We start from the raw sequence: 115,343 nt of genomic DNA, 5'->3' as shown, positions 1-115,343 counted from the left end.
ACGAAGGTACGGAACGTCTCGCCGCCGGAGTGCAGCAGACGGACGCGCACGGTCGCCGTCGTCTCCGTGTAGGTGGCGCCGGCGACCTCCCAGGAGCCCTCCGTGCTGCCGGACCCGGCGTTGCCGTGGAAGACCCAGTTCCAGTAGTCGCCGGCGAACCCGTCAGCACACAGATGCAGCCGGCGTTCGCTGCGGTCCCACAGGCTGGTGCCGACCTTCAGGATGAACATCCGGCCGGAGAGCTCGGCACGCGCGCGCGGGATCGCCTCCTGCCCGGCGGCCGTGGGGTCCGCCGCCGGCACCGGCGCCGGCTGCGGCGGTGGCGCGCACGACGTCCAGAGCCCCCGCCGCTGCTGCTCGGCCTCGCGCGCCGCAGCGACCAGTGCCGAGCGCTCGCGGAGCCCGCCGGTGTCGCCCGGCCTGGCGACGCCGTCTCGCAGCAGCACCGCGTTGACGAGCCGGCCGCGGCGGTAGACGTAGCGGGCGGCGGCGGGCGCCGCCCGGTCGCGCTGGAGCCGGACGTGTGCGCCGCGCGGCAGAAGCCGGGCGAGCGCGCGGCCGGCCTCGACGCCCCCGCACGCCCCGCGCCCGGGCGCATCGACACCGGCCAGGTGCACCGTGCGCACCGCTCCGCCCGTGCGCACCTGCAGCGTGTCGCCGTCGACGACGCGCACGACGGTCGGTGCCCCGGCGACGAGCAGGATCGCCGGCAGGAGGGCCAGCACCGGCGATCAGCCGCCTGTGCGAACCGCACACAGGTCGCTCGAGGCGACCTGGGTCTGGTCGACGCCGTCGATCGACACGCGCTGTCCCTGTGCGAAGAAGGTCCGGAACGTCTCGCCGTCGCCGTTGAACAGGCGCACGCGCGCGGTCGCCGTCGTCGCCGTGTACTCGGCACTCACGACCTCCCACGAGCCCTCGGTGCGGCTGGTGCCCGACCCGCCGCTTGCGTCGTTGCTCCACGAGATGTCGAGGGCGCTGTAGCCGTCCCGGCAGAGGTGCAACCGGGCCTCGGACGAGTTGAGGATGCTGGTGCTGGTGATCTTGATGAACATCCGGTCGGCCAGATCGGTGCGGGCGCGCTGGATCGCCTCCGGTCCGCCGGTGGGCGGCGCAGGCGATGGCGCTGGCGTTGGCGACGGCGTAGGCACCGCCTCGCAGGACTTCCAGATTCCCTTGCGCTGCTGCTGCGCTTCCTGCGCGGCGGCCTCCAGCGCCGCGCGCTTGCTCAGCTCGCCGGTGTCCTCGGGACGGGCCAGGCCCTGCCGCAGAACGGCGGCGTTGACGAGCCGGTCGCCACGGAGGACGTAGCGCGCGCGAGCGGGCGCATCAGTGTCCCGCTGCAGCCGCACGTGCGCCCCGGCGGGCAGCAGGCGTCCGAGCCCCCGCCGCGCCTCGGGGCCCGCGCACGCGCCCGGCTCCGGCGCGTTCACACCCGCGAGGTCGACCGTGCGCACCTTGCCGTCCTCGCGGACCTTCACGGTGTCGCCGTCGATCACGCGGACGACCGTCGCGGCCGCGGCCGGCGCGGCGGGCACGAAGAGGACCGCCGCGCTCACCGCCGCGATGCGCCGGGCCGAATGCTCGAGAGTGCTCATGTCACAAGCCTCCGTGGCGACGCTCGGCGGCGATAGTCACCCCAGGGGTGAATTCAGTGACCCGCCCACGTTTACCCCCAGGGTGCCTAGCGGGGGCGTCGGCGGCGACGGGACAGTGCGGGCATGAAACGCATCCTCCTCGTCCTGCCGCTCGTCCTCCTCTGCTGGGCGCCGGCGGCCCACGCGCAGCAGACGTTGCCCGGCCTCTGCGCGATCCGCGGCATCGCATACGGCACAACACCCGCCACCGGCTCGATCTCGGTGGCCGGAGGGCAAGGCTGCCACCGCTTCACGGGCGCCGCCGGCGACATCGTGCGCGTGCGGCTGATCAGGACATCCGGCACGCTCGATCCAACCGTCGGCATCGCTCCCCCGGGCGGCGGCACGGGCTGCACCGCGACCACCGACGACGAGTTCAGATGTGCGATCCGGATCGCCGGCCAGTACACGATGGTGGTCCGCGACGCCGCGGGCACCGCGACCGGAACCTACGCGCTGTCGATCCAGCGCCTCAACGATCCGGTCGGCTGCGCGACGCTCTCCTATTCGACGGGGTCGACCGCCGGCGCGCTGCTAGCGGGCGAGGCCGGCTGTTGGCGTTTCACCGGCACGAGGCCGGATCGCGTGCGGATCCGCGTCGTGGCACGCTCGTCCGCGCTCGCGCCGCAGTTCGTCGTCGAAGACCAGCGAGGCCGCGGCACGTGCCCGCCGGACGCCGCCAACCCCACCTGCTGGCTGCGCCGCACCGGGACGCACACGATCTTCGTCACCGACGCGGCGGGGTCCGGAGCCGGGGACTACGCGCTCGCGCTCCAGCGGCTCAACGACCCGGTCGGGTGCACGACGCTCGCGTTCGGCGCGGCGCCCAGCGTCGGCACCGTCGCCAGTGACGGAGAGACCGACTGCTACCGCGTCGCGGCCGCCGCGGGCGACCGCGTGCACGTGCGGTTGGAGAGCATGTCGGCCGGGCTGAGCCCCGCCGGCGAGGTCCTCAATCCCGACGGGACGCGGGCCTGCCCACCGACAACCGCTGACGAGTCCAGCTGCCTGCTCAGTGCTTCTGGCACGTACACCATCCTGGCCGGCGACGCGGCCGGGACCAACGACGGCGACTACTCGATCGCCGTCCAGCGGCTCAATCGCCCGGTCGGCTGCACGCCGCTGGCGTTCGCCACGCTCCCGACGCCGGCCGCGATCGGCGCCGCCAGGGAGGTCGATTGCTTCCGCTTCGACGGCGCGGCCGGCGATCGCGTGCGCGTGTCGGCGGTCACGCTGGCCGGCGACGCGGCGGTCGCCGAGGTCGTGGGACCGGATGGGGCGACGCGCTGCCGCACGTTCGGCCCGCGGTTCACCTGTGCGCTCGACCGCACCGGCGTTCACACGCTGTTCGTCGTCAGTGATTCGCGGGTTCAGACCAGCACCTACTCGGTCCTGATCCAGCGCCTGAACGACCCGGTCGGATGCCGTTCGATCGCGTTCGGCTCGCCCACGATCCAGACGTCGGTCACGTGGGCCGGCGAGACCGACTGCTACCGGCTCGATGGCGGCGCGGGCGCGGGCGCGGTCGCGCGGCTGGTGTTCACCGGCTCGCTGCGGCAGCACGTCGTGGTGATGGGGCCGGATGGCGCACAGCGCTGCGAAGCGCGATACCCGCTGCCGGTCCTGGGGTTCAACTGCACGTTCGCCGGGCCGCACACGATCCTGGTCGAGGACGACAGCGGCTTGCTCTCCGGCGGCTACACGATCGCGACCCAGAAGGCCAACTATTGCGGCCGCGGCGACAGCCTGTACCCGGGCGATCGGGCGCAGCGGCGATCGATCTCGACGGGGGACGTCGACTGCTGGGACTTCGGCGGGCTCGACGCCGGCCGGCGCCTAGAGGTGCGGCTCACGCGGAGATCAGGAGCGCTCGACCCGGTCGCCGAGCTTTTGCGGCCGGACGGGACGCGGCTCTGCGGCCCCACCACCGCCGACGAGTTCGTCTGTACGACCGACACCACGGGCGGCAACCATCTCCTGGTCGGCGGGACGGCGGCGGGCACTAGCGGCACCTACGAGATCGAGGTGTCATGACCCGCCGGTGAGCGTCTCACCGGCATCGGCGTCGAGCGTGGCCAGCGCGAGGTTCACGAACGCGCTGCCGCGCTCGATGTCGCCGGGGCCGAAGGCGGCGCCGTCGCGCAGCACCTGCACGATCCCGAACGGCGCGGAGCGGCGGCGGAGCGGCACTACGAGCATCGTGCCGGGCACATAGCCCGTGCTCGCCGCAACCTGGCGGGCAAAGCGCGGGTCCGTGCGGCAGCTCGGGATCGCCTCGGGCTCGCCGGCGGCGAGCACCGCGCCCGCGATGCCGGTCCCGAGCGGGAGGCGCATGCCGACGACCGCCTCCGCGCCCGGGCCCCACGAGCACTCGTACACGAGGTCCCCGGCAGCGCGGTCGAACAACGCGATCGATGCGGCGGCGGCATGGAAGACGCCGGCGGCGGAGCGGACGATCGTCTCGAGCACGCGCGGGCTCTCGAGTCGTGCGGGCTCGAGGCCCGCACCGAGCGCGCCGGCGAACGCGCGGACGGACGGCAGCCGCAGGTACGGGTCGGGCTCGAGGCCCGCGCGCACCGCTTCCGCGACCGTGCGATCGACGCCGTCCGCGCGCTCGCAGAGCAGCGTCGGCTCGAGAAACCGGGGCGGCTTGCCGACCACGAGCGTCCACAGCGTCGCGGCCACGCCGAACACGTCCGTGCGCGGCGAGACCGTGCCGCCCGCCAGCACCTCGGGCGCCATGAACCCCGGCGTGCCGATCGCGCCCGTCGCGCCGCCGCTGCCGCTGCCGCGCAGGTCGCGCGCGATGCCGAAGTCGACGAGCACGACGCCGCGCTCGCCGAGGACGACGTTGGCCGGCTTGACGTCGCGGTGCACGACCTGCTGCGCATGCACGTAGGCCAGCGCCTCGCACAACTGGCGCACGTACTCGAGCGCCTCGGCGACCGGCAGCGGGCCGCGCTGCTCGAGGAGGCGAGCCAGGCTCGGCCCGTGCACCAGCTCCGTCACCAGGCATCGCCGCGCGCCGTGTGAGCGATCGTCGAGCACGCGTGCAACGCGTGGATGCCGCAGGCGCGACAAGAGGCGCGCCTCGCTCTCCAGGCGCGCGGCGTGGCGTTCGTCGTGCAACAGCTTGAGCGCGACGTCCGCGCCGTCGGAGAGCCGGCGGCCGTGGTAGACCGCGCCCATGCCGCCGCCGGATATCCACTCGACGATCTCGTACTCGCCGGCGATCGCTCGCCGCTCTTGTCGGCCGTGCGCCCCGATGCCCCCCTTGACGCCGGGCGACGGACGCGTATTCCGTCGTCACTCGCCGCTGAGATCGTGCTCGGCGACCAGCCCTTGCTGAAACGCCAGCTCGACCAGCCGCGCGCGCTTCTGGTTGTGCGGCAGCGCGGAGATGCCGAGCTTCCGGTACAGCGTGCGCAGGTGCACCTTGACCGCGTCGACGCCGAGGAACACATCGGCGGCGATGCGCTGGTTCGTCGCCGGCGTCGCGAACGGGCTATCGAGCAGCGGGCGGCACAACGCGACGAGCACGCGCCGCTGCGTGTCCGAGAGCGTGACCGGGAGCGCGTCGCCGCCCAGCGCGGTGGTGGTCGCGCCGTCAGCGAGCGCGGGCGCGCCGAACGCCACGAGCGTGCGGCCGAAGCGCAGTTGGTCGCCGTCGGCCAGCCGTCGCCGGCCGCGCAGGCGCTCTCCGTTGCAGAAGGTCCCGTTGGTGGACAGCCCATCGTCGGCCACCGCCCACGCGTCGCCCACGCGCTCGATCTCGGCGTGGGTGCGCGAGATCTCGTTGTCCCATTCCAGCCGCACATCAGCGCCGACACCGCGGCCGATCGTCAGCCGCTCACGGTCGAGGAGCCGGATCCGCTGGCGCCGCTCCACGTCCCGATAGACGAGGAACGCCGCTCCGGCGCGCTCGGCATCGAGGCGCGCCCGCAGGTCGACGGCGGAGCTGCCGTGGCGATCGAGCGGTCCAGTCACTTGCGAGCCCACGTTAGGTGTGACGCTAAAGGACTCCTGCGCATTGTTGCGCCGATGAAACGTCTAGTTTCGCGAATCGTAAGTTTGCGCGTGCTCAGCGGCACGCGGCGAGGCCGCGTGGGCGTCCGCTGGTGCGGAAGTCGTGGGTGCCGCGAAGGTGTGCGGTCTTGCCGGCGACGCGGGCGACGGTGAAGTGCGCGGAGCCACGCAGGCGGGCGGCCGAGCGGGTCCCGCCGAGCACGGTCAACGTGCCCGAGGGCGGGGCGAGCGCCGGGGCGCTGATCGCGACGCGCAGGCAGGCCCGCGGTGGTCGCCGCCCCGAGCCGGTGGCCAGCACCTTGCCGGTCAGGGTGGCGGTGCCGGTGCGGCGATCGAAGGCGAAGCGCAACCGTCCCCGCCAGCGAGAGCGGGTCAGGCGCCGCAGCGCGCGGACGCGAGTGCCGAGGCCGGCGCGCATCGTGCCGGACCCCTTCATGGCGGGGAGCGCCAGGCCGCGCGCGGTCGGCCTCGGCGCCGGCGACGGCACCAGGCCGGTCACCTGCGCGCTGAACGTCCGCGCCGCGGCCGCCGTCGCCCGGGCGCCGCCGCGAGCCCCGGCGACCACGATCGTGCGGACTGCCTGGCCGGTCGCTCCGCGGTCGTCGACGACGGTCAGCGTGACGGTCTTGGTGCCGGCCGTGACGTAGCTGTATTCCGTGATCGGACTCGAGCTCTCGCGCTCGGGAGCCGCGTTGCCCTCCATGTCCCACCGGTAGCGAACGATCCGCCCGTCGGCGTCGCTCGACCCAGTGGCGTCGAGCGCGAAGGGCGTCTTGACCGGCACCTCCGCACGCGCGACGAACGAGGCCGTCGGAGCGAGGTTGCCCGGCGGGGCCGGCGACGGTGACGGGGCCGGGAGCTGCGGTGGTGCCGACTCGATCCCCGGCGGCGGCTGCACGTCGATCAGCAGCGCATCGGAGTCGCGGCCCTCGCCCGCGACGAGCTCGACGCCGACCCGGACGCGGCCGGGACGCGGAAACTGATGCTCGATCTCCTTCGAGGTACTCCAGCCATACACGAGTTCGCTCACGCGCCGGTCGGTCACGCGGTCGCCGTCGAGATCCCAGTAGTAGCTCTCGAACGAGGCCTGTCCGGGGAACGGATTGGTCGCCGTGAGGTCCACCCGGAGCCGCACCGGCCGACCTGCGATCACCGGCTCGTCGGGCGCGACGAGCTTGACGCGCAGGCCGGCGGACTCGTCCGAGCATGCCGCGCGGAAGATGAAGTTCGTCCACCCGCTCTGACAGCACCCGCTCAGCCCGCCGGCCAGCGCGGCGAGCGCCACGGCCCTCGCGATCCCGCGCGCCGCGCTCATGCTCTCGCCTTCGTCTTGCGCACCGTCAGGGTGACCACGGCCGCGCGCGCCTGCGCGTTGCCGGCCGCGTCCACAGCGGTCGCGGAGAACCGGTAGCGCGCCGGCTCGAGGCCGCGCGCGACGATCTCGAAGACGCCCGGCGCGACGTCGCGCGCGCTCAGCGTCCTCGGCCGCCGGCACTTGCGCCCCTTCCGTCCCGTTGGGCAGCCGCTCACACGGACGGCGCCGGCGCGCACCCGCGTGCCGGCGACGCCGCCCAGGTCGTCGACCTTGAGCGTCAGCCGGCAGGTCCGGCGGCGGCAGCTCCGGCGCGTGAAGCTCGAGGTCGGGACCGAGAGGTCGGCGCCGACCGCGACCGGCGTGCCGGCACCGGCGCCCGGCTGAGCTCCGCCCGCCCGGGCAGGCTGCACAGGTCCGATTCCGCCGGACAATGCCGTCAGTGAGCCGCCGGCGTTCGTGGCGCGGACCTCGCAAGCGAACAGGGAGCCCTCGTCCTCGGGCCGCAGGACGATCTGCGGGCGGTCGCTCACGACTTCGATCCGGCTCGTGTCGGGCTGCCCGTTCGGAGCGAGCGGCGCCCGCAGCCAGAGCGCCGAGAAGACGGGCGCCGAGCTCCAGCGGCCCGGGTTGCACGTCAGCGTCGCGCCCACCGCCACGTCGTGCGCATCGATCGCCGGCGGCGCGAGCATGACCGCCCGCGCCGGCGGGTCGCTCTGCCGCAGCCGGGCATTGATGTCGGGATTCGCGACGCGCGTGTAGATGCCCGGAAACCCGGCCTGCGCGCAGCCGTTGCCGAAGCTGACGATGCCGGCCAGGTCGACGACCCCGTTCTGCTGCGGGTTGATGCGCGCCAGCGGCCCGCCGCTGTCTCCCTGACAGGTGTCGGTCACGGTGCCGTCGAGGTTCCTGCGGCCGGCGCACAACATCGTGGTCGCGATGAAGGCGGGCCCGTACGCCGAGCAGTCCGCGTTGAGGTCGACGATCGCACCGACGAGCGGGTCGGGCTGGACGGCGTTGTCCTGATCCGGGTCCACGTCGCCCCAACCCGAGATCAGCGCGCGCCCGACCGGGTTGCCACCTGCGGCTCCCACCGCCAGCGCGCCGACGGTCCCCGGCGGATCGAACGGCACGGCGCCAGGCGTCAGCCGGAGCGGTTCGGCGAGCGTGAGGATGCCGAAGTCATTCCCGGTGTCAGCACCCCGATACGCGGGATGCGTCGTGATCGCCGCCACCTCGACGACCTGCGCCACACTCGGGTCCGAGCGCTGGAACAGGCCGGCCACGACCAGGAACTCGCCCGGCGCATCGGTCGTCTCGCCCTCCAAGCAGTGCGCCGCGGTGATCACGTGCGCCGCATCGCGCACCGTGCCGCCGCAGAACACCGCGACGTTGCCGTCACCGTCGAGCGTACGTTGCGCGAGCGCGACCTGGTAGGGCACCGTGATCGCGCCGTCCGGGTTGATGATGCGCGCTCCCGGGTCTTGAGCGTGCGCCGGCGCGGCGCAGGCGAGCAGGCCGGCGACAGCGAGGGCGACGGGGTGGCGGGACATGCGCCGATGCTCTCGGCTGTCGCGCCACAGGAGGAAGTGACCCCAGGTGGAGAGCGTGCCCACCCACTTGAGGACCACGCCACGCGCTAGCCGCCGAAGCGCTGCCGTTCGGCGGCGGTCAGCGGGCGCAGCGCCCGCGCGTCCGCCCGCCGGACGAGCTCGTCCCAGCCGGCGCAGGCCTCGCAGCTGCGGACGACCGGAGGTCCGGCTCCCACCGTCACGATCTCGCGGTCGCCGGGCACCATCGCGGCCGCTTCCGAGCCCGGGAGCGTGACCAGCGTGCGCCCGCCAGCCGGGTCGGACACGCGCGTGGCGTCGGGGGTCCAGGTCAGCGCGAACCGCCCGTCGGCGCTGAACCCGGCACCGTCGTCGGTATCGGCGTTCCCCGCGAGCCGCGTCGCGCGACCGGTCCGCAGGTCCCAGACCAGGAACTGGCTGTCGCTCTTGCCGATCAGCCGGCTCGTTCCCGCTGAGAACGCAGTGGCATCGGCATCGGCATCGGCCGCGAGCCGTCGGAGCCGGGTGGCGGTTCTCGTGTCCCAGAGTTCGAGGCCGTCGTAGGTCGTCAGCGCCGCGAGGCGCCCGTCGCCGCTGAGCGCGCCCAACACCGCGGGCTTGACCGTCCGCTCAACCGTCACGCCGCTGCGGAGATCGGTGAACCGCAGTGGCCCGGGCGTGTCGTCGCCCGCATAGAACGGCGGCAGGTCGCCGACCCGCCGCCCGTCCGCGCTGATCACCACGCCGTTGATCGGGCGCCGCGACCGGCCCGTGGTGGCGTCGACGATCGTGATGCGGCCCCGGGTGTTGACGTTCCCGTCGTAAGCGAGGGTCGTGTTTCCCGTGAAGGACGCCCAGCCCTCGAAGCCGCGTCCGGTGCCACTCGCCCGGCCAAGCCGCAACCGTCCGCTCGCGAGCTCCCATACGACGGGCCGTGGCGCCGATGAGATACTCGCGGCCAGCCGCCCGTCCGGGCTGACGCTGACCGTCGCCTGCAGGTCCTCGCCGCCCTGCAGGCGTCGCACGCCCGGCGTCCAGAGGCGCACCGTCCCATCTCCGTACACCGTCGCGACGCGGCGTCCGTCGGGGCTGAAGACCCCGGCCGATGGCGGCGTGCCGGCGTTCAGCGCCGCCAGCTGGGTGCCGGTCGCAGCGTCCCGCACCGCGGCACGGTCGGACTCCACGGTGATCAGCAGGTCGCCCGCCGGGTCGAACGCCCCGGAGAAGCCGAGCGTTCCCTGGAGCGTGACGGTGCGGTCGCGATCGACGTCCCATACCCGGCCGGAGAGCAGGATCCGCCGACCGTCCGGGCCGGCGCTCAGCAGCCCGCCGCTCTCCGCGTGGCTGGCGATCTGGCGGCCCGTCGCCGCATCGAAGACGCGAACGGTGACATCGTCCGCGGTCACAACGCGGTCCCCGGCTGCGATCAGTTGCATCGTCATGCGACGCGTCCAGCGCCCCTCGGAGCGTCCGGTGCGTGCATCCCACACTCTGACGCCGTCGCTGCCCGCGGTGACCAACCGCCCGCCGGACGCAAACGCCGCAGCCGCGATGTCGTGCTCGCGGCTCACCGTTCCGCCGGCGGTCATCGCTGCGGAGACGGGCTCCCCTCCGAGCCGGGCGATCCCCCGCCCCGTCGTCGTGTCCCAGAGGATCGCCGTATGGTCGCTGCTCCAGCTGACGAGCCGCGAACCGTCGGCATTGAAGCCCACGCCGGACACACCTTGGATCTGGCCACGCAGTCGACGTCCAGGGCCGCCGCCGACCGGCCACACCCACACGTCGCCGTTGTCCGCCCCCGCCGCAAGCCGCTTCCCGTCGGGACTGAAGGCGAGCACCGAAAGCGGCGTGCTGGGACCTGACAGGACCGGGCCCGGTCGCTCGCTCCGTGCGTCCCACAGCCGCACCGTGCCGTCGCTGCCCGCGCTGGCGACCTGCTTTCCGTCGGGGCTGAACACGGCGTCGTTGACCGCGCCGCGGTGTCCGCGCAACGTCGAGCGGATCGGCGACTGCAGCGCCAGGCGCAGCGCGTCCTCGGCCTGGGCGGTGCGGGCGGTGTGCGCCGCCGCACGCGCCAGCAGCAGGCCCAGGTCGGGATCGTCCGGAAGCTGGAGGAGCGACGAGGCGGCCAGCTCGCGCGACTGGGCGATCGTCCGCTGACGCTGCGCGGTCGCCTTCTGGTCGAGCGCGACGACGGCCGCGCCGGCGGCGACCAGGAAACCGGCGAGCAGCGTGCCGACCACCGTGAGGACGCGGCGGCGCGTGCGGCGGGTCTCCCGCTCGGCGAACGCCGCGCTGGCGGTCACGAACTCGCGCTCCAGCGCGTTGAGGTCGCCCCGGAACTCGCGCGCCTCCGCCAGCCGCGCGCCGCGGTAGAGCGCGCTGTCGTCGCGCTGCAGCCGGTCCCACTCGCGCGCGGCGTCGGTCAGCCGGCGCTGCACGCGCAGGTTGGCGCGGTCGGCGTCGATCCACCCGCGCAGCCGTGGCCAGGCGCGGATCAGGGCCTCGTGCGAGACCTCCACCTCGTCGTTGTCGATGGTCAGCAGGCGCGCGGCCACGAGCTCGTCGACGGCCGGCTCGTTGCCCGCGAGCTCGGACAACGGCGCGCGCCGGCGCGTGTCCTCGGTGCCCTCGCCGGGCTGCGTCAGCCGCAGCAGCGCCCGGCGGGCGAGCTCCTGCTCGGCGGAGGTGAGGTGCGCGAACACCTCGTCGGCGCGCTGGGCCAGCGCGCCCTCCACGCCACCGGCGTCGCGATACCCCTCGAGGGTCAGCATCCGTCCGCGCCGGCGTTCCCACAGCTCCAGCAGCGCGTGCTCGAGCAACGGCAACGACCCGTGGCCGGAGCCTGCGTCGTCGAGGATCGTGTCGATCAGGCCCTCCTCGAACTCGAGCCCGACACGGCGGGCGGGCTCCTCGATCGCCTGGCGCACCGCGGCGCGGTCCATCGGGCTGACCAGGAACTGCTGGCCGCTGACCAGCTGTGACAGCTCCGGGTAGGCGGCGCAGCGCGGGTAGAAGTCCGCGCGCAGGGTCAGCACGACGACGCACGGACCGCCGGGCGCGGCCGCAGCGAACAGCAGGGTGGAGAAGAACGCGCGCCGCTCGGCGTCGTCGGTGCACAGGGTGAACGCCTCCTCGAGCTGGTCCACGACCAGCACGAGCCGCGCCTGGGTCCCGAGCGCCTGCACCACGGCGAGGTGCAGCGTGCGGGGATCGCCGGCGAGCGCGTCGAGCGTCGCCTGCATCGCGGTCCCGGGCGCCAATCCGGCCACCGCCGCGGCGAGCGCCGTCAGCGGCGCCGCGCCAGGGCGCACCACCGCGTGGTGCGCGCCGCCGAGCGCCAGAGCCGGCACCAGGCCCGCCCGCACGAGCGACGATTTGCCGCTCCCGGACGGCCCGAGCACGGCGAGGAAGCGGTCGGTCTTCAGCTTCTCCAGCAGCCGCTGGATCTCCGCGTCGCGCCCGAAATAGAACTCGGCGTGCTCGGCATCGAACACCTGCAGGCCGCGGTACGGGCAGATGTCGTCACTGCGGACCACCACCGAGGGGCCGAACGGGATGCCCCGCACCGCGTGGATGAAATCCTGGAGCGCACGCGAGTCCTCGTGCCCGCGCCGGAAATCGACCCAGGTTCGCGTGCGCAGGAAGTGGGGCAGCCGGTTGGGCTCGAACGGTTCCTGGACGCCGGGAAGCAGCACGGGAAACACGCGGAAACCGCGCTCGGTCGCCGCGCGATCGACGGCCAGCGCGACCTCCTGCAACTCCCAGTCGCCGAGGTCGTTCGGCCCGACGAACACCGCGCATGCCTCCGAGGCCTCGAGCCCCGCGCCGAGCTCGTGCTGCCACTCGCCGCCCGGGACCAGCGCCCACCGGTCCAGCCAGGGATTGACCCCGGCGCTCCGGAGACGCTCCGCGATCCGCTCGACCGTGTCCTTGTCACGGCTGTTGTGTGACAGGAAGACATCGAAGGTGGCGATCGTCGTCTCCACGGCCACCAGCCTCCCCCAGCGGTGAGGGGCCGTCAACCGCCGTCCTGTCTCGCCCGCCGTCTGCCGCGGAGCTGCGCGCCGGCGGGCTCAAGTGGCATGCGGACGCGAGGCCGCTGAGCGACCCCGTTCGGAGTGCCCGGCTTCCTCGCGCCCTTTCAATGCCTCGCCGGGCGAACCGAATGGCCCCGGCGGCGCGACATCACACGGCGGGCTGTCCTGAGACGGGAGAAGTGCAAACCGAGCGCGACGGCCGGGTCACGTTCGTGACCGCCCTCGCCGGCGCCGCTCGCACCGCGATACTGTCTCCCGCGGTTTCGGCCTATTGAGGGTCGTACCAGCGAGGTGAGGCAGCGCGGACACAGGGTCGCTTCATCGGCTCTCACGTTCGGCGGTCGGATTGAGCCCAACGTCCCCCGTAGGAGCTGCCTTGTCGTTCTTGGCCACAGATCCGGTTGCCGTCCCGCAACGCCGCGAGTCCTTTCGCCTCGGCGCACGCCGGCATGAGGACCCCGTCGTGCTGTTCGAGCGCTATCGGCGCGAGCGGCGACCGGAAGACCGCGACGCGCTCGTCGTGCGCTACATGGCGCTCGCGCAGCATCTGGCGCGCCGGTATTCGACCCGCGCCGAGGAGGACGATCTCCAGCAGGTGGCGGCCCTCGGCCTGGTCAAGGCCATCGACCGCTTCGATCCCTCGCGCGGCATCGCGTTCTCATCGTTCGCGGTGCCGACGATCCTGGGCGAGCTCAAGCGCTACTTCCGCGACCTCGGCTGGGCGGTCCGGCCGCCGCGCGACATCCAAGAGCTGACGCTCCGGGTGGATGTCGTCGCCGAGCGACTGACCGGCGAACTCGGGCGCAGCCCGACGGTCGAGGAGGTCGCCCACGCCTGCCAAGCGACGGCGGAGGACGTTCTCGAGGCACGCGCGGCCGGCACCGCGCACTACCCGGACTCGCTCGACCAGCCCGCGCACGAGGACGACGATGAGGTACGTGAGCGGCTCGTCGCCGACGAGGATCCGGGCTTTGTGCGTGCCGAGCAGGCTGCCGATCTCGAGCGGCTGTTCTCGTGCTTGAACGAGCGTGAGCGGGAGGTGGTGCGCCTGCGATTCGGCGAAGACCTCGTGCAGCAGGAGATCGGCGCACGCCTGGGGATCTCGCAGATGCACGTCTCCCGGCTGCTCAGGCAAGCGATCGCGACCCTGCAGCAACACTCGGGTTCGCGCTAGTCTGGTGAGATCGCTCTCGCCTCAGGCTCCTCGACTTGAGCGGACTCACCCCGAGGAGCAGGAAGGTGGCCATATGTCCACCGAAGAGCAGCAACTCACCGACGCGGAGATCGGTGCCTCCATCCTCATGGAGATCTCGAACGCCATGGTCCGCGTGTACAAGGACCAGTTCGGCCGCGGCCCGGAAAAGGCTCGTGCACACTGGGCCGGCCCGGACGGCCTGGTCGTGTACCTCGAGCGCACGCTCACGCCGGCCGAGCGCAACCTGGTCAAGCTCGGAGAGCACGAACGCGTTCGAAACATGCGGATCTTCTTTCAGTACGCGACGGTGAGGGGATTCTGCGAGCCGATCGAGCGGATCACCGGTCGCAAGGTGCGCAGCTTCCTCAGCGGCATCGATACCGAGGTCGACGGCCTGTCGATCGAAAGCTTTGTTCTGCATCCGAAGGGACACATCGGCCCCTCGCGCATCGAGCTCGCGGAAGCGTAAGGTCGCGGCGCTCCCGGGGCGGCGAGCGGCGGAGCGCCGCTCGCCACCGTCGGTCCGTCGGCTACGGCGTCGTGGTTGAGAGCGTGAACGTCAGCGTCTTGCTGTAGCTCCCGGTGCGGAGCGCGTCGTTGGCGCCGATCGACTGCTTGAAGTTGACCGCCGTCGCCTCGTTGGAGGTGGGTGCGGACCAGGTCTTCAAGATCGTCGGTGCGTCGGAGCCGCCGACGTTCGCGAACGCGCCCCCGGCGGACGCCTGCAGCGCCACCGGCAGTGAATAGGCCCCGTTGACGAGATGTCCGGTGGCAGTGGGGCTCGGGTCGGCGACGGTCAGCGTCGCGTCGCCGGCGGTGGAGATGACGGTCGCGGTGCTGGACGCGGTGTAGTCGTGCGCGACGCCCGCGGTGAACGCGCCGAACGAGGCCGGTGCGCCGAGCGTCAGTGCCAGCGTCGCCGGCACGGTCCCGCTGACGCCGAGCGGATGATCGACGGGCGCCTCCGCATAGGCGTAGACGGTGCCTTGGTCGGTCGAGGCCGACACGCGGCACCAGAGGATCTTGCCGGTGGCGAGATCGGCGGCCGTCACCGTGTACTTCGCGTCCGTGCCGACCAGTTGGCTGTCGTACTCGGTCTCCGTCGGAGCGAGCGCGCCGATCGTCTGCGACGCGTCATTGCTGCGGAACCACTGGTAGCTCACGTTGGCGGGCGTCGCGTTCTGCCACTCGCCGGGCAGGCAGGTCAACTCACCACCGACCTTCTTCATGCCCGCGATCTGCGGTGCGGCGACGCTGTGCGGCGGGCTCGCGATCTCCTTGACCTGGACGTTCTTGTACTCGATGTGATCGCTGCCGCCGTGGTTCTGCAGGCCGAGGGTCGAGCCCGCGAACTCCCGCGCCGAGCTGGGCGGGTCGCCGGCGCGCTTGGGCTGCAGCGGGATCGCGTTGTCGTACTGGTTGACGAGGTGGCCGTCGACGAACACGGTCCACTGCTGGCCGATCTTCTGGATCTCCATCTGATGCCACGCGCGCGGAGTGCCGGGCTTCCAGCCCGCTGCCACATCGGCGTCCAGCCGGCCCTGCGCGCCGGAGCCGCCGAAGCCCGACTGCGCGCTGAGGTCGCGCATGTTGTAGACCGAGCCGGTCTTGATCGGATCGCCGGTGAAGACCGGCATGTCGGGCGAGTCGTTGACCTGGATCTCGTTGCCGCAGTAGACCGCGACCCACGCCGTGTTGGTCTGGGCGGTGCCGATCTGCCCGCAGGCGTGCCCGAGACCGGACGCCGGGTCCCCGAGCGCCGGGTTGTTGGTGTACGTCTGCGCCGGCGGGAACGGGCCGGGCAGGCCGGCCCAGTTGTACGTCCAGGTGGCGGGGCGCTCGGTGTACGGCACCTGATGGGTGCAGGCCGGCGTCGTCGGATACAGCGGCGTGCAGATCTGCTCTGCCGGGAACCCGACCATGATGCCGCCGTTGGAATAGCCGGTCGTGGCGGTCCGCACGTCGCGGTAGTTGATCCGGAAGATCGCGTCGCCGAAGTCCTTCGGGTACCAGAGCATTCCGAGGCCGCCGGTCGTCGCGAAGCCCTCGTTGTCGCCATAGGGGACGAACGCGCCGGGCCCCGACATCAGCCACTTGTCGAATGAGGCGGGGGTGCCCGTGAGCGTCCCGTCCAGCAGCGTCGTGAAGTCCGCGTTGGTGGTCGGGCTCGGACCGTCGGCTCGCGAGAGCGGCGGGAACGCGAGCACCGCGGTTATGACCGCCGCGAGCACGAACCCCGCCCCGGTCCATCGCCTCTTCGCGCGTGCGGTCGCGTGCAGCGACCATCGACTCGTCGTCGGTACGAGCACTGAGCCCCTCCTATCCGCATGTCACTGGCTGGACGGATCTGGACTGCTCCGTCCGCAGTTAGGGATACGCGCTGCTGAGGCAGATGTCAACCGGGAACGGGCGGAAAGCGACCGAGTTTTGCCGCATCCCCCTGCCAAACTCCGCTACCGGCCGTTCACGTTTATGTACCCCGCCAGGTGGTCGACGATGTCCCGGGCGTCGTCCTCGGCGCCGTGGATGAAGCTCGACTTGCGCCGGCGCAGGAAGTTGAGCCCGATCCGGTAGAGGCCGGGAGCGTCGCGGACCACGCCGCCGTCGTGGCGGATCTCGCCCTTGCGGTCGAGCACGGGCACCTGCAGCCACGAGTAGTCCGCGCGGAACCCGGTCGCCCACAGGACCGTGTCGAAGCCGGCGGCCACGAGGTCGATCATGAGCTGCGGGCGCTCCTCGACCCGGGTCGGCTCAGGGCGCGGGCCGGGTTGCCCGTCGATCCCGGCCGCGGCCGCCCACTCGTCGATCGCGTCGAGCAGGCGGTTGAGCTTGAGGTCCGCGAGCGCGCAGACGTTGCGCAGCGAACCGGAGAAGGCGGCGATCCCGCCGTTCACCGCGCTGAGCCGCCCGACCAGCGCCGCACCGTTCGCCGTCAGCGCGTTCAGGTCGAGGTCGGCGCGATCGGGCGTGCCGATGAGCTGTGGCGAGGGCACGTGGCGCGCGCGCACCAGGTCGTCGACCTCGTCGTAGCGCTCGTCGTGCCGGCCGGTCTGTTCGAGCCACCACATGATGTCCCGGCCGCGGTAGGTCCTGGGCATGCGGACGTGCTCGCCGACGGCAACGGTGACCTCTCGCCCGGCGCGCAGGAGCTCGTCGGCGATCTGGATGCCGGTCGCCGACGCCCCCACGACCAGCACACGGCCGGGCCGGAGCTGGTCGGGCCGCTTGTAGTCGAGCGGGGTCAGCTGGTCGAGCTCGGGCGGCACCGACGCCGCGACCGCCGGCACGCGTGCCTGGTTGAACGCCCCGCTGGCCACGACGACCGCCGTCGCCGCCCACGTCTCCGTGTCGGTCTCGACGACGTATCCGCCCTCGGAGCCACGCGCTACCGACGTGACCGGGGTGTGCGTCCGCACCGGCGCCTTGACGTGCTCGGCGTAGTGGTCGAGGAACTGGATCAGCTCGGGGACCGCCATGAACCCGTCGGGGTCCTCGCCGTCATACGCCGCGCCGCCGGGCAGACGGGTCAGCCAGTTGGGGGTGAGCAGCCGGAGTGACTCCCAGCGCTCGGTCTTCCAGGTGTTGGCGACCTCGCCTCGCTCGAGGACGACATGGTCGACGGACCGCTCCGTGAGGACGTGACTCACCGCGAGGCCGGCGTGGCCGGCCCCGACGACAACGACAGGGATGCGCAGGGTGACCGCGCGCTCAGCCGACCGTCACGGAGACGTTGGTCGGGTTGGTGATCGCGTCGAACACCGCCGAGCGCTTCTGCGACTGGGCCACCAGAGCGGCGATCTCGTCGGCGGTCGCATCGGCGTCGATCTTGTAGTTGACGCGGATGTCGGAGAAGCCGTTGCGCACCTCGGGATCGGCGCCGAGGATGCCGAGGATGTTCATGCCGCCCTCGATCGTGCACTGGACCGACTTGAGCTGGATGCCCCGGTTCTGCGCGACGGCGGCGACGCCGGCGGTGAGGCAGCTCGAAAGGCCCACGAGCAGGAACTCCACGGGAGTCGGGGCCTTGTCCTCGGCGGCGAAGACCTCCGGGTGGTCGGCTTCGTAGCTGAAGCTCGACTTGTGCGAATGCTCCTCACCGAGGCCGCTGAACTGCTCGATGGTCGTCTTGCTGTGCGTGCCCCACACCCACTCGTTGCTCGCGCGCCACGTGAAGTCGGCCGCGGCGGGCGCGTCGGTGAGCGCGTTGCGCGCGTCGAGCAGGGCCTGGACGTTGACCCCGTTATCCGCCGTCGATTCAACTGTGCTCATGGTGGTGCTCCTTCTCAGGACGTGGGCTTACAGGGGTACAGACGAGGGATCACGGGCCAAAATTCCATAAAACCCTCTCTGATTTCTGACCGCGTGTCAACGATAATGCGGATCGCCCATGGTCCACTCGCCCCTCCCACGACCGGGACTACTGGGACGGCAGCGCGAGTGCGATTCGCTGGAGCGATTGGTCGCCTGCGTGCGGCTGGGTCAGAGCGGGGTGCTGGTCCTGCGCGGCGAGGCGGGGGTCGGCAAGACCGCGCTGCTCGAGCACCTGTCGGGCGCAGCCGCCGGCTTTCGGATCGCCCGCGCGGCGGGCGTCGAGTCCGAGATGGAGCTCCCGTTCGCCGGGCTGCACGGACTGTGCGCGCCGATGCTCACCCACCTGCGTGGCCTTCCGGGCCCGCAACGCACCGCCCTCAGCACCGCGTTCGGACTCGACACGGGGCCGCCGCCGGATCGCTTCATGGTCGGCTTGGCGGTGCTGAGCCTGCTCGCCGACGTCGCCGAGCAGCAGCCGCTGCTGTGCATCGTCGACGACGCGCAATGGCTCGATCGCGTCTCGGCCGAGACGCTGGCCTTCGTGGCGCGCCGGCTGCTGGCGGAACCGATCGGGCTGGTGTTCGCGGTGCGCGAGGACGGCGAGGAGCACGCGCTGGGCGGGTTGCCCGAGCTCGCGATCGGTGGCATCGCCGCCGACGACGCTCGCATGCTGCTCGACGCCACGATCCCCGGACCGCTTGACGAGCGCGTGCGCGCCCGGATCCTCGCCGAAGCGTCGGGCAACCCGCTCGCGCTGCTGGAGCTCCCACGCGGGCTGACGCCCGCCGCGGTCGCCGGCGGGTTCGGCCTGCCCGGCTCGATGCCGCTCATCAGCCGCATCGAGCAGGGCTTCGTCGACCAGCTGCGCCCGCTCCCGTCGGCCACCCGGCAGATGCTGCTGCTCGCGGCCGCCGAGCCCGTCGGCGACGTCACGCTGCTCCGGCGCGCCGCGGACCTGCTCGGCATCGAACCGAGAGCATCGGCACCGGCCGAGGCCGCGGGGCTGATCGACATCGGTGCCCGCGTGCGCTTTCGCCATCCGCTGGTGCGGTCCGCCGCGTACCGGGCGGCGAAGGCGCCTGACCGGCGGGACGCGCATCGCACCCTGGCCGACGCGACCGACCCGCGGCTGGACCCCGACCGCCGGGCGTGGCATCGCGCGCAGGCCGCCATGGGACGCGACGAAGCGGTCGCCGAGGAGCTCGTCCGGTCCGCCGGACGCGCGCAGGCTCGCGGGGGCGTCGCCGCAGCCGCGGCCTTTCTCGCGCGGGCGGCGGAGCTGACACCTGACGCGGCGCGGCGCGGCGAGCGCGCGCTGGCCGCGGCGCAGGCCAAGTTCGAGTCGGGGGCGCTCGAGTTCGCCCAGACGCTTCTGGCAGGCGCCGAGCAGTGCCCGCTGGACGAGCTTCAACGGGCGCGGCTCGCCCGCCTGCGCGCGGAGATCGTATTCGTGCTCAGGCGCGGGAACGACGCGCCGCCACTCCTCCTCGACGCCGCCAGAGCGTTCGAGACGCTCGACCCGGCAGCGGCGCGGGAGACCTACCTCAAGGCCCTCGAGGCGGCATTGATCACCGGTCGGCTCAATGCCGTCTCGGGCGTGCGCGAGGCCGCCGAGGCAGCCCGTGCCGCGCCCGCGGCACCGCGGCCGCCACGATCGATCGACCGCATCCTCGACGGGATGGCGACGCGGTTCACGGAGGGACCCGGCGCAGGCGCGCCGCCGCTGAGACGAGCGCTCCAGGGGTTCATGGACGAGCGGCTCGACGATCGCGAAGCGACCCTGCGCTGGCTCTCGCTCTGTCCGGTGGTCCAGTCGATGACGGTGTTCGAGCTGTGGGATGACGACGCCTACGAGACACTCGCCACCCGCTCGGTGCGCCTGGCGCGCGAGACCGGCGCGCTCACCACGCTCGCGATGTCCCTCCCGTTCCTGGCGGGCCTGCAGATGTTCAGCGGGGACTTCCCCGGGTCCGAAGCGTCGATCCAGGAGTCGGACGCGATCAGGGCGGCCACCGGCGGCGCACGTGTCGTCCTCGGCGGGCTCGGGCTGTGCGCCTGGCTGGGCGCCGAGGCGGAGGCGATGCAGCTCATCAACGCCCGCAACGCGGATGCGACCGTTCGCGGCGAGGGACGCGTGCTCGCCATGGCCGGCTGCTGCATCGGCATCCTCTACAACGGCTTGGGCCGCTACGACGCGGCCATCGACGGAGCCCTGCGCGGCAGCGAAGATGACGACCAGATGTACGTCGGCTGGTCGCTGGTCGAGCTCATCGAGGCGGCGACGCGCGGCGGCCGGCCGGAGTTCGCCGCCTCCGCGCTGCAGCGCCTTCAGGAGCGTGCGCGCGCAGCGGGGACGGACTGGGCGCTCGGTGTCCTCGCGCGCTCCGAGGCGCTCATCAGCGAGGGCGATCGCGCCGACACGCTCTACCGCGAGGCGATCGAGCGGCTCGGCCGGACCCGGATCCGCGTCGAGCTCGCCCGCGCTCACCTGCTCTACGGCGAGTGGCTGCGCCGAACCGGTCAGCGCGTGGCCGCGCGCGAGCAGTTGCGCACCGCGCACGAGCGGTTCGCCGACTTCGGCGCCGGGGCCTTCGCCGAGCGTGCGCGGCGTGAGCTGCTGGCGACGGGCGAGACCGTTCGCCGGCGCACGAGCGAGACGCGCGACGTCCTCACGCCGCAGGAGGCGCAGATCGCCCGTCTCGCCGCGGACGGCCAGACGAACCCGGAGATCGGTGCACAGCTGTTCATCAGCCCGCGCACCGTCGAGTACCACCTGCGTAAGGTGTTCGCCAAGCTCGGCATCGACTCCCGCCGGGAGCTCTCGGGACTGGGCACACTGGCCGCACCGACTAGGGATCAGGCCCGGTAGGTCCCGGACGAGAACGCAGCGGCGCGGCAGGAGACTCGCCCTATGCAGATCATCGACAACCTGCCGCGCGAACTGTTCCCGACGTGGCGTCGTGCGCAACTCGTCGTCGACCGTCACGCGCGCCAGGCCCCGCCGCCGGCGAGCGTGCTGAGAACGACCGGCTTCCTGCGCCCTGAGCTGGCGGAGTCCGTGACCGCGTGGTTCCTCGACGACGCGGCGCCCACCGGGCCCGTCCGGCGCTCCTACGCGGCGCTCGAGCGCGAGACCGCACGGCTGTTCGAGATCGCCCGCCGCGACCTCGGGGTCCGCGTGCACTACGTCGACGGCGAGACCGATCCTTATGACAGCGCCGCGGAGCTCTGCGCCGAGCTGCGGGAGCGCGGGTCGATGACACTGGCATGTGACGAGCGTCATCCGCTGCTCGGAACGACCTTCGACCAGCTTCGCGTCGTCCACGACGTCTTCGGCCACGCGGCGCTCGGCCTCGGGTTCGACCTGCAGTCCGAGTACGCCACGTGGTTGCAGTGCCGGACGCTGTACTCCCCCGCCGCCCGCCCCGCGGCGTTCTGCGAGCTGGTCGGCGCGGTCACGGCGTACATCACGACCGGCGAGAAGCCCGGCCTGCGGGCGAAGCTGCCGCCGGCCGAGCTCCTCACCGCCTGTGAGCTTTAGGCCGGCGCGGGCAGCGACGCGGCGTTGAGGATCAGGTCCGTCGCGATGTACGGTTGCGAGACGGCCACCGCGTGCGAGGCGCCCGGGATCTCGACCGCGCGCTGAGCACTGGCGCGCTCGGCCATGTAGCGCTGGGCGGCGACCGGGATGTTGCGGTCATTGCCGCCGAACACGAACCAGGACGGCAACTCCTTCCACAGCGGGCGCTCACCTGATGCCTCGAGGAGCGCCTCGCGGGTGATCGGCCGCTGCGTCGCCGCCATGCGCGCCGCGACGTTGGCCGGCAGGTCCGCGCAGAACTGCTCGTTGAAGCGATCCAGCGCGATCGACAGGTCGGTGGTGCCGTCCCGCCGCGCGACGGTCTCCAGCGTCTCGCCGAGGGTGCTCCCGGGGAACTTGCCCGCGAGCGTGAAGCAGCTCTCGCCGGCGTCCGGGGCGAAGCCCGCGACGTAGACGAGCCCGACGATCTCGCCGGCGTCGGCGTCGACGTTCGTGATGACCGCGCCGCCGTAGGAGTGGCCGACGAGCACGACCGGCCCGTCGATCGAGCGGACGAGGTCGGTGACGGCCGCGGCGTCGGCCGCCAGCCCTCGAAGCGGGTTGGCGGCGGCGATCACGTGAAGCCGGGCCTCGAGCAGCGGGTCGATGACATCGTTCCAGCTGGAGGACTCGGCGAACGCGCCGTGGACGAGCACGATGGTTGTTCTCATGCCTTCCAGGACCGGATGGCGCGAGGTCCTGTGACATCCGCTGCCGGGCGGTCAGTGCTTGAACCAGCGGGGCTGCGCGGCGCGCACGGCGGCGATGGCGGCTCGTACGCGGTCGTCGGCCGGGCCGCGCGCGGCGAGCACGGTGGCGTCGTCGTCGTACGGGTCGGCGATCCCCCCGCTCTCCCCCGAGAGCCCTTCGAGCACGCCGAGCAGGCAGAACGGGTTGTAGATCGGGCTGTAGCCGCCTTCGGTGCCGGCCACGAGGCGCCCGCCGGTGAGCTCGTCGGCGAGATCGGCGACGCGCGCGGCGAGTGACCGGAAGCCGCCGGCGGAGACGAGCATCCGGCCGGTCGGGTCGAAGACCGATGCGTCCTGGCCGGCCGCGACCATGATCAGATCGGGCCGGAACGCGCGCACGACCGGCGCGACGATCTCGTCCACGGCGAGGTGATATCCGGCGTCGGTGGTCGCGGGCGGGAGCGGGATATTGACCGTGGTTCCCTCCGCACCGGAGCCTCCGGTCGCGCGCAGCGCACCGGCGTGCGCGGGGTACCAGTCCTGTTGGTGCAGGGAGATCGCGAGCACGTCGTCGCGGTCCCAGAAGATCCGCTCGGCGCCGTTGGCGACGTGCACGTCCCAGTCGATGATCGCCACGCGCTCGACGCCGCGGGACCGGGCGTGCTCCACCCCGCACGCGACGTTGTTCAGGTAGGTCGACGCGATCGCCCGATCGGGCTCGGCGTGGTGTCCGGCCGGCCGGGCGTGCACCAGCGCCCGCGGCACGCGGCCGTCGAGGACCGCATCGACGGCGGCGACCACCCCGCCGACGGTCAGCCGCGCCGCGTCCCAGGTGGCCGCGGTCACCGGGGCGTACTCGCCGTCCCACGGGCCGCCGTCGCACGCGGCGCGCAGACGGCCGAGGTACTCCGCGGTGTGGACCGCGAGCAGCGCTGCCTCGCTCGCCGGCGCGGGAGCGATCCGCACCAGCGCGCCGCTCAGGGCGCTGCGCTCGATCAGCTCGTGCGCCTGGGCGGTCAGCAGCGCCGCGGCGACGTTGGCGCTGCCCAGCGTGAAGTCCCTGCCCCCGACCTGCAGCGTCGGGGGCGGCGGGTCGTGGGCGAGCACCAGCGGCGAGTAGACGTAGCCCAACACGACGCCACCATCTTGACGACCGTCACGGCGCGTGATGACGGTCGGCGCCATGAGACGCTAGGTGCCATGCGCGGGATCCATCATGTCGCCATCTTCACGGCGGACTACGCCGCCACCGTCGCCTTCTACCCACATCAGCGTGCTGGCGACCGATCCCGACGGTGGGATGGTCGAACTGCTCGCACCGGATGTCGACCGTGGCGAGCTGCCCTTCGCGGTCGTCTCACACGACGCGATCCACTGACCGAGACGCCTCCTCGCCGTAAGCGTCGTGGTAGTTCCACCACGCGTACGCGGGCGTCTGCGGATAGCCCTCGGGTGAGTCCTCCCACGCCTCCTGGCGCCCGAGCGCGGTGATGTCGAGGAAGCTCCACGTCGTGCCGAGTTGCTCGTCGCCGCGGGCGTTGATGAAGTAGGTGCGGAAGATCCGGTCGCCGTCGCGGATGAAGGCGTTGTGGCCGTGCCACTCGTCGACGCCGAAGTCCTTGTCGAAGTCGTCGGTGAGCGTGTACCACGGGATCAGCTCCCAGCCCATCCGCTGCTTGAGGCCCCCGATCTCGGACTGGGGCGCACGGGAGGCGTACACGAGCGTCGTGTCACGCGCGTTGAGGTGGGCCGGGTGCGCGACCTGGTCGGCGCCGAAGGAACAGCCGCCGCAGGCCCGCTCCGGATAGGAGCCGCCGGACGCCGGGTACGTGGTGACGTCCGGCGCGTAGAAAGCGCGGTAGACGATCAGCTGCCGGCGGCCGTCGAACAGGTCCGCCAGGCTCGCGGGTCCGTCAGGCCCTTCGAAGCGGTAGTCCTTCTCGACGGCCATCCACGGCATCCGCCGCCGCTCGGCGGCAAGGGCGTCGCGGGCGCGGGTCAGCTCCTTCTCCTTGACGAGCATGGCCTCACTGGCGGTCTGCCATTCCTGCGGGGACACGATCGGCGGGGTCTTCATGGCGAACGCTCCTTTGGTTCAACCCTCGGTGTACCAGAACGAAGTACCCGCTTCGCCTGGCCGCGGCGCGCCATGACGACGCGCCGCGGGGTGCGGTCCGCCTAGAGGACGTGGACCTGCCAGAGCATGCGGCTTGCGCCGGTGAAGAACTGCTGATCGGCGAGCTTCGAGAACGTCGTGCCGTTCTGCTTGGCGTCCTGGGCGTTGAGCGAGCGCGAGGTCTTGATGTTGCGCAGCTCGCGGAACGCGGCTGAGCCAAGGCCCTGCTGCCAGACCTGGTTCTGCGCGTGGTTGCACGGCTCCGTCGTCACGAGGTTGGAGCTGGTGGAGCCCGTCAGGCACTTGGAGGTGTCGCTGCCGAGGTGATAGATCGCGGCGTTGCCGAACGCCTCCTTCTCCCACGTGTGCGACTTCAGGTGCGGGCCGGAGAACGACATGCCGACGCTCCCCTTCGGGATGCCGCCGAATGCCTTCGGCACGAGCACTTCGCCCGTGAGCTTGTTGACGAGCTCGACACGGACGTTGGCGGCGTTCGCGCGCGCGCTCGTCATCAACGCGAGCGCCAGCACCAGCAGGGCGCCGAGCAACACGGCGCCGGACCTGCGAGGAAATGCGTACTTCATTTGGAGTGCCTCCTGAGGAGTTCGGTTACGAAACCCAGAGACGCCTTCCAGGTGGCGCACGACGGGGGATCCTCCCCGCAGATCCCTCTCGCGGCTGCGCGAAGGGAGATGAGCGTCTACGCGCCACGTCGCTCAAGTCGCGCCTGCGCCCGCCGATGATCTCCGTCGTGCGTCTATCCCCCTGGCTGCTCGCGGCGGCCATCCTGCTGAGCAGCTATTCCAGCGCCTCGGCGGCGCCGCGAACGATCCCTGTGCCGGGGTTCTCGAGCGCCGGAGAGGCCGTCGTGCGCGGCGCCGGCGGCGCGATGTACGTGGCGTTGCCCGCCGATCCGGGAGTCGTGGCGCGCGTCGCGGCCGACGGCACGGTCTCGGAGTACCGCGGTGGCGTCACCCCGAACTTCACCGCCAACCGGCAACCGCGCGGCCTGGCGCAGACGCCCGAGGGCACGCTGAGCACGATCTGGTTCCTGATGTCCGGTGGGCTCGACGAGCTCGGGCGGATCACGGCGGCCGGCGTCGTCGGCCGCTACGCGCTCTCCGACGGCCGGCCGACGTCGCTCACCGGCGGGCCGGACGGCAACCTGTGGATGACGCTCGACGGCGACCCCGGCAAGCCCGACGCCATCGTCTCCCTGAATCCCGCGACCGGCGCGATCACCCCCTTCACGAACGGCCTCGACGGCACCAGCGACCCGCGCGCGATCACGCCCGGCGCCGACGGCGCGCTCTGGTTCGTCGGCGCGCAGGGCCTCGGGCGCATCACCACGAAGGGCGAGCTGAGCTGGCAGAGCGTCGGCGCCCTCCCCAGCTCGCTGGCCAACGGCCCGCTGGACTCGCTGTGGTACGCCGTCGGGAGCGCCGTCACGCGGCTCGGCGCGCCGCCGATCGCGACCGCGGCAGCGCCCACGGCGCTGAGCGCGGGCCCCGACGGCGCCCTCTGGGCGGCGGGTCCCGGCGGTGCGACGCGGATCGAGCCGGGCGGCGCCACCAGCACCGTCTCCACGGGCGAGGCGAACGGCGTCGACATCGCCGCGGGCGCCGACGGCCACATGTGGATGACCCTCGACCGCGCGCCCTTCCTCGTGCGCGTGACGGTCCCGCCCCGGATCGACAGCCTCCAGGGCGGCTCCGGCACGATCGACGCCACGGTGAGCCCGAACGGCCTCGACACCGACGTCAGTGCCGAGGCGCAGAATGCGGACGGCACGTGGCGCGCGCTCGGCACGACCCGCGTGCCCGCGTCCACGGCGAGCGTGCCGGTCTCGCTCGCGCTGGCAGGACTCGCCCCGGGCACGACCACGCAGGTCCGGATGACCGCGGTCAACGAGGCCGGCACCGCCGCGACGGCGAGCATCCCGATCACGCTTCCCGGCCGGGCACCCGTCGCCACGACCACGCCGGGGCCCGTCGAGGGCAAGACCGTCGTGGTCAAAGTGATCAGTGGCACCGTCTCACTCAAGATTCCGGGTCAGCGCGCCTATGCGAAGCTCAGCGGCACCGCCACCGTGCCGATGCAGACCCTCCTGAACACGAGCAACGGCCGGGTCCAGCTCTCCGCCAAGGCCGACGGCAAGACGCAGACCGGGCGCTTTGACTCGGGCAAGTTCCGCGTCAACCAGCTGCGCAACGGGATCACCCAGCTGACGCTCGCAGGCCCGCTGGCCTGCGGAAAGCGCGCAAACGTCTCCGCCGCCGGCAAGCCCAAGCCGCGCAAGCGCCGGGTGTGGGGCAGCGACAAGGGCGGCAGCTTCCGCACGCACGGCCGCAGCAGCGTCGCGACCGTGCGCGGGACGCGCTGGCTGACCGAGGACACCTGCGCCGGGACGCGCGTCCGTGTCACCGAGGGCTCGGTTCGCGTGTGGGACACCAAGGGCGGGCTCGCGGTGATCCTCAAGGCCGGGCAGGAGCGCTTCACGCCGCGATGACCCGCTGGCTGATCGTGCTCGCCGGATGTTTCGGCCTGCTGGCGGCAGTCGCGGCGTCACCACTGCTGGACCGCACCGAGCAGTCCTCGCTCGACGGGCGCTTCGCGGTGCGCGGCACGCAGGCGGTCCACGGGCTCGCGGTCGTGGCGATCGACGAGCGGACGTTCTCCGAGCTCGACACCCGCTGGCCCTTCCGGCGCACGGTGCACGCGCAGATGCTCGATCGCCTGCGCGCCGCCGGCGCCCGCCAGGTCGTCTACGACGTCCAGTTCACCGAGCCTTCGGACCGCGAGGACGACGACCTCGCGCTCTACGACGCGGTCGCCCGGACGAAGCACGTCGTCCTCGCGACCGGGGAGAGCGACGGCCACGGCGGGACCCGGGTGCTCGGCGGCGAGCAGTCCCTCGCCGAGGCGGGCGGCGCGGTCGCCGCCGCGAGCACGTTCCCGTACGAGGAAGGCGGGATGATCCGGCGCTACCGGCGCGACGACACCGGCCTGGCGACCGTGCCGGTCGTGACGGCGCGGCTGCTCGGCGACCCGGTGGCCGCCGATCGCTTCGACGACGGCAAGGCGCTGATCGACTTCCGTGGCGGGCCCGGCACCATTCCCACCTACTCGTTCGCCGACGTCCTGCGCGGGCGCGTCGGGGCCGCACAGCTGGGCGGGCGGACCGTCATCGTCGGCGCGACCGCTCCGGCGCTGCAGGACGTCCATCCCGTGTCCGCGCCCGGCGAGGCCATGCTGTCCGGCCCGGAGATCCTGGCCAACGGGATCTGGACGGCGCTGGCGGACAACCCGCTGCAGCCCGTTCCCGGCTGGGTCCGGCTGCTGCTCACGCTCGGGCTCGCCGCCGTCGGCCCGCTGCTGGTGCTGGTGCTCGGCCCGGTCCGGGGCGTCTTCGCCGGCCTTCTGGCCGGGGCGGTGTACGTCGCCCTCGCGCAGCTGGCGTTCGACCGCGGGGCGGTGATCCCGGTCGCCCTGCCGGTGGTCGGCCTGGCTGCCGCGCTGTCGGCCTCGGCGCTGGCCAGCGCCGCCGCCGTGATCGCCGCCCGCGGGCGCGTGACGCGCTACAACGCCGAGCTCGAGTTCGCCGTCCTGGAGCGCACCGCGGAGCTCGCCGAGACCCAGCTGGACCTGGTGCGCCGGCTCGCCCGCGCGGCCGAGCTTCGCGACGACGACACCGGCGATCACATCGAGCGGGTCAGCCGGCTCTGTCGCGAGGTCGCGCTCGAGCTCGGCCTCTCACCGAGCGCCGCCGAGCAGCTGCGCCACGCGAGCGTGCTGCACGACGTGGGCAAGATCGGCGTGCCGGACGACATCCTGCGCAAGCCGGGCCGCCTCACCGACGACGAGATGGCGGTCATGCGCCGCCACGTCTCCGAAGGCGCCGAGCTCCTCGCCGATTCCGACTCGGGGCTGCTGCGGACCGCGGAGGTCGTCGCGCGCACCCACCACGAGCGCTGGGACGGCAGCGGCTATCCGAAGCGGCTCGCCGGCGAGGCGATCCCGCTCGAGGGGCGGATCGTCGCCGTGTGCGACGTGTTCGACGCGCTGCTGCACGAGCGCCCCTACAAGTCGGCGTGGACGATCGCGGAGGCGCGTGCGGAGATCATCGCCTCTGCCGGATCCCACTTCGATCCACGTGTCGTCGATGCGCTGCTGGCCGTGCTCGACCGGCGCGACCGCGAAGGCGGGCGCGACCCCGTCCCGCTGACACCCGGCTCCTGAGAGAGTCGACAGGGCCGCCTTCCCCCGGTACGGTCCGCTCTGTTCAAGCGATGAACACCGGGATCGACGTCAGGCTGTTGGGCCCTCTGGAGATCGTGGGTCCGAACGGCACAACGCGCATCGAGGGCGCCGCGCAGCGGCGGCTCGTCGTCGCACTCGCGCTGCGCGCCCCGCAGCCCGTGCCCGCCGGCGCGCTCGTCGAGGCCGTCTGGGGCGACGAGCCCCCCGAAGCCCCGGAGCAGGCGCTGGAAGACCAGATCGCCCGCCTCGGCGCCGAGCTGCCGGTGCGCCGCGACGCCGGCGGCTACGCGCTCGAACTCGAACGCGAGTGCATCGACAGCCGCCGTTTCGAGGCGCTGGTGGAAGCCGCGCGCACCGGGCGCTCGGAACCGGCCCGCGCGGCCGAGCAGCTCTCGACCGCGTTGGCGCTGTGGCGCGGCGCGGCGCTCGCCGACGCGCCGGGCGACGCGTTCGCGCAGGGCGAGATCGCGCGGCTGCAGGAGCTGCGGCTGGAAGCGATCGAGGAGCGGATCGCGGCCGACCTCGCGCGCGGGCAGACGGAGCAGCTCGTCGGCCAGCTCCAGACGCTGGTCGCCGAACACCCGCTGCGCAAGCGGCTGCGGGGGCAGCTGATCCTCGCCCTGTACCGCTCCGGCCGCCAGGCGGACGCGCTGGACGTGATGCGCCAGGGGCGCCGGCGGCTGCTGGACGAGCTCGGGCTCGAGCCAGGCCCCGAGTTGCGCCGGCTGGAGGCGATGATCCTTGCCCATGACCCCGAGCTGGAGGCGGAGACGCCGGCCGGGGTGCTGGACGCGCCGCTCCCCGCCCTGGCGAACGCGACCATCGGCCGCGAGGGCGAGCTGGCCGAGATCGGCGCGCTGCTCGCGCGCCCGGAAGTCCGGCTGGTGACCCTCGTCGGCGCCGGCGGCGTCGGCAAGACGCGGCTGGCGCTGGAGGCCTCGCGGGCCGTCGGCGGGCGCTTCCCCGGCGGCGTCGCCTACGCCGACCTGGGCGGGTCCGAGGGCGTGCTCGTCACCGCCGCGGCCGCTGCGCTCGGGGTGGTCGCCGACACCCCGCCGGAGCTCGGCGAGCGCGTCGCCCGCGCCACCCACGGCGCCAGCGCGCTGCTGGTCCTCGACGGCGTCGAGCGCTTCCTCGGGGACGCCGGCCAGATCGCCGAGGTCCTGGCGGCGGTGCCCCATCTCACCGTGCTCGCCACAAGCCGCGCGGCGCTGCGGCTGACCGCCGAGCACGCCTATTGGGTGCAGCCGCTCGCCGGCTCCAACGCCGCGGCGCTGTTCACGGCCCGCGTCGCCGCGGCGCGGCCCGATTGGGTTCCCGACGACGCCGTGGTCGAAGCCATCTGCGCGCGCCTGGACGGGCTGCCGCTGGCGATCGAGCTGGCCGCCGACCGCGCGCGCATGCTCCCGCTGCCCGCGCTGCTGGAGCGTTTGGAGCAGCGGCTCGACCTGCTCAGCGGCGGTCCCCGCGACCTGCCCGAGCGCCAGCGCTCGCTGCGCGCGACGCTCGAATGGTCCTGGGAGGTGCTCGAACCCGCGCAGCGGACGTTGCTCGCGCAGCTCAGCGTCTTCGAAGGCGGCGCGTCGCTGGACGCCTGCGACGCGGTCTGCGAGACCGGGGAGCCGGCCGAAGCGCTGCTGGCGACGATCATGGACGTCACCTCGCTCGTCGTGATGGAGGTGGGCGAGGACGCGCAGCCGCGGCTCGCGATGCTCGAAACCGTGCGCGAGTACGCGGCCGCGCACGTCGACGACCTGTCGGCGGTCGAGGCGCGCCACAGCGCGTACTTCCTCGCCTACGCGGAGCGCGCCGCCGAGGCGGCGGCGCAGGGGGACCGGCGCGCGTGGCTCGCGCGGCTGGCCCGCGAGCGCGGCAACCTGCGGGTGGCGTTCGAGCGCCTACTGCGCGCGGGCGAGGCCGAGGACGCGCTGCGCATCGCGATCGCCTTCGCGCGCACCTTGCCGTGGGACGCGCACGTGGCCGAGGTGCGCGGGTGGCTCGCGCAGGCGCTCGAGGCCTTCGACCCGGACCCGAGCCCGCGGCGGGCCGCCGGGCTGTACTGGGACGGGCAGCTGGCGATCGCCCAGGCGCGCTTCGCCGACGCCGAAGCGCCGTTGGAGCACGCGCTGACGGTCGGGCAGGACCTGGGCGATGTGGCGCTGGTGGCCCGCGTCCTGGCGGCGCTCGGCCGGCGTGCGGTGCTGATCGACTCGCCGCTGGCGAGCGGCGTGTGCGAGGCCGCCGTGGCGATCGCCCGCGGCCTGGGCGATCCGGGGCTGCTGGCGGACACGATGCTCGCGCTCGCGGGCGCGCACGAGCGCGCGGGTCGCTGGGAGCGCGCGGCGGACACGGCCGACGAGGCGCTGACGCTCTACCGCGTGGCGAACGATCCGTACGGGGTCGCGTCCGCGCTCGGCGAGCAGGGGTTCTACGCCATGGTGCACGGGCGCCTGGATCGCTCCGAGCACCTGCTGAGCGAGGCGCTGGAGCTCCGTCGCCGGCTCGGCGACGACCGCCGGCTGGTCGAACCGCTGATCGGCAACGCGTGGCTGGACCTCGCGCGCGGCAGCGGCGAGGTCGCGCGGCTCGGCTTCCTCGACTGTCTCGCGCTCGCGCGCCACGTCGACGATCAGTTCAACGTCGCCGAGGCGCTGGCCGGGCTCTCGACACAGGCGGCGCTGGACGGCAGCTTCGTCGACGCCGTGCGGTTGGCGGGCGCCTCCGCGGCGATCCACCGGCGCATCGGCGCGCCGCCGTGGAAGTCGGTGACCGTGATCCAGGAGCGTGCCCTCGAAGGCGCCCGGAGCTCACTCGGCGAGGACGCCTTCGCGGCCCTGCTGGCCGAAGGCGGCCGCGCCTCGCCGACGGACGCGATCGCGCGCCGCGGCCGCTTCGCGCGGGCCACCGGTCAGTCCGCCGGCCTCGTCGGCTGACGCCGCGAACGCCGCTGCGCCACGCGGCGCGGCGATGTCCGCATGACGACAGACCGGACGGAGGCTAAACGTCCGTCCCGTAGTCGCCGTGCTCGTCGACGTCGCCGGTGTCGTGCGAGGTGTCGTCGAGGTCGGCCGCCGGGTCGTGTTCGCTGGAACTGACGGCGTAGATGCCTTGGGTCCAGTAGGTCTCGGTCACAAAGTGCTCGCCCGGGTCGTCGGTGACGTCGCTGACGGGCGACGTATCGCCTGCGCTCGGATCATCCACTACGTTCTGGGGATCCGGCGCGTCATGGGGAGTTTCGTGGTCCGGGTCGAGCTTGCCGTCGATGATCCGTTGCCCGTGCGTGATCGCCCCACCGACGGCTGCGCCGCCGATCAGCTGCCCGATCAATCGCCGGTTGGCACGACGCTCATCGTCAACCGCCTTGATCTCGTCCTCGATCCGCGGAGGACGGTCAGAGGGGTCGTCGGTCTGCTTTCCCATGTGCTTAATGACCCATACTCGCCGGTCGCCGTCAACCCAGCGGGAATCCTGATTGACAGTGCTAGGCAGCTCGGTCAGGGTTTCTCGAAGGCGCATGGCATCTGACATCGGCGATCACACGGGGACGAGCGGCGACGGCCTCCCCGGGCGTGTGGGGCCGTTCGACCGGTTCGAGGCACGCCGGCGGCGCGGCTCGGCGACCGTCTACGACGGGCGCGATCAATCCGGCGCACCCATCGATCTTGAGCTCCACCTCCGGCGCGGACCCGCGGACATGATGCTCGAGGCGCAGGTCCGCAACCGCAGCGCGGCACTGCGCGCGGTCCGGCACCGCGGGCTCGTGCCGCACGTCGGCGTCGCGCTCGAGGACGGGGTCGTCGCGATCGCGAGCGAGCCGGCGCAGGGAGAGTCGCTGCGGGACCTGATCACCGCCTCAGGTCCACTCGACCCGCTGCGCGCCGCGAAGCTCATGGCAGGCGTGGGTGACGCACTCGATCAGCTGCACGTCCGGGGTCTCGTCCACGGCCAGCTGACCGCGGACTCGGTCGTCGTCGACGGCGACCGCGCGCTGCTGCGCGACGTCGGGGTGATGCCACTCGCGGCGCTGAGCCCCGGACGACCCCTCGCCGACGCCGACACGTTCGCCCCCGAGCGCGTCGAGCGGCTCGCGCATGCGGGGAGTGACGTGTACGCGCTCGGCTGCGTGGCGCTTGAAGCGCTGACCGGCATGCCCCCGTTTCCCGGGGGCGCCTCAGCGGCAAAGCTCGCGGCGCACCAGATGACGGCGCCGCCGGTGCCGTCCCAGCGCCGGCCGGAGCTCGGTACTGCGTTCGACGAGCCAATCGCCATCGCCCTCGCGAAGGATCCGGACGCGCGCTATCAGACGGCCGGCGAGCTCGGCGGGGCGTTGCTCGCCGCCGCCGGCGAGGCGCCACCCGCGCCGACCGTGCCGTCTCGGAGTGCGCCCGCTCGGCGGCCGGTCGCCAAGCGCGCCGCCGAGCCGACGCCGCCACCGCGGCGCACGAGCGAGCGAGAACCTCGCCCGCCCGCTCACGGTCGGGGTCTCGCAATCGCCGCCGTCGTCGCGGCAGCGGTGGTGGGCGTCGTCGCCGTGCTCGTGTTCACCGGCGGAGGCTCGTCGGTGACCGGCGACTGGCGCGGGCAGGAGACGGCCTCCTTGGCCGGCGCGCAGGCCACGCTCCCACTCACCGCCACGATCCGGCCGGGAGACGGCGACGCCGTCGAGGTCTCGATGAACGGCGGGAAGGATCAGGCCGGCTCGTTCGTCCTGGAGCCGACCATGGGCACGGTGAGCGAAGACGGCAAGCAGATCACGCTCATACGGCCGACGGGCACGTGGCGCCCGCTCGCGGACGGCGCCCCGGTCGCATTCGGGCCCGGCACAAAGTTCGAGCTGAGAATCGCCGGCGATCAGCTCGACGGGAATATCGCCACCCAGGACAGCAGCTTCCGGGCCAGGCTCAGCGCGCAGCGCGGCGGCTGAGGGTCAGCCCGCCTCCCACGGCACGCTACGCAGCTCCGCCGCCGCCGTGCGCACGTACAAGCGCCCCGCGCCTGACCCGACCGGCACCGCTCCCGCGGGCACCGCAAGCGTGGCGCGTACCCCGATCGGGTCGACGCGCAGCACGGCCGCCCGTCCCTCCTGGCGCGTGCTCAACCATGCGCCGTTCTCGGCCTCGACCGCCGCCTGGCCGGCCAGCAGGAACGAGTCGGCGCCACGATGCACCGAGAAGAGCCCGCGCTGGTGGGACACGCGCCAAGGCGGATCGACTGCCGCCTGCCGGTAGATGCCGGCGAGTTGCCGGTCGGACTCGGTGCGGCGCGCCACGTCGACGCGCAGCAGGTCCCACGGCGGCGCCGCGCGGGACCCGATGGCGAGATACAACGAGCCGGCGGTGACCACGGGCACGGCGTCGACGCCTTCGTCGCGATCGGTCTCGACCGTCAGCAGATGGGTCGCGCCGAGGTGGGCGTGCAGCCGCCGGCCACGGGACTCGACCTCGAGCCAGAGATCGCCGCCCGCCGTCAGGCGCCGGTCGGCCAGCCACGGCGCCGACTTGCGCGTCTGGACCTTGCGCATCCGCCCGTCCTCGGCCGCGGCGAACACGCTCTGCTCGAGCGTGCCGAGACCTCGCGTCGGCATCGCGAAGAACAGCTCGTGCCGCCCCGGGACGCCGCTGGCGACGCTCCAGAACGCCGGCGGCCCGTCGGTGGCCGCGGTCGTCACATGCTCGCCGATCCCGACGTCACGCTCGGTCTCCTCGTCGCGATCGGCGCTGGGAACGCCGATCGTGCGCAGCCGCAGCCGTCGCCGGTCGCGTCGCCCGCCGGGCCCAGGCGGCTCGGCGTAGACGATCCAGATGCACGTCGGGCCTGCCTCGACCATCACCACGTCGCCCTCGAGATCGAGCCCGAAGATCGGCGTGAGCTCCAGGTCGCGTGCCCACACCGTCCGTGGCAGCGCGACGACGACGCCTCCCCCATGCGCCGCGATCGACACCGCCTCGTCGCGGGGCAGATCCGGGAGGTCGATCGAGCGATCGGCGGCGCCGCGGCGGAGATCCAGGCGGGTGAGCTTCGCCGCGCCGGTCGGATCGCGGTGCACGAGAAAGGCGTGACGCTGATGTACGGCGCAGGCGATCAGGCTGCGCGCGTGCAGCTCTTCGCCACGCACCGCCCGCCGGCGGGGCCGCGCCGCGCGGCGCGACTCCAGCGCGAGCACCGCACCGAGCGCGACCGCCGTGCGCGGGTCGTCGGCGGTGTGCGCCGTGACGTCGGTCGTGGAGTTCACGACGTCGGCGACGAGCGGCATCCGGCTGGTCCCGCCGACGAGGTACGCGGCGCAGAGCCCGCGGTGATCGCCCGCGCTCTCCAGCCCGCGCCGCAGGCAGCTGCGGAACTCGTCGCGCGTCGTCTCGATGTCGTCGCGAATCAGGCCCTCGAACGTCTCGCGGGACACGACCGTGGCAGGGGCGATCCTGTCGGGGAACTCGAGCGTCACGCGGTCGACGTCGCTCAACCGTTCCTTCGCGCCCCGGACCTGCCCGGCGAGCGCGACCTGCCGCCGGCGCCAGACGGGATCCTCCTCGCCGGTGTCCACGAGCCGCAGCGCTTCCGCGGCGTCCGGCGCCTCGCGCTCGAGGTGGTCGAGGACATGCTCATACAGCCGCCAATCGAACAGGTCGCCACCGACCTCGGCCTCGGCGAGCGCGACGACCGTCAGGCGGCCCTGGTCGCGCCGGAGGACCGCGATGTCGCAGGTCGAGGCGCCGATGTCATAGATCGAGCACAGTTCGCCCTCGGCGATCGGGAGCTCGCCGTCGCCGTGGTGATGTGCTGCGGCTTCGGCCTCGTTGATGAGGCCGACCGCTCCCGGGATTCCGGCGAGCTGCGCGGCCGCGCGCAGAACACGCCGGCGCACGGCATGCGGCCCGTCCGGCGCCCAGGCGACGGGGCACGTGAGCGTGACCTCCACCGGCACATCGCCGAACTGGGCGATCGCGGCATCGTGGGCGCGCGCCAGAACCCGCGCGATCAGCGCCACGAGCGGGATCGACCGATGCGTCAGGGTCTCCACCTCCTGGCCGGCACGGATCGCCGACTTGAGCGTGAGCTGGCCGCCGAGCGGATCGGTGGCGATCGCCTCGACGGCCGCCCGCCCGACCCAGATCTCGCCGTCATGGGCGCGGTAGACGGCCGACGGCAGGTAGATCCCCGACGGGTCGGTCCCATCCACTTGGACGACTTCGGGCTCGCCTCCCGCCCGCATCCCGGCCGCGACCGTGACCGAGGCACCGAAGTCGATGCTCACGAACAGCGGGGCGCGAGCGTCACCGGCCACCGGCGGGTCAGCGGATCGCGGAGTACGCGGTACCGGGGGCGCTGAGCGCCTGCACCGGACACTGCGGATCGGCGAGCAGCGCGCGATGGCGCTCGAGCAGTGGCTCGACGGCAGCGAGACGCGAGCGGGCGGCTTCGAGTCCCACCTTGCCGCTCTGGAGCCCGCGCATCGTCTGGCCGAGGCTCGCGAGCCGCGCGAGGTAGCTGTCGTTCATCTGTTGCCTGAGCTCCTCGTTCAGGTTCGTCGCGCGTGACGCGAGCGCGCTGTTCAGACGCGACGCGGCGTGCTCGTTGGCCCGCAGGTACTCGAGCGCCGCGCGACGGCTGCGGCGCTTGTCGACATCCAATTCCTCGCGCCGTGCGAGATAGAAGCCGAGCGGCAGCGCGATCGGCAGGATCGCCGTGCCGATGCCCGGAAGGGCGAGGTTGGCCGCCCCCGCGACGAGCATCACCCGCATCGCCCGCTTGACGGTGCGCTCGACCGGCGACGCAGCGTCGGTGGGTACGGGGAGGCGGTCCCCGCGCGCAAACGTCGCCGGCAACGCGTCCGCCTTGTCCTCGCCACGTGACACCAGCACGATCTCACCCTCCAGGCCCAGCTCGCGGTAGAGGTCGCCCGCGGCCGCTGCTGAACGGTCCCGCAGCGCGTTGACCGCCAGCAGCCAGGCCGCGCGCACTCGGCTTTCCGCCGCTTCGGGGAGCCGCTCCGAGATCGCGGGCGTCCAGCTGGTCTCGATCTCGTGCCGCAGCTCGGCCAACGCGCGGGCGACGCCGGCGACGTACTCGAGGGACACCTCCTTCTCGATCGTCGCCATCCGCTGGTTGAGCTTCGCGACCGCCGGGATGCTCTTGATGCGCTCGATCTCCATGCTGAGCTCGTTGATGCGCGAGGTGGGGTCCTCACCGCTGGCGGCGGTCTCGACCTGCTCTCGATCCGGACGCGTCAGCTCATTGAGCGAGATCCCCACGCGGTCGAGGAGCAGCGCGTGCTTCTCGCGGACGACGAGATCGCAGACCTCGGCGAGCACCGTGCGCAGGCGCGCGACGCCGCTCAGCTCGTGCAGTGCAGCCGTCCCGTCGGACCCGTCGACTTCGAGCTGCTGGGCGTGGCGCTCCAGCCAGGCGCTGACCGGCAGCGCTCGCACATCCGCGTCGAGCCCCGGGACCGCCTCCAGCACGGCGACGTGGCCGGCGGCGTCGTCGGACTCGTCGCACTTGTTCGCGGCGACGATGATGTGCCGGACGTGTTCCGCCGCGAGCTTGAGGATCGCGATGTCCTCCTCGTCGGCCGGCGTGCGCCCATCGAGCACGAGCATGACCGCGGACGCATCGGCAAGTGCCGCGAGCGCCGCCGTCGTATGGCTCGCGTCCAGGCCGAGCAGGCCCGGCGTATCGAACAGCGCCAGCCCGTCCGCCAGCACCGGGCTGTCGTGTTCGATCTCGACGTAGGCCACCTCGTGGCGACGAGAGCCATGCGCCGTCGCGTACTCGTCGAGGCCGGAGAACGGGATGTCCTCGGGCGTTCGGTCCGGATCGTGGAAGACGACGACCGCTCGCGGGGGCGCGCCCTCCTCACCGCTCTGGAGACGGAGGTAGACGTTCGTCGCGACGTCATCCTCCATCGGTGTGACATCGCTGCCGAGCAACGCGTTGATCAGCGTGCTCTTCCCCGTGCTGCGTTTTCCGATCACCGGCATCCCCACCTGCCGGACGACCGCCTGACCGAGCTCCAGGATCGGTCGCTGCAGGTTTGCCGCGTGAGTCTTGTGCAGCGCGGCGAGCGCGTCGTTGCTCAGCCCCACGATTGCCCGCATCCATTCGAGCCCGGGCTCCCCGGCGGGCATTCAGGCCACGTTCCCGCTCGTCGTGCCGTCGACCCGGCCGACCATGTCGTCCAGCGCGCGCCGCGCCTCGGCCGCGATCCGCCGCAGCTGCGGGGGCGATGGCCGCCGCATCTCCAGGGCATGCCACGCGTCGCGCCGCCGAAGCACCTGCTCGAGCGAGAGTGGGAGCGACGCGGCCGCGGCGTCGGCGCCGAAGAGCTCGCGCAACTCGTCGCGCTGCGACGCCGAGAGCACGGTGCGGCGGTCGGCGATCTCGCGCAGCAGCTGCAGCGCACGCAGCGCGATGCAGTGCTCGCCGGTGCGAACGGTCTCGACGTGACCGCGCAGGCGATCCGCCGCCTGCGACGACAGGCCGCCGTGGCGAGCGAGCGCCAACCGCTCGAGCGACGTCAGCAGTGCGTCGGCGCGCAACAGGGTCGAACGGCTGCGGAACGTCTCGTCGATCAGCTTGCGGACGCGCTCGAAGCCCGAGAGGCGCCGGAGCTCGTCGGCCAGCAGTTGTGGATCCCCGCGCTCGGCAAGCTCGAGCGCGACGTGGAGCCCATACATCCCGAACGCGTCATGCAGAGCCACCTGTCGCTCCGCCGGGAGCGGCGACCGGGCGGCCGCGAGCAACCGCCGGTCCAGCAGCATGGTCGCGCGGTCAGGGCTCTGCGCGAGCGCTTGCAGATCCGCAACGACCGTTTGGTCGATCGCCCGCATCGCGCACGCGGTCTGCGCGAGCAGGCCGACGACCGGGAGCGCGTCCCAGACGCGGTGGCGCAGCTCCGACTGGTGCCCGGCAAGCATCGAGTGCCCGATCGCCAGCGGCTCGCGCTGGTCGCGGGTGCTCGCCTTCCACCAGCCGTCGACCTTGCTCAGGATCAGGACGGCGTTGGTGGGCGCTTTGCTGACCGGCCCGAACAACTCCTGGAACTCGCGCAGCTGTGCATCGTCGGCGGCGGCGCCTGGGATCTGGTTCGTGACATAGACGAGGGCGTCGGCCATGCCCGCGGCACGCGTCGTGCGGTCGCGCAGTAGCGCCCGCGCCCGCTCGCTGCGCTCCTTGGTGGGCGAGCACAGGCCGGGCGTGTCGATGACCGTCATGCCCTTCAACCACTCCGCGTCGATGCGCACGTCGATCGGGTTCTCCGACTCGAGGTCGATCGGCCCGAGCGGCGGCAGCGTACCGTCGGCCTCGAGTGGCATCGTCCGCATCGTCCCGTCGGGGCGGCGGACATGAACCTCGTTCGGGCCATGGCGGAACCACCAGTTCGCCATCGTCGTCTCGCCGCTGCCCGTGGCGGCGAGGCACCGGCCGATCAGGCAGTTGACCAGCGTCGACTTGCCGGCGCTGATCGGCCCGGAGACCGCGACGCGGAGCGGTTCTCCGAGGCGTGCCCGGTCCCGTTCGACCAACGGGTGGACGGGCTGCAATTCGGGGTCTGCGGCGATCGCGTCGCACACCGCCCGCAACTCGCCGATCAACCCCTGCGCGGCGTCCGGCCCCATGGCGACCTACGCGGGTCGGGCCGGGCGCCCGGCCACGAGCGACGCGAGCAGCGCTACGAGCAGTCCGACAGGCACCAAGACCATTCCCACACCGAACGAGCGCGTCGCGAGGAAGATCACCACCGTGATGTAACCGGCGTACCCGAACCCGAGCGCGGCGGCGAGCGTGCGCAGCATTCCGACGCCGATCGTCGAACGGGAGAACGTGACGAGCGCGAGCAGGATCAGACACCCGATGAACGCGAGCAGCGGCAACTTGCTGCGCAGCGTGAAGTCCCACACGTCTCCCCCCCACTGCGGATTCAGCCGGATGAATATCCCACCCGCCGCTGCGAGGCCGCCGACGAGCACCAACACCGCCGCGAGGCGGCGCCTCGGCACCTCACCGCGGAGAGTTCCGCCGGCGGCGAAGCCGAGCACGCCACCCGCCACCAGGAGCAATTCACTCGCGATGGCGACGATTCCCGGAGCTTTCAGTGCGTCGAGCCAGTTGGCGGACTGGGACGCGTGGTAGCCGGCGACGGTGGCCAGGATCGCCAGCACGACGCCGGGGCCGAACGGCCGTCGCCTGACCCACAGTGCGACTGCGGTCGCCGCAGCGAGGGCGAGCAGTCCGAAGGCGATCACGTCGTTCGTCGTCTTCTCGTTCTGGACGATGTTCGAGTAGCCGTCGTAGGTGTCCATGAACATCGACGCCGCTCCGGCCGCGACGCCGACGAGGGCGAGGACGGCGGCGAGCCGGGCGAGCCGGGCGTTGCGTCCAGTCGACGTGACGGGTTCCGGCGCCGGCGCCTCCGGCGCATCGCGAGGTGGCGGTACCGGCGGCGGGGTCGCTGCCCGCTTGCGCGCCGCTTTGGGCTTCGGCGCCTTGGGAGGCGGCGCCGGCTCAGGCTCAGGCTTGGCCTTGGGCGCAGCCGTCTTGCGCACGAAGCGCGCCGAGGTCGCGACGGCGGCCAGCGCCGCTTCGCCGAACGCCTCGGCCGACTCGAAGCGATCCTCGGGACGCTTCGCCATGGCCGTCTTGAGCACGGGGTTGAGCCGTGGGTCGAGCCCCTTGTCGCTGAGATCGGGCGGCTCGACGGTCAGGTGTGCGTTGAGCTTGGCGGCGTCCGAGCCGCGCGGGAACGGCACCTCGCCGCTCAACGCGAAATACAGCACGCAACCGAGCGCGTACACGTCGGTCTGGGCGGTTACCGGGTCGTCCGCGATCTGCTCGGGCGCGATGAAGTCGAGCGTGCCGACGACGCCACCTGTGCGCGTGAGTCCGGAGCGTGAGGACGAAGCGGCTCTGATCAGCCCGAAGTCCGTCACGAAGACGTGCTCGCGTCCACGTACTCGATCGATCAGGAGGTTGGCCGGCTTGACGTCGCGGTGCACGACGTTGATCGCGTGCGCAGCCCCGAGCGCCTGCCCGGCCTGCGCGACGAAGTCCGCCGCCCGCTCGGCCGCCAGAGCGCCTTCCTCCTCGATCAGCGTCGACAGATCGGGCCCGTCGACGTAGCGCATGACGATGTAGAGGCGCCCTTCCTGCTCGCCGTAGTCGAAGATCGGGACCGCGTGCGGGTCATCGATCGCGCTCGCCGACTTCGCCTCGAGCTCAAACCGTGCCCGATAGCTCTGATCCTGTGACAGCTCGGGCGCGATGACCTTCAGCGCGACCGTCCGCCCGAGACGCAGGTGCTCCGCGCGGTAGACGACGCCCATGCCACCGCGCGCGATCCGTTCGTCGATCCGGTACTGGGCGATCTCGGCGCCGATCAGCGGGTCCGCGTCGAGCCCCGTTGGCGGAAGTCCTGTCACATCGCCACCCCCTCGCCGTTCTCGGCGGGGTTGAATCTCTCGTCCATCGCCGCCGATCATCTCCGAGTCGGACCAGCGAGCGCAAGACTCCTTATTTGGTTCAGACACCTTCGTTCGCGCCATGCTTCTCCGGGCGCGCGGACCCGGATCACGGCCGTCTCGATACAGCGCCTTTGGACCGATTAACGGAATGTCATGACGGGAACCAGCGAAGCTGAACTACCCGCACATCTGTCGAACACCTCGTGATCCGCGCGCAGGGTCTCCGCGAGCCGGTTCGACGCCGCCTTCGAATCGGCCCGGCGATAGCTGATCATGACCCTCACAGCGCAACTCAACTACCGGTGGCCGCAGCATGCAACACCGGCCGCGAGCGTCATGATGCGACGCGCGTGTCGGACGAGAGCCTCTGGAGCGTCCTCGCCGCACTCGCGGCCAACCTGACCATCGCGGTGGCCAAAGGCGTCGCCGCCGCGCTCACCGGCTCGGCGGCGCTGTTCGCGGAGACGCTCCACACCGTCGCCGACGCCGGCAATGAGGTGCTGCTGTGGATCGCGGTGCGCCGCAGCGCGCGACCGGCGGACGCCACGCACCCGCTCGGCTACGGGCCGGAGCGCTACTACTGGGCGCTGCTGGCGGCCGCCGGCATGTTCGTCGTCGGCGGCGCCGTGTCGGTCTATCAGGGCGTCCGCGCGCTGATCGACCCGCCGGAGCTCGAGGCGTTCTGGGTCGGCGTCAGCGTGCTCGTGATCGCGCTGGTGCTCGACGGGTCGAGCCGGCTCGTGGCCGTGCGCACGCTTCGCCGCCAGGCCACCCGCGCTGAGACCACGGTGCGGGTCCTCCTGCGAGAGAGCCCGGACCCGACGGTGACGACGATCTACTTCGAGGACACGATCGACGTCCTCGGCGCCGCCCTCGCCTTGGTGGCCCTGGTCCTGCACCGCGTGCTCGGCTGGGAGTGGCCCGACGCCGTCGCCTCGCTGATCATCGGGCTCCTGCTCGCGTTCGTCGCGTGGCGGATGGCGAGCCGCAACCGCGGACTGCTCTCCAACCAGGCCATCGCGCCGCAACTCGCCGACCGCCTGCGTGAACGCCTGCTGCAAGAGGCGGGGATCGCTGAGGTCGTGCGGATGGAGTCGGTCTATCTCGGGCCGACCGAGGCGATGGTCGCCGCCGACGTCGTCGTCGACTGCTCAGACGTCCCGGCCACGCTGGAACGGGTTCGCGATGCCGTCAAGCGCGACACGCCCTTCGTGCGGCGTCTCTACCTCACGCCCGTGCGCAACCTGCGCGACGAAGCCGCCTAAGATCGACCCGGCATTCGCCTTCTGCTCAACATCATCTGGCTCATCTTCGCCGGCCTGTGGATGGCCTTGGCCTACGCGTTCGCGGCGCTGATCTGCTTCGTCTTGATCATCACGATCCCGTTCGGCATCGCGTCGCTGCGGATCGCCGTCTTCGCCCTCTGGCCCTTCGGCAAGACCGTCGTCAGACGCGCGGACGCCGGGATCGCCTCCGGCATCGGCAACGTCCTGTGGTTCGTGCTCTGCGGCTGGTGGCTGGCGATCGCCCACCTCGTGACGGGCGTCGCGCTGTGTCTGACGATCATCGGCATCCCGCTCGGCCTCGCCAACTTCAAGCTCATCCCGGTCTCGCTGCTCCCGCTGGGCCGGGAGATCGTCGACATCGATGACACACAGCAGTTCGGCGGCGCGAACGCGTTCAGGTGACGCGCGCGGTCACGACGCGCCGGGATGCCAGGTGCGACTGTGGAAGATGGTGCGCATCGGCTGGCTCCAGAGCAGCTGCAGCGACGGCGTCGCCGGCCCGAAGGCGTCCTGTCCGAGCCGCTGGCGGCGGTAGGGCGTGACCAGCTCGGTCCGGCTGTACGGCGCCCAGCGTGCGACGATGTTCATCGGGTATGTGCGCCCGTTGACCGGCACGAAACGGCGCGGCTCCCATGACCAGTCGGCGCCCGTGCGGTCGCGGATATTGGAGGCGTAGCTGAGCAGCGTCGTAGTGCGCGCCGGCATGCTCGCGCATCCCGTCCAGTCGGGCGCCTGGGCGGGATTCGGATACAGGTAGTTCGCGTGCGATCCGGTCGCGACGGCGACCAGCGGCCGCACCCGCGGCTGCGCCCCGGTCGTCTTCACGTCCTTCCAGGGGTACCACTGGCCGCCGCAGTGCTCGGAGAGCCCCATGAACAGCGGCCGATCGTCCGCAAATCCGATCGTCACCGCCTCCCAGTCGGCCTCATGGTGCTGCTCCAGTTGCCCGGCGACCACCGGCGAGACCCACTCGTCGTAGCGGTAGAACAGCCAATATTGCAGCAGGATCGTGGTTGGCTCGCCCCACGGCCCGAACGGTCCGAACGGGTTCGGCGAGTCGTCCTCCGGTGGCTTCTCGCGGCGGAAGACGCGAACGTAGACGGTGCCGTCGCGCCCCTGCTCGCCGGAGGGGTGCGTGTGTCCTCCGGCGCAGGAGTCGCCTCCGGCGGAGCAGTCGATCGTCAGCGAGTAGCACGGGGCGGGAACGATCCCCGGGCAGCTCGTCAGCGAGCGCACGTGGGCGCCCTCGACGGGCTCGCCGTTCCAGTTGTTGACGCGCACGTCCTTCAGGAAGCCGGTCACCGGCTCGGGCGCCCAGCGCTCCCGCGCCGAGAACACCAGCACTGGCGCGTAGGTCCGAGCCAACTGGTCGTCGGTCATCTCGGCGGGGGTCAGCGTCGCCCGACCCGGCGGGCCTGCGCCCAGCCGGCTGTCGAGCACCCCGGAGGCGCGTCCCGCATTCGCCGACAACACCATCGCGACGAACAGCGCCAGCGCGGCGAGCACGCAACTCGCGAGTCCAAGGCTTCGCAGCCGTGCCGTGCGCGCCGGCGAGTCGAACTCCGCCTGGCCGGCCTTCCAGGCGTCCCCGCGTAGACCCCGGCCCGGCTTGAGTCTCGGGGCGACGAGCTCCCAGATGCCGGCGAGAACCACGCCCGCCGCGGCCAGCAGGAGAAGCAACCCGGCCGAGAGCCACGGCGTGTGCTTCTGCAGGAGCGTGTAGCCCGGCACGATGCCGATCTGCATGACCACTCGGTAGCCGGCGGCGAACGCGAGCAGCGAGACCGCGAAGCGAAGCCGGCTCGTGGCGTATCCGGCGATCCGCAGGGCGAGCGCAACCAAGAGCAGCGTCAGAGCGCCGGCGAACCACAGCGAGGCGAAGCCGCCACGCTCCTCGAGCGCTTCGCTCCCCGACTCGCGCACGGTCCACACGATCGCCACCGTGAACAGCACTTTCGCCGCACCGCGCGCCAGTTGCCGCGCGCCGGGCCAGCCGCCGAGCCGTTGTAGAACCTCGCTCCCCACGGCCTCGGCCTCCGGGATCTCGGGCTTGACGAGGAGGTTCCAGGCGATCAGGAACGCCACCGCACCGGCCAGCAGCTGAAGTGGCAGCGGCGATTCGATCGTGCCGGCGGCCAGGACGAGCAGGAGCGGCACGCCTAGCGGCCGCACCGCGACCGCCAGGTCGGTGACCGGCTTCAACCAGGCGAGGCCGGCCGCGACGCTGAGCGCGATCCCGACACCGGCGCATGCTCCCAGCAACAGGGGTCCGCCGCGATTCCGGTACAGGTACGCGCTGACCAGCGCCACCAGCGTCAAGCCGGCGAGCGCGACGAACGCGAGCCGACGAGGCCTGTTCTGTGGAAGATGCTCCTCGACGGCGGCCATTGCCCTCCCGGCGGACCCTAGGACCTGCCCCCGGGGGTCGCTGCCTCATGATGGCCTGAGCGATCAGGATTTGTTGCTGCGGCACGGATCCACAAACCGACACGCGCACCGCAGGGTTGTCAGCGTACGGACAATTCCCGCCGTGCGGCAACTTCAGCCCGTCGGCGCTTGTGGCAGGGCGTCGCGGTTGGCCCCGCACGTGCCTGCAAGCGGGCGACCGTCGGGGCTCGGGTGGACGTAGCACTGCCCGGCGGAGACCAGGATCGTGAACGGGAAGTCGTCGTCGCGCACGTCCACGTCGCCCTCGACGACGACGGTGATCTCCTTGTCGCAGGTGACCTTCATGTACCAGGCGGTGCGCCGTGAGGTGCCGTTGGTGTGCGAGCCCGACTGCTTCCAGCGCCCTGGGGCCTTGGTCGAGATGGACGCGTTGTCGTAGATCGCCCGCGAGGCCGCGGCCCGGCCGTCGGTCGGGCAGCCCGTCGCGGCCAGCTGGAGCTCGTTCGTGAGGTCGCCGGGGTGCTGGGTGAACGTGAACCGGCCCTTGAGGCGGGCGGAGGTGTTCGGCCCCGCGGGCGCCGCCGCGATGAGATCCACCTCCGCGTCCCCGGTCTCGATGCGGGTGTCGACGGGCAGCTGGGCCTTGCGGTCGAGCGCGATGAGCTCGTCGGAGCCCGGGACCTTGACCTTGATGTCGCCGGTCGGCGCGGCGGTCACCGAGTCTCCCGGCTGCGGTGCGCTGGGACGTGGGAGGAGTCCCCAGTCGGCGTTGCGTCCCGCCTTCACGCGGGTCGGCACACCCGCCTCGGCGGTGAGCGCCGCGCGGGCACCGGCCGTGCCCTCGGCGTCGGCCACCCATAGCGCCCGGTTGCGGTGCGTGTAGAGGATCTGCAGTCCGTCCGGCGACCAGGCCGGGCCGCGATCGCCCGCGCCGGGTGGCGTGATGGTCCGGACGTCGGCGCCGGTCGCGAGGTCGACGCTGACGATGTGGGTCGAGCTCGCGGTGCCCGCGGCGAACGCGATCCGCTTGCCGTCCGGGCTCCAGGTCGGATCCGCGGCGTAGCTGCCGACTGCCGCCAGCAGCCTGGGGTCGGTCCCGTTCGGGGCCATGATCCAGATCGCGTAGCTGCCCTCCTTGTTGCTCGCGAACGCGATCCACTTGCCGTCGGGCGACCACGCCGGCTGGCGCTCGACCACGTCCGGCTCGCCGGCGATGACGCGCGCGACGGTTCCGTCGGCGTGCATCACCCACACGTCCGAGCTCCCGTAGCGGCGGCTCGTGAACGCGATCCAGCCCCCGCCCGGCGACCACGTCGGCGAGGAGTCGGCGCCTGGCGCGCGTGTCAGCCGTCGCGGGGTGCCGGCGACCGGCGCGCCGATCGACCAGATGTCGCGCGAGTGCCCGTTGCCTGAGGAGTAGGCGATCCGGCTGGCCCGCGCCGACCACGCCGGGTCGCGTCCGGACGCCGCGAGCCGGGTCGGCTGCGGGACGTTGACCAAGGCGTCGGTGCCGACCGTCCACAACCCACCGGCGTGCTCGTAGACGAGGTTGCCGTTGACCCCTGGCGATTGCCCGTGGGCGGGCGCGGCCACCGCGAGGGTGAGCGCGAGCACCGCCAGTGCCGTCCGCATGCGACCTACCCTCGCCCACCGTTGCCCCGCGCCGCAACCCGCGCTCCGCTCGACGTGGTGCATCCCGCCAATGGTCCAAAGTTCGGAGTGTCTGCACTCGGACTCCACTGGTGAACCTTTCCGGCTGTGGTCCTCGAACGCGTTGCCGGTAGCGGCGATCCGCTGAAGAGTCCGCAGTGGTGCAGGTGTTCATCAGCTACCGCCGCTCCGACAGCGCGTCCGCCGCCGGACGGCTCGCCGACGGGTTGTCGGAGAAGCTCGGCGCCGAGTCGGTGTTCTTCGACACGCGCGACCTCACGGCGGGCATGCAATGGCGCGACGAGCTCGTGCAGCGCGTGCGCGCGGCCGATGTCGTGCTCACCGTCATCGGCCCGCGGTGGGCGGACGCGGCCACGGAACGCGACCGGGACCGTCAGCGCGGCTCCGCGGACCAGGACGTCGTCCGGCTCGAGGTCGAGCAGGCGCTGCGCTACGCGCCGATCGTGATCCCCGTGCTGGTCGACGGCGCGACGATGCCCTCGCGCCAGACGCTCGCGCGGCCGCTGCAGCCGATCACCGCGCTGCAGGCGGAGTCGTTGCGCTCGGAGTCCTGGCATCAGGACGTCGAGGCGCTCGTCGCGAACCTGGCGACCGCGCAACCGCCGCCCACGCCTCCCTCCCCGGCCGCGCCGCCCGCCACCAACGGCGCCAGCGCCGATCCCAGCGTCCGGCGCGCGGCCCAATACCTGGCCAGCGGCTCGCTCGTCATCGTGCTCGGCAGCCGTTCCAACCACGCCGACGGCAACGGCGGCGCGCCGGTCGACGACGACGAGCTGGCGCGCCGGATCGCCGAGGAGCTCGGCGTCGACGTGGGCGACCGCGGCCTCGCCTGGGTCTCACAGCAGTTCGCGCTCACCGACGGGCGCTTGGAGCTCGTGCAGCAGGTCACCCGGATGATCGACGCGGACGCGCGGCCGACCTCCGTGCACCAGGCGCTCGCGCACCTCGCCCACGTGCTGGGCGAGCGCGGCGGCGGCGGCCTGATGATCCTCAACGCCAACTACGACCGCGCCCTGGAGCGCGCCTTCGACGCGGTCCGTGAGCCGTATGACCTGGCGGTGTTCGACGGTCAGCACGGCGGCCGCTTCGTCCACGTGCCCTGGTGGAGCGAGGGCGAACCGGAGCGGCGGCGGATCGACGTGCCCAACGAGTACGTGAACCTGCCCGTCGACGAGCACGGCCGCCTCGAGCACACGGTGATCGTCAAGCTCCACGGCGGCGCGACCGATCCGTGTCCGCCCGAGGATCGCGACAACTACGTGATCACCGAGGACGACCACATCGGGTACCTGTCGCGTGGCCCGATGGAGAGCCTCGTGCCCTTGCAGATCCTGCGCAAGATGCGCGAGAGCCACTTCCTCTTTCTCGGCTATCCCGTCGGTGACTGGGCGATGCGCGTTCTGCTGCAGCGGCTGTGGGGCGAGCAGCGGCTGCAGATGAAGTCCTGGGCCGTCGATCCCGACCTGTCGGCCGGTGAGCCGGAGCTCTGGGGTCAGCTCGGTATCGCCGTCGTCGCGAAGCCGCTGCCGGCCTATGCGCAGGCACTCCAGCTCGCGGTCTCGCAAGCCGTCCCGTGACCGACAGCCCGTACAAGGGCATCGACTTCTTCGTCGAGGCGGACGAGGAGCTCTTCTTCGGGCGCGACGAGGAGCGCAAGCGGATCATCGGCAACCTCACCGCCTCGCGGCTGACGCTCCTGTACGCCGAGAGCGGCGTCGGCAAGAGCTCGCTGCTGCGCGCGGGCGTGGCCGCGCGCCTGCGCCATTCGCCGCGTCCATATCTCCCGATCGTGTACAGCGCCTGGACGGGCGATCCGACCGCCGGCCTGCTCGGCGCCCTGGGCGGCGCCGACGGGAGCCTGGAGGAAGCGCTCGAACGCAAGGTCACCGACGGCGCGCTGCCGCTGGTGATCCTCGACCAGTTCGAGGACCACCTGTACGACCGCAGCGACGAAGCCACGCGCTTCGACGACGCGCTCGCCCGCTGCATCGCCCGCCCCGACCTGCGCGCGAACTTCCTGATCGCGGTCCGCGAGGATGCCTACTCGCGCATCGGCGACCGCTTCAAGGCGCGGCTGCCCAACGTCTACGGCAACTTCCTGCACCTCGACTTCCTCGACGAACGCGCCGCGCGCGACGCGGCGACGCTCCCGCTGGAGGTCTTGAACGCGCGCCTCGAGAACGGCCGGCCGCGCTACGAGCTCGGCCCGGGCCTGCTCGACGCCGTGCTCGGCGACGTCCATCGCGTCGACGACGACCGCAACCCCGTGCTCGCCGCCGACGGGACGCCGCGCGTGGAGACGGCCTACCTGCAGCTCGTCCTCGAGCGCCTGTGGGATGAGGAGCGGGCCAACGGCTCGCCGGTGCTGCGCCTGGAGACGCTCGAGCGCCTCGGCGGCGCCGACACGATCGTCAGCGCCCACGTCGATGACGTGCTCGACGCCCTCACCCCGCCCGAGCAGGATGCGGCCGCGGACGCGCTGCGGTTCTTCGTCACCGCGGGCGGGCGCAAGCTCGCGCTCGGCACGGCCGAGGTGAGCGGCTTCTCCGGTGTCCCGCCGGAGACGCTCGAGCCCGTGCTCGAGCACCTGCAGGACCACCGGATCCTGCGGCCGGTCGTGTCGACCGACGCCGAGCCGCGCCGCGAGGTCTTCCACGACATCCTCGCGCGGCCGATCACCGCGTGGCGCGGGCGCCACGTCGACGCGCGGCGCTTCCGCGGGCTCGAACGGCGCAACCGGATCCTCGCCGCCGCGGTCGCCGTGCTCGCCGCCGTCACCGCGGCGCTGATCCTCTACGCCGCCAATCCGATCGGGCTGCGCAAGCTCGAGCTGGCGACGATCGACATGCGCTTCCGGCTGCGGCCCGAGCGGACGCCGAGCGACGTCGTGTTCGTCGCCGTCGACGATCGCACCGAGGCGACGCCGCGGCGGCTCTTCGCACGCGTGATCGGTGCAGTCGACGCCGCCGCACCGAGGGTGATCGCGGTCGACGTCAGCTTCGACAGCCCGCTGGAAGGCCAGCCGGCACGGGCGGGGACGCCCGAGCTCGTCAGCGCGGTCAAGGACGCGAGTGCGCCGGTCGCGCTGGCTGCAGTGGACTTCAGCGTCAGCCCCGGCGAGTCCGGGGGGACGCAGCTCGTGCCGCTCGTCCTCGCGGGCGACGCCCGGCTCAGCGATGACTGCGCCGCGGACGGCGTGACCTACGGGTACGCAGGGCTGCCGGATGACCCCGACGGCCGCGTACGTCGGATCGAAGGCTCGGTGCCGGGACGCGGCGCCGGAGACCCTTCCATGTGCACATTCGCGGTCGTCGCCGCGCATCTCGCCGGAGCCGGGGACGCGAAGCCGTCCTTGGAGACCGCCCGGCGCCGGGCCTGGAGCAACCAGACCTACAACACGGCCTGGATCGACTATCCGGGCGGCCCGGACACGATCCGCGAGGTCTCCAGCGCCGACCTGCTCAACGGGCGAACGCCGCCGGGTGCCCTGCGCGACAAGGTCGTCGTCGTCGGCTCCGCGGCCGAGCCCACGGACACGCTGCGCACGCCGTTCTCCTCCGCCCATCCGGGACCGAAGGTCCAAGCGGCGGCGATCGACACCGTCCTGCATGGCGAGCCGCTGCGCGACGCTCCCGTATTCGCCGATCTCGCCCTCCTGGTGACCCTGCTCGTGACCCCCGTGAGCCTGATCTGGGTGCGGTCGTGGTTCTGGGCCGCGGCACTCGCGGTCGCCACCGTGATCGCGCTGCTGGGCATCGTGATCGGCGCCTTCGCGGCCGGATATGTCGTGTCGGTGGTGCTCCCGCTGATCGTCCTCGCGCTGATCACCGCCTCCGGCACGATCGTGACGCTCGTGCTCACCGGCCGCGCTCGCGCGGCCGCCCGTTGACGCTCGCGTATGGATTCGCGCATTTCGGCTATTCAAAAGCTCGCCGCGCGTCGCTTGAGTTCCATGCATGAACACGCTTCGTGCTGTGTCGCTCCTGGGAGCGACCCTCACCATGGGACTCGCCACCGGCGCCTTCGCCCTATACGCGCACACGATCATGCCCGGGCTGAAGGAGACCGACGACCGCACGTTCGTGGCCGCGTTCCAGTCGATCGACCGAGCCATCATCAACCCGTGGTTCATGTCCAGCGCGTTCATCGGCGCGCTGCTGCTCACACTCGCCGCGGTGCTCACGAACCTCGGCCGCGACCCGCTCCCATGGGTCGCGGCGGCGCTGGTGCTCTATCTCGTCGCGGTCGTGACCACGCTCGCGGTCAATGTGCCGCTCAACGATGCGATCAAGGCCGCCGGCGACCCTGATCGCATCGGCGACCTGGCCGCGGTCCGCGAGCGCTTCCATGCATCCCGCTGGGCGGCGTGGAACCTCGTGCGCACGCTCGCCTCGGCCGGCGCGTTCGTCTGCCTGACCTGGGCGCTGGTCGTCTACGGGCGGACGTCCTGACGGGTCAGCGGCCGGCGAGGAAGCGCGCCGGAAGCACGTCGGCGATCGCGGACACGAGCGCGTCGGGCGTGAACGGCTTGCGCAGCAGCGGCCCGTCGTCCGGGCGCTCGACGTCGCTGCCGTCGCCCGAGAAGTAGACCAGTGGCAGGCCAGGGCGGTCGCTGCGCAGGCGGCGGGCGAGCTCGATGCCCGACATCGCCGGCATGACGATGTCGGTGAGGACGACGTCGATGGCGTCCTCATGATCGACGAGCGCGGCGAGCGCGTCCGGGCCGTTGGCGGCGCTGATCACGCGCGCGTCGTGGTGTTCGAGCACGTGGGTGACGAGGTCGCGCACCGTCGGCTCGTCGTCGACGACGAGGACCGTCACGCCGCGCAGGCTCCCGGCCTCTTGATCGGCTGCCCGCTCGTCGTCGGCCGCGGTCTGCGTCAGCGGGAGCTCGATCGTGAAGCGGGTGCCGGCGCCGGGGGTCGAATCGAGGTCGATCTTCCCGCCGGCGCGGTCGACGATGCCGTAGACGATCGAGAGGCCGAGACCGGTGCCCGTCCCTTCGCCCTTGGTCGTGAAGAACGGGTCGAACGCGTGCTCCGCGACGTCCGCCGGCATGCCCTCCCCCGTGTCCGCGACCGTGAGCCGCATGCGCTCGCCCGCGACCGCGGTCTGGATCAGCAGCGTGCCGCCGGCGGGCATCGCGTCGCGGGCATTGAGCGTGAGGTTGAGCAGGATCTGCTCGATCCGCCCGCGCCCGAGGGCGACGATCGACGCGGCGGGCGTCAGCTCGATCCGGACGTCGACACCGTCGCTCGCGGCGCGCCGGAGCAGCGTCTCGCAGCCCTCGATCGCGCGGTTGACGTCGCTGGACTGCTCCTCGCGCTGGGAGCCGCGGCTGAACATCAGCATCTGACGGGTCAGCTCCGCGCCGCGCTCCGCGGCCGCCACGATCTCGCCGGCCTCGGCACGGAGCGCGGGTCGTTCGGCGAGCTGGCGGTCCAGCAGGCGCGCGTAGCCGCCGATCACGACCAGCAGGTTGTTGAAGTCGTGCGCGACCCCGCCGGCGAGCTGCCCGAGCCCGTTGAGGCGCTGGCTGCGCTCGAGCTGTTCGCGCAGCCGCTCGCTCTCGGCCTCCAGGCGGGCGTCCTCCTTGGTCATCAGGCGCAGGTCGAGCTTGAACCACGCGATGATGGCGAACGTGGTGCCGCCGATGACCTGCGCGACGTGCGGCAGCAGGTGCGCCCACTCGTGCCCGCGCACGAGCTCCGGTACCGCGAGCACGTGCTCCGCGAGGGCGATGTGCGTCATCGCGCAGCCGACGAAGAACGCGGCGGCGCCGTACTGCGCGGCACGGATCAGCCCGCTGTCGCGATCCGCGAGGCGCGCCAGCTTCGGGACGACGTACACGCCGATGAAGCCGTAGAGCACAGCGACGGCGAGCGCGAACACCGCGATGAGATGCAGCAGCAAAAGACCCCTGTCGACGTCGTCCCTGGCGACAGCGTAGAGGCAGATGTTGATCGCGCGAACGATCGATCGGCGCACGCCAACCTGACGCTCATCGGTCCGCCGATACGTAGGGGAACATACGTTCGCATATGACCAGCGACGGATCGCCCTACACCCGCCTCAGGCGCGCCATCCAGGCCGGCAACCTGGCCGTCATCAACGCGACGGCCGCGGAGCTCGGCTCCGTCACCCTGCGTGATGCGCTCGGGATCCTGCTCGTGATCGAGGCCAAGGACGACGAGCGTTTCGAGCGCGCAGCGGTGCGCTGGGCGGGGCGGCTCGCGCTCGAGGCGCCGGACCTCGAGCTGCCCGAGCTCGCGGGCGCGCTCGAGTCGTTGCACGCGCTGCCGGACGAGCACGCGCAGCGGACGCTGCTCGCCCTGGCCGAGCGCGCCATCCCCGCCGCTCCCCGGCACAAACGACCGCGTGAATCCCGCAACGTGCGAACTTCTTGACCCGGCCGATAGCGTCGTTGTGCCAAATGACGACACTCGTCAGAGAAGACAGCGCGCTGGTCGTGCGCTGTGACGAATGCCGCCGCCTGTGGCCGATCACCACGTCGCGATTGGAACACTCGCGGTGGTCTTACGACCCCGTGCACGACCTCCATACCTGCCCCGCCTGCGTGGACCCGCACGGCCCGCTCGCGGGCGACTGACCGGACACTCCACGCCGGCGCGCGGCGTTCGGATTGCTTTACCCACTTGCCCGTGGGCGGCTGATCTGCGCAGAATCGTTCCAGTTCTTGGTCTCCTGACTCTCTGAGGAGGTATGGAATGGCAGCTCACCCGCCGGCAGAGCCCGAAGCAGCGCCCGAGGACCTGGTGCCTGACGCTGAGGAAGACGCGGACGAGGAGCCCGAGCCCGACTCGCGCCTCACCCCCGACACACCGCCCGAGTCATGAACGTCAGCCCTGCGGGCGTCACGCTGATCAAGGAGTTCGAGGGCTTCCCGCACGGCGGCCGGCCCTACCGCGACATGGTCGGCGTGTGGACGATCGGCTACGGCCACACCGAGGGCGTCGGCCCCAACAGCCCGGCGATCTCCGAGAAGCAGGCCAGCGAACTGCTGCGCCGCGATCTCGACAGGAAGTACGGGCCGGCGATCGACGGCCTCGGGCTCAGGCTCGGCCAGCACCAGTACGACGCGCTGGTGTCCTTCGTCTACAACTGCGGCCCTGGCGCGGTCTCGCAGCAGACGCAGATCGGCCGCGCGCTACGGCGCGGTGACTGGCCCGGCGCCGCCAACTGCCTCCTGATGTGGGACAAGGCCGGCGGCAGGAGCGTCCTCGGCCTGACCCGTCGCCGGACCGCCGAGCGCGCGCTCTTCCTCGACAGCGACGACGACCCGCTGTCCGGCTACACCGACAACGAGCGCAGCTGGATTCGCGAATACGACAAGCTCGTCCGCCGCGACGGCGACGTCGCGCGCCGCCGGGCGTTGCGGGAGAAGATGACCGCGCAGCGCAAGCGGATCTGGCGCGCCGCCCAGCCGAAGGCGCAAGGCGGCGACGGCCAGGGCTGGGACCACGGCGAACGCCGCGCGCGCTACCGGTCCCTGAAGGCGCGCACCAAGGACTAGAGCGGCCGCGTCGTCTGCGTGTCCCGCTGGCGGGACACGCGGGCGCTCGACCGCGACGACGACGGCGCGGCCTGCGAGGGCTGACGCACCGCCACGCGCCACGGGCCCGCGGCCCCGCCCACCGACGCGGCCCGCAGGCCCGCCCGCCGACGCGGGTCGGCGAGACGCGCCGGGAGAGCGGTGGTCGCGGTTGGGCCGTGCGTCTGCGGGGGGTGCCTCGCCTAACTCTCGCTGGGCGATACCTAGATCAGGCAGCCCCGAGCAGCAACGTCCGCCCCCGCCTCGCGGCAGCGGCTAGACGAGCGCCTGCTTCCGTCCGCGCTTCGCCCACCTCGCGCAGCCTTGTGGGTCCCGACGACCCGCGCGCGGGTCACCACGCGTGGACCGGGTCCGCTCCCGGCTCGAAGCAGAACGCCTCGACCGCCTGGCATTCGAGCGAGGTCGTGATCCAGGCGGCGGCGGCTTCCAGTTCGCGCTCGCAGGCCGCGACCCACGGTACGCCCGGCTCGCCCTCCCCCAGCCGCGCGTGTGCCGCGGCCACCGCGCTGGTCAGGCAGCCGCCGACCAGCTCGAGCACGAGCCCGGCGGGGCCGGTGAGCGTGAAGGGCTCCGTGGCGGAGGACGGGAGCCCGGCGCGCACTCGGGCCAAGACGCGGAGTTCCTCTCGAACACGGGCCGCGTCATCCGCGGGGTCGCTGCCGGCTCGTTCGAGCGCTGCGGTCCGCACCGTGAGCTGCTCGAGCAGACCCGGACGCTGCACGGCGTCCAGTTCGACCCGCAACACGTCACACACCCCGAGTCCGCGGACACCGCCCGCAAGACGAGCCACACCGGCGATACGGTCTACCTGCATAGGAGTACGGCCTCCTGTGCCGGCCCCGGGGCGTTGGCGCGTCGCCGGGGCACTCTTTTCGTTGTCGGGAGGAACACTAAAGGCCGGGGCGGCGGAACCGGAAGCCGCCCGCACGCGCGTCGATCAGCACGACGACACACCGCCCTCCCGTACGTAAAGCGGGTCCCGAACAGCGGCACCCGCGCGGCGCGGGTCACGCGGGTACAGACACTTAATGATTCAATCTCTTCGTGTCCACGCTGAGCCTGGCCGGAGGACCGGTTTCCTGGGGTGTCGACTTCGCTGACGCGACCGGCAACCCGCCCTACACGGAGGTGCTCGACGGGGTGGCGAGCAGCGGCCTGCGGTGGGTCGAGCTGGGCCCCGTCGGCTACCTGCCGCGTGACCCGGGCGAGGCGCGGGCCGCCCTCGCGGCTCGCGACCTGGCCGCCGTCGGCACGTTCGTGTTCGACGATTTCCACCGCCCCGACGCCGCCGGGCGGGTGCTCGACGCCGTCGACGCCGCGCTGGACGCGATCGTCGAGACCGGCGGAGCCCTCCTCGTCCTCATCGACCGCCCGGGCGAGGAGCGAGCGGGCACAGCGGGCCGCGCAACGCTCGCGCCGCGACTCCCTGATGCCGACTGGGCGCGGATGATCGACCTCCTCCGACGCAGCGCCGATCGCGCGACCGCACGCGGCGTCCGCCCGGTCGTCCACCCGCACGCAGGCGGCTTCATCGAGTTCGAGGACGAGGTCGAACGGCTGCTCGCCGCCACAGAACGCGATGAGCTGGGCCTCTGCCTCGACACCGGCCACGCGCTCTACGCGGGCGGCGATCCCGCCGAGCTGGTCCGGCGCTACGGCCGGCGCGTCGAGCACCTGCACCTCAAGGACGTCGCCGCCACGGTGCGGACGCGAGAGCTCGGCTTCTGGGAAGCGATCGCCGCAGGGATCTTCTGCCCCGTCGGGGACGGACTGCTCGACCTCGACGCCCTCCGCACCGCACTCGACGAAACCGGCTACGACGGGTTCGCCACGGTGGAGCAGGACCGCCGGCCGGGCAGCGCCGGCGACCCCGCACACGACCTGCGCCGCAGCGTGACGAGGCTGCGCGCCGCCGGCCTTGGGTGAGCCGGCCGGCGGCGCGCGGACACCGCACCCGCGAGTGATGGCTTGGTAAGTCAGAGGCTTACCAAGCGATCACGAGGCTGCGCGCGCCGAGCCTCCCGTGAGTCAGGCGAAGCGCCGCTGACCCGCGGCACCGCGGGCCGCGAGCGCGCGGGCGATGCGCCGGGTCGCGCCGCCGTCCGTCGCGACTTCGGGCACGCCGAGGTCCCAGAACGCCCCTGAGGCGGGGATGTCGCCGTCCGCGACCGGGCAGTGGATGACGGTGGTCACGTCTCCCGCGCGAGCCTCCCGCAACGCCGCCGCGAGCGACCGCTCGTCCCCAGCACGGACGCCGCGGCACCCGAGGGACGCCGCCAGCGCGGCGTAGTCGACGGCAAGCAGCGCTCCGTCGCGACCGACGAAGCGGTTGCCGAGGCTGACGCCGGTGGTGTCGCGCGCGAGGGCGTCGATCGAGCCGAACCCGGCGTTGTCCACCACGACCAGCGTGACCTTCAGACCCTCCTGCACCGCGGTCAGCAGCTCGCCTGGTGCCATCAGCAGGCTGCCGTCGCCGACGATGACGAAGACCTCGCCGTCCGGCCCCTCGTGCAGGCGGATTCCGAGCGCCGATGGGAGCTCGTGACCCATGCACGAGAAGCCGAACTCGAGGTGGGCATGGCCGCCAACGGGGACCTTCCAGAGCTTGAGCAGATCACCGGGTGACCAGCCCGCCGCGGCCACGACCCAGTCGCCCGCGCTGGCGTCGGCGTTGACCGTCTCGTAGACCGCGCGCCGGGAGAAGCCCGCCGGACGCGAGGCGACGTCCACACTCCAAGCCGCCTGAGCCGCCACGACATCCGCTCGCGAGGCCGCGCGCGCCACGCCGGCGGACAGCGCCTCGAGCGCGAGCCGCGCATCGGCCACCAGCGGGGTCGCCCCGAGCTTCATCGCATCCGCCGCGCACACGTTGATCCCGATGAAGCGCACCGACGGATCCGCGAACAGCGACAGCGAGCCGGTCGTGAAGTCCGTCAGCCGCGTCCCGACGCACACCACCAGATCGGCCTGCGCGGCGACCTGCCGCGCGGCGCCGGTGCCGTTGACGCCGATGCCGCCGAGGTTGAGCGGATCCGGCGCCATCACCCCCTTGCCGGCCGACGTCTCCGCGACCGGGATGCCGTGCGCGCGAGAGAACGAAGCCAGCGCCGCCTCGGCCTCCGAGTAGCGCACGCCGCCACCCGCGATCACCAGCGGGCGGCGGGCGGCGCGCAGCAGGGAGCGGACCTCGGAAAGCTCCTCTTCCGCGGGCGGGCGCCGGCTCACGACCCACGTCCGCGGCGCGAAGAACGTCGACGGCCACGCGAACGCCTCGCCGAGCACGTCCTGGTGCAACGCGACGGTGACCGCCCCGGTCTCGGCCGGATCGAGCAGCACCCGCAGCGCGCGAGGAAGGGCGGTGAGCAGCTGTTCCGGCCGCGCGACGCGGTCGAAGTGGCGACTCAGCGGGCGAAACGCGTCGTTGACCGTCAGGTCGCCGCCGGCCGGGTCCTCGAGCTCTTGCAGCACCACCCCGCTGCGCCGCGAGGCGAACGTGTCCGCCGGCAGGAGCAACACCGGCAGGCGGTTGACGGTCGCCGTCGCCGCGCCGGTCAACAGATTCGTCGCGCCCGGGCCGATCGACGCCGTGCACGCGTGCAGCTGCAGCCGGCGCGCCGCCTTCGCGAAGCCCAGTGCGGAGTGCACCATCGACTGCTCGTGCTTGGGCGCATACAGCGGCAGGTCCTCCCCTTCCTGCGCCAGCGCCTGACCGAGACCGAGCACGTTGCCGTGCCCGAAGATCCCCCACACGGCGGGAACCGCGCGCCGGCGGACGCCGTCGCGCGAGGAATACTGCGCCGAAAGCCAGCGCACGAGCGCCTGGCCGGTCGTGAGCCGGACGTCGCTCATGCCGGCGTCACCAGATCCGCGCCGACCCGGCCCGCCGGCTCGCGCCCGCCGAGGACGGCCAGGACGTCGTCGGTCGCGCGGCGCGTCATCTCCCGCACCGACGGCTCGCTGAGCCCGGCGACGTGCGGCGTCAGGACGACGTTGTCGAGCGCACTCAAGCGCGTCCTGCCGGGCGGCTCGACGGTCAGGACGTCCAGCGCCGCGGCCCGCAGGCCGCCGCCTTCGAGGGCGTCTGCGAGCGCCTCCTCGTCGACCAGCGCTCCGCGGGCGGTGTTGACGAGCACGGCGTGCGGCCGCAGGAGCGCCAGGCGCCGCCGGTCGAGCAGGCCGCGCGTGGACGCCGTCAGCGGGAGGTGCAAAGACACGACGTCGCTCGTGGCGAGCAGTTCGTCGAGCGCCACCCGCTGCACGCCCGGCACATGGCCGAGGAGCGGGTCGCAGACGAGCACGTGTACGCCGAACCCGCTCAGCCGGCGCCGGACCTGCCGTCCGATCGCGCCGTACCCGACCAGCCCGACGGTGGCGCCGCCGAGCTCCCACCCCGTCGCCGAGCCCGTGCGCTCCCACCCACCACCGCGGATCGCGCGGTCGTGCTGGGCGACCCGCCGCACGGCGGCGAGCATCAGCGCGATCGTGTGATCGGCGGTGCTGGCGGTGTTGGCGCCCGGGGTCGTGCAGACCGCGACGCGGTTGCGGGCCGCGACCTCGAGGTCGATCGAGTCGGTCCCGACCCCGACGCGCGCGATCACCCGCAACTGGCTCGCCGCCTCGAGCACCGGCGCATCGAACGGGTCGGTCGAGACGATCGCCGCGGCGACGCCGTCGACCAGACGGAGCATCTCGTCGCTCGTCCGCCGGGTGCGCTTCGGCGCGACCCGCAGATCGTGCCCGGCGGCGGTCAGCCGCCGGCCGGTGAGCGGGCCGTCGGGCTCGAAGTCCGGCCAGGTGATGAGGATCGTCGCCACACGATTGATCCAATCACTCGATGACTTCGGAGGCCAGGCACAAAACCGTCCGCCTCAACCGGCGCGGCGGGCGGTGAGGCCGCCGTCCACGTACAGGGTCGCGCCGGTCACGTAGCTCGCGTCGGCGGACGCCAGGAACGCGATCGTCGCGGCGATCTCGGCCGGCGCCGCGATCCGGCCGAGCGCGACGCCGGCGACCATCGCCCGCTCGGCGGCGCCCGGATCGGCCGAGCGGGCCATGCTCTCGCGCACGAGGCGGGTGTCGGTGAAGCCGGGGCACACGCAGTTCACGCGGATCCCGGAGGAGCCGAGGTCGAGCGCGAGGCTGCGGGTCAACCCGGTCAGGCCCGCCTTCGCGGCCGCGTAGGGGAAGAAGCCCTCGAGGGTCACGGCGGCGTGGATCGACGAGACGTTGACGATCGCGCCTCCCCCGCTCGCGCGCATGAACGGAAGCACGTGCTTGACGCACAGCCAGGCCGACTTGAGATCGACGCCGAAGAACGCGTCCCACTCGGCCTCGGTCATGGTCGCGGCGTCGAAGTTCGCGTTGCGGCCGGCGTTGTTGACCAGCACCGCCGGTGGGCCGAGCCGGGAGACGCACGCGTCGACGAGCCGCGCCACGTCGGCCTCCGCCGCGACGTCGGCGCGGTGGAAGAACGCCCGATCTCCGAGCGCCCGCTCGACGGCCGCACCCGCCTCGCCGTCACGCCCGCAGAAGCAGACCGACAGGCCGTCCGCGAGCAGGCGCTCGACGGTTGCGCGGCCGATCCCGCGCGTTCCTCCGGTGACGATCGCGACAGAAGAGATATAATCACTCTATCAATGCACATCGAGATCGCCGTCCCCGCCGCCGACGAGCTCGGCGAATGCCCCGTGTGGCTCCACGCCACGCAGCAGCTCCTGCGCGTCGACATCCACGCACCGGCGATCGTCCTCCGCGACGCGGGGAGCGAGCGGAGGCGCACCGTCGCGGCGCCGGTCGGGTTCGCGCTGCCCGCGGCGAGCGGAGGGATCGTCACCGGCGTCGGCCGCGAGCTCGTGTCGCTCGACGACCTCGACGCCGCGCCGCGGCTGATCGCCGCCGTCGAGCCCGGCCGCACCGCCAACCGCTTCAACGACGCCGTTTGCGATCCCCGTGGTCGGCTGTGGGCGGGGACGATGTCGACGACGCGGGTCCCGGGCACCGCCGCGCTGTACCGGCTCGAACCTGGCGGCATGCCCGAGGTCGCCCTCCCCGGCGTGACGATCTCCAACGGGCTCGACTTCAACCTCGACGCGACCCGCCTCTACTACGTCGACTCACCCGCCCAGCGGATCGACGCGATCGACTTCGACGTCGACCGCGGGCGGCTCGGCGCCCGGCGGCCGTTCGCGCGCATCGAGCCCGAGGACGGCTTGCCCGACGGGCTCTGCGTCGATGCCGACGGCGGCGTCTGGCTCGCGCTGTTCGGCGGCGGGGCGCTCCGCCGCTACACCCCCGGCGGCGTGCTCGAGGACCACATCGAGCTCCCCGTGACCAACCCGACCTGCCCGGCGTTCGGCGGGCCGGACCTCAGCACGCTGTATGTGACATCGGCGCGGTATCGGCTGGCCGCCCCCGAGCCGCTCGCCGGCTCGCTTCTACGACTGCGACCGGGCGTGTCCGGTCGCCCGACCCACGCGTTCGGATGATGAGCTCAGGCCGCGGAGCGAGCCACTTGCCGGGCGTGCTCGTGCAGGTAGCTCTCGACCGTGTCGAGGTGGGCGCGCATCGCCGCGCGGGCCGCGTCGGGATTCCCCTCGCGCACCGCGACGAGGATCGCCTCGTGCTCGGGCAGCGCGCGGGTGCGGCGATACGCGGGCCGCGCGAGCGGGTAGCGCGCGACCAGCAACGCGGTGTCGACGCGGCGCACGAGCGTGAGCAGCGCGAGGTTCCCCGTAGCGTGCACGAGCTGGGTGTGGAACGCGACGTCCGCCGCGTGGTAGGCGGCTTCCTGAGCGGCGGCGCCCTTGGTCGCGAGCGCGGCCTTCATCTCCTCGAAGCGCGCCTCGAGCGCGGCCACGTCGTCGGCCGTCGCCCGCTCGGCGGCGAACCCGGCGGCTTCGATCTCGACGATCCGGCGGCACTCGATGTACTCGCCCAGCAGCGCGACCGCGCCCGGGCCGGCCAGCGACGCCGCGATGACATCGGGATCGAAGAGGTCCCAGTCCTCGCGCGGGTTGACGGTCGTCTTGCTCCCGTGGCGAACGGTCGCCAGGCCGCGTTCCTCCAGCGCGCGCAGGCATTCGCGGGCGATCCCGCGGCTGATGCCGAAGCGCTCGGCGACGGCCACCTCGCGCGGCAACGCGTCTCCGGGCGCCAGGCGCCCGCTGACGATCTCGGCGACGAACTCCGCCATGACGTCGCGATGCAGCCTCCGGCGCTCCATTGTCCGAAGACCCAATCACACGATCATTCCCACGTCAACGACCGGCGGTAGCCTTCTAGGCCAGAACCTCATGGACGGCGATTCCAAAGCGAAGATCCACCGGTCGCTCGCCGCTCTGGAGCTGGCCGCGGTCCGCTACCGCGGCGGGGTGCGAAGACGGCTCAACGTCGGCGACGAGGAGCTGACGGCCCTGCTCTACCTCGCGCACCACGGAGGCGTTGCGCAGCGCCGGCTGGCCGAGATCACCACGCTGTCGCGCAGCGGCGCGGGCGCGATGATCCAGCGGCTGGAGCACGACGGCTTCGTCGAGCGCCACACCGACCCGGCCGACCGCCGGCTCCGCGTCGTCCACCTCTCGACGGCCGGCCGCAACCGCGTGCACGACGCCTATCGCGACTTCGGCGACGCGACCGATCGGGTCCTCGCCGCGACCGACCCCGCCGACGTGGAGCGGCTCGCGGGGCTCTTGGGCGGCCTCGCGGCCGCGGCCGAGACCACGCACGCGGTCGACCCGCCGCTCGCGCCCGCGGCGCGCGATCCGATCTGGCGCCGCTGGAGCTGAACGCCGCGGTTCGACCGTGGGTCCGAACGCGCCGCCGGTGTCTCCGACCGGCGGTCTAGAGGAGGAGCCCGTACCCGCCGATAGCGTCGCCGAGCGAGGGTCAAAAGCCGGATTCGGAGGGTCTGTTGTACGCATCTCGCTCTACGGCGCGCGCTTGGCGGCGCCGTCGCTCGAAGCTGGCCGTCGCCGTGACGGCGATCGTCGCCGCGTCGTCGTCGACGGCGTGGGGCTGGAGCACCGTGACCAACACCAACGGGGACACGTGGGCGGTCAACGACTCGCTCGTCCCCGGCCTGGACACTGGGAGCATCCACAACACGGGCACGAACTCGCTTCAGGGCTACGGCGGCATCCGCATGAAGGTCCCGGGCGCCGCGCGCCTGAACGGGATCCTCCTGCGCGGGTTCGGGCTGACGCCCGACAGCGCGACCGCGTTCTCGAGCAAGGCGGCGGTCCAGATCGGCGGCGTCGCGGTCAAGCGCTCGCTGCTGTTCAACACCACCGACAGCTGGGCGCGCTTCCTCGACTCCTTCACCAACACGACGTCCGCGCCGGTGACGATCGAGGTCGCCTTCGGCGGCCAGGTGGGCTACAACACGGGCACCAACCAGAGCGCGATCGCGTCCACCTCGAGCGGTGACGCCGCGATCACCCCGGCGGACGGCTGGGCATCGTTCTACTCGCCGTCGGCGGCCGCCGGCAGCGCCACGGTCAACGGGACGAGCGCGACCGTCACGGGCACGTTCGACCGCGTCGGCGACTTCCTGCGCGACCCCTTCACGGTCGCCCTTCCCGCCACCGGCGACGAGAGCAACCACCCCGCGTTCGTCAACACGGTCACGATCCCGGCGGGCGAGACGCGCTCGCTCGCGCACTTCGTCGTCACCGGGCTGAGCGAGACGCGCACGCCGCCCGGCGGTGGCACCACGCCCGCGGCGGGCTCGCAGGTCAGCGCGGTGCAGGCCAAGGCGGCCGCGCTCGCCGCCGCCCCGCCCGTGAGTGACATCGCGACCGGCACGCTCTGCCGCGTCGTGAACTGGACCGTCCCCGCCTGCGGCGGCGCCGCGGCGCCCGCGCTCGGACCGGTCGTCGCCGATCGCGCGATCGGCGCCACGACGAGCTCGCCCTACAACGTCGTGGGCAAGTCGATCACCGAGCTGAAGGCCGACATGGCCAGCGGCGCGACGAACGCGCAGCAGATCATGCGCGCCTACCTCGACCGCATCGCCGCCTACGACAGCGGGCCGCTCGGCCTGCACTCCGTGATCGTCACCGCGCCCGACGCGATGGCGCAGGCCAAGGCCGCCGACGACGCCCGCGCAGCCGGCGACAAGCGGCCGCTGCTGGGCATCCCGATCCTGGCCAAGGACATCTTCGACACCAAGGACATGCCGACCACCGGCGGGTCGCTGGTCTTCGCCGGCTACCAGCCGAAGAAGGACGCGTGGCTGGTGGCCAAGCTGCGCGAGGCCGGGGCGATCATCATGGGCAAGGCCAACCTGGCCGAGTTCGCGACCGACGGCCACTTCTCCCCCAGTGCCTCCGGGCAGGTGTGGAACGCGTTCGATCCGTCGAAGTCGTCGATCGGCTCGTCCGGCGGGTCGGCCGTGGCGGTCGCGTCGAGCTTCGCCGCCGCCGCGCTGGGCACGCAGACCGGCGATTCGCTCTGGGGCCCGTCGAGCGCGGCGTCGCTGGTGTCGCTGCGCGGCACCGACGGCATGCAGAGCACCGACGGCGTGATGCCGCTGACCTACGTGCAGGACTACGCGGGCGTGATCAGCCGCTCGCTGCCCGACCTCGCGCTGCTGCTCAACGCCACCGCGATCGACTCCCCCGCCGACCCGCTCGACGACGTCGCCAACGGGCACCGGCCGAGTGACTGGCCGTCGTCCCTGAACGCCGGCGCGCTGCAGGGGAAAGTGATCGGCGTCCCGGCGTCGGCGTTCCTCGATCCGTTCGGGACGACCGGCACGAGCGACGCGATGCGCGCGCAGTTCGCGCACTTCGTCGAGGCGGGCGCGACGGTCAAGCCGATCAGCGACCCGCCCAACGGCCCCGCAAACACGGCGGGTGACAAGGGCTTCGAGGGCTGGCGCCAGTGGATCCTCGCCCACCCCGACAACCCGTACACCGACGTCCCGTCGATCATCCGCAGCCCGCTGCGGCTCCCGCAGTTCCGCAACACCGCCACGTACACCGGCACCGGCGCGATGACGCCCGAGCAGGTCGCCGCCTTCCAGGCCGCGCGCGCCGCGTACCGGGTCCAGCTCGCCGCATGGCTGGACGCCCAAGGCGTCGACGCCGCGGTCTTCCCGGGCCAGCTCTCAGACATCCACCTCAACGACTCGATCCAGCCGAGCTTCGGCCGTCGCGATCCGCAGGCCTCGGCCGCCGGCGTGCCGACCGTGATCTTCCCGGCCGGGGTCAACGACCACGGCCAGCCGATCAACCTGCAGCTGGAGGGCAAGGAGTTCGATGACGCGAAGCTGCTCGGCATGGCTTACGCGTTCGAGGCGAAGGCCAACGGGCACGTCGCGCCGGCGATCAGTCCGGTGCTGCCGTTCGCGACCGCGACGACCGGCACCGTCGGCGGGTCGGTCCCGGCGACGCTGTCGCTGACGCTCGGCGCTCCGGCGACCTTCGGCGCGTTCACGCCGGGCGTCGCGAAGGACTACACGGCGAACACGACCGCCAACGTCATCTCGACGGCCGGCGACGCGTCGCTCACCGTCTCCGACCCCGGTCACCTGGCCAATGGGGCGTTCACGCTGCCGTCGCCGCTGGAGGTCGCCTTCAGCAAGGCCACCTGGACGGAGCCGGTCTCCAACGACCCGGTGACGATCGCGTTCAAGCAGCACATCGGCGCCACCGACGCGCTGCGGACGGGCGCCTACTCGAAGACGCTCACGTTCACGCTGTCGACGACCACGCCGTAGTGGGTGTGCGGGCGCCGTCCTCCGGGGCGGCGTCCGGCCCCCGCGGCGCCTCGTTCCAGCGCCCGTAGGTCGGCGGCGGCGCGATCGGCGTCCGCTGCCGCCTCGCCACGACACAAGGCTTCGCGATGTCACACGCCGTCCGGCGGGCACGGAGCCGCCGCAGCGACGCGGGCGCGAGCGCGCTGACGAGCAACGCGGTCGCGAGCACGAGCAGCAGCGTGAGGAGCGACGCGCCGCCGCCGGCCGGCGCCGCGGCGGGAACCCGGGGCGCCTGAACCGCCGGAGCACCGCCGCGGGCGAGGCCGGCGACGGCAGCCTCGACCGCGCGGTCGGTGGCGACGACCTCATCGCGCGCGGCGTTGAACGCGCGGGCAGAGGTCGCGCCGGCGAGCTGGTCGTACGCCCCTTCGGAGCGCTCGAGGGCGGTCACGAGCCCGCCGCCGGCGGTGCCTGCCGCGGCGGTGTCCGCGGTGCCGGCCGTGCTGGCGCCCGCGGCACTGGCCGAAGCTGCGCCCGCGACATTGGCGAGCGGACGGAGCGCTTCAAGGGCAGTGCGGTGGGCGACGGCGAGGCGGTGCGCCAGTTCGCGCGTCGCCGGGCTCGGGGCGGCGGCGTGCGCGAGCGCGGTGCGGGCGCTCGCGCGGGTGGCGTCGAGCGTCGCGAGCACCGCCGGCGCGCGCAGGCGCAGAGCGAGGCCGGGCGCAGGAGCGAGGATCGCCGCGCCCGTGACCGAGACCGACCGCACGGCGCGTTGGCACGGTCTGGGATCGCACGAGACCCGCAGCATGCCGCGCGTCGTCGGCAGGACCGTGCCCGAGCCGGAGGACCATCCGCGGTAGCCGCCGAGCCGCGCCGGCGAGCCGCCCTCGGCGCGCAGTGACGGATCGAGCACGACGTGCATCCGGGCGGGTCCGTTCGCGAGCGTGGTCGCGTCGACCATCCGCCAATCGCCCGTCAGCCGCAACGTCGTCGCGCCGACCTGCACGGTCCGCTCAACCGTCGAGTCGTCGCCGGCCGTGGCGACCTGACCGGCGACCGCGCCGAGCAGCGCGACCGCCGCGAACACGCCGACGCCTCTCAGGAGCATCGCGTCAACCCTCCGACTCGAACCCGCCGGAGGAGTCGAAGCGCGGCTTCGGCTTGGACTGGCGCGGCGCCGCGGTCGCGACGGGTGGCGAGACCGGAGCCGCCGCAACCGGTGGCGCGGGCGTCCGCATCGGCACGGGCGTCGCGACCGCGCAGCCCGCGGCGGCGCAGCGTGACGCGGGCGTCGTCGCCGCGCAGCCTGGCGTCATGGACGCGCACGACGATGCCGCTGCGCGCGTCGGCGTGGCGTGCGGGCGGGCGGCCGCCGCGCGGTGGCGCTTCGTCGCGGCCCGGCCACGAGCGGCGCGCCGGGGCTTCGCAACCGCCGTCGGAGCGGGCGTCGCGGCGACGGGCAGCGCCGCCACGGAATGCAGCGCCCGCACCGCGGCCGGCGCGGGTGGGCGAGCGGTCGCGGCATCCGACGGAGAGGCCGGATCCGGCCGGGACGCGATCGCGAACGACGCGACGAACGCCAGGACGAGCAGGCAGCGCAGCGTGATCGACGTCATGCCCCGGCGCATCTGCTCGGCCGGTCGGCGCCAGGGACCAGGCACCGGTCGAGCCGCCTGGGCTCGGCGTGGCGCCGGATGACGATCGAGGTGAACTTGCCGACGTAGCCCGCCTTGGTCACGCGGATCTCCAGTCGTGTCCCGGCCTTGAAGCCGCGCTCGAACTTGCGCAGGCGAAGCTTGCCCGCGGGTGACACGAAGTGGCGGGCCGGACAGTCGCGGCCCGCGCAGTCCACCGAGATCCGCACGTCGCGTGGCGCGCGCACCGACAGCAGGGTCAAGCGCGCCCCGGTCGCGGTCAGCTCGCCGCGGAAGCGCACCACGGGGAACGGATCGAACGCGAGCGGGACGAGCGGCGACGCGATCACGGGCACGACCACCGGCTCGGGGTCGGGCGCCGGGGGCTCCGCCGGCTCCGGTGTCGCGACCGGCTCGGGCGTAGGCGTGGACGTGGGCGTCGCCACCGGCGCGGCGAGCACCGCCGCGGTCGGCTTCGACCGAGCTTCCTTGGACCCGGCGCTGTTGGTCACTTTCAGGCCCACCCGCAGGTATGCGCCGACGTCCGCCTCGACGACGCGATAGCGCTCGCTCACCGCGTCCGTGATCGCCGCGCACCCGCCCGCCGGCTTGGTGCAGCGCTGCCATACCCACGTCGCGGTCGGCGCCGGATCGCCCGTCCAGGCCGCCACCGGGGCCAGCTCCTCCCCCACCTGCGCGGTACCACTGATCACCGGACCGGCCACGATCACCGGCGCGGTCGCCGCTCGCGCCCAACCGGGAACGATGAGCAGCGCCGCAGTGACCACAAGGCACGCCAGACACGCGCGCATCCAACAAACGTCCATGAAGGCCCGCATCGTCCCCCGCCGTGTCCGCGTGGGCAACAGCAGAACCTGACCGAACGTCGAGGTCGGAGGGTGAGTGGGTTGGTCCCGCGGGGTGATTGCAGCCCGCGGGCGAAACCGGGACGCTCGCCACGAGATGCAGGACCTATTCGAAGCGACGTTGGATCCGCCCACCGCGGAGAGACGCTTCCGCCGGCCGACGACACTCGGAGACGCCTTCGGCGTCGGCACCGGCCCGCAGGCCGAGCGTGCCGCGACGCTGGTGCGGGCCTTCGAGACCGAGCACGACGTGCTCGAGCGCTACTACGGCAGCTGGATCGCGGTTGCCGTCGCACTGGTGAGAGAGGACGGGCGCGAGCGGCTCGAGATCGCCTGCGCGCCCGACGTGCGGCTCGAGCAGAGCGTCGAGGAGCTGCTGTTCCGCGCCTACGGGCTCTACCGCCAGGTGGACCTCACCTTCGAGGCCGGGCGCGACCGCGCCCTCTGCCTGCGGATGCTCTACGGCGTCATCTCCGGCATCTTCAAAGAGCTCGACCGCAACGCGGCCACGCACGCCGAAGGCCAGCCGGTCGAATGCGCCCGCATCGAGTACCTCGACGCCGCGCTCAAGCGCGCCGAGGGCTACTTCCAGCGCGCGGCGCAGCGACGTGCGCAGCTGCGCTATCTCGCGGGTGTCATCGGCGGGCTCACGGTCATCGCGGGCGTCGGCTGCCTGCTGTCGCTCGGTCTCACCCAGCTCCCCGCGCTCCAAGAGGACTCCGGCATGTACCTGGTCAGCCTGATCGCGGGCGGGCTCGGCGCGATCCTCAGCGTCCTGTACGGGATGACCTCCGGCAACCTGCGCCTGCACACGCTCTTCGCCAACGCCGAGTCGGGCCCCGGGCCGCTCGTCGCCGCCGGCGCGCTGCGCCCGCTGCTGGGCGCGCTCTCGGGCACGGTCGTCTACGTGCTGCTCCAGAGCGGCCTCGTGCCGCTGAAGGTGCCCGACGGCGCCGCCGGCACCCATTTCTTCATCGCGATCGCGATCCTCGCGGGCTTCAGCGAGCGCTGGGCGCGGGGCGTGCTGGCGGGCACTGAGGAGCGGATCCAGGGCAGCACGCCACCCAAGGCGCAAGCTCCCCGCTGAGTTGAAAATGAGCGTCTCGACCGCCGGTCCGTAGCCGTTCGGACCGTGCGTCCATTCCTGCGCATGAACGCCTGGACATAGGGTCCCAAACGGGTCTGAGGTCGCTCGAGGAGGGGTCCGCGACGGTCTTTGCCCGTCCCTGTTCAGCTCCTCAAGGAGACGCACTTGCGTCGGATGATCGTCGCCGCCCTGGCCACCGCCGGGCTGCTCACCTGTACCTCGGCCGCCATGGCCGATCCCTCGTTGGATCTCGAGAACCTGTCAGGTGCGCAGGCCGAGCAGATGTTGCAGAGCGGGCAAGTCACCTCGGTGCAGCTCGTGCGTGCGTACGAGGCCCGCATCGCCGCGATCAACAAGTCCGGGCCCGGCCTGAACGCGGTCACGCAGATCAACCCGGAGGCGCTCCAGCAGGCCGCCGACTCCGACTACGCCCGGGCGCACGGCAAGAACCTCGGACCGGCGATGGGTCTGCCGATCCTGCTCAAGGACATCGTCGATGCCACCCCGATGTACACGTCGGCCGGCGACTGGGCGCTGAAGGATTCCTACCCCCAGAACGACTCCGGCGTCGCCAAGGAGCTCAAGGCCCACGGGGTCATCATCCTCGGCAAGCTCGGGCTCTCCGAGTGGGCCAACAGCTTCGGCAGCCAGCCGTCGGGCTTCAGCAACCTCACCGGCCAGGTCCTGAGCGCCATCGACACCGCGGAAGGCCCGAGCGGCAGCTCGAGCGGCTCCGGCGCCGCCGCGGCCGCCAGCCTCGCCGCGCTGACGATCGGCACCGAGACCAGCGGGTCGATCATCAGCCCGTCCACGCAGCAGTCCGACGTGGGTCTGCGGCCGACCGTCGGCCTCGTCCCCGGCTACGGGATCTCGCCGATCGATGTCTCCCAGGACACCGCCGGCCCGATCGTCCGCACCGTCTCCGACGCCGCGATCACGCTGCAGTCGATCGCCGAGGTCCCGGGCTCAGATCCCACGGCCAACCAGGAATACCTGGACCTGATGGGGCCGAACTACTTCGGCAGCCCGGCGACCGGCCAGCCCAACGGCGTCAATGACATCCCGGCGCCCGTCGGCTGGAACGGCTCGCTGCCGAGCTACACGTCGGCGCTGGACCTGAACTTCGTCAAAGGCAAGCGCATCGGCTACAACAACGCGACCTGCACGCCGCAGCCGTGCACGCCGACCGCGCAGCAGCAGGCCAACGCCGCCGCCGTCGCCGCGCTCACCGCGGCCGGCGCGATCATGGTGCCGGACGCGTCCACCACGGTCGCGACCGTCGCCCCGCTTCCGAGCGGGTGGGAGGCACACGCGACGATCGACGAGTACTACAAGGGCCTCGGCCCCAACGTGCCGGTGAAGTCGCTCGCCCAGGAGGTCGCGCTCGACAACACCAACCCGCAGGAAGCGACCAAGGACGGCAACTCCGCCCACGCGAGCGAGTCGCTCAGCGATGACACGACCATCACCAACCCCATGGCTCCGACCACGCTCGGCCAGACCAACGCAACGCAGTTCGCCACCAACCTCGTCCTGCGCAAGGCGGCCTACCACTCGGCGCTCGACGCGATGATGAACTGCCCCGGCGCCGGTGTCACCACCAACTCCACCAACGCCGCCGGCCTCGCCAACGGCACCACCACCTGCCCGGACGGCACCGTCAACCCGGTGATCGCGATCATCGGCTCGGCTCCGAGCACGCCGCAGGCCGGCTACCCGGAGATGGTCGTCCCGATGGGCTACACGACGACGCAGCGCCGCAACATCGGCGTCGACGTGTTTGCCGGCCCGTACGGCGAGCGCGACATCATCGGCGTCGGCTACGTGATCGAGCAGGGCACGAAGCTCCGCAAGCCGGTGGGCGAGGTCGACCCGGCCTCCTACCGCTGCGCCCGCACCGACGTGCCCGAGCCCTACGCCGCGCGCGGCCACTGCAACCCCGACTACACGTCGGTGATGAGCATGCTGGGCAACGTCAAGACGATCCTGCCGTTCCCCCTGGAGACGAGCTCCGCGCAGAGCCTGCAGGCCAAGCTCACCGCCGGCACGCTGACCTCCCAGCAGCTGGTGAAGGCGGAGCTGACCCGCATCGCCCTCGCCAACGCCAACGGTCCCTCCGTCCAGGCCGTCCGCGCGATCAACGCGCACGTGCTCGACGAGGCGGCCGCGGCCGACGCGCGCCGTGCCGCCGGCGGCACGCTCGGCCCGCTCGACGGCATCCCGGTGCTGGTCGACGACTCGATCAGCGTCAAGTCGCTGGCGACCAGCGCCGGCTCGATCGCCCTGCAGGACAACCTGCCGTCCGACGACGCGGCCCTGGTCGCGAAGCTCAAGGCGGCGGGCGCGGTGATCCTGGGTGACACCAACGTCACCGAGATCGGCGGCGCGTTCGACACCAACATGCCGCAGGGCTACTCGTCGCTCGGCGGCCAGGTCCTGCTGCCCTCTGACACCAACAAGAGCATCGGTGGCTCCTCCGCCGGCTCGACGGCGGCCGTCGCCGCCGGCTTCGCCCCGCTCGCCGTCGGCATGGAGACCTCCACCGACAGCGCGCAGCTGATCACGCCCGCGGCCAACGCCGGCGTCGTCGCCCTCAAGCCGACGGTCGGCACCGTCAGCCACGACGGCGTCCTCCCCGTCGCCACCTCGCAGGACGCGCCCGGCCCGGTCGGCCAGACCGTGTTCGACACGGCCGCCGAGCTGAGCGCGCTGACCGGCCACGACTACACGACCGGCCTCTCGGCGACCGCGCTGAGCGGTAAGAAGATCGCGGTCATCGCCAACACGACCGCCCCGTACCCGGCGGCGCTCACGACGCTGACCACGCTCGGTGCCACGACCACGACGGTGACCCCCGGCGCGGCCACCACCGCGCCCAGCATCGTCCCCTACGAGCTGCAGCGGGACTTCAAGTCGCTGCAGAGTGTCATCGACTACAACACCGCGCACGCGGCCGAGGGCCTGAAGTTCGGTCAGACCGGTCTGACCGCCGCGGCGGCCACGACGGACTCCGCCGCCTACGCGACCAACCTCGCCAAGGGCAAGGCGGACAGCAAGGCCGTGCTCGACGCGATCCTGGCCGCCAACTCGGCGATCCTGGTCCCGCAGGGCAACGCGCTCGTCAACGTCGCCGACCGCGCCGGCTACCCGGTGCTGACCCTGCCGGGCGGCTACGGCGTGCGTGACAGCTCGACGGGTGCCGACCCGATCGGCCTCGTCCTGATCGGCGCCGCCGGCGGCGAGGCGGAGCTGCTCAACGACGCGTACGCGTTCGAGCAGAGCGCCAAGGTCCGCGACGTCGGTCCGCCGTACTTCGTCGGCGCCGCGCAGTTCCCGGGCGTCACCGGGGCGCCCAGCGAGACCAACCAGAGCATGTGGCGGTGCGTCGAAGGCAGCGCCTTCTACCACCCGTACGCGTGCAACGCGGGTGAGATCGGCACGGCGCTGGCGGCCGGCCCCGTCGCGACCGCCGTCGAGGGCGACGTGGGTGGGAGCGTCCCGGCCACGCTTTCGCTCACTCTCGGGGCGCCGGCGAGCTTCGGCGCGTTCACGCCGGGGATCGCGAAGGACTACACCGCGTCGACCACGGCCAACGTCATCAGCACCGCGGGTGACGCGGCGCTGACGGTGTCCGATCCCGGCCACCTCATGAACGGCACGTTCTCGCTGCCGTCGCCGCTCACGGTCGCCTTCTCGAAGTCGAGCTGGTCGGCTCCGGTCTCCAACGACCCGGTCACGATCACGTTCGGCCAGCACGTCGGCGCGACCGACGCGCTGCGGACGGGCGCGTACAGCAAGACGCTGACGTTCACCCTGTCCACGACGACCCCGTAAACACGGCCGACGCGGGCGCCGCCGAGGCGGCGGCGCCCGCGTTACCGCGGCTTTACCGGTACGTATCCGGCCCCGGCGAGTCTTCCCTCAACAGCAACCGAGGAAAGGCGACACCCATGGGTTTCAAGTACGGCGTGACGAACGGTTGGAAGGTTTCCCCGAGCACGTGGCGGGTCTAGAGGACCAGCCGCAGGAACCCGGCGAGCGCGAGCCGCCGGCAGCGGAGGAACCTCCGCCGGAGCCGACGCCGAATTCCGGCGCGCTCCCACCTGATCTTCAGCGCGCGCTGACTTGGTTCTAGCGCTGGCGCGGCGGGCGCTTCGGTGCGGGTCCGCGCGGGACCTCGGTCACCTGGGGGAATGTGAACTGGCGGGTCATCGTACGTGTGATCTTGCTGCAGGAGGGCGGTCGATGACATCCACCTCGGGGTGGAAAAAGATCCCCCTCGCTTCATTGATCTGTCGAGGGAATAGCGGCGAATAGGACCGTCGAGCCCGCCGCAAACAGCGCGGCGGGCAAGTCCCCCCTCACTCCCAAGGAGTCCACATGTTCCGTTCCAACGCTCGCCGTGGGTTCATCGTCGCGCTGCTCGCCGCCGGCTCGATCGGCGTCTCCGCCGGTGCCGCCAACGCCGCCACGATCACCTACCAGCTCACCAAGAAGGAGCAGAAGGCCGCCTGCGGCAACTTCGGCGGCACGATCGTCTTCAGCGACAACAGCTCGCTCGACTGCCACACCGGCGTCGCGACGCTGCCGAGCGCCAGCTAGAGAGGCGAGCGCCAGCTAGAGAGGCCCCAGCCCGTTCAGGACGTAGGCCTGAACGGGCTGCACCTTGCCCTTGACGTGCATCTCGGGCAGGGCGGTGACATTGGCGCCGGAGGCGAGACCCGCGAGGGTTTCGCTCCCGATCACCACACCGCCGGGCGGCGCCTGGCCCTCGAGCCGGGCGCCGAGGTTCACGGTATCTCCAAAGACGCCGTGGATGCGGTGACCGCGGTCCCCCACCACGCCCGCCAGCACCGGGCCGGTGTTGACGGCGGCGCGGAAGCGCGGCCATTCCGGATGGTCGGCGCGGATGGTCGCCACCCGCCGCTGCAGCTCGAGCGCGGCGCGCGCGGCCCGCTGGGCGTGATCGGGCTGGTCGCCGCGCTTGTTGAAGATCGCGAAGATCTGGTCGCCGACGAAGTCCTGCACCTCGCCGTTGAACTCGCGGTCGATCATCGGCGCGAGCTCGCCGAAGTAGGTGACGAGCATCGCGTGCACCTGCTCGGGCCCGCGCGCCTCGGAGAACGGCGTGAAGCCGCTGAGATCGGCGAACAGCACGCTCACCTCGCGCTTTCCCGCCAGCGTCTCGTCCAGGTAGAGCCCGCTGAAGCGCTCCTCGTACCACTCGCTGTTGGCCGCAGCGGCGATGGCGAAGAAGCTGATCGCCATCAGGGCGTGCCACTCCCACCAGCTCAGCCGCCAGCTCGTCGGCAGCGACACGACCGCCACGATCAGCGCTTCGGCGAGCAGCGCGAAGGCGAACGCCACGGCGAAGGCGAGGCCGGTGCGGCGCCGCCACCACACGCGGAAGTACGACCAGGACGAGTAGCCGTAGAGGACGACGCCCAGCGCCGCGACGGCGCTCAGCGGCGCGTCGACCTGCGCGGGCGTGACCGGCTGGTGCAGCGGCGGGAGGCCGGCCACCGAGACGATCGCCCAGAGCGCCATGATCGCCAGCACGCCCGCGAGCAGCCAGCGCGCGGCGGCGACGATCCGCAGCGAAGCGTCGAGCCCGTACTCGACCGCCGACGCCGCCGCGAAGGCGCCCGCCAGGACCAGCCCGATCGGCGTCGCGAGCACGAAGCCCGCGCTGCCGCCGTCGACCACGACGTTCGGCGTCGCCAGCGCGTGCAGGCCGAGGAACCCCGCGCTGACCAGGAACGCGAGCCCGATCAGGAGAAGCCGCGCGTCCCGCCGCCGTCGCCCCGCCTCGCTGATGGCGATCGCCAGCGCGCCGTTGACGACGCCCGCGGCCAGCACGATCCAGAAGTGGACGGGATCGACCTCCCAGCGCTCGTCGATCGTCGGCGCGGCGCGCAGCAGGATCACCAGCGCGAGCGGCAGCGCGAGCGCGATGCCCCACGGCACGAGCCGCATCATCGCCCAGGCCCCGTGATCCGGCGCGCCCCGCCGCCCGGCGTGCGCACGAAGACCTGCCACGCGTAATACGTCAGGAAGGCGCGCTGGTCGGCTCGCATGCGCGCGGCGAGCCGGCGCACCGCGCGCACGTACCGGCTCGAGTGGTTGTAGGCGTACAACGCACGGTCGAGACTCTCCGACGCGCCCGCGCGATGCAAGTAATTCGCCGCAGCGAGGATCGCGTCGCGCGGGTCGTCGATGTCGCCGCCCAATCCGTACTCGCGCCACGTCGCCGGCAGGAACTGCATCGGGCCGCGCGCACCCGCCTCGCTCGCGCTGCGCACCCGCCCGAACGCCGACTCGACGAAGTTCACCGCCGCCAGCACCGACCAGTCGACGCCGAAGCGCCGCTGCGCCGCGTCATACGCCGCGCGCAGCTCGGACGCCGGCGCGGCCGCGGCGACGCGCACCCGCGGTGGCTTCCCACGCGGGATCGCGTCCAGCGCGCGCCGCGCGGCCACGGTGTCGCGGGCCTCCCCGCGCACGTCGTCAGGCAGCTTCGCCAGCGTCGCGTCGCCGAGTGCCCGCCGCTGCGCCAGCAGCCGCAGGATGCGCTGGTGGTGGAGGGCGAGGAGCGTGACGTCGTCCGGCACCGCGCCGCTGCCGTCCCAGCCGGACGCGCGCAACCGGCGGGTGGTCGTCGTAAAGGCCTCGGCCAGAGCGGCGGGCTCGCGCGCCAGCGGGGCGTTCGCCGCCGGCGGCGGGTCGTCGCGCAGCGTGCGGGAGTCGCCACCGGTCGCCGTGACCGCCACCAGCAGGACGGCCAGGAGCCACCACATGGCGCCCAACCCTAACGAGCGGGTTGGACGGCCGGGCCAATCACAGCGGGCGACGGGACCCGCAACATGCAGCGCATCGACACGACCGTCACAGGCCTCGGCGACTGCCGGCACGACTCGCCCCTGACCGAGCTGCTGTATTTCCGGCGCAGCTCCCACCACTGGGTGGACGCGAGCGACCGCGTGCTGATCGACGACACGGCGGCGATGGTCGCCGCGCGCGGCGGCGGGATCGCGGACCTGCCCGGCTTCGAGGCCGGTGGCCCGCGGCGCAAGATCTTCTTCGATCCATCCAAGACCCGCGTCGGGATCGTCACGTGCGGCGGGCTCTGCCCGGGGCTGAACAACGTCATCCGCGGCCTCGTGATGGAGCTCACGCGCCACTACGGCGTGCGCCGGATCGTCGGGTTCCGCAACGGCTACCAGGGCTTCATCGCCCGCTACGGCTATCCCGTGATGGACCTCGACGAGGCCGTCGTCGACGACATCAACGAGGACGGCGGGACCATCCTCGGCAGCTCACGCGGCCAGCAGGACCCGGACGAGATCGTCGACTGCCTCGAGCAGCTCGGCGTGAACATCCTGTTCGTGATCGGCGGCGACGGCTCGCTGCACGGCGCGCAGCGGATCGCCGACGTGATCGCCCGCCGGCGCCTGCGGATCGCGATCGTCGGAGTGCCGAAGACGATCGACAACGACATTCCGTACATCGATCACAGCTTCGGCTTCCGCACCGCGTTCTCGCGCGCGACGGAGTCGATCCGCGCCGCCCACATCGAGGCCCGTTCGGCGCCAGGCGGCGTCGGCCTCGTCAAGTTGATGGGGCGCCACTCGGGCTTCATCGCCTGCTACGCCGCGCTCGCCAAGAACGACGCCGACTACGTGCTGATCCCGGAGGTGCCGTTCACGCTCGACGGCGAGGACGGCTTCCTCGTCCACCTACGACGCAAGGTCGCCACCCACGGCCACGCGGTGATCGTCGTCGCCGAGGGCGCCGGCCAGGAGCACATGGTGGTCGAAGCGGGCGCCACCGACGCGTCCGGCAACGCCCGCTTCGGGGACATCCAGCGCCACCTGCACCAGCGGATCACCGACGACTTCGCCGCGCACGGCACCGAGCTCAATCTCAAGCTCCTCGATCCGAGCTACGTGATCCGCAGCGTTCCCGCGAACCCGTACGACAGCGTCTACTGCGTCCGGCTGGCCCACGCCGCGGTGCACGCGGCGATGGCCGGCCGGACGGAGGTCGTGGTCGGGCGCTGGCACGGGCGCTTCGTCCACATCCCGATCAGCCTGGCGATCAGCTCGCGCAACACGGTCGATCCACACGGGGACCTCTGGCTCTCGGTGCTGGAGTCGACCGGCCAGCCCGCCCGCTGGGGCCCGCGTCCCGCGCAGCTGAAGGTCGCTTAGCGCAGCGGCAGGTAGGTGAGGATCAGCGTGCCCGTGTCGAGGACCTTCGAGTCCGCGAGCTTGAGCGCCGCCATGTCGTCCTGCTCGCCGAACAGCCGCTTGCCGGAGCCGAGCACGACGGGGAACAGCATCAGCCGCAGCTCGTCGATCAGCCCGCGCGCCAGCAGGCCCCGGACGAGCGAGGGGCTGCCGTGGACGAGGATGTCGCCGCCCGTCTCCTGCTCGCGCAGGCCGGCGACGTCGTCGAACGAGATCACCGTCGTGTTGTTCCACGTCGGGTCCTTCAGCGTCGACGAGACGACGTACTTGGGCATCGCGTTCATCTTCTCCGCGAAGCCCATCTCGTCGTCCCGGCCCGGCCACGCCTCGGCGAAGCCCTCGTACGTCGTGCGGCCGAGCAGCTGCGCGTCGTGGTCCTTGAGCTCCTGGAGCTTGAACTTGAAGCCCTCGGGGTCCTGGAACTTGAAGCTCCAGCCGCCGTGCTTGGTGCCCTCGGATCCGCCCGGGTCCTCGATGACGCCGTCGAGGGAGATGAATTCGGTGACAACGATCCTGCGCATGATCGACCTCCTGGTTGCTGGGTTCTGTCGAGGGCGACGAACGACGCGTCGTCGAACCAGACACACCCACCGGGGATTGTCATCCAGCGGACAATGCCCGGCGCCGGGCGAACCGGCAGTTGAGGCATTCCACCAGAGGCGAGGTGGACGAGGTGCTGGGGAGGGGTTAGGCTGCGCGCCCTGCGAGCCGTCATGATGCGCCGCAGGTGGCGGATCACCCCGGCTCCGAAACCCAGGACGACCGCGCTCCGGCGACCGAGCTGGTCGCCGGTCGCTACCGGCTCCTGCGACGGCTCGGCCAAGGGTCGAGCAAGATCGTGTATCTCGCTGAGGACCAGGTGCTGCCGCGCCAGGTGGCGCTGGCGCTGGTCCCGGGCACCGATCTCGCGAGCGGGCGCTTCCTGGACGAGGCCCGCCTGATGGCGCAGCTCGGCGTGCATCCGAACGTCGTGACGATCCACGACATCGGCGAGGCCGACGGCACGCCGTTCATCGTCACGCCCTACTTCGAGGGCGGCTCGCTCGACGAGCACCTCGCGGCCGCGCCCGACGGCCGGCTCGAGATCGCCGAGGCGGTGCGGATCGCCGCCGAGGTCGCGTCCGGCCTCGCGCACGCTCACGCCGCCGGGATCGTCCATCGCGACGTCAAGCCGAGCAACGTGTGGCTCACCGGCGAGCGCCGGGCGGCCCTGGGCGACTTCGGTATCGCCCGCAGCCTCGAGCACCCGGGCGACACGACCGAGGGGATGCTCGTCGGCACCGCGCTCTACGTCTCACCCGAGCAGGCGCTCGGCGCCGCCGTCGACGCCCGCAGCGACCTGTACTCGCTCGGCGTGACGCTGTACGAGCTGGTCTGCGGCGAGCGGCCGTTCACGGGCTCGAGCGCCGCCGAGATCGTCGAGCGCCACCGCCACGACGCGCCGCCGCCCCCCTCGCGCCTGAACGTACGCGTGCCGGCCGTGCTCGAGCGGCTGATCCTGGGGCTGCTGAGCAAGCGCGCCGCCGATCGCCCGGAGTCGGCCGAAGCGGTGCGCAAGGCGCTTCTCGGCACGATGGAGCTGCCGCCCGCACCCGCCCACACGACCGCCGGGTTCGTGGGCCGCGCCGAGGAGCTGGCGCGCGGGCGCGACGCGCTCGCCGGCGCCCTCGCCGGCCGCGGGCGGATGGTCGCGATCACGGGCGAGCCGGGCATCGGCAAGACGCGGATCGCGCGTGAGCTGGCGGCGGAGGCCGAGGCGGCCGGCGCCGCCGTGCTGTCCTTCGCCTGCCCAGAGGAGACCGGCGCACCCGCCTACTGGCCGTGGCGGCAACTGCTGCGCTCGCTGCCCACGATCGTGCGCCGCACGCCTCCGCTCCCGCCCGAAGTCGCCGCGCTGATCGACGGCCAGGAGGCGGCTGAGCAACCCGCCGATCCCGAAGAAGCGCGCTTCCGTACGTTCGAAGCGATCCTTTCGGTGTTCGAGGCCGCCTCTGCCCGCCGCGCGCTGGCGCTCGTCCACGAGGACTTCCAATGGGCGGATCCGCTCTCGGTTCGCCTGCTCTGTCATCTCGCCCGGCGGATCTCGTCGGCGCGCATCCTGCTGGTGGTCACCTACCGCGACGGCGCGATCGGCCCCGGCGACCCGCTGCGCGAGGTGGCCGACGTCGTCGCCGACGTCCATCACGTCGGCCTCGAGCTGCGCGGCCTGGGCGAGCCGGAGATCGGCGAGTTCATCGAGCGCACCGCCGGCGTCCGCTCGCCGCCGCTCGCCGGGGCGCTCGCCCGCCACACCGGCGGCAACCCGTTCTTCGTCGCCGAGATCGTCCGGATGCTGCGCTCGGAGGGCCGCCTCGACGACGCCGACATCGGTGCGTCGCTGCCGACGCGCGTGCGCCAGGTCGTCGGGCGCCGCCTCGATCGCCTCTCCCCCGACGTGCGCCGCACGCTCGAGGCCGCCGCGGTACAGGGCGCCGAGTTCGAGCTGGACGTGCTCGCCGCGACCGCCGAGGCCTCGCGCATGGCCATCTACGACGCGCTCGAGACCGCCCGCGCGACCCACCTCGTCACCCCCGCCTCCGGCCGCCCGCGGACCTGGCGCTTCGCCCACGCGATCATCCGCGACGCGGTCGCCGCCGACCTGCCCGAGTCGCGCCAGGCGCTGCTGCACGCGGCGGTGGGCCGCGCGCTGGAGCGCCACCCGCGCGAAGGCCGGATCGACGACGTCGAGGCGCTCGCGCTGCACTTCGTCGCCGCCGCCGAGCTCGGCGACGAGGAGGCCGAACGCGCCGTTCACTACTCCCGGCTGGCGGCGGAGGCCGCCACCCGCTTGCACGCCTACCCGCAGGCGGCCCGCCACTACGAACGCGCGCTGACCGCACTCGGGCTGCGGGAGAGCGCCCACGCGCGCGAGCGGTTCGACCTGCTGCTCGCGCTCGCCGACGCCGTCACGTCGCAGGGCGACGCGGCCGCCGGCCGCCGGATCTACATCTGGGCCGCCGCCGAGGCGCGCCGGCTCGACGATCCCGACGCCTTCGCCGAAGCCGCCGTCGGCCACTCGGAATGGCAGGAGTACGGCGGTTCGCCCGAGACGGTCTCGAGCCTGCTCGAGGAGACGCTCGAGCGCCTCCCGGCCGGCGACAGCGCGCTGCGGGCGACCGTGCTCGGCCATCTGGCCTCGCGCCTGCCAGCCGGCCGGCAGCCGGAGCGCGAGCAGCTGATCGACGACGGGATCGCGATGGCCCGGCGCCTGGACGACCGTGACGTGCTCGCGGTGCTGGTCACGCGCAGCCTGTTCGTGCACTGGGGCGCCGAGCGGCGCGAGACGCGGCGGCGGCGCGCGGAGGAATCGCTCCTGCTCGCCGGCTCCGGGCGCCCGAGCGTCGCGGCGCTGTGGACCCGAGTCGTCCGCCTGCTGGACGCGTTCGCGGTCGGCCGGATGGTCGATGCCCACGCCGAGCTGGCCGAGTTCGAGCTGCTGGCGGAGCGACTTGGCCGCCCGTTCTACACCTGGTTCGACCTCGTGATCAAGGGGACGCTGGACACGTTCAGCGGGTCGCTGGACGAGGCGGAGCGGCTGGCGGACCGCGCGTTCGCGCTGATCAGCCGGCTCGAATCGGACTCGGGCCAGGAGTACGCGGTGCAGCGGCTCGCGCTCGCGCGGATGCGCGGACGGCCGCAGGACGCCCCCGCCGCACAGCTTCGCGACTACGCCGAGCGCTTCGCCACGCTGCCCGTCTGGCTCGCCATGGCCGCCTCGCTGGAGGCCGACCTGGGCCGCGCCGACGCCGCCCGCCGCGCCCTCGACGCCGCGATGGGCCCCGGCCCGCGTGGCCTGCAGCCCGACGAGGACTGGCTGAGCCGCCTCTTCCTGCTCGCCGAGGCCGCCGCGGCGGTCGGCGACGCCCGCCACGCGACACGGCTCTACGCCTTGCTTGAGCCCTACGCGGAGGTCAACGTGATCACGGAGCGCGGGTGGGCGGCGTGGGGCGCCGCGGCGCGCTCGCTCGGCAAGCTCGCCGCGGTGTGCGGCGAGCCCGAGCAGGCGACGGCGTGGTTCGAGCGCGCGCTCGCGCTGCACCGCGCCTGGGGCGCCGAGCCGCTCGTCGCGCACACGATCCTCGACCACGCCCGCGCGCTCCCGCACTCCGGGCCATCGGAGGCGCTACGCCACGAGGCGCTGGAGCTCAGCGCGCGACTCGGCCTCGAAGCGCGGCTCCCCTAGTTCTTCGCCGCCCACTTGCTCGTCCACTTGCTGGTCCACTTGTCGATCGACTCCTTGAGGTCGTCGGCGCGGCCCATGATCTCGTCGCGCTGGGTGTGCTCGTCCTCGTAGGTCTTGACCTCGTCGATCTTGTCCAGCAGCGTGCGCGCCTCGTTGCGCAGGTCGACCAGCCGGTCGATGATCTCGTCCGCCGACTGGCTCTCGTATCCGTCCCAGGGCTGCTTGTCCTTCGGCACGTCCTCACTCACCTCTTCGTCGTGGGGGTCATGGTGCTCACGGGCGTGATCCGCACGCCGACCGCGGTGGCCCGGCCGGTTCCGAACCGCTCGCGCCGGGCCGCGACGAGGTCGATCCCCGCGTAGCCATAGAGCTCGAGCAGGTGGCTGGCGCCGGGGTCGGCGGGCAGGTCGAGCGGGTTGGGGCCGTCGGTGAGCGGCGCGCGGATCAGCGCCGGCCGGCCGTCGAGGTAGACGTCGAGGCTGTCCAGCCCGGCGGAGTCGAGATCGAGCGCGACGGTGCCGTCCTCAAAGGTCAGCGTGACGTCGAGCCGATAGGACGGCCGTTGGGCGAGCGTGTCGATCGCGAAGGCGACGAGATCGTGGTTGTCGCCGAGCACGTCGTCGCGCGTCAGCTGGTACTCGAGGTCGCGGGTGACGCCGAGCTCCTCGATCGGCGTGCCGCTGCGCGCCCCGACGCGCACGTTGCGCCGCAGCGCGATGTCGAACGTCACGTCCAGCGGCAGCGCGAACGCGTGGCCCGCCAGGTGCTCGATCGCCGAGAGGTTCCAGGCGTTGCCGCCACCACCGCCGGTCGAGCGGTCGACGCCGATCACCGGACCGAGGCCGTGATCCTGGAACCCGGCGGCGAAGCCATCCGTCGCGCTGTAGGAGAGCGCGTCCATGACCAGCACGACCGGCCCGTGGTAGACCTGGCCGATCGCGTTGCACGCCCGGTCGTGACCGGGCTCGAGCGGGAGCGCGTCCGACAGGTCCTCGCCGGTACGCGAGGAACGCTCCAGCGACGGCTTCCACTCGGAGAACTCCGGCCTCCGCGCGAGCTTCTGCGTCCCCGCGGTCGTCAGGAACTGGACCCCGGCGGGGTGGACCCGGCTCGGGGTGAAGAGCTGCAGCAGCCGCTCGGCGGCCGCGATCCGCCCGCCCGGGTTGCCGCGCACGTCGATGATCAGCCCCGCGTCCGGCCGCGCCCGCGTCAGCAGCCGGCGGACCTCGTAGACGAACTCGGTCTCGGCTTCGACCTCGAAGGAGTACAGCCGCAGGTGGCCGTAGCGGCGGTCGCCGCGGTTGATCAAGCGGAAGTCGAGGTTGTCCGGGAAGCTCGACTCGACCGGTACGCGCAGGTCGGTTCGCGCACCGCGCTCGCGCGCCATCGCCTCGGGATAGAAGCGGGTCTTCTGCGCGCGCCGGACGGCCTCGCCGTGGCGGTCCACGCCGAGCGTCACCGGCGCGCGCCCGCGGGTGTCGCGGCGGTCCGTGCTCCCCGGCGCCTCGGGCGGCCGGTAGACCCGCCAGCGCAGGCGGATCGAGCCGGGACCGCCGTCCGCGTCGCGGTAGTCGACGATCACCCAGTCCTCGTCGGGCAGCGGCGAGAACGTCAGCGCACGGTCGGTCAGCCGGGCGACGCCGCGGGCGAGCCGCGCGTCCTCGTGGGTGCCGGCCTGCCAGCGCGCGTTCAGGCGCACCGCCCGGTCCGCCGCCATCCCGTTCCAGCCGGTGATCTCGACCCCGGGCACGAACGGCACCCCGGTGTGCTGCTCGTCCTCCACCCACGCCTCGGTGAGCACGGTCACGAGGTAGCGCGGCGTCTCCGCGGCGCGGTCGATGCACTGGACCCGGAACGGCAGCGCAGCCGCCAGATCCCGGTAGGGCTCGGGCACCCAGTAGATCGTGTGCCGGTCCTGGAGGTCGGCGAAGATCGCCAGCATCTCGTCATGGAACGCGCGGTCGGTCAGCGGCTCGCAGCGGTCGTCGAGGATCCGCAGCGCCTGCAGCGGGTCGATGCCGTGCAGCGCGCGCTTCATCGGCAGGTGCACGTAGTAGTCCGCCAGCAGTGTCCTGGCGGTCGCGACGATCCGGTGCTTGTCCTTCGGCGTCAGGCGCCGCTCGCGCTCGTGCTCGGCGCGGAAGTCCGCCAGCAGCTGCAGCTCTCCCAGCACGGGATCGGCCATAGGCGCGACGCTAACCGATCCGGGGCTTTACGCGTGCGAGAGCGCCGAATACGATCGGCCGGTGGGGTCTCCCGCCTTCCAGGTCGCCTCGGTGGCCGAGCTCGTGGCACGCCGCGAGGCGGAGCTCAGCGGTCAGCCGTTCGTGCTCTTCCGCAACGACGCAGGCGTCCAGCAGGTCGTCGCGCTGCCCGGCGACGCCGGCCCGGTCCCGATCGGCCGTGAGCCCGACGGCGGCATCCGGCTCGACTGGGACGCGAAGGTCTCGCGCGTGCACGCCCTGCTGGAGCGGGTGGGCGGCGAGTGGACGATCGTCGACGACGGGCTCTCGCGCAACGGAACCTACGTCAACGGCGCACGCCTGCTGGCGCGCCGGCGGCTCGCGGACGGCGACACCGTCGCGTGCGGCGGCGTGACGATCCTCTATCGCAACCCGTCGGCGGGCGAGCGGACGGAGACGGTCAACGCGCCACTGGACGCGCCCGCCTCGCGGCGCTTCACCCCGGCCCAGCGCAACGTGCTCGTGGCGCTCTGCCGGCCGCTGAAGGACTCGCCGCACGCCTCGCCGGCCACGAACAAGAAGATCGCCGAGGAGCTCTCGGTCAGCATCGACGCGGTCAAGACGCACCTGCGCCGGCTGTCGGAGATCTTCGGCGTCGACGCGCTGCCGCAGAATTCCAAGCGCACTGCCCTCGCGTGGAAGGCGCTCGAAGAGGGCGCCGTCACCGCGCGCGACTTGTAGAGGGGGATCGCGGCTCACCCTCCGCCTCCCCCTAGGGGCGCGGATCGCCACCTCGACCACGTCTCGGGGGAGCGCGAACGGCCCCCAGGCGGACTGTTTGCGCGGCGCGCGGGAGCGGAGGCTCGGCGGTATGACCTCCCCGCACTCCCCCGCTCTCGCACTCGCCGCCGTCAGCCGCGGCGAGCCCCAGGCCTGGGCCGCGGTCCGCGAGCGCTACGGCGCCCGCGTGCGCGCCGTCGCCCGCCGGCACCGGCTGGCCGCGCACGACGTCGAGGACGTGGCCCAGAACACGTGGCTGCGGCTGTTCGTCAACTGCGGCGCGATCCGCGAGCCGAAGGCGCTCGGCGCGTGGCTGGAGACGACCGCGCGGCGCGAGAGCCTGCGGCTGCTCGAAGCCGCCCGCTGCGAGTTCGCCACCGAGCACCAGCAGCTCCCTGAGGCGCCTGCGCCGGCGGTGCCGCCGCCGGTCCTGCTCGAGGAGCGCCGGGCCGCGCTGCGGACCGCGCTGGGCAAGCTCCCGGAACGGCACGCCACGTTGATGCGGCTGCTGATCGCCGAGCCGCCGCCGACCTACGAGGAGATCGGGCGGGTGCTCGCGATGCCGGTGGGGAGCATCGGGCCGATCCGCGCGCGCTCGCTGGAGCGGCTGCGTCGCGACCCCGAGCTGGCCGCGGCGCTCGCGGCATGAACGAGACGTTCGAACACGGGCCGTGGCCGCCGCGCCCCGTCGAAGTCCGTCTCGAGATCGTCTACGACGACGAGCTCGACGTCGACGACCCGGCCTTCCGCTATGCGCTTCGGGACCGTACCCCGACGTCGATTCGCCGCCCCGGCCCGGCCGGGGCGGCGGGACGTTGTAGTTTGGCCCGGGTGATCGCTCCCGTCATCGACGTCGCCGACCTGCGCCCCGGGTTCGTCCTGGCGGACGTCCGCTCCTACCTCGATGGGCGCCGCGGCCGTGACGCCTACGACGCCGGTCACCTGCCCGGTGCCGTGTTCGTCTCGCTCGACGAGCAACTCGCCGACCATCTCGATCCCAACCTCGGCGGCCGCCACCCGCTGCCTTCGCCCGCGGCGTTCGCCGCCGCCATGGCATCGCTCGGGATCGGCGACGACGACGTGGTCGTCGCCTATGACGACGCGGGCGGGACGATGGCCGCGCGGCTGGTGTGGATGCTGCGGGTCACCGGTCACGAAGCGGCGCTGCTCGACGGCGGGATCCAGGCCTGGGACGGAGCGCTGGAGACGGACGCGCCCTCCCGCGCGCCCGCGACCTTCACCGCGCGCCAGTGGCCCGCCGAGCGCTTGGCGTCGATCGACGAGGCCGCCGACACCGGCGCCAACGTGGTGATCGACGCGCGCCAGCGCGAGCGCTTCGAGGGCGGCGCGGACGACCTGGACCCGCGCTTCGGCCACATCCCCGGCGCCCACAGCGTGCCGTGCCGCGAGAACCTCACCGCCGACGGGCGCTTCCTCCCCGCCGAGGAGCTGCGAGCCAAGTTCGGCGAGGCCGGCATCACCGGCAACGAGCCGGTGATCTCCTACTGCGGCTCCGGGGTCACCGCCTGCCACAACCTCCTGGCGCTCGAGCACGCGGGCCTCGGCCTCGGCCGGCTGTTCCCGGGCTCGTGGTCGCTCTGGAGCCGCGACCCCGACCGGCCCTTGGAGACCTAGTACGGGCCACGGAGACCGAAAGTGTGTCCCGCGCACGCGTGGGCCCGGTCGCCGTGGTCGACCGTGCCCGTTTACGAGTCAGACGTGTGCTCGATCAGGTTCGCGCTCGCGACGCGAGCGTCGCGTTTCTCGCGCTCTGCTCACGAAAGTCGACGCTCGCTCACCATCCCACCTGTCACGTTTGCCGTGGGCGGGGTGATCGGCGCGCGTGAGAACGCCCTTTCTGTCTCCGGACGGTGTCCCGGCGCGGTCGACATTCGTCCCTACCCCCGGAGCAAACCGTCGCGGCGCTCCGGGCGCTCGCTGACGAAGTCGATCAGCGCGCGCACCGGCTCCGGGAGGGTCGTCTCGGTGTGGGTGGTGGTGACACCGTCGACGACCACCTTGTAGAGCGTCTCGTCCGGGTGGCTCACGCCGGTGTCGGCCAAGGCGGGTGTGACCGCGGCCGCCGCGAGTTGCTCGAGCCGCCGGCTCTCCGCGGGCGGCAGCTCCTCGGAGGCGAGCTGGGTCCGCGTGGCGATGCCCGCCATCCCGCCGCCGCGGATGATCGAGACGTTCACGACAGGACACCCACCTCGGTCCACGCGTCCGTGACCGCCCGCTCGATGCCGTCGCCGAACAACTCGCGCGCCACCTCGACGGTCGCGGTCGCGGCATCGGCGAACTGCGCGGTCGAATCCAGGCGGTCGGTGAGCGTGACGTACCAGACCCGGCCGACCGTCTCCCACGCGAACCCGCCGACCGCGGTCGCGGCCAGATAGAAGGCGTGGTTCGGGATGCCCGAGTTGATGTGCACCCCGCCATTGTCGTTGCTGGGATCGTTGTCGTCGGGCAGATCCACGTAGCCGTCCATCGTGGCGGGCTGCTGATCGCCCTGCCAAGCGGTGCCCGGCGCCTTCATCGAGCGCAGCGCGCGACCCCACTTCGGCACCAGCGCACCCGCGCCGATCAACCACTTCTCCTCCGCCTCGTCGGCCTCGACCCTGGCGGCGTACTGCTTGGCCAGAACGCCGAAGACGTCGGAGAAGCTCTCGTTCAGCGCGCCCGGCTGCAGGCTGTATTCGAGCCCCGCCGTGTACTGCGTGACGCCGTGGGTGAGCTCGTGGGCGATGACGTCGAGCGCGTGCGTGAAGGCGCCCGGGTTGAACAGCTGGCCGCCGCCGTCGCCGTAGACCATCTGCACGCCGTTCCAGAACGCGTTCTCGTAGCGGACCCCGTAATGGACCGACGAGACGAGCTCGAGGCCCTGGCCGTCGATGCTGTTGCGGCCGTAGGCGTCGCGGTAGAACGCGGACGTCGCACCAGCGCCGTCGTAGGCCTCATTGACCGCCGCGTCGCTGGACGGCGGATCGCCCTCGGAGCGGACGAGCTTGCCCGGGAGCGATGTGCGCCCGCCGTGCTCTGAGTCATAGACCGTCCGCTGGCCCGTGGCCGCCGTCGGGACGAGGTTCAGCTGGCCGGCGTCGACGTCGAGCGTGCGCATCAGGGTGCCGACGAGCTGGCGCTGGGCGCGCAGCGCGGCCGAGGCCGCGATCGTCCGCAGGGCCGCCTCGCGCTCCGGCGGGTCCCCGCGCTCGATGACGTAGGCGAGCAGGTCCGGGGGCGCGATGAAGCAGGGCATACGCGGGATCTCAGAGCCTTTCCGCGCAGCCCGAGACGAAAACTCGGGGCGTGCGCGTCGAGTTATGACGGAGAAACATGAGAACTCGTTGACTTTTGCATGAGAGGTAAATAGCTTGGGCGCGGGTCTGAAGCGGTACTCCCATCGAATGCGCCAGTGATGGAGGAGGGGCAAACTTTGAAGTGTCTGGCGATGGTCCGCGCCGCAGCTGCAGTCGTGGGGACGGCCGCGTTCCTGACATGTGCCGCCGGCGCCCAGGCGCAACGGCCGGCGAGCCTGGGCGCAGGCGCGCCCGCGGGACAGAGCGGCATCCAGCTCTACAACTTCAGCGGCTACCTCTCCAGCGGCGCGGGTGAGATCACCTGTCCCGCTCCCCCGGCAGAGCCGACGCCGCACTGCATCGCGCCGCCGGCGCCGACGACGACCCCGGCCCGCCTCGAGCGCCTGTTCGCGTACCTGCAGGCGAACGGCATCAAGCACGTCGAGCTCTACGGCTACCCGGGCAATCCGTTCCCGGGCACGAACGCGTCGACGCCGGTCAACGTCGCGGGGCTGCAGGCACTGCGCGCGCTGGGCGACAAGTACGGCATCCGCTTCCCCGGTCGCCACGGCAACCTCACCGAGGCCAACTGGGACAACCAGATCATCGCCTCCAAGATCCTCGGCCAGGACCACATCGGCGAGGCCGGGTTCCCGGGTGGCAACGGTGCCTTCAACAGCTACCAGGCGGTGCTGAACACGGCCCAGCTGCTCAACCGGCTCGGCAAGCGCTCGGTGGAGGCCGGACTCGGGCCGGCGTACTTCCACAACCACCAGCAGGAGTTCAACACGCGCTACCTGGACAACGGCGTCCTCAAGAGCGCGTGGGAGATCATCATGGAGCGCACCGACGCGCGCTGGGTCTCAGCCCAGATCGACATCGGCTGGGCGGTCTGTGGCCTCGCGTACGGCTCGCCGCCCGACACCTCCACCGCGCAGGCCGACGTGACCCGCGTGATCAACAAGTTCCAGATGCGGATCGTCTCCTTCCACGTCAAGGACATCGTCGGCATCCGCCCCACCTGCGGGGACGCAGACCAGCGTGAGCTGGGCTCCGGCGAGGTCAACTTCGCCCCGATGTTCGTCGCCGCCAAGAACCGCGTGAAGTACTACCTCTCCGAGCGCGACCCGGTCGCGATCGGCGGCCCGACGAACTTCAGTCCGTTCACGAACACCGTCAACAGCGCGGCGAAGCTCAAGAGCGACCCGGCGCCGGTGCTCTACGCCTACCCGCCGACGTTCGCCTCGGTCGCCGCCGGCACGCCCGCGGCGTCCAACGCCGTCCCGGTCACGGTGACCAACGACGGCGACGCGCCGCTGAGCATCACCGCGATCACCACCGCGGCCAACGCCGACGACGGCGGCACGGCGACCGCGGGCGACTTCGCGGTCGTCAGCAACACCTGCATCGGCACGCCCGTCGCGCCCGGTGCGACGTGCGTCGTCAACGTCGGCTTCAAGCCGACGCGCACGAACTACACGTCGGTCGCGCGCCTGCAGTTCACGTCGAACTCCGACGACGCGATGGACCGGGTCCTGCTGGCGGCGAAGAGCACCAGCGACGCGCTGACCACCGTCGGCGGCAACGTCCCGAGCATGCTCGCGCTGAACGTGTTGAGCGCCGCGCCGAGCTTCGGCACGTTCGCTCCCACGGTCGCCAAGGCCTACGAGGCCGCGGCTGCCGCCAGCGTGACGTCGACGGCCGGCGACGCGGTGCTCTCGGTCAGCGACGCGAGCACCACGGCTCCCGGCCACCTGGTCAACGGCGCGTTCTCGCTGCCGCAGCCGCTCAACGTGCGGGCGGTCAACCTGACCAACCCGACCCAGGCGTTCGTGCCACTGGCGGAGACCACCGGCACGGCGACGAACCTGCTCACCTACGCAGGCCCCGTCAACGGCGACCCGGTGACGCTCGGCTTCCGTCAGCAAATCAACGCCGCTGACGTCCTGCGGTCAGGAATCTACGGGAAGACCTTGACCTTCACGTTGTCCACCACGGCGCCTTAGAGACTCGCCGCGTGGCACCGGCGGGACTTGCCTCCCGCTGGTGCCACACCGGTGTTACACTTGGCCGCATCCCGACCAAGCACCCACGCCACGCCATCACCGAGACGCCGCCCGTCCGCGCGGCGCTTGACGAGCTGCGCGATGAGCTGGGCGATAACCGGATCGAGTTCTCCGAGCTGCTGATCCTCGGCGCCCAGGAGAAGCTCGCCCGCCTGCGCGCCGAACGCGAGGGCGTCGCCGTCCGCCGCACCCGCCTCGCCGACCGCATCCGCAGACGAGATCTCCCGCTCGACCCCGACGCCGCGGACGACGTCCGCCGGCAAGGCTGGGCGCGAGCGTGACCCGCACGCGGCGGCCCGCCCGCCGTGCCTGAGGGGCCGCCGCGCGGCCTCTCCGCCCCGGTCCTGCTCGACAACTCCGCCTGGGCCCGCCTCGCCGCGCCAGGCCTCTCCCACACCCGCTCGAGCGAGGTCGCCGACGCGCTCGAAGACGGCCTGATCGCCACCTGCCTCCCGTTCCTCCTCGAGGCCGGATACTCCGCACGCCACGCGCGCGACCACGCCGAGCTCCTCGACGAACTGCGCGCCATCCCCCACTTCGCGATCGACGACGCCGTGGAACGCCGCGCCGTCGACGCCCAGCGCCAGCTCGCCCGCGTCGGTCACCACCGCCTCCCGCCGGTCGACCTCCTCGTCGCCGCCCTCGCCGACCACCACGGCCTCGGCATCCTGCACTACGACCACGACTACGACCTGCTCGCCGACCGCACCGACCTCGTGTTCGAGAGCGTCTGGCTCGCCCCGCGCGGCTCGCTCTAGGAGCCGGTTGAGGAATCCCGGTGCGCCCGCTGCGGCACATCCGCGGCGCCTCGAACCACCCACGCTGCTCACGTGCCAGAGGCACGCATCGCGAGCGCGGGCGGCCCGAGGCACTGGCGGCTGCACCACATCGGTCGGACCGACCATTCCTCAACAGACTCCTAGCGTCCGCCGGCCACCCGCAGGATCGCGCCCGTCGTGTAGGAGGCGTCCTCGCTCAGCAACCAGGCGACGGCGCCCGCGATCTCCGACGCCTCACCCGCCCGCCCCAGCGGCGTCTGCGCACCCACCCGCGCCGGCCGATCCGGGTCGGCGTGGATCTCCGTCCAAATCGCCCCCGGGGCGACGGCGTTGACGCGGATGCCGTCCGGGCCGAGCTCTTTGGAGAGGCCGATCGTGATCGCGTCGACCGCCGCCTTCGTCCCCGCGTAGTGGACGTACTCGAACGGGCCGCCCAGGGTCGCGGCGCCCGAGGAGAGGTTCACGATCGCGCCGCCCGGCGCCATGACCTGCGCGGCGCGCCGGCAGCACAACAGGACGCCGCCGATGTTGACCGCGAACAGCCGCGGGAACTCGGAGACGTCGACCTCGACCAGACGCCCGACCGGGCCGGTGATGCCGGCGTTGTTGACCAGGCCGGTGACCGCGCCGAGCGACGCGGCGGCGGCGAACAGCGCGTCGACGCCGTCCTCGTCCGCAACGTCGGCCGGCACCGCCTCGCACCGCACTCCGCAGGCGCGCACCGCCTCCACCGTTTCGCGAGCGCGGGCGGCCGCGGCCCGGTAGGAGAAGACGACGTCGTGGCCGTCGGCGCCCAGCCGCCGGCAGATCGCGGCACCGATGCCGCGGCTCCCGCCGGTCACAACCGTAAGAGGAGACACGCGACGGATCGTGGCAAAGCTGCGCGCGGGGCGGCCCGGAGGCCGCCCCGCGCCCACACGCCTAGCGCTTCAGCGTGATCGTCTTCCTGAGCGTCTGCGGCGCCTTGCCGAAGACGCGCATCTGCACGGAGAGCGTGAGCTTCACGCTCTTGGGCCCGCCCTTGCGGGCCAGCGCCCGGGCCAGCGATGAGGAGGGCTTGAGGCTCACCTTGATCGAGTGCGGGCCGTAGCACTTGGCGTCGGCGCTGGCCAACGTCGTCTTGGCCAGCTTGAGCTGCTTGGCGACCGCCGACGAGACCGTCAGCGTCGCCGAGCCGTCCATCGCGCCGGTGCAGGAGATCGGCACGGCGACGCCCTTCTTGGCGAAGGTCGCGCGGGTGATCTTCGACGAGATCGTCCCGAACTTCGCCGTCGCCGTCGAGGCCGCCATGACCGGCAGCGTCGGGCTGATCGGGTTCTGCTGCACGACCGGCAGCGGCGTCGACCCGTCGCCGGTGGAGCCGGGCGGCGTCGTGGCCCCGATCTCGAAGCCGAACGGCGTCTTGGCCTCCTGGTTGCCGGCGGCGTCGGTCGAGCGGACCTCGATCGTGTGCGGGCCCTTGCCCGTGACCGTGAACGGCTTCGCCGTGACGACGCCGCGCGCGCCGGGCGAGAGATCCTCGATCCGGACGTTGCGGTACTGGATGTCGTCCGCACCGCCGTGGTTCTGCAGGCCGATGTAGCCCTGCGCGAACTGGCGCAGGTCGGTCGGCGGGTCGCCGCCGCGGTCGGACTGCTTGCCCGGCGCGTTCTCGAACACCTTGATCACGACGCCGTTACGGCTGATCGTGAACTTCTGCCCCACGACGTCGATCTCGTAGTCCTCCCAATCGCCGCGCGGCTTGGCCGGCCCGATCTCGTCGATGTCGTTGTTGTCGAACGTGTACACGGAGCCGGTCTTGCGCGTCTCACCGGTCGTGCCGTCGTAGATCTGGATCTCGTGGCCGCAGTAGATGGCCACCCAGGCGTTGTCGGTCGCTGCCGAGCCGGTCTTGGCGCACGTATCGGTCCGCGGCGACTGCTCCGGGTTCGGGAAGCGGATGAACACACCGCCGTTGGAGAACCCGTTCGTCCCCTGGCCCTCACGGAACTGCAGCTTGAGCTTGTAGTCGCCGTAGGGCTTCGGGTACCAGAGCATGCCCAGGCCGCCGACGGGGTTGATCCCGCCGGAGCCGTCGTTCATCAGCTCGAAGTTGCCCGCGCCCGCCTGCTTCCACTGCGCCAGCGAGGCCGCGGTGCCGTCGAGGATCTGCTCCTCCTTGGCCATGTACGTCGTCCACGGGCCGCCGTCGACGCGGTACTCGGTCAGCACCGCACCGGAGCCCTTGCCGTCGTCGGTGTTGAGCGTGACCGTCGCGGGCCCGTTCTCGGCGTTCGCCAGCTTGGCGTCCACCGTCGTCTTGGGCGCGGTGGCGTCCACGCGGAACGCGACCTTCTTGATCGACTCGACGTTCTCCGCGTTGTCGGTCGCGAAGTACTCGACCACGTGCTCGCCTTCACCGGCGACCGTGAACGGGTCCTTGTAGGTCGTCGCGGCGCCGCCGTCGATCTTGTAGGTGACCTTGTCCACGCCGTCACCCACGCCGTCGTCGGCGGCCAGCGTGATCTCCGGCGACTTCGTGTACCAGCCGAGCTCGCCGTCGGGCTTGGCCTCGTCGAGCGTGGCCGTGGTGGTCGGCGCGATCTTGTCCGAGCAGTCGACCCGGAAGTAGTCGAAGCCGGCGTAACGCGTCGTGGAGTCCTGGGTGTTGGACACCTTCAGGCCGACCTTGATCTTCGTCGGATCGCCGATGTCGGTGATCGGGGCCGAGATCTGCTGCCACGTCTCACCGTCGGTCGAGCCCTCGGCGATGTAGGTGCCGGCGCCGTTGGCGCTGAGGCGCAGGTAGGCATCGGTCGGGCGCGTCGGGATCGACGGCCCGGTCGAGATCTGCGAGGCCCCGTTGCGCGTCGCCACCCACTCGTACTGCTGGGTGGTGCCCTTGGAGATGTACGTGATCTTGGCGAACGTGTTCGGGTTCTCACTCGTCCAGAGGACGAAGCCCGCCTGGTCGCCCGCGGTGGTGAGCGTCGAGACGTCGAGCTTGGTCGTCGCCTGCCAGCTGCCGTCCGGGGCGTCCTGCAGCAGGACGTTCTGGGCGCTCGCCGTCGCGCCGATCATGTCGCCGTTGCGGACCGTGATCCGCAGCCGCCCGTCGCCGTTGAAGGTGCGATAGGCCGGCGCGGGGCGCAGCACCTGCCACTTGCCGTCCAGCGCGGTCCCGTTGAACTCGTCGTTGAGGCTCGGGGTGCAGTTCTGGGGCACGGCGATCGTGAAGGTCACGGTCTTGGTCGCCTCGACGTTGCCGGTGATGTCCGTCGAGCGGAACTCGACGGTGTAGTCGCCCGGCTGCGAGCGCGTGATCGGCGCCGTGTAGATCTGGAACTCGCCGCCGTTGACGCGGTACTCGGTCGTGTCGATGCCCGAGCCGCCCGCGCCGTCGCTGGCCGTCAGCGTGACCGTCACCGGCCGCGTGTACGTGCCGCCGTTGCCCGGCGCCGCCGGGTTGAACGCCGGAGTGGTGGTCGGAGCGGTCTCGTCGGCCTGCGCGAGCACGTCGACGTTGACCGTGTTGGCGTCGGTGCCGCCGTCGCCGTAGGTGACGGTCAACTTGGCCGTGTAGCGCTTGGCCTCGGCGTACTGATGGGTCGGGTTGGCCTCGGTCGAGGTCTGCCCGTCGCCGAACTCCCACTTGTAGGAGACGCCGCCCGAGCCGCCGACCGAGAAGCGGACCCTGTACTCGCCGATCGGCACGCCCTTCGGCGCGGCGTTCGGGGTCGAGGCTCCGCCGACGTAGTCGTAGCGATAGATGCTGACGCCCGGACCCGCGGTGAAGAACCCGTCGTAGGTCTGCACGTAGAGCGCGCCGTCGGTGCCGAACTTGGAGTCCATGTAGGACCCGCTGCTCCACGTCAGCGTGTCACGAAGGCTGTCGGCGTAGATCGGCAGGCCGCCGGTGCCGGCCGTGGCCGGGTCCAGCAGCAGGCCGTGCTTGATCGACGGGCCGCCGTTGTTGTGCAGGAACCAGCGGCCGTCCCAGTACTCGGGCCAGCGCTTGGAGTTGTCCGTCGCGGTCGCGTTGTAGCGATAGACGGGGCCGTCCATGATCGTCATGCCGTTGTCCTGCGCGTAGGGGCACAGCGACGTCGGCGTGGCGCCGTAGTCGGGCGCGGTACCCGCACCGCGGGGACGCGGGAAGTCCGGGCAGCCGTTGTTGGAGCCCGGGTTGCCGCGCGAGTACCAGAGGTTGTTGCCGCGGACCTTGCCGGCGTCGGCGCCGGTGCCGGTCGCGTGCGGGAACACGACGAGGCCGGTGTTGTTCGGCGAATCGTTGCGGAGGTTGTCGCAGTCGTACCAACCCTCGGTGCCACCGGTGGCGGGACCGCCCGGCAAGTAGCCGGACGGGCTGTCGGTGCGCAGCGCGCCGCCGTCGAGGCGGTCGCGGTACGGCTGCTTGTTGCCCATGCAGTACGGCCAGCCGTAGTTGCCGGCGTGGGTGATCTGCGCGGCGTTCTCGTAGGTCGACGGACCCTGCGTCTGGCTGGGCGCGCCGGCGTCCGGGCCGACCCACGCCGTGTAGGGGATGTCGGTCTTGGGATCGATCGACAGGCGGCTCGGGTTGCGCAGGCCCATCGCGTAGATCTCGGGCCGGGTCTTGCCGCCGCCACCCTCGGTGCCGTCGAACAGGTTCGGGCCGTTCGGGGCATCGGCGCCCGGGATGTCGTACGTCGTCCCGACGCCGACCGTGGGCTGCTGGCCGTCCGGCAGGTCCGCCTTCGGCTTGATGCGCAGCATCTTGCCGTTGTAGTCGTTGGTGTTGCCCGCCGTCCTTCGCGCGTCCTGGTAGGAGAAGTTCAGCGGACCGCAGTTGGCGCTCACGGGGTTGAACGGCGCCGTGCCCATCGGGCACTTGGCGGTCGGGTTGTTGCCCGAGTAGCCGTTGGAGCCCTGCGACGAGTTGGTGTCACCCGTGGTGACATAAAGGTCGCCCTTGGAGTCGAAGCCCATGCCGCCGCCGACGTGGCAGCAGGAGTAGATCTGCGCGTCGTACTCGAAGATCCGGACCTCGGAGGACAGGTCGAGCTTCTTGGTCTGCAGGTTGATCGTGAAGCGCGAGATGCGCGGACGCGACATCTTCGACGCGCGGCGATCGGCGGCCAGGCCCGGAGGCGTCGAGGCCGGGTTGAAGCTCGGGAAGTACTGCAGGTAGATGTGACCCGTGGTCGCGAAGTCCGGCGACGGCGCGATGCCGATCAGGCCGTACTCCATCTTGTGGTTGTTGCCCGAGGTCGCCTCGTCACCGGTGCCGCCGTCGCCGTACACGGCGAGCTTGCCGGCGAGCGTGATGCCACTGTTCTCGGTGCCGTTGGAGGCCGCCGGATCGTAGATGTGGACGGTGCCGCAGCCGATGCCGACGTTCGGATCCCGGTGGTCGAGCGTCTTGGCGAGCGACGAGAGCCCCAGGAGCGAGCCGCGCTCCGCGTTGGTGCGGCAGTCGCCGCGGCCGATGTAGAGCATCCAGCCGTTGTTGGCGGTCGCGATGCCGTGCGACTCACCACTGGTGACCAGGCCCGTGGACTCCGGGCCGGCGCTCATGATCTTCGTGCCCTTGTAGTTGGCGTTGATCGTGGCCTTGCAGTTGCCGCGGGTCAGGCCGCTGGTCCACTGCAGGGCGCCGAGCAGGTGCTTCTTGAAGTCGGCCTCGCCGTACGCGGCCGCGGTGCGGCCCATGCCGGTGTAGAAGGAACGGCCGCCGCGGTAGTCGCGGCACCAGGAGATCGCCGTGTCGTTGTCACCCGTGTCCTTGGTGGCATCGCCCGCGGGCGCGCCGGGAGCGCGGTAGCGCGCGACGACGTGCACGGTGCCGGTGACCCGCGCGGCCCACTGGTACCAGACGTCGGAGCGGTTCCACTGCAGCGGCAGGTCGCGCGTCGCGGGGTGCACCCGGTCGCCGGGGACGACGAGCTTCGGGGCGGTCGCGGTCGAGCTGCCCGCGCTGGGGCGCGCGCCGATCAGGCCGTCGAAGAACGAGCCGGACTCGCCCTGCGCCGCCGAACCGATGCCGAGGAACCCGTTGCCCGCCTCGACGAAGCGCTGCAGCGCGGCCTCCTGCTCGGTGGTGAGCAGGTCGCCGGCGGTGTTCAGGAAGACCACCGCGCGGTACTTCTCGAGGTTGGTCGGGTTGATGTCCGTCGCCGCGGCCGCCTCGTCGACGCCGAAGTTGTTCGCGGTGCCGAGCGCCTTGATGGCGTCCGTACCGGCGGTGGTCGTCGCGTCCGGCGGCCCGTGGAAGACGAGCACCTTGACGGTCTGGGCCTGCGCGGTGGCCGCGAAGGTCAACAGCAGCAGCGCGCTCGCGAGCAGCGCTCGCAGCGTGTTCTTCATGTTCCTCCCCCTGGACTTCACGACTTCCCCTCCAGCGTCACGGTCTGCGTGTCTCGCGCGACGCCGGCCGAGCCTGTGAGGCGCAGCGTCAGCGTCGCGGTGATCGAGCCCTTGGTCTTGGCGAGCGCGCGCTTGACCTTGGTGCTCGGCTTGAGCGTCAATGTCCCCCTGCCCTGCGCCCCGCAGCGGAGCGAACCGCTCGCGAGCGTCGTGCTCTTGAGGCCGAGTTTCTTCGCCACCGCCTTGGTGACGCTCAGGCTCAATGTGCCGCGGTCGACGGCCTGGCAGCTCACGTTGACCTTGACCTTCCCCGCGCGCAGCGCGGAGACGGTCGAGACCTTCGAGCTGAGGTCCTCGAGCGAGGCGAACGGCTTCGGCTTCGGCGCCGGCGCCGCCTGTGGGATGACCACCGGGGACTGCAGGGTCGCGGGCGGGCGGATCACGAAGATCAGCGACTTGAAGTTCTCGACGTTGCCGGCGAGGTCGATCGAGCGGTACTCGACCTTGTGCCCGCTATTGCCCGTGACGTCGAACGCTCCGTTGGTCCTGTAGCTCGTCCACGCGCCGCCGTCGAGCCGGTACTCGGTCTCGACCGCCCCCGACCCGTCGCCGTCGTCGCGGGTGAACGCGACCCGCACCGCGGACGTGTACTCCGCGACCGGGTCGGCGCCGTTGAGGCGCACGCTCGTGGTGGGCGCGGTCTCGTCGACCTTCAGGCTCAGCGACTTGACCGCTTCCTCGTTGCCGGCGATGTCGAGCGAGCTGAACTCGATCACGTGCTCGCCGGCCGTGTGGACGACGATCGGCTCCTCGTAGGTCGACCAGTCCGCGGCGCCATCGATCCGGTACCGGATCTCGTCGGTGCCCGACCCGGCCCCGTCGGCCGCGTTCAGACGCACCGTGACCGCACCGTCGTACCAGTCGTCCCCGCCGAGCGGGCTCCCCGGCGTGAGGAGCGTGGTCGTGGTCGGTGCCTTGGCGTCGACCTTCAGCCGCTGTTGCTTATAGGTCTCGGCGTTGCCCGCACCGTCGACCGAGCGGTACTCGAAGAGGTGCTCGCCCTCGGTCGCGTAGTCGAACGCGCCGGTGTAGCCCTGCGGCGCGCCGCCGTCGATGCGGTACATGATCTGCTCGACGCCGGAGCCACCCGCCTCGTCGACGCCGTTGAGCGTGACGCGGACGGCGCCCTTGTACCAGTCGTCGTTGCCGTTCGGCGCGGCCGGGTTGAAGGTGGCCGACGTGGTCGGCGCCTTGTTGTCGTCCGGGAAGGCGACCTGGCCCGAGAGGTCCGGCATCGTGAAGATCGCGCCGGTGGCCTCGAGCGTCAGCGCCATCAGGTAGGCCCGCGTGTTGGTGCCGGTCGTGGCACCCGTCGGGAACGTCACCGAGACGAGCGTCTTGGCGGGCTGCGGGTTGTCGACCGGGAAGTGGTAGATGCCACAGCCCGCGGTGTCACCCGTGCTGTTCGCCCGGTAGCGGCCGTTGAGCTTGCCGATCGCGAAGTGCGCGCTGGCGGTGGCGTTTCCACACCAGTCCGGCCACTGCACGTTGACGGTGGCGGTGGTGTTGTCGCTGTAGCGCAGCGTGAAGTCGCCGCCCGCCGGGCCGCCGTCCGTCGTCGTCCCGAAGAAGTGCAGCTTCGTGTACGGCTTCTGGTCGGCGGGACGCAGCGTGAACACCTGGCCCACCATCCCGGCGAAGTTCGGCTTCGTGCCGGTCGTGTCGGGCATCCGCAGCGGCACGTCGTCGGACGCATCGCTCGGTGCCACGCCGACCGTGCCCGACGGCGGCATCTGCTCCGCCGGCAGCGAGTACGGGTTCGTCGGCGGGTAGATCTGACCGTTGGCGCGGGTCGCGTTGGTCGTGATGCCGACCGTCGTGAAGAGGTTCGTCGCGGCCACCGCCAGCGGCTGGATGCGCACGTTGCGGAAGGAGACCTCGTCGGCCGTGCTGTGGTTCTGGAGGCCGATGTAGCCCGCGGCCCGCGCGTGCGTCCCGGTCGTGTTCGTGTACGTGTTCACGACCGTGCCGTTGAGCGTGATCGTGTAGACGTCCTTCTCGTAGCGGATCTCGTAGTCGTTCCACTGCCCGGCCGGTTTGGCGGCGCGCGCGATCTCGCGCTTGGTGTTGTAGATCGAGCCCGTCTTCTGGTCCTCGCCGTCGCCGGCGACGCCTTCGCGGATCTGGATCTCGTGACCCGAGTCGATCGCGATCTGCGGGTTCGTGCCCGGGTTCGGGAAGCGGACGAAGATGCCGGAGTTGTCCGTGGCGTCGGCGGTCTTGAACTGCGCCCGCAGGACGAAGTTGTCGTAGGTCTTGGTGTTGAACCAGAGCAGGCCGAGACCGCCTTGGCTCACCAGGCGGCAGCCCTCGGTGCCGTCGTTGACGATGTCGAACCCGCCCGGACCGGCCTGCGTGGTGCCGGCCAGGTCGAGGCCGTTCCACAGGCGTTCGTAGCCCGCCTCCGGTGTGCCGTTGGCCGTGCAGGGCACGACCGGCGACGGAGCGACGCGGACGTAGTCGAACTTCGCCGTGACCGGCGTCACGGCCTCGCCGCGCAGCGCCATCGGGCCGAGGTAGCCGGCGCCGAGGTCTGAGATGTCGCGCGACTTGCCGACGTCGATCCAGGTCGTGCCGTTGGTCGAGTACTGCGCGGTGGCCAGCGCCCCGCTGGAGCGCATGCGCAGGTAGAAGCTCGTCAGCGAGTCGGGCACCGCCACGTTGAAGGGCGCGTCGAGCTGGTACTGGCCGTCCTTGACGCGCACGAACTCGATCTGGCTCGAGGCGCCCTTGTCGACGAGCACCACCTTGATCCAGTTGAGGGGCTCCTTGTAGAGCAGCAGGCCGGCCTGCTGGCCCTCGAGCGTCGTCGTCAGGTCGATCTTGGTCTCGGCCTGCCACGTGCCGCCCGGGACGGGCTGGCCGATCAGGTTCGGCGCGGTGCCGTCGACCTCGTCGAGCCCGGTGTCGATCTCGAGGGCGCCGTTGGCCACGCGGTAGCCGCCCGGGGCCTCGCGCTCGATGTGGCTCCAGCGGCACTTCTCGAGGTCGGTGCCGCTGAACTCGTCGCTCTGCGCGTTGAGCGAGACGAACTCGAAGGGAACCTCCGGGCCGTCCTGTGCGTTGTCAGCCGCGTAGAGCCCGAGCTTGACGCCGCTGCCGATCTTGGCCGGACGCCCGATCGGCGCCCAGGTGATGCCATCGCCGGAGTACTCGCCGCGGATCGTCTGGCCGTCGGAGATGACACGGATCGAGACCAGCGCCGGGAACGAGTCGTTCAGTGGCGGCGTGGTGTCGGTGCCGATCTCGAGCCGCGCGACCTTGTCGGCCGTGAAGATGTGCTCGAACCAGCGGCCCTGCGTGCCCTTGTTGATGACCGTGAACTTGCTGAAGGTCGAATCGTCCTTGTAGACGATCAGACCCGCCTGCTGGCCCTCACGGTTGAAAGCTTTCGAGTCGAGCTTAGTAGTGGCAGTCCACGCACCATTCGGTACGTCTTGAAGTATGAGGTTCTGCGCGGTGGCTCGATCCCCGTACATGTCGCCCGTCAGGGCGCGCAGCTTCAGCTGCCCGCCGGAGACGCTGTAACCGGCGGCGTTGGGCCGCACGATCGTGTTCCAGCGCGTGGTGTCAAGCGCTGTTGTCGTGAACTCGTCGACGCCGCACGAAGCGACGTCGGCGGGTGCATCTTGGACGGGTGCAGCCCCCGCGGAACCCGCGAGCGCACCCAGCAAGAGCACCCCAACCACCAGCAACGTCCTCAAGGACCGCATCCGCCCCTCCCGTTTCTCCCCCTGCGGCATTCTGCAACGACTTGGCGTAAGCTACCACTCATCTGGAAATAAGGTCGCGGCTTTGGTTTGCTTGTTGTCCGAAGTACCTGGTCGGATGGGCAGCGCAGGGGGGAGAATCGTGCGGGAGGAGAACATGGGTCATCGAAGGAGGGGCGCAGCGCGGGCAGCCATGGCCGTGCTGGCCGTGGCTTGCGTCGTCGGTGGCGTCAGCGTGGCCGCCGCGTCAGAGCCCAAGGCCGACGAGGTCGTCAAGACCACGGTCTCGAACACGTGGGCCCCGGCCGACGTGGCCGTCACCACGGGCGAGAAGGTCACGTGGGACTTCGATGGCAGCACCACGACGCACAACGTCAAGGGCGACACCGGGCCGGCCGAGGATCCGGCCTGGGCAGCGTTCGCGTCGGGCTTCGTCTCGAGCGGGCAGGCGTCCTACACCTTCACGAAGCCGGGGACCTACCGCTTCGTCTGCCAGGTGCACCTCGCGACGATGGTGGGCACCGTGACCGTGACCGGCGCCGCGGTGACCCCGACCGCGACGGCGTCGGCGACGCCGACCGCGACCCCGACCGCCACGGCGACGCCGACGGCCACGCCGACCGCGACCGCGACGGCCACCCCGACGGCGGTCGGCTCGGATCGCACCACTCCCGCCCCGCTCGGGACCTCGCGCGCCGATGTCACGCCGCCGAGCGTGTCCAAGCTCAAGCTGCGTGCCGTCGCGCATGGCACCAAGGTCTCGTTCTCGCTGTCCGAGCAGGCGTCGGTGACGATCCGCGTCAAGCACGGCAAGACGACGGTGCGCACCGCCCGGCTCTCGCAGCGCGCCGGCTCCTGGTCGGTGACGATCCGCGGCACCAAGATCGTCCGCGGCCGCTACACCGTCGAAGTCGAGGCGCGGGACGCGCGCGGCAACCGAGCCGCCGTCCAGCGCGGGAATGTGCGGGTGACGCGCTGATGGCCGGTTTCCGCCCCCCGCATGACGCCGGGTCCTCGCGCCGCGACTTCCTGCGCAACGGCTCGTACTCGATCGCGCTCGTGTGCACCTTCGGCACGACCGAGTCCCTGAAGGGCCCGAGCGTGCAGACCTCGGCGAAGCTGCAGACGTCGGCCGCGCGGCGGGCGCAGTTCAGCTCGCCGTTCACCCCGTTCGCCCGCGACCTGCCGATCGCTCCCGAGCTCGCCCCCGTGTCGGGCAAGAACGGCGTCGATGTCTACGACGTCGACATCAAGGAGGGGCTCGCCGAGATCCTCCCCGGTTTCGAGACGCCGATCTACGGATACGAAGGCGTCTATCCCGGTCCGACGATCCGCGCCCGCAAGGGGCGTCCCGCCATCGTGCGCCAGCACAACCAGCTCACGTTCGACTCGAACGTGCACCTTCACGGTGGGTACGTCCCGGCGGCGCACGACGGGCATCCGATGGATGTCATCGCGCCCGGCGCCTCGTTCGACTACACGTATCCGAACGAGCAGGACGCCGCGTTCCTCTGGTACCACGACCATGCCCACGGGCGCACGGCGCGGACGCTGTACTACGGCCTCGTCGGCACCTACCTGCTGCACGACGAGCGTGAGGAGGAGCTCGAGCTCCCCCAGGGCGAGTACGACGTGCCGCTGGTGCTCGCCGACCACGCCTTCAACAAGGACGGCTCGTTCCGCTACGCGGAGAACGTCGACCTCGGCTTCCGCGGCGACACGATGCTGGTCAACGGCGCGGTCTCGCCGCGGATGGCGGTGCAGCGCCGCATCTACCGGCTGCGCTTCCTCAACGCGTCCAACGCGCGGTCCTACGAACTGCGGCTCGGCAATAGCCGCCAGATGCTCCAGATCGCGTCCGACGGAGGGTTGTTGGAGGCGCCGGTCGCGCGTTCGAGCTTCCCGCTGCACCCGGCCGAGCGGATCGAGGTGCTGATCGATTTCCGCAGCTTCAAGCCGGGGTCGGAGATCGTGCTGCAGAACGTCGCCGCCGACGCGGGGACGACCAAGTCCGTCATGCGCTTCGACGTCGTCGACGGCGGCGGCGCCGAAGAGGCGCGGATGCCGCGCGGGCGGATGCGGACGCTGGAGAAGCTGCCCGCGCCGAACGCGACGCACCGCTGGGATCTCTCGCTGCTGACCCAGGGCGGCGTGCAGTGGCAGATCGCCAACCGGGGCTTCGATCCCAACCGCATCGACGTGTCCACGCGGCTCGGGACCTCGGAGCTGTGGCAGTGGCACAACCCGTCCAACCGGGTGCACCCGATGCACCTGCACGGGATGCTCTACCGCGTCGTCGAGCGCAGCTCGGGCGTCGTCCATCCGGGTGAGCGCGGGTGGAAGGACACGGTGGGCGTGCTTCCGGGCGAGGATGTCACCGTCCAGCCGTGGTTCGTGCCGTACGAAGGCCGCTACGTCTTCCACTGCCACTCGCTGGAACACGGCGACAAGGCGATGATGCTGCAGCTGGAGGTGACCAAATGAGGTTGCGGGTGTGTGGCATCGCGCTGGTCGCCTTCGGGGCGCTGGCGTCGCCTGCGGCGGCGACGACCGAGGTGATCAAGGCCTCGGACGCGCTCGTCTGGGACCGTCCGAACGTCGCGATCGCGCCCGGTGACACCGTCGAGTGGACGTTCGACGGCACCGTCCAGGCGCACCACGCGGCCGCCAACGGCGCGTCGGACGCCGACGCGGCGTGGGCGTCGTTCTCCTCACCGCTCGGCGTGCCGGCGCCGCCCGCGTCGTACACGTTCCAGAACGAGGGCGTCTACAACTTCTACTGCTCGGTCCACAAGGACACGATGACGGGCACCGTCACGGTGTCCAAGGCGCCGGTCGAGGTTCCCGCTCCCCCGCCCCCGCCGCTGAGCGCGCAGCCGCTCGCCAACGACGCGCCGGCCGACGTGCCGGTGGAGACCGGCGTGGCGCTGGACACGGCCAAGCCCGGCCTGACCGCCGTGTCGGCCAAGCGCCGCGGGACGGGCGCGCGGGTGAAGTTCAAGGTCACCGAGGAGTCGGTGACCGGGATCGTCTTCTCGCGCGGAACCAAGCGCGTGAAGACCTACGCCGTCAGCGGGCACGGGGCGCTCTACTTCGACGCCAAGGGCCTGCGCGCCGGCAAGTACACGGTCACGCTCGTGGCCGTCGACCTCGCCGGCAACAGGTCCAAGGCGCGCAAGCTGCGGGTGACGGTCCGCTAACGGCGCTACGACTCGGGAGCCTCGCCCCGGAACACCGCGATGCGGGCGAGGATCTCGGGGCGGTTCTGATGCTCGCGCTCATGGTTCGCCAGGAGCGCGAGCTCCGGCGGCGAGAGCCGGCTGATGTGGGCGATCACCTGCTCCGTCGTGAGATCGTCGTAGCCGGCGCGCTTGGCCTGCGCGGGGCGTTGGTCGCCGCGGTCGCGGCGCCCGCCGATCGGCGCCGGTGCGGGGGGCGATGTGCCCGCGGTCTGCTCCTCGGGAGCCACGGCGACCTTGGGGGTGCGCGTCAATCGAGTGCGGAGACGCAGCGCCTGCGGCCGGCTCACGGCTGCACCGGATCGGACTTCCCGCCCTCGACGAGGCGCAGGTTCGTCCCGCCGCTCGTGTAGCGAACGACGCCGTGCGCGCGTGACTGGAGGCGAGCATCGCGACCTGCCTCGGTCGCTCCGAGCATGTGGCGGGTGTAGTACGGCGTCGGCTCGGCGACGACCGGGAGGGGCAGGGCGGCGGCGCTCATGCGCGCCTCCTCTTCAGATTGGGCGAGCGATCCGGCGGACCGCGTCGTCCTCTACGGTACTCCGAGGCGATGTCGGGCCCGCGTGTGCGGCCCCGGTTGGTCACAATCGGAGGCGAATGAGCGCCCTCGGTCCCGACGTCCTGCTCGAGCGCGGGGCCGAGCTGGAAGCGCTGACGTCGTCGCTGGCCTCCGCGCGGGCGGCGCGCGGGTCCGTCGTGCTCCTGGAGGCCGCGGCGGGGCACGGCAAGACCGCGCTGCTGCGCGTGCTGCGCGAGCGAGCCGTCGCCGGCGGCCTGCGGGTCGTGGGCGCGACCGGCGCCCCACTCGAGCGCGACTTCGCGTTCGGGATCGTGCGCCAGCTCTTCGAGGCCGAGCTGCACCGGTCCGACGACGCGCGCCGTGCAGCGTTGCTGGCGGGGACCGCCGCGCTGGCGGAACCGGTGTTCGGCACCGCGGTCGCCGGCGGCGAGGACGCGACGCATTCGACGCTGTACGGGCTCTACTGGCTGTGCGCGAACCTGGCCGCCGAGCAGCCGCTCCTGGTGGTCGTCGACGACGCGCACTGGGCGGATGCCCCGAGCGTGCGGTTCCTGGATGCGCTGGCGCGGCGGGTCGAGGATCTCCCGGTGCTGCTGGCGATCGCCGCCCGCCCCACCGAGCCGGGCGCCGAACAGGAGCTGCTCGACGGGCTCGCCACCGCTCCCGCCACGCGCCTGATGCGACCGGCGGCGCTGTCGATCGATGGCGTGGGTGAGCTCGTGCGCAGCCGCATCGACGCCGATCCCGAGTTCGTCGCGGCCTGCTTCGAGACCACCAGCGGCAACCCGCTGCTCGTCACCGAGCTGCTGCGCGCCGCGCCGTTCGAGGGCCGCGCGTCGGAGGCCGCGGACGTGCGGACCACCGTCCCGGGCACCGTCGCGCGCACGGTCACCGCGCGGATCCGCCGGCTGTCGGCGGGTGCGCTCGCGGTCGCGCGGGCGACCGCGGTGCTCGGGGACGCCACCAGCGTCCGCCGCGTCGCCGCCCTCTCGGGTCTGTCGGTGGAGGCCGCCGCGGCCGAGCTCGAGGTCCTCGCCCGCGCCGAGTTGATCGACGCGAACGAGGGCCGGTTCATCCATCCGATGGTGCTCGAGATCGTCGACGCCGACCTCGGCGGCGAGCGCTCCCCGCTGCATCGCCGCGCCGCCCGCCTGCTGGCCGAGGACGGCGCCCACGACGGCGTCGTCGCGACCCACCTGCTCGCCGCCGATCCAGAGCCGGACCCGTGGGCGGCCGGTGTGCTCGCCGCCGCCGGACGCCGCGCGCTGGCCGAGGGCGCGCCCGACGTCGCGCTGCGGCTCCTCCAGCGTGCCGCGCCGGCCGACGCGGGCATCCTGCTCTCGCGTGGCCTGGCCGAGTTTCGCACCGGCGCCGACCCGCTGGCGACCCTGGACGAGGCCGCCGCGGGCGGCACACCCGAGATCGCCGCCGAAGCCGCCCGGCTCGCCGCGACCGCCCTGATCCTGCGCAACGACCCGCGCGGCGCCGCGACCCGCCTGCGCGCGGCGCTGGCCACCGCCCCGCCGGACCTCGCGGGTGAGCTCGCGGAACAACTCGTCGAAGCGCTCGCCTATAGCCACGAGGACACGGACGAGTACCTGCACCTCCTCGAAACCGCCGCCGCGTCCTCGCCCGCCGCCGCGCCCTCGCCGCCCGCCACCGTTCCCCCCGCGTTGCTCTGTCACCTCGCGCACGCTCGCGCGCTCGCGGGCGCGCGCAAGGAGGAGGTGCTCCCGCCCGCGCGGCAGGCGCTGGCCGACACGCGGGTCTTCGCGCGGCTCGGGGTCGAGCGGTTCGCGGTGCTGTGGGCGATCGAGGCGCTGCTCGCGGTCGAGGCGGCGCCCGAGGCGCTCGCCGCCACCCGCGCGATGTCCGACCTCACGAACCGGTCCGGCTCGCGGGCGAGCGCCGGTGCGGCGGCGTGGATCGAGTCGCGGTGGGAACGGCGCTTCGGCAACCTGCGGCGGGCGGAGGACCTCGCGCGGCTCTCGCTGGAGCTCGCCGGCGACCAGCCGATCGCGGCGATGGCGTCCGTGAGCACGCTGGTCGGCGTGCTGCTCGATCGCGGCGACGAGCCGGGCGCCCGCGAACTCGGCGCCGAGCTGCCGCCGCCGGGCCCGGCGGGAGCGATCGTCGGCCTCTACGCTGTCCACGCGCGGCTCCTGCTCGCCGAGGGCCGCACGGAGGAGGCGCTCGAGCGGCTCGATCAGCAGCACGCCGCGGACGCCGCCCGCGGCTGGCTGGTCGGCATCCGCGAGGACGACCACGTCCTCCGGGTCCGCGCACTCGCCGCGCTCGGCCGGCTCGACGAGGCCCGCGCGCTGGCCGACCAGGAGGTCTCCGCCGCGGTCGCCCGCGGCGCGCGCGGTGCGGAGGCCATCGGCCGCCTCGCCCGCGCCGCGCTCCTCCCCGACCCACTCGACGAGCTCGAAGCCGCCGTCACCGCCGCTCGCGCCTCCGCACTTCCGCTCGTGCTCGCCACGGCGCTCGCCGACCTCGGCGCCACGCTCCGCCGCGCGGGCCGGCGCACCGACGCCCGCGTCCCCCTGCGCGAGGCCCGCGACCGCGCCCACCGCTGCGGCGCCACCGCGCTCGAGGCCAGGATCCACGAGGAGCTCGTCATCGCCGGCGCCCGCCCGCAGCGCCTCGCCTTCAGCGGCGTCGACGCCCTCACCGCCTCCGAGCGCCGCGTCGCCGAGCTCGCCGTCCGCGGCCTGCGCAACCGCGAGATCGCCGAAGCCCTCTTCGTGAGCCTGAAGACCGTCGAGGTCCACCTCGGCCGCGCCTACACCAAGCTCGGCATCAAAGGCCGCTCCCAGCTCGCCGAAGCCCTTTCCTAAACCACCTTCCACATAGGGGTCAGACCCCTCAACAATTCTTTTGGCTCTACGCCGCCGTTTGCAATGTTGAGGGGTCTGACCCCCCTGTTGGGTTGGGGTCGATGTTGGGGTGGATGCCTGATGCGCGGGCGTGAGCGCGTGGTGAGGATCGGCGGCCATGAACGTGCAACGGATCAAGCTCGTGGTGCCGGTGGCCGGGTGGGCGACGCATGGGCAGTACGCGCTCGTCGAGGCGGCGGTGGAGGCGGGTGTGGAGGTGCCCGCCCACGTGGGGCATCGGGAGGACGTGGTGCTGTATGTCCTCGAAGGTGAGGTCGAGGTCGTCGCCGATCGCGAGCGGCACCGCCTCAAACCCGGGGAGACGCGCAGCCTCGACCGCGGTGTGCCGCGCCGGCTCAAGGCGATCACGCGGGCGCGGGTGCTGGTGCTGCTCGCGCCCGCCGGGCTGGAGGAGTTGCTGGCGATCGCCGCGGACCCCGCGACGGACCCGGACGATCGCGCCGCGCTGCTCGCGGTCGGCGGCGTGCAGGCCGTACCCGCCGCATGACGACGCGGATCGTCCTCGTCGATGACCACGTCCTGGTCCGCAGCGGGATGCGGGCGCTGCTGGACGCGCAGCCCGACTTCGAGGTGACCGGCGAGGCGAGCGACGGCGCCGAAGGCGTGGAGCTCGCGCTCAACACCCACCCGGACGTCGTTCTGATGGACCTCGCGATGCCGGTGCTCGACGGCATCGAGGCCACCAAGCGCATCCTGGCCGCGGGCTCGAAGGCCCGCATCCTCGTCGTCACGTCCCACGACGACGACAGCCTGGTGGTCAGAGCACTGCGCGCCGGCGCCACCGGCTTCTTCCTCAAGGACGCGGCGGCGGACCGCCTCGCCGAGGCCGTCCGCGCCGTCGCGAAGGGCGACACGCTGCTCGCGCCGACGATCGCCAAGCGCCTCGTCGATTCCCAGCTCACCGGCGCCCGCCCCGCCTTGCGGCACCGCTTCAACACGCTGACCGAGCGCGAGCGCGACATCTGCCGCCGGCTCGCCCGCGGCCTCTCCAACGCCGCGCTGGCGACCGAGCTCGGCCTGTCAGAGGCCACCATCAAGACCCATGTCACCCGCCTGCTGTCCAAGCTGGACGTCCGCAGCCGGGTCCAGGCCGTCGTGCTCGCCTACGAGAGCGGCTTCATCCGGCCCGGCCACACGGGTGACATGGAGCTGTGACTAGACGACCGCGGCCTCGCGCTCCTTGGCGTCGAGCCCTTCGACCAGGTGACCCTCCAGAGACACGTTCGGCAGCGCCTTGTCGAGCCACTTCGGCAGCCACCACGCGCGGTCGCCGAGCAGCGTGACCACCGCGGGCGCGATGACCATCCGCACGATCAGCACGTCGATCAGCACCGCGAGGCCGAGGCCGAGGCCGAACATCTTCGCGATCACGTCGGGCTGGGTGACGAAGGCCAAGAAGACCGAGGCCATGATCAGCCCCGCGAAGAGGATGACCTTGCCGATGCGCGAGAGGCCGTGGATGACGCTCTCCCGCGGCCGGTCGCCCTCGTTGTAGGCCTCGTGGATGCGCGAGAGCAGGAAGACGTTGTAGTCCATGCTCAACCCGAAGAGGATCGCGAACATCATCACCGGGATGAACGAGACGATCGGGATTCCGGACTCGACCCCGAGCAGGCTCGCGCCGACGCCCTTCTGGAACACCGCCGTGATGACGCCGTAGGCCGCGCCCACCGAGAGCAGGTTGAAGACCGCCGAGACGAGCGGGATCCACAGCGAGCGGAAGGCCATGATCAGCAGCAGCACCGACAGGCCGATCACGACCGCGATGAAGACCGGCAGGCGCGAGGCGACCTTGTCCGAGAAGTCCTCGAACCCGGCCGTGTTGCCGCCGACGTAGACCTGCAGCGGCGTGCCCGCGACCGCCTTGGGGATCACGTTCTGGCGCAGATCGGCGAGCAGGTCGCTCGTCGCCTGGTCCTGCGGGGCGGTCTTCGGGATGGCGAAGATCGTCGCCATCTCGCCGTCCTGGCTGATCGCGGCGGGCGCGACCTGCGCCATGCCCGATGCCCCGGCGACGGCCTTCTGCAGCGCGTCGAGCTGGGCCTGGTTGTCCGCGGCGCCCTTGGGAATGTCGACCGCGAGCAGGAACGGGCCGTTGGAGCCGGCACCGAACGCGCCGCTGAGCCGGTCGTAGGCGACGCGCTGGAGCTTGGACGTCGGCTGGTTGCCGTCGTCGGGCTGGCCGAGGCGCAGCGTCGTGACCGGCGCGGCGAAGATCAGCAGGACGAGCACGCCGGCACCGATCGACAGCCACGGGCGGGCGGTGACGATCTCGCCCCAGCGGGCGAAGGCCGGCGACGCCTGCACGTGCTCGGGCTTCTTCGGCGTCAGCCAGCGGCCGAGCGCGCCGATCATGATCGGCAGGATCGTGATCGCGGAGACGACGACGCAGCCCACGGCGATCGCCGCGGCCAGGCCGAGCTTGCCGATGAACGGGATGCCGATCACGAGCAGGCCGGCGATCGCGAGCATCACCACGAGCCCGGCGGCGACCACGGACGCGCCCGAGGTGGCGGCCGACTTGGCCGACGCGTCGCGCCGGCTGTCCCCCGCGGCGACCTGTTCTCGGTAGCGGCCGATGATCAGCAGCGAGTAGTCGATACCCGCGCCGAGGCCGAGCATCGACGCGATCACCGAGGCGAACGCGGGCAGATCCAGCGGCGCGGCGAGGGCGACCAGCAGCGTCTGCCCGATCGCCACGCCGATCAGCGCGCCCACGAGCGTCGCCACCATCGCCACCCACGAGCGGAACAGGAACGCGAGCAGGAAGATCGCGATGAAGATGCCGATCAGCTCACCCACCGGCGCGTCCTGCTCAGAGCCGACGTCGATCAGCATGCCGCGCGCGGAGAACTGCACGCCGCCCTTCTCCGCCAACTCGCCCGCGGCGATCAGCGCCTCGCCGTCGGGCTTCTTGATCGCGCTGGGATCGGTGCTGTAGCGCACGTCGACCGACGCCAGGCGGCCGTCGGGCGAGACGTTTCCGCCCTTGGCGAACGGGTCGCCGACGTCGACGACGCCCTTCAGGGTCTTGACCTTGGCCAGCGCGGTCTGGATCGCCGCCTTGGGCTCAGGGTCGGTGATCTTGCCCTCGGTGACGTTGAAGACGAGGGTCGAGTCGGCGCCGGCGAACGCCGGGCTGTGCGCCTTGAAGAGGTCGATCGCCTTCTGCGTCTCGGTTCCGGGCGCCGAGAAGTCATCGGCGGCCTTTCCGCCGGTGCCGGCGGCGATACCGAGTAGAACGATCACCAAGAAGGCGCCGAGGGCGCTCATCTTCCAGCGGTGCGTCAGGGTGCGCGCAAGGCGCGCGAGGAGCTCAGACATCGATTCTCCAGGGGGAGCGGGAGACTGGGGAGGCCGCAGAGAGTACTCATGTGGATGCGGGCTCGGGTGTCCGGCGCGGGACCAGCCACAAAACCGGAGCAGCGACGATCGCCGTCGCACCGATCGCCAGCGCGGCGACGCCGAGCGCGTCCAGTGCGTAGCCGCCGAGCAGTGCCAGCGATGCGCCGAGCGTCGCGGAGAGCAGGTCGTTGAACCCCATCAGGCGCCCGCGCTCGGACGCGCGGGTGAGGTCGGCGAGCTGCGCGGTGGCCGCCACGAAGCTCAGGTTCCACCCGACGCCGAGGCCGAACAGCAGCACGGCCGAGGCGAAGACGCTGTCGAAGAACGTCAGCCCGATCGTCGAGAGCGCCATCACGCACAGGCCGCCGCCGAGCGCGGGCCCGCGGCCGATCTTGTCGATCAGCGCACCCACGAACAACACCAGCGCGTACATGCCGAGCACGTGCGCACCGATGATCGGGAAGACGCTCGATTGCGCGTGATGGTGGTGCTCGACGACGACGTAGCCGGTCAGGTTCATCACCGAGACCATCACGCCGAAGCTGGCGAGCGCGGCGACCATCGCGGGCTTGACGCCCGGCCGGCGCAGGATCTCCTTCAGCGGCGCGGCGGGCGGGACCGGGCCGTCGTCGACCGCCAGCAGCTCGGCGATCTCCTTCGGGTCCGGCCGGACGAAGAACAGCAGCGCAAGCGGAACGAGGCTGATCCCGGCGGCGACCAGCCACGGCACGGTCAGCGTCGCCGCGTCGACCTCGCGGCCGGAGAACAGCGGGCCGAACACCGCGGGCCCGAGGATCGCGCCGAAGACGCTGCCGAAGAGCACGTACGAGATCCCGCGGGCGCGCCGGGCGGGCGGGTACATGTCCCCCGCCGCGGTGCGGATCAGCAGCGCGATGCCGTTCGCCGCGCCGGTCAGCGCGAAGCCGAAGATCACCGTGGGCGTGGAGTCGATGTTGGTGGCCAGCGCGGTCAGCGAGCAGCCGATGGCGGCGAGCACGTAGCCGCCCGCGATGACCGGCCTGCGGCCCACACGGTCCATCAACCGCCCCGCCGGCACGGCCGCGAGCCCGGAGGAGATCAGGAAGATCGCGGGCCCGAGCCCGAGCAACCCCTCGACCCCGGTCACGAGCACGAACGTGAGCGAGGAGACCGCGGCGACGAGCTGCAGCACCGACGAGTACACGGCCATCATCGCCGCGAGCAGCACCGTGTTGCGGCGGACGGGAATCTCGGGCGTCATGTGCCTCGTGCGCGGCGGACCACAGTCACGCGATGGTGGCGGCGTAGCCCACCGGGTCGGTCGGCCCTTCGGTGGCGATCAGCAGGACGCGGTCGAGCGAGACGACGTCGCGCAACGCGGCGCACGCGGGGTCGGCGCGCAGTGCGTGCAGTGCTGCGAGCGGCGCCGCGCCCGAGTCGCCGATCGCGAGCCCACCCGCCGCCAGCTCGCGCATCGCCGCGCCCGTCTCCGCGTCCGAGACGGTGACCGTGCCGCGGATGCCGGCGTGCAGCGTGTCCCACGCCGCGACGGAGACGACGGCGCAGTCGAGACCCGCCATCGCGGTTCCGGGCGTGTCGATGACGGTCGGCTCGCCCGCGATCAGCGCGGCGGTCAGGCAGGCCGCCACATCCGGCTCGACGCCGATCACCGGCGTCCCGGCGGCCGCTCCCCAGCGCGCCGCCGCGGCACCCAGCGAGCCGACGCCGATCGGCACGAGCACCGCGTCGAAGCCGAGGTCGATCTCGCTGAACAGCGTCGCGTAGCCGTCGATCACCCACGACGCCGACGGCGACGACCCCACGTCGGCGAGCTCGACCGCGTCCGGGCCTTCCGCGTAGCGCTGCGCGAGCAGCACCGCGTCCTCGTAGGTCCCGTCGACGACGACCACGTCGGCGCCTTCGGCCTCGATCGCCGACCGCCGCGCCGGCACCGAGCGCGCCGGCAGGTAGATCCGGCAGGACAGTCCACGCACAGCGGCGACGTGCGCGACCGCGCGGCCGTGGTTGCCCGCGCTGGCCGCGACCAGCGTCTTGACCTGCGGATCGAGGCGCAACGCCCGCTCGACCGCCCACGACACGCCGAGCACCTTGAACGCCGGCAGCCCCAGCCGATCGGACTCGTCCTTGAGCCACACGCCGCCGCCGAGGTCGCGCAGCGGCGACGGCGCATAGCCCGCCAACGCCCGATGGAACGCGAGCGCGTCACCCGACGGCGCCGCGACCGCCTCCGGCGCAAAGGCGGGATTGACGAACGCCCTCATGCGCACAGCTTCGCGGCCACGTCAACCAGCACCCGCGTGACGGCCTCGGTGTCCGCCAGCGACACCCACTCCTCGACGGCGTGCGCGCCCTCCCCGCCCGGGCCGTAGAGCAGCGTCGGGATGCCGGCGGCGGCGATGAACGCCGCGTCGGTCCAGTACGGCGCGCCCACCAACGGCGCCCCACCCGAAGCCGCGCGCACGAGCGACACGATCTCGGCGTCCGGCGAGACGGCGAACGGCTCGCGCACCAGCAGCGTCCGCGACGAACCGTCCACACCCGCGAGCAACCCCGCGATCTCGGCGTCCAACGACGTCTCGCCCGGCAACGTCCGCCGCTCCAGAGACAGCACGCAGCGCGCCGGGTAGGTCGAGAGCTCGTCACCGCCGGAGATCAGCGACGCGTGCACGGACCCACGCCCGAGCAGCGGGTGCGTCGCCGTCCCGAGCGCCGCGTCCAGCTCTCCCAATCGCGTCAGCACCGGCGCGGCGGCCACGATCGCGTCCACGCCAAGGTCCGGCCGCGAGCCGTGCGCCGCCCGCCCGTGCACGGTCAGCTCCGACCACACGAAGCCCTTGTGGGCGACCACGATCTCCCCGTGCGTGGGCTCGGTGACGATCGCCGCGTCCGCGCGCACCGACGCCAGCACCTCCTGCACCCCGAGGCTGGCGTGCTCCTCGTCGGCGACCGCCGCGACGATCACGTCACCGCGCAGACGATGGCCGAGCGCCTCACGGCAAGCGAGCAGACATGCGGCCAAGCCGGCCTTCATGTCGTACGCCCCACGGCCGAACAGGCGATCGCCGTCCACCCGCGGGACGAACGGGTCGGTCATCCCCTCCACACCGACCGTGTCCAGATGCCCGCACAGCAACAGCGACCGCCCGCCACCGCTGCCCGGAGCCCGCACCACCACGCTCGGCCGCGCTCCCTCGAAGCGCTGCACCTCCAGCCCCGCCGCCGTCGCCCATGAGGCCACGAACGCGGCGATCTCGCCCTCCCCCGCGCCGCCCTCGACGAGCGACGGGTTGACGGAATCGATCGCGACGAGTGCACCAACCAGTTCCATCGCGTCCATTGCGCTGCGCATGCTGGCATCATGCAGCGAGATGAGCGCCGAGCCGGATCCGGGAGCGTTCCGTCCGCCCCGCTTCGACGTCCAGATCGAGGACGAGCCGAACGGGATCACCCTGCACGTGAGCGGGGAACTGGACCTCGTGTCCGAGCCGCAGCTCAATCAGGCGCTCGAGCAGGCGAGCCCCCGGCCGACGACGATCGATCTTTCCGAGCTGGCCTTCATGGACTCGACCGGGCTGCGATCGCTGCTCGGTGCCGCGCGCACGTACCCCGGGCTCAAGCTCCGAGGCCCGCTCCAACCCCCGGTGCAGCGGCTGCTCGAACTCACGCAGACGCTGGCGATCCTGCCGTTCAACGACGCCTAATCGGCGTCGATGTCCTCCAGCATCGAGGCGAGCCGGTCGGCGACGACCAGGTTCACGCCCGCCTGACGGAACTCGGCGACGGTCGCCGGGTCCACCCCGTCGTCGGTGATCACGAGGTCGAGCGACTGCGCGGAGCGCACCGTCAACAGCGACGAGCGCTTGAACTTCGTCGAGTCCAGCAACCCGACCTTGGTCTTCGCCGCACCCGCCGCCGCGTTCAAGGTGTCCGCCAGCGCCGAGCGCGACGTCGTCAGGCCGTGCTCCAACGTGATACCCGCGGCCGAGATGAACGCGATCGAGATGTTCAGCTCGACCAGGAAGTCGACCGTCCAGCGCCCGGTCAGCACCCGCATGTGCTGATTGAGCTCACCGGGCGGCACGATCACGTGGATCGTGTCGGCGGTCAGCCCCAGCGCGATCGCCGGCGAGTTGGTCACCAGCGTCAGCTCGGTGGGCGGACGCAGCTCCAGTGCCCGCGCCAGCGCGAGTCCCGTCGAGGAGGCGTCGACGAAGATCGTCGACCCGTCCTCGACCAGCTCCCGCGCGCGGACCGCGATCGAATCCTTCTCGGTCGCGGCCTCGCGCACCCGCGCGTTCCAGGCCGTCTCGATCCGCGGCCGGGTGTCCGGCAACGAACGAGCACCGCCGCGCACGCGCTCCAGGAGCCCCTCGCCAGAGAGGAGCTCCAGGTCGCGGTGCACGGTCACCGGCGAGACGGCGTGCTCGGACGCGAGCTCCGCGAGCGAGGCGCCGCCGTCACGCTGGACACGCTCGAGGATCCGCGCCCGCCTGAGGACCGGCGGTAGCGGGGCGTCGATCATGCTCGTGCGATTGCCGACTCCGTGTCGGCGTCGAACAGGTGGACGCGGTCAAGGTCGACCGACGCACGTACTTCCTCGCCGATCTTGAACGACGCGGTCGGAGCCGCCTTGATGATCACGCGCTGGTCGCCGATCTCGACGTCGACCAGCGTCCGGTCGCCCAACGGCTCGACCGCGTAGACCTTCCCGGCCAGCGACGCGGACTCCTCGCGGACGTCCAGCGAGAGATCCTCCGAGCGCACACCGAACAGCGCCGGCCGCTCGCCTTGGATTCCGAAGCCCGGGTTCGGCAGCGTCCAGCCATCGCCCTCGAGGCGACCGTTGGCCGTGCACTTGAGCAGGTTCATGCGCGGCGAGCCGACGAACGTCGCCACCCAGCGGTTGGCCGGATGGTCGTAGATCTCCGTCGCCGAGCCGACCTGCTGGACCGTCCCCTCCCGTAGCACGGCGACCTGGTCGGCCATCGACATGGCCTCCACCTGGTCGTTCGTTACGTAAAGGAAGGTCCTTCCGAGCGAGCGGTGGATGCGGGTGAGCTCGGTGCGCATCTCGACTCGCAGCTTCAGGTCGAGGTTGGTCAACGGCTCGTCCATCAGGAACGCCCGCGGGTCGCGCACCAGCGCACGGCCCAGCGCGACGCGCTGCATCTGACCGCCCGACATCTGCGTCGGGTAGCGGTTGAGCAGCTCCTCGATGTGCAGCAGCTCCGAGACCCGCTTGAGCTGCGCGTCGATCTCGGACTTGGGCAGCTTGCGCGCCCGCAGCGGCGA

Annotated in this window: 86 protein-coding genes (2 of these 86 running past the window's edge); 38 read left to right on the top strand and 48 right to left on the bottom strand. The window is 72.2% G+C overall.

Going from position 1 to position 115,343, the window contains the following annotated elements:
• Both OM076_RS06095 and OM076_RS06090 read right to left on the bottom strand, forming a co-directional pair.
• On the bottom strand, positions 1-725 hold the 5' portion of the coding sequence (locus tag OM076_RS06095; RefSeq protein WP_270038595.1) for a hypothetical protein. The gene continues 94 nt to the left of window position 1, outside the view; only the first 725 of its 819 coding nucleotides appear in the window; the start codon lies at positions 723-725; its stop codon lies beyond the left edge, outside the window.
• Between the two features lie 6 nt (positions 726-731).
• Complete coding sequence (locus OM076_RS06090) at positions 732-1,598, bottom strand: thermonuclease family protein (RefSeq protein ID WP_270038594.1); 867 nt, start codon at positions 1,596-1,598, stop codon at positions 732-734.
• Between the two features lie 123 nt (positions 1,599-1,721).
• On the opposite strand from OM076_RS06090, the gene OM076_RS06085 reads away from it, so the two are divergent.
• Positions 1,722-3,671 (top strand): hypothetical protein, encoded by a 1,950-nt coding sequence (locus OM076_RS06085; protein ID WP_270038593.1) that lies wholly within the window; start codon positions 1,722-1,724, stop codon positions 3,669-3,671.
• Here OM076_RS06085 and OM076_RS45890 read toward each other — a convergent pair.
• The 5 genes from OM076_RS45890 to OM076_RS06060 all read right to left on the bottom strand — a co-directional run bounded on the left by OM076_RS45890 (position 3,666) and on the right by OM076_RS06060 (position 12,514).
• Positions 3,666-4,853 (bottom strand): serine/threonine-protein kinase, encoded by a 1,188-nt coding sequence (locus tag OM076_RS45890; protein ID WP_270038702.1) that lies wholly within the window; start codon positions 4,851-4,853, stop codon positions 3,666-3,668. The genes OM076_RS06085 and OM076_RS45890 overlap by 6 nt on opposite strands.
• 90 nt (positions 4,854-4,943) lie before the next feature.
• Positions 4,944-5,624, bottom strand: coding sequence for an FHA domain-containing protein (locus OM076_RS06075; protein ID WP_270038592.1), 681 nt, complete (start codon positions 5,622-5,624; stop codon positions 4,944-4,946).
• A gap of 94 nt (positions 5,625-5,718) precedes the next feature.
• Positions 5,719-6,978, bottom strand: coding sequence for a PKD domain-containing protein (locus OM076_RS06070; protein ID WP_270038591.1), 1,260 nt, complete (start codon positions 6,976-6,978; stop codon positions 5,719-5,721).
• On the bottom strand, positions 6,975-8,528 hold the full coding sequence (locus OM076_RS06065; protein ID WP_270038590.1) for a S1 family serine peptidase: 1,554 nt from the start codon (positions 8,526-8,528) through the stop codon (positions 6,975-6,977). The genes OM076_RS06070 and OM076_RS06065 overlap by 4 nt, the downstream gene beginning before the upstream one ends.
• Positions 8,529-8,614: 86 nt before the next feature.
• Positions 8,615-12,514: an nSTAND1 domain-containing NTPase gene (locus tag OM076_RS06060; RefSeq protein WP_270038589.1), complete on the bottom strand. Its 3,900-nt coding sequence runs from the start codon at positions 12,512-12,514 to the stop codon at positions 8,615-8,617.
• Positions 12,515-12,950: 436 nt separating this feature from the next.
• Here OM076_RS06060 and OM076_RS06055 point away from each other — a divergent pair, with 436 nt between their 5' ends.
• The gene (locus OM076_RS06055; RefSeq protein ID WP_270038588.1) at positions 12,951-13,739 is read left to right on the top strand and encodes a SigB/SigF/SigG family RNA polymerase sigma factor; all 789 of its coding nucleotides are present in this window, start codon (positions 12,951-12,953) and stop codon (positions 13,737-13,739) included.
• A gap of 73 nt (positions 13,740-13,812) precedes the next feature.
• Positions 13,813-14,229: a Na-translocating system protein MpsC family protein gene (locus OM076_RS06050; protein WP_270038587.1), complete on the top strand. Its 417-nt coding sequence runs from the start codon at positions 13,813-13,815 to the stop codon at positions 14,227-14,229.
• 61 nt (positions 14,230-14,290) lie between these two features.
• Here the strand turns inward: OM076_RS06050 and OM076_RS06045 are convergent, their stop codons facing one another.
• The 3 genes from OM076_RS06045 to OM076_RS06035 form a co-directional block, all read right to left on the bottom strand.
• On the bottom strand, positions 14,291-16,069 hold the full coding sequence (locus OM076_RS06045) for a 3-keto-disaccharide hydrolase (RefSeq protein WP_270038586.1): 1,779 nt from the start codon (positions 16,067-16,069) through the stop codon (positions 14,291-14,293).
• 144 nt (positions 16,070-16,213) lie between these two features.
• Positions 16,214-17,449, bottom strand: a complete 1,236-nt coding sequence (locus OM076_RS06040; RefSeq protein ID WP_270038701.1) for a flavin-containing monooxygenase — start codon at positions 17,447-17,449, stop codon at positions 16,214-16,216.
• A gap of 19 nt (positions 17,450-17,468) precedes the next feature.
• Positions 17,469-18,029, bottom strand: coding sequence for an OsmC family protein (locus OM076_RS06035; RefSeq protein WP_270038585.1), 561 nt, complete (start codon positions 18,027-18,029; stop codon positions 17,469-17,471).
• Positions 18,030-18,147: 118 nt separating this feature from the next.
• On the opposite strand from OM076_RS06035, the gene OM076_RS06030 reads away from it, so the two are divergent.
• Both OM076_RS06030 and OM076_RS06025 read left to right on the top strand, forming a co-directional pair.
• Positions 18,148-20,940, top strand: a complete 2,793-nt coding sequence (locus OM076_RS06030; protein ID WP_270038584.1) for a helix-turn-helix transcriptional regulator — start codon at positions 18,148-18,150, stop codon at positions 20,938-20,940.
• 42 nt (positions 20,941-20,982) lie between these two features.
• Positions 20,983-21,612, top strand: a complete 630-nt coding sequence (locus OM076_RS06025) for a hypothetical protein (protein WP_270038583.1) — start codon at positions 20,983-20,985, stop codon at positions 21,610-21,612.
• Here the strand turns inward: OM076_RS06025 and OM076_RS06020 are convergent.
• The 4 genes from OM076_RS06020 to OM076_RS06005 all read right to left on the bottom strand — a co-directional run bounded on the left by OM076_RS06020 (position 21,609) and on the right by OM076_RS06005 (position 25,040).
• Positions 21,609-22,322, bottom strand: a complete 714-nt coding sequence (locus OM076_RS06020) for an alpha/beta fold hydrolase (protein WP_270038582.1) — start codon at positions 22,320-22,322, stop codon at positions 21,609-21,611. The two genes, OM076_RS06025 and OM076_RS06020, sit on opposite strands and share 4 nt — an antisense overlap.
• Positions 22,323-22,373: 51 nt before the next feature.
• Positions 22,374-23,474, bottom strand: a complete 1,101-nt coding sequence (locus OM076_RS06015; RefSeq protein WP_270038581.1) for an arginase family protein — start codon at positions 23,472-23,474, stop codon at positions 22,374-22,376.
• A gap of 223 nt (positions 23,475-23,697) precedes the next feature.
• On the bottom strand, positions 23,698-24,417 hold the full coding sequence (locus OM076_RS06010) for a DUF899 domain-containing protein (protein WP_270038580.1): 720 nt from the start codon (positions 24,415-24,417) through the stop codon (positions 23,698-23,700).
• Positions 24,418-24,518: 101 nt separating this feature from the next.
• Positions 24,519-25,040 carry a ricin-type beta-trefoil lectin domain protein gene (locus tag OM076_RS06005; protein ID WP_270038579.1) on the bottom strand — a complete coding sequence of 174 codons (522 nt, stop codon included), beginning with the start codon at positions 25,038-25,040 and terminating at the stop codon, positions 24,519-24,521.
• A 167-nt stretch (positions 25,041-25,207) separates the two neighbouring features.
• On the opposite strand from OM076_RS06005, the gene OM076_RS06000 reads away from it, so the two are divergent.
• Genes OM076_RS06000 through OM076_RS05990 form a run of 3 tightly spaced genes read left to right on the top strand, consistent with a single transcriptional unit; the run spans position 25,208 to position 31,649 of the window.
• Entirely contained in the window at positions 25,208-26,965 is a 1,758-nt protein-coding gene (locus OM076_RS06000; RefSeq protein ID WP_270038578.1) for a virginiamycin B lyase family protein, read from the top strand.
• Positions 26,962-28,695, top strand: coding sequence for a CHASE2 domain-containing protein (locus tag OM076_RS05995; protein ID WP_270038577.1), 1,734 nt, complete (start codon positions 26,962-26,964; stop codon positions 28,693-28,695). Before OM076_RS06000 ends, OM076_RS05995 begins: the two co-directional genes overlap by 4 nt.
• Positions 28,696-28,745: 50 nt before the next feature.
• On the top strand, positions 28,746-31,649 hold the full coding sequence (locus OM076_RS05990) for an ATP-binding protein (RefSeq protein WP_270038576.1): 2,904 nt from the start codon (positions 28,746-28,748) through the stop codon (positions 31,647-31,649).
• Positions 31,650-31,713: 64 nt separating this feature from the next.
• On the opposite strand, the gene OM076_RS05985 is transcribed toward OM076_RS05990, so the two are convergent.
• Complete coding sequence (locus OM076_RS05985; RefSeq protein ID WP_270038575.1) at positions 31,714-32,136, bottom strand: hypothetical protein; 423 nt, start codon at positions 32,134-32,136, stop codon at positions 31,714-31,716.
• Between the two features lie 94 nt (positions 32,137-32,230).
• Between OM076_RS05985 and OM076_RS05980 the strand changes: the two genes are divergently transcribed.
• Positions 32,231-33,640: a protein kinase domain-containing protein gene (locus OM076_RS05980; protein ID WP_270038574.1), complete on the top strand. Its 1,410-nt coding sequence runs from the start codon at positions 32,231-32,233 to the stop codon at positions 33,638-33,640.
• Positions 33,641-33,643: 3 nt separating this feature from the next.
• Here OM076_RS05980 and OM076_RS05975 read toward each other — a convergent pair whose 3' ends face one another.
• From OM076_RS05975 to OM076_RS05960, 4 genes are read right to left on the bottom strand one after another with little or no spacing between them, the layout of a single operon-like run.
• Complete coding sequence (locus OM076_RS05975) at positions 33,644-35,998, bottom strand: Hsp70 family protein (RefSeq protein ID WP_270038573.1); 2,355 nt, start codon at positions 35,996-35,998, stop codon at positions 33,644-33,646.
• A gap of 7 nt (positions 35,999-36,005) precedes the next feature.
• Positions 36,006-37,841 (bottom strand): dynamin family protein, encoded by a 1,836-nt coding sequence (locus OM076_RS05970; RefSeq protein ID WP_270038572.1) that lies wholly within the window; start codon positions 37,839-37,841, stop codon positions 36,006-36,008.
• A complete protein-coding gene (locus OM076_RS05965; RefSeq protein WP_270038571.1) occupies positions 37,842-39,332 on the bottom strand; it encodes a dynamin family protein in 1,491 nt (496 codons plus the stop codon). It abuts the gene before it with no gap.
• A gap of 6 nt (positions 39,333-39,338) precedes the next feature.
• Positions 39,339-41,255: a serine/threonine-protein kinase gene (locus OM076_RS05960; protein ID WP_270038570.1), complete on the bottom strand. Its 1,917-nt coding sequence runs from the start codon at positions 41,253-41,255 to the stop codon at positions 39,339-39,341.
• A gap of 269 nt (positions 41,256-41,524) precedes the next feature.
• On the opposite strand from OM076_RS05960, the gene OM076_RS05955 reads away from it, so the two are divergent.
• Positions 41,525-42,439 (top strand): cation diffusion facilitator family transporter, encoded by a 915-nt coding sequence (locus tag OM076_RS05955; RefSeq protein ID WP_270038569.1) that lies wholly within the window; start codon positions 41,525-41,527, stop codon positions 42,437-42,439.
• A gap of 12 nt (positions 42,440-42,451) precedes the next feature.
• Complete coding sequence (locus OM076_RS05950; RefSeq protein ID WP_270038700.1) at positions 42,452-42,862, top strand: YccF domain-containing protein; 411 nt, start codon at positions 42,452-42,454, stop codon at positions 42,860-42,862.
• Between the two features lie 9 nt (positions 42,863-42,871).
• Here the strand turns inward: OM076_RS05950 and OM076_RS05945 are convergent, their stop codons facing one another.
• Positions 42,872-44,848, bottom strand: a complete 1,977-nt coding sequence (locus tag OM076_RS05945; protein WP_270038568.1) for a hypothetical protein — start codon at positions 44,846-44,848, stop codon at positions 42,872-42,874.
• A 153-nt stretch (positions 44,849-45,001) separates the two neighbouring features.
• Positions 45,002-46,480 (bottom strand): TolB family protein, encoded by a 1,479-nt coding sequence (locus tag OM076_RS05940; protein WP_270038567.1) that lies wholly within the window; start codon positions 46,478-46,480, stop codon positions 45,002-45,004.
• Positions 46,481-46,659: 179 nt separating this feature from the next.
• Here OM076_RS05940 and OM076_RS45885 point away from each other — a divergent pair, with 179 nt between their 5' ends.
• From OM076_RS45885 to OM076_RS05925, 3 genes are all read left to right on the top strand, one after another.
• A complete protein-coding gene (locus OM076_RS45885; RefSeq protein WP_270038566.1) occupies positions 46,660-48,096 on the top strand; it encodes a TIR domain-containing protein in 1,437 nt (478 codons plus the stop codon).
• On the top strand, positions 48,093-50,408 hold the full coding sequence (locus OM076_RS05930; protein ID WP_270038565.1) for an nSTAND1 domain-containing NTPase: 2,316 nt from the start codon (positions 48,093-48,095) through the stop codon (positions 50,406-50,408). The genes OM076_RS45885 and OM076_RS05930 overlap by 4 nt, the downstream gene beginning before the upstream one ends.
• A 67-nt stretch (positions 50,409-50,475) precedes the next feature.
• Entirely contained in the window at positions 50,476-50,970 is a 495-nt protein-coding gene (locus tag OM076_RS05925; protein WP_270038564.1) for an anthrone oxygenase family protein, read from the top strand.
• 4 nt (positions 50,971-50,974) lie between these two features.
• On the opposite strand, the gene OM076_RS05920 is transcribed toward OM076_RS05925, so the two are convergent.
• On the bottom strand, positions 50,975-52,507 hold the full coding sequence (locus OM076_RS05920; protein ID WP_270038563.1) for a hybrid sensor histidine kinase/response regulator: 1,533 nt from the start codon (positions 52,505-52,507) through the stop codon (positions 50,975-50,977).
• 53 nt (positions 52,508-52,560) lie between these two features.
• Between OM076_RS05920 and OM076_RS05915 the strand changes: the two genes are divergently transcribed.
• Together OM076_RS05915 and OM076_RS05910 are read left to right on the top strand one after the other, a co-directional pair.
• The gene (locus OM076_RS05915; protein ID WP_270038562.1) at positions 52,561-52,926 is read left to right on the top strand and encodes a hypothetical protein; all 366 of its coding nucleotides are present in this window, start codon (positions 52,561-52,563) and stop codon (positions 52,924-52,926) included.
• Between the two features lie 446 nt (positions 52,927-53,372).
• On the top strand, positions 53,373-54,053 hold the full coding sequence (locus OM076_RS05910; RefSeq protein ID WP_270038561.1) for a lysozyme: 681 nt from the start codon (positions 53,373-53,375) through the stop codon (positions 54,051-54,053).
• Between the two features lie 370 nt (positions 54,054-54,423).
• On the opposite strand, the gene OM076_RS05905 is transcribed toward OM076_RS05910, so the two are convergent.
• Positions 54,424-54,906 (bottom strand): hypothetical protein, encoded by a 483-nt coding sequence (locus tag OM076_RS05905; RefSeq protein WP_270038560.1) that lies wholly within the window; start codon positions 54,904-54,906, stop codon positions 54,424-54,426.
• A gap of 230 nt (positions 54,907-55,136) precedes the next feature.
• On the opposite strand from OM076_RS05905, the gene OM076_RS05900 reads away from it, so the two are divergent.
• Positions 55,137-56,018, top strand: a complete 882-nt coding sequence (locus tag OM076_RS05900; protein WP_270038559.1) for a sugar phosphate isomerase/epimerase family protein — start codon at positions 55,137-55,139, stop codon at positions 56,016-56,018.
• 102 nt (positions 56,019-56,120) lie between these two features.
• On the opposite strand, the gene OM076_RS05895 is transcribed toward OM076_RS05900, so the two are convergent.
• The 3 genes from OM076_RS05895 to OM076_RS05885 are packed head-to-tail and all read right to left on the bottom strand — an operon-like array spanning position 56,121 to position 59,698.
• The gene (locus tag OM076_RS05895; protein WP_270038558.1) at positions 56,121-57,941 is read right to left on the bottom strand and encodes a thiamine pyrophosphate-dependent enzyme; all 1,821 of its coding nucleotides are present in this window, start codon (positions 57,939-57,941) and stop codon (positions 56,121-56,123) included.
• Positions 57,938-58,906: a phosphoglycerate dehydrogenase gene (locus OM076_RS05890; protein ID WP_270038557.1), complete on the bottom strand. Its 969-nt coding sequence runs from the start codon at positions 58,904-58,906 to the stop codon at positions 57,938-57,940. The genes OM076_RS05895 and OM076_RS05890 overlap by 4 nt, the downstream gene beginning before the upstream one ends.
• A gap of 54 nt (positions 58,907-58,960) precedes the next feature.
• Positions 58,961-59,698 carry an SDR family NAD(P)-dependent oxidoreductase gene (locus OM076_RS05885; protein WP_270038699.1) on the bottom strand — a complete coding sequence of 246 codons (738 nt, stop codon included), beginning with the start codon at positions 59,696-59,698 and terminating at the stop codon, positions 58,961-58,963.
• A 30-nt stretch (positions 59,699-59,728) separates the two neighbouring features.
• On the opposite strand from OM076_RS05885, the gene OM076_RS05880 reads away from it, so the two are divergent.
• The gene (locus OM076_RS05880) at positions 59,729-60,577 is read left to right on the top strand and encodes an SMP-30/gluconolactonase/LRE family protein (protein ID WP_270038556.1); all 849 of its coding nucleotides are present in this window, start codon (positions 59,729-59,731) and stop codon (positions 60,575-60,577) included.
• A gap of 5 nt (positions 60,578-60,582) precedes the next feature.
• Here OM076_RS05880 and OM076_RS05875 read toward each other — a convergent pair whose 3' ends face one another.
• On the bottom strand, positions 60,583-61,329 hold the full coding sequence (locus tag OM076_RS05875; RefSeq protein WP_270038555.1) for a FadR/GntR family transcriptional regulator: 747 nt from the start codon (positions 61,327-61,329) through the stop codon (positions 60,583-60,585).
• Positions 61,330-61,384: 55 nt separating this feature from the next.
• On the opposite strand from OM076_RS05875, the gene OM076_RS05870 reads away from it, so the two are divergent.
• The gene (locus OM076_RS05870; RefSeq protein WP_270038554.1) at positions 61,385-61,876 is read left to right on the top strand and encodes a MarR family winged helix-turn-helix transcriptional regulator; all 492 of its coding nucleotides are present in this window, start codon (positions 61,385-61,387) and stop codon (positions 61,874-61,876) included.
• A gap of 188 nt (positions 61,877-62,064) precedes the next feature.
• Positions 62,065-64,812 carry an amidase family protein gene (locus OM076_RS45880; protein WP_270038553.1) on the top strand — a complete coding sequence of 916 codons (2,748 nt, stop codon included), beginning with the start codon at positions 62,065-62,067 and terminating at the stop codon, positions 64,810-64,812.
• Here the strand turns inward: OM076_RS45880 and OM076_RS05860 are convergent.
• Genes OM076_RS05860 through OM076_RS05850 form a run of 3 tightly spaced genes read right to left on the bottom strand, consistent with a single transcriptional unit; the run spans position 64,787 to position 67,237 of the window.
• Positions 64,787-65,899, bottom strand: coding sequence for a hypothetical protein (locus tag OM076_RS05860; protein WP_270038552.1), 1,113 nt, complete (start codon positions 65,897-65,899; stop codon positions 64,787-64,789). The two genes, OM076_RS45880 and OM076_RS05860, sit on opposite strands and share 26 nt — an antisense overlap.
• A gap of 4 nt (positions 65,900-65,903) precedes the next feature.
• The gene (locus OM076_RS05855) at positions 65,904-66,407 is read right to left on the bottom strand and encodes a hypothetical protein (protein WP_270038551.1); all 504 of its coding nucleotides are present in this window, start codon (positions 66,405-66,407) and stop codon (positions 65,904-65,906) included.
• The gene (locus tag OM076_RS05850) at positions 66,404-67,237 is read right to left on the bottom strand and encodes a hypothetical protein (protein ID WP_270038550.1); all 834 of its coding nucleotides are present in this window, start codon (positions 67,235-67,237) and stop codon (positions 66,404-66,406) included. Before OM076_RS05850 ends, OM076_RS05855 begins: the two co-directional genes overlap by 4 nt.
• A gap of 151 nt (positions 67,238-67,388) precedes the next feature.
• Between OM076_RS05850 and OM076_RS05845 the strand changes: the two genes are divergently transcribed.
• The 3 genes from OM076_RS05845 (at position 67,389) to OM076_RS05835 (ending at position 72,980) form a co-directional block, all read left to right on the top strand.
• Positions 67,389-68,378: a hypothetical protein gene (locus OM076_RS05845; protein WP_270038549.1), complete on the top strand. Its 990-nt coding sequence runs from the start codon at positions 67,389-67,391 to the stop codon at positions 68,376-68,378.
• A 174-nt stretch (positions 68,379-68,552) separates the two neighbouring features.
• Entirely contained in the window at positions 68,553-72,212 is a 3,660-nt protein-coding gene (locus tag OM076_RS05840; protein WP_270038698.1) for an amidase family protein, read from the top strand.
• A 546-nt stretch (positions 72,213-72,758) separates the two neighbouring features.
• Positions 72,759-72,980, top strand: coding sequence for a hypothetical protein (locus OM076_RS05835; protein WP_270038548.1), 222 nt, complete (start codon positions 72,759-72,761; stop codon positions 72,978-72,980).
• A 15-nt stretch (positions 72,981-72,995) separates the two neighbouring features.
• Here OM076_RS05835 and OM076_RS45875 read toward each other — a convergent pair whose 3' ends face one another.
• Both OM076_RS45875 and OM076_RS05825 read right to left on the bottom strand, forming a co-directional pair.
• Positions 72,996-74,345 (bottom strand): adenylate/guanylate cyclase domain-containing protein, encoded by a 1,350-nt coding sequence (locus tag OM076_RS45875; protein ID WP_270038547.1) that lies wholly within the window; start codon positions 74,343-74,345, stop codon positions 72,996-72,998.
• 8 nt (positions 74,346-74,353) lie between these two features.
• Entirely contained in the window at positions 74,354-75,175 is an 822-nt protein-coding gene (locus tag OM076_RS05825) for a lytic transglycosylase domain-containing protein (RefSeq protein WP_270038546.1), read from the bottom strand.
• A gap of 66 nt (positions 75,176-75,241) precedes the next feature.
• Here OM076_RS05825 and OM076_RS05820 point away from each other — a divergent pair, with 66 nt between their 5' ends.
• The gene (locus OM076_RS05820; protein WP_270038545.1) at positions 75,242-76,588 is read left to right on the top strand and encodes an ATP-dependent 6-phosphofructokinase; all 1,347 of its coding nucleotides are present in this window, start codon (positions 75,242-75,244) and stop codon (positions 76,586-76,588) included.
• On the opposite strand, the gene OM076_RS05815 is transcribed toward OM076_RS05820, so the two are convergent.
• Positions 76,585-77,148 carry a dihydrofolate reductase family protein gene (locus OM076_RS05815; RefSeq protein ID WP_270038544.1) on the bottom strand — a complete coding sequence of 188 codons (564 nt, stop codon included), beginning with the start codon at positions 77,146-77,148 and terminating at the stop codon, positions 76,585-76,587. The genes OM076_RS05820 and OM076_RS05815 overlap by 4 nt on opposite strands.
• Positions 77,149-77,354: 206 nt before the next feature.
• Here OM076_RS05815 and OM076_RS05810 point away from each other — a divergent pair, with 206 nt between their 5' ends.
• The gene (locus OM076_RS05810; protein ID WP_270038543.1) at positions 77,355-80,849 is read left to right on the top strand and encodes a serine/threonine-protein kinase; all 3,495 of its coding nucleotides are present in this window, start codon (positions 77,355-77,357) and stop codon (positions 80,847-80,849) included.
• Here the strand turns inward: OM076_RS05810 and OM076_RS05805 are convergent.
• A complete protein-coding gene (locus OM076_RS05805) occupies positions 80,846-81,097 on the bottom strand; it encodes a hypothetical protein (RefSeq protein WP_270038542.1) in 252 nt (83 codons plus the stop codon). The two genes, OM076_RS05810 and OM076_RS05805, sit on opposite strands and share 4 nt — an antisense overlap.
• The gene (locus OM076_RS05800) at positions 81,094-83,034 is read right to left on the bottom strand and encodes a S41 family peptidase (protein WP_270038541.1); all 1,941 of its coding nucleotides are present in this window, start codon (positions 83,032-83,034) and stop codon (positions 81,094-81,096) included. The genes OM076_RS05805 and OM076_RS05800 overlap by 4 nt, the downstream gene beginning before the upstream one ends.
• Positions 83,035-83,095: 61 nt before the next feature.
• Here OM076_RS05800 and OM076_RS05795 point away from each other — a divergent pair, with 61 nt between their 5' ends.
• From OM076_RS05795 to OM076_RS05785, 3 genes are all read left to right on the top strand, one after another.
• Complete coding sequence (locus OM076_RS05795) at positions 83,096-83,773, top strand: FHA domain-containing protein (RefSeq protein WP_270038540.1); 678 nt, start codon at positions 83,096-83,098, stop codon at positions 83,771-83,773.
• 130 nt (positions 83,774-83,903) lie between these two features.
• Complete coding sequence (locus tag OM076_RS05790) at positions 83,904-84,461, top strand: RNA polymerase sigma factor (protein ID WP_270038539.1); 558 nt, start codon at positions 83,904-83,906, stop codon at positions 84,459-84,461.
• Positions 84,458-85,447: a sulfurtransferase gene (locus OM076_RS05785; RefSeq protein WP_270038538.1), complete on the top strand. Its 990-nt coding sequence runs from the start codon at positions 84,458-84,460 to the stop codon at positions 85,445-85,447. Before OM076_RS05790 ends, OM076_RS05785 begins: the two co-directional genes overlap by 4 nt.
• Before the next feature lie 263 nt (positions 85,448-85,710).
• Here the strand turns inward: OM076_RS05785 and OM076_RS05780 are convergent, their stop codons facing one another.
• The gene (locus OM076_RS05780; RefSeq protein WP_270038537.1) at positions 85,711-86,007 is read right to left on the bottom strand and encodes a protealysin inhibitor emfourin; all 297 of its coding nucleotides are present in this window, start codon (positions 86,005-86,007) and stop codon (positions 85,711-85,713) included.
• Positions 86,004-87,068 carry a M4 family metallopeptidase gene (locus OM076_RS05775; RefSeq protein ID WP_270038536.1) on the bottom strand — a complete coding sequence of 355 codons (1,065 nt, stop codon included), beginning with the start codon at positions 87,066-87,068 and terminating at the stop codon, positions 86,004-86,006. Before OM076_RS05775 ends, OM076_RS05780 begins: the two co-directional genes overlap by 4 nt.
• Positions 87,069-87,260: 192 nt before the next feature.
• Here OM076_RS05775 and OM076_RS05770 point away from each other — a divergent pair, with 192 nt between their 5' ends.
• From OM076_RS05770 to OM076_RS05760, 3 genes are read left to right on the top strand one after another with little or no spacing between them, the layout of a single operon-like run.
• Complete coding sequence (locus OM076_RS05770; RefSeq protein WP_270038535.1) at positions 87,261-89,114, top strand: hypothetical protein; 1,854 nt, start codon at positions 87,261-87,263, stop codon at positions 89,112-89,114.
• Between the two features lie 11 nt (positions 89,115-89,125).
• The gene (locus tag OM076_RS05765) at positions 89,126-89,455 is read left to right on the top strand and encodes a hypothetical protein (protein ID WP_270038534.1); all 330 of its coding nucleotides are present in this window, start codon (positions 89,126-89,128) and stop codon (positions 89,453-89,455) included.
• 24 nt (positions 89,456-89,479) lie between these two features.
• On the top strand, positions 89,480-89,932 hold the full coding sequence (locus tag OM076_RS05760; RefSeq protein ID WP_270038533.1) for a PIN domain-containing protein: 453 nt from the start codon (positions 89,480-89,482) through the stop codon (positions 89,930-89,932).
• A gap of 161 nt (positions 89,933-90,093) precedes the next feature.
• Here OM076_RS05760 and OM076_RS05755 read toward each other — a convergent pair whose 3' ends face one another.
• The 3 genes from OM076_RS05755 to OM076_RS05745 form a co-directional block, all read right to left on the bottom strand.
• Positions 90,094-90,813 carry an SDR family oxidoreductase gene (locus OM076_RS05755; RefSeq protein WP_270038532.1) on the bottom strand — a complete coding sequence of 240 codons (720 nt, stop codon included), beginning with the start codon at positions 90,811-90,813 and terminating at the stop codon, positions 90,094-90,096.
• A gap of 61 nt (positions 90,814-90,874) precedes the next feature.
• Positions 90,875-96,277, bottom strand: a complete 5,403-nt coding sequence (locus OM076_RS05750) for an OmpL47-type beta-barrel domain-containing protein (protein ID WP_270038531.1) — start codon at positions 96,275-96,277, stop codon at positions 90,875-90,877.
• Between the two features lie 17 nt (positions 96,278-96,294).
• Positions 96,295-100,026, bottom strand: a complete 3,732-nt coding sequence (locus OM076_RS05745) for an OmpL47-type beta-barrel domain-containing protein (RefSeq protein WP_270038530.1) — start codon at positions 100,024-100,026, stop codon at positions 96,295-96,297.
• 214 nt (positions 100,027-100,240) lie between these two features.
• On the opposite strand from OM076_RS05745, the gene OM076_RS05740 reads away from it, so the two are divergent.
• The 3 genes from OM076_RS05740 to OM076_RS05730 are packed head-to-tail and all read left to right on the top strand — an operon-like array spanning position 100,241 to position 103,247.
• Positions 100,241-101,026 (top strand): cupredoxin domain-containing protein, encoded by a 786-nt coding sequence (locus OM076_RS05740; RefSeq protein ID WP_270038529.1) that lies wholly within the window; start codon positions 100,241-100,243, stop codon positions 101,024-101,026.
• A complete protein-coding gene (locus OM076_RS05735; RefSeq protein ID WP_270038528.1) occupies positions 101,026-102,531 on the top strand; it encodes a multicopper oxidase family protein in 1,506 nt (501 codons plus the stop codon). Before OM076_RS05740 ends, OM076_RS05735 begins: the two co-directional genes overlap by 1 nt.
• Positions 102,528-103,247: a cupredoxin domain-containing protein gene (locus tag OM076_RS05730; RefSeq protein WP_270038527.1), complete on the top strand. Its 720-nt coding sequence runs from the start codon at positions 102,528-102,530 to the stop codon at positions 103,245-103,247. Before OM076_RS05735 ends, OM076_RS05730 begins: the two co-directional genes overlap by 4 nt.
• Before the next feature lie 5 nt (positions 103,248-103,252).
• Here the strand turns inward: OM076_RS05730 and OM076_RS05725 are convergent, their stop codons facing one another.
• Both OM076_RS05725 and OM076_RS05720 read right to left on the bottom strand, forming a co-directional pair.
• Positions 103,253-103,576, bottom strand: coding sequence for a hypothetical protein (locus OM076_RS05725; RefSeq protein WP_270038526.1), 324 nt, complete (start codon positions 103,574-103,576; stop codon positions 103,253-103,255).
• Positions 103,573-103,767: a hypothetical protein gene (locus OM076_RS05720; RefSeq protein ID WP_270038525.1), complete on the bottom strand. Its 195-nt coding sequence runs from the start codon at positions 103,765-103,767 to the stop codon at positions 103,573-103,575. Before OM076_RS05720 ends, OM076_RS05725 begins: the two co-directional genes overlap by 4 nt.
• 116 nt (positions 103,768-103,883) lie before the next feature.
• Here OM076_RS05720 and OM076_RS05715 point away from each other — a divergent pair, with 116 nt between their 5' ends.
• The 3 genes from OM076_RS05715 to OM076_RS05705 all read left to right on the top strand — a co-directional run bounded on the left by OM076_RS05715 (position 103,884) and on the right by OM076_RS05705 (position 107,861).
• On the top strand, positions 103,884-106,646 hold the full coding sequence (locus OM076_RS05715; protein ID WP_270038524.1) for a helix-turn-helix transcriptional regulator: 2,763 nt from the start codon (positions 103,884-103,886) through the stop codon (positions 106,644-106,646).
• Positions 106,647-106,803: 157 nt separating this feature from the next.
• Positions 106,804-107,193: a cupin domain-containing protein gene (locus tag OM076_RS05710; RefSeq protein ID WP_270038523.1), complete on the top strand. Its 390-nt coding sequence runs from the start codon at positions 106,804-106,806 to the stop codon at positions 107,191-107,193.
• Positions 107,190-107,861 carry a response regulator gene (locus OM076_RS05705; protein WP_270038522.1) on the top strand — a complete coding sequence of 224 codons (672 nt, stop codon included), beginning with the start codon at positions 107,190-107,192 and terminating at the stop codon, positions 107,859-107,861. Before OM076_RS05710 ends, OM076_RS05705 begins: the two co-directional genes overlap by 4 nt.
• On the opposite strand, the gene OM076_RS05700 is transcribed toward OM076_RS05705, so the two are convergent.
• From OM076_RS05700 to OM076_RS05685, 4 genes are read right to left on the bottom strand one after another with little or no spacing between them, the layout of a single operon-like run.
• A complete protein-coding gene (locus OM076_RS05700; protein ID WP_270038521.1) occupies positions 107,862-110,030 on the bottom strand; it encodes an MMPL family transporter in 2,169 nt (722 codons plus the stop codon). It lies immediately after the preceding gene.
• 46 nt (positions 110,031-110,076) lie between these two features.
• Positions 110,077-111,291 carry an MFS transporter gene (locus tag OM076_RS05695; protein WP_270038520.1) on the bottom strand — a complete coding sequence of 405 codons (1,215 nt, stop codon included), beginning with the start codon at positions 111,289-111,291 and terminating at the stop codon, positions 110,077-110,079.
• Between the two features lie 25 nt (positions 111,292-111,316).
• Complete coding sequence (locus OM076_RS05690) at positions 111,317-112,312, bottom strand: pyridoxal-phosphate dependent enzyme (RefSeq protein WP_270038519.1); 996 nt, start codon at positions 112,310-112,312, stop codon at positions 111,317-111,319.
• Positions 112,309-113,400, bottom strand: coding sequence for a M20/M25/M40 family metallo-hydrolase (locus OM076_RS05685; protein ID WP_270038518.1), 1,092 nt, complete (start codon positions 113,398-113,400; stop codon positions 112,309-112,311). The genes OM076_RS05690 and OM076_RS05685 overlap by 4 nt, the downstream gene beginning before the upstream one ends.
• Before the next feature lie 19 nt (positions 113,401-113,419).
• Between OM076_RS05685 and OM076_RS05680 the strand changes: the two genes are divergently transcribed.
• Positions 113,420-113,752, top strand: a complete 333-nt coding sequence (locus OM076_RS05680) for an STAS domain-containing protein (protein ID WP_270038517.1) — start codon at positions 113,420-113,422, stop codon at positions 113,750-113,752.
• Here OM076_RS05680 and OM076_RS05675 read toward each other — a convergent pair.
• Both OM076_RS05675 and OM076_RS05670 read right to left on the bottom strand, forming a co-directional pair.
• Positions 113,749-114,573: a DeoR/GlpR family DNA-binding transcription regulator gene (locus OM076_RS05675; RefSeq protein ID WP_270038516.1), complete on the bottom strand. Its 825-nt coding sequence runs from the start codon at positions 114,571-114,573 to the stop codon at positions 113,749-113,751. The genes OM076_RS05680 and OM076_RS05675 overlap by 4 nt on opposite strands.
• On the bottom strand, positions 114,570-115,343 hold the 3' portion of the coding sequence (locus tag OM076_RS05670; RefSeq protein ID WP_270038515.1) for an ABC transporter ATP-binding protein. 294 nt of this gene lie beyond the right edge of the window; only the last 774 of its 1,068 coding nucleotides appear in the window; its start codon lies beyond the right edge, outside the window; it ends in the stop codon at positions 114,570-114,572. The genes OM076_RS05675 and OM076_RS05670 overlap by 4 nt, the downstream gene beginning before the upstream one ends.

This window comes from Solirubrobacter ginsenosidimutans (assembly GCF_027587205.1).
This window is presented reverse-complemented; position numbering and strand designations above follow the sequence as displayed.

Excerpts from the sequence above, each read along its gene's own strand:
- OM076_RS06090 (WP_270038594.1), bottom strand. The coding sequence starts at position 1,598 with ATGAGCACTCTCGAGCATTCGGCCCGGCGCATCGCGGCGGTGAGCGCG.
- OM076_RS06085 (WP_270038593.1), top strand. The coding sequence starts at position 1,722 with ATGAAACGCATCCTCCTCGTCCTGCCGCTCGTCCTCCTCTGCTGGGCG.
- OM076_RS06070 (WP_270038591.1), bottom strand. The coding sequence starts at position 6,978 with ATGAGCGCGGCGCGCGGGATCGCGAGGGCCGTGGCGCTCGCCGCGCTG.
- OM076_RS06065 (WP_270038590.1), bottom strand. The coding sequence starts at position 8,528 with ATGTCCCGCCACCCCGTCGCCCTCGCTGTCGCCGGCCTGCTCGCCTGC.
- OM076_RS06050 (WP_270038587.1), top strand. The coding sequence starts at position 13,813 with ATGTCCACCGAAGAGCAGCAACTCACCGACGCGGAGATCGGTGCCTCC.
- OM076_RS06035 (WP_270038585.1), bottom strand. The coding sequence starts at position 18,029 with ATGAGCACAGTTGAATCGACGGCGGATAACGGGGTCAACGTCCAGGCC.
- OM076_RS06030 (WP_270038584.1), top strand. The coding sequence starts at position 18,148 with ATGGTCCACTCGCCCCTCCCACGACCGGGACTACTGGGACGGCAGCGC.
- OM076_RS06025 (WP_270038583.1), top strand. The coding sequence starts at position 20,983 with ATGCAGATCATCGACAACCTGCCGCGCGAACTGTTCCCGACGTGGCGT.
- OM076_RS06020 (WP_270038582.1), bottom strand. The coding sequence starts at position 22,322 with ATGAGAACAACCATCGTGCTCGTCCACGGCGCGTTCGCCGAGTCCTCC.
- OM076_RS06010 (WP_270038580.1), bottom strand. The coding sequence starts at position 24,417 with ATGAAGACCCCGCCGATCGTGTCCCCGCAGGAATGGCAGACCGCCAGT.
- OM076_RS06005 (WP_270038579.1), bottom strand. The coding sequence starts at position 25,040 with ATGAAGTACGCATTTCCTCGCAGGTCCGGCGCCGTGTTGCTCGGCGCC.
- OM076_RS05995 (WP_270038577.1), top strand. The coding sequence starts at position 26,962 with ATGACCCGCTGGCTGATCGTGCTCGCCGGATGTTTCGGCCTGCTGGCG.
- OM076_RS05990 (WP_270038576.1), top strand. The coding sequence starts at position 28,746 with ATGAACACCGGGATCGACGTCAGGCTGTTGGGCCCTCTGGAGATCGTG.
- OM076_RS05985 (WP_270038575.1), bottom strand. The coding sequence starts at position 32,136 with ATGGGAAAGCAGACCGACGACCCCTCTGACCGTCCTCCGCGGATCGAG.
- OM076_RS05980 (WP_270038574.1), top strand. The coding sequence starts at position 32,231 with ATGGCATCTGACATCGGCGATCACACGGGGACGAGCGGCGACGGCCTC.
- OM076_RS05970 (WP_270038572.1), bottom strand. The coding sequence starts at position 37,841 with ATGCCCGCCGGGGAGCCCGGGCTCGAATGGATGCGGGCAATCGTGGGG.
- OM076_RS05965 (WP_270038571.1), bottom strand. The coding sequence starts at position 39,332 with ATGGGGCCGGACGCCGCGCAGGGGTTGATCGGCGAGTTGCGGGCGGTG.
- OM076_RS05960 (WP_270038570.1), bottom strand. The coding sequence starts at position 41,255 with ATGGCGCGAACGAAGGTGTCTGAACCAAATAAGGAGTCTTGCGCTCGC.
- OM076_RS05945 (WP_270038568.1), bottom strand. The coding sequence starts at position 44,848 with ATGGCCGCCGTCGAGGAGCATCTTCCACAGAACAGGCCTCGTCGGCTC.
- OM076_RS05940 (WP_270038567.1), bottom strand. The coding sequence starts at position 46,480 with ATGCGGACGGCACTGGCGGTGCTCGCGCTCACCCTCGCGGTGGCCGCG.
- OM076_RS05925 (WP_270038564.1), top strand. The coding sequence starts at position 50,476 with ATGAACACGCTTCGTGCTGTGTCGCTCCTGGGAGCGACCCTCACCATG.
- OM076_RS05915 (WP_270038562.1), top strand. The coding sequence starts at position 52,561 with ATGACCAGCGACGGATCGCCCTACACCCGCCTCAGGCGCGCCATCCAG.
- OM076_RS05910 (WP_270038561.1), top strand. The coding sequence starts at position 53,373 with ATGAACGTCAGCCCTGCGGGCGTCACGCTGATCAAGGAGTTCGAGGGC.
- OM076_RS05905 (WP_270038560.1), bottom strand. The coding sequence starts at position 54,906 with ATGCAGGTAGACCGTATCGCCGGTGTGGCTCGTCTTGCGGGCGGTGTC.
- OM076_RS05895 (WP_270038558.1), bottom strand. The coding sequence starts at position 57,941 with ATGAGCGACGTCCGGCTCACGACCGGCCAGGCGCTCGTGCGCTGGCTT.
- OM076_RS05880 (WP_270038556.1), top strand. The coding sequence starts at position 59,729 with ATGCACATCGAGATCGCCGTCCCCGCCGCCGACGAGCTCGGCGAATGC.
- OM076_RS05870 (WP_270038554.1), top strand. The coding sequence starts at position 61,385 with ATGGACGGCGATTCCAAAGCGAAGATCCACCGGTCGCTCGCCGCTCTG.
- OM076_RS05860 (WP_270038552.1), bottom strand. The coding sequence starts at position 65,899 with ATGCTCCTGAGAGGCGTCGGCGTGTTCGCGGCGGTCGCGCTGCTCGGC.
- OM076_RS05855 (WP_270038551.1), bottom strand. The coding sequence starts at position 66,407 with ATGACGTCGATCACGCTGCGCTGCCTGCTCGTCCTGGCGTTCGTCGCG.
- OM076_RS05850 (WP_270038550.1), bottom strand. The coding sequence starts at position 67,237 with ATGCGCGCGTGTCTGGCGTGCCTTGTGGTCACTGCGGCGCTGCTCATC.
- OM076_RS05845 (WP_270038549.1), top strand. The coding sequence starts at position 67,389 with ATGCAGGACCTATTCGAAGCGACGTTGGATCCGCCCACCGCGGAGAGA.
- OM076_RS05840 (WP_270038698.1), top strand. The coding sequence starts at position 68,553 with ATGATCGTCGCCGCCCTGGCCACCGCCGGGCTGCTCACCTGTACCTCG.
- OM076_RS05835 (WP_270038548.1), top strand. The coding sequence starts at position 72,759 with ATGTTCCGTTCCAACGCTCGCCGTGGGTTCATCGTCGCGCTGCTCGCC.
- OM076_RS05825 (WP_270038546.1), bottom strand. The coding sequence starts at position 75,175 with ATGTGGTGGCTCCTGGCCGTCCTGCTGGTGGCGGTCACGGCGACCGGT.
- OM076_RS05820 (WP_270038545.1), top strand. The coding sequence starts at position 75,242 with ATGCAGCGCATCGACACGACCGTCACAGGCCTCGGCGACTGCCGGCAC.
- OM076_RS05815 (WP_270038544.1), bottom strand. The coding sequence starts at position 77,148 with ATGCGCAGGATCGTTGTCACCGAATTCATCTCCCTCGACGGCGTCATC.
- OM076_RS05800 (WP_270038541.1), bottom strand. The coding sequence starts at position 83,034 with ATGGCCGATCCCGTGCTGGGAGAGCTGCAGCTGCTGGCGGACTTCCGC.
- OM076_RS05790 (WP_270038539.1), top strand. The coding sequence starts at position 83,904 with ATGACCTCCCCGCACTCCCCCGCTCTCGCACTCGCCGCCGTCAGCCGC.
- OM076_RS05785 (WP_270038538.1), top strand. The coding sequence starts at position 84,458 with ATGAACGAGACGTTCGAACACGGGCCGTGGCCGCCGCGCCCCGTCGAA.
- OM076_RS05775 (WP_270038536.1), bottom strand. The coding sequence starts at position 87,068 with ATGCCCTGCTTCATCGCGCCCCCGGACCTGCTCGCCTACGTCATCGAG.
- OM076_RS05770 (WP_270038535.1), top strand. The coding sequence starts at position 87,261 with ATGGTCCGCGCCGCAGCTGCAGTCGTGGGGACGGCCGCGTTCCTGACA.
- OM076_RS05750 (WP_270038531.1), bottom strand. The coding sequence starts at position 96,277 with ATGAAGAACACGCTGCGAGCGCTGCTCGCGAGCGCGCTGCTGCTGTTG.
- OM076_RS05740 (WP_270038529.1), top strand. The coding sequence starts at position 100,241 with ATGGCCGTGCTGGCCGTGGCTTGCGTCGTCGGTGGCGTCAGCGTGGCC.
- OM076_RS05735 (WP_270038528.1), top strand. The coding sequence starts at position 101,026 with ATGGCCGGTTTCCGCCCCCCGCATGACGCCGGGTCCTCGCGCCGCGAC.
- OM076_RS05730 (WP_270038527.1), top strand. The coding sequence starts at position 102,528 with ATGAGGTTGCGGGTGTGTGGCATCGCGCTGGTCGCCTTCGGGGCGCTG.
- OM076_RS05720 (WP_270038525.1), bottom strand. The coding sequence starts at position 103,767 with ATGAGCGCCGCCGCCCTGCCCCTCCCGGTCGTCGCCGAGCCGACGCCG.
- OM076_RS05715 (WP_270038524.1), top strand. The coding sequence starts at position 103,884 with ATGAGCGCCCTCGGTCCCGACGTCCTGCTCGAGCGCGGGGCCGAGCTG.
- OM076_RS05710 (WP_270038523.1), top strand. The coding sequence starts at position 106,804 with ATGAACGTGCAACGGATCAAGCTCGTGGTGCCGGTGGCCGGGTGGGCG.
- OM076_RS05705 (WP_270038522.1), top strand. The coding sequence starts at position 107,190 with ATGACGACGCGGATCGTCCTCGTCGATGACCACGTCCTGGTCCGCAGC.
- OM076_RS05700 (WP_270038521.1), bottom strand. The coding sequence starts at position 110,030 with ATGTCTGAGCTCCTCGCGCGCCTTGCGCGCACCCTGACGCACCGCTGG.
- OM076_RS05695 (WP_270038520.1), bottom strand. The coding sequence starts at position 111,291 with ATGACGCCCGAGATTCCCGTCCGCCGCAACACGGTGCTGCTCGCGGCG.
- OM076_RS05690 (WP_270038519.1), bottom strand. The coding sequence starts at position 112,312 with ATGAGGGCGTTCGTCAATCCCGCCTTTGCGCCGGAGGCGGTCGCGGCG.
- OM076_RS05685 (WP_270038518.1), bottom strand. The coding sequence starts at position 113,400 with ATGCGCAGCGCAATGGACGCGATGGAACTGGTTGGTGCACTCGTCGCG.
- OM076_RS05680 (WP_270038517.1), top strand. The coding sequence starts at position 113,420 with ATGAGCGCCGAGCCGGATCCGGGAGCGTTCCGTCCGCCCCGCTTCGAC.
- OM076_RS05675 (WP_270038516.1), bottom strand. The coding sequence starts at position 114,573 with ATGATCGACGCCCCGCTACCGCCGGTCCTCAGGCGGGCGCGGATCCTC.